General features: G+C 39.2%; 119 protein-coding genes and 5 tRNA genes (1 of these 124 cut by a window edge). 30 read left to right on the forward strand and 94 right to left on the reverse strand.

Translation table 11 applies throughout. The annotated features are described in order from the left end of the window. Positions 1-55: 55 nt before the first annotated feature. The 4 genes from ACOYVE_RS10170 to ACOYVE_RS10185 form a co-directional block, all read right to left on the reverse strand. Positions 56-127, reverse strand: a tRNA-Glu gene (locus ACOYVE_RS10170). Between the two features lie 7 nt (positions 128-134). Further along, positions 135-208: transfer RNA gene (locus ACOYVE_RS10175), tRNA-His, on the reverse strand. A gap of 40 nt (positions 209-248) precedes the next feature. After that, positions 249-322: transfer RNA gene (locus ACOYVE_RS10180), tRNA-Arg, on the reverse strand. Positions 323-371: 49 nt separating this feature from the next. Beyond that, positions 372-446 (reverse strand) — tRNA-Pro (locus tag ACOYVE_RS10185). Positions 447-579: 133 nt separating this feature from the next. Here ACOYVE_RS10185 and ACOYVE_RS10190 point away from each other — a divergent pair. The 8 genes from ACOYVE_RS10190 to ACOYVE_RS10225 all read left to right on the forward strand — a co-directional run bounded on the left by ACOYVE_RS10190 (position 580) and on the right by ACOYVE_RS10225 (position 9,047). After that, positions 580-1,794: an ABC transporter permease gene (locus ACOYVE_RS10190; protein WP_157867428.1), complete on the forward strand. Its 1,215-nt coding sequence runs from the start codon at positions 580-582 to the stop codon at positions 1,792-1,794. 2 nt (positions 1,795-1,796) lie between these two features. Further along, complete coding sequence (locus ACOYVE_RS10195) at positions 1,797-3,023, forward strand: FtsX-like permease family protein (protein ID WP_422881779.1); 1,227 nt, start codon at positions 1,797-1,799, stop codon at positions 3,021-3,023. Beyond that, positions 3,016-3,714: an ABC transporter ATP-binding protein gene (locus ACOYVE_RS10200; RefSeq protein ID WP_014857311.1), complete on the forward strand. Its 699-nt coding sequence runs from the start codon at positions 3,016-3,018 to the stop codon at positions 3,712-3,714. The genes ACOYVE_RS10195 and ACOYVE_RS10200 overlap by 8 nt, the downstream gene beginning before the upstream one ends. Positions 3,715-3,806: 92 nt before the next feature. Next, the gene (locus tag ACOYVE_RS10205; protein WP_014857312.1) at positions 3,807-4,265 is read left to right on the forward strand and encodes a Fur family transcriptional regulator; all 459 of its coding nucleotides are present in this window, start codon (positions 3,807-3,809) and stop codon (positions 4,263-4,265) included. Further along, a complete protein-coding gene (locus tag ACOYVE_RS10210; RefSeq protein ID WP_157867430.1) occupies positions 4,234-4,485 on the forward strand; it encodes a FeoA family protein in 252 nt (83 codons plus the stop codon). The genes ACOYVE_RS10205 and ACOYVE_RS10210 overlap by 32 nt, the downstream gene beginning before the upstream one ends. 2 nt (positions 4,486-4,487) lie before the next feature. Beyond that, complete coding sequence (locus ACOYVE_RS10215) at positions 4,488-6,512, forward strand: FeoB small GTPase domain-containing protein (protein WP_422881782.1); 2,025 nt, start codon at positions 4,488-4,490, stop codon at positions 6,510-6,512. A gap of 10 nt (positions 6,513-6,522) precedes the next feature. After that, positions 6,523-7,245 (forward strand): MBL fold metallo-hydrolase, encoded by a 723-nt coding sequence (locus ACOYVE_RS10220; RefSeq protein ID WP_014857316.1) that lies wholly within the window; start codon positions 6,523-6,525, stop codon positions 7,243-7,245. A gap of 14 nt (positions 7,246-7,259) precedes the next feature. Continuing rightward, positions 7,260-9,047: a M28 family peptidase gene (locus tag ACOYVE_RS10225; RefSeq protein WP_014857317.1), complete on the forward strand. Its 1,788-nt coding sequence runs from the start codon at positions 7,260-7,262 to the stop codon at positions 9,045-9,047. Between the two features lie 290 nt (positions 9,048-9,337). On the opposite strand, the gene ACOYVE_RS10230 is transcribed toward ACOYVE_RS10225, so the two are convergent. Beyond that, positions 9,338-10,171, reverse strand: a complete 834-nt coding sequence (locus ACOYVE_RS10230; protein WP_014857318.1) for a VOC family protein — start codon at positions 10,169-10,171, stop codon at positions 9,338-9,340. Then, positions 10,168-10,641 carry a GlcG/HbpS family heme-binding protein gene (locus ACOYVE_RS10235; RefSeq protein ID WP_014857319.1) on the reverse strand — a complete coding sequence of 158 codons (474 nt, stop codon included), beginning with the start codon at positions 10,639-10,641 and terminating at the stop codon, positions 10,168-10,170. The genes ACOYVE_RS10230 and ACOYVE_RS10235 overlap by 4 nt, the downstream gene beginning before the upstream one ends. A 114-nt stretch (positions 10,642-10,755) precedes the next feature. On the opposite strand from ACOYVE_RS10235, the gene ACOYVE_RS10240 reads away from it, so the two are divergent. Together ACOYVE_RS10240 and ACOYVE_RS10245 are read left to right on the forward strand one after the other, a co-directional pair. Further along, positions 10,756-12,564, forward strand: coding sequence for a TonB-dependent receptor (locus tag ACOYVE_RS10240; protein WP_014857320.1), 1,809 nt, complete (start codon positions 10,756-10,758; stop codon positions 12,562-12,564). Positions 12,565-12,628: 64 nt separating this feature from the next. Next, positions 12,629-12,766, forward strand: coding sequence for a hypothetical protein (locus ACOYVE_RS10245; protein WP_014857321.1), 138 nt, complete (start codon positions 12,629-12,631; stop codon positions 12,764-12,766). Between the two features lie 101 nt (positions 12,767-12,867). Here the strand turns inward: ACOYVE_RS10245 and ACOYVE_RS10250 are convergent, their stop codons facing one another. Both ACOYVE_RS10250 and nifJ read right to left on the reverse strand, forming a co-directional pair. Beyond that, the gene (locus ACOYVE_RS10250; RefSeq protein ID WP_014857322.1) at positions 12,868-13,866 is read right to left on the reverse strand and encodes a dihydroorotate dehydrogenase-like protein; all 999 of its coding nucleotides are present in this window, start codon (positions 13,864-13,866) and stop codon (positions 12,868-12,870) included. 68 nt (positions 13,867-13,934) lie between these two features. Further along, a complete protein-coding gene (nifJ, locus tag ACOYVE_RS10255; protein WP_014857323.1) occupies positions 13,935-17,525 on the reverse strand; it encodes a pyruvate:ferredoxin (flavodoxin) oxidoreductase in 3,591 nt (1,196 codons plus the stop codon). 612 nt (positions 17,526-18,137) lie between these two features. On the opposite strand from nifJ, the gene ACOYVE_RS10260 reads away from it, so the two are divergent. Both ACOYVE_RS10260 and ACOYVE_RS10265 read left to right on the forward strand, forming a co-directional pair. Continuing rightward, on the forward strand, positions 18,138-19,631 hold the full coding sequence (locus ACOYVE_RS10260) for a PAS domain S-box protein (RefSeq protein WP_422881786.1): 1,494 nt from the start codon (positions 18,138-18,140) through the stop codon (positions 19,629-19,631). Between the two features lie 512 nt (positions 19,632-20,143). Then, entirely contained in the window at positions 20,144-20,779 is a 636-nt protein-coding gene (locus tag ACOYVE_RS10265) for a sugar transferase (RefSeq protein WP_422881787.1), read from the forward strand. An 813-nt stretch (positions 20,780-21,592) separates the two neighbouring features. Here the strand turns inward: ACOYVE_RS10265 and ACOYVE_RS10270 are convergent. The 5 genes from ACOYVE_RS10270 to ACOYVE_RS10290 form a co-directional block, all read right to left on the reverse strand. Beyond that, entirely contained in the window at positions 21,593-21,745 is a 153-nt protein-coding gene (locus ACOYVE_RS10270) for a type II toxin-antitoxin system HicA family toxin (RefSeq protein WP_226990958.1), read from the reverse strand. Then, the gene (locus ACOYVE_RS10275; RefSeq protein WP_422881789.1) at positions 21,742-21,951 is read right to left on the reverse strand and encodes a 2-oxoisovalerate dehydrogenase; all 210 of its coding nucleotides are present in this window, start codon (positions 21,949-21,951) and stop codon (positions 21,742-21,744) included. The genes ACOYVE_RS10270 and ACOYVE_RS10275 overlap by 4 nt, the downstream gene beginning before the upstream one ends. 44 nt (positions 21,952-21,995) lie before the next feature. Further along, positions 21,996-22,145: a hypothetical protein gene (locus tag ACOYVE_RS10280; protein ID WP_157867434.1), complete on the reverse strand. Its 150-nt coding sequence runs from the start codon at positions 22,143-22,145 to the stop codon at positions 21,996-21,998. 268 nt (positions 22,146-22,413) lie between these two features. Then, entirely contained in the window at positions 22,414-23,100 is a 687-nt protein-coding gene (locus tag ACOYVE_RS10285) for a YjbH domain-containing protein (protein WP_014857327.1), read from the reverse strand. 1 nt (position 23,101) lies between these two features. Further along, the gene (locus ACOYVE_RS10290) at positions 23,102-24,967 is read right to left on the reverse strand and encodes a sugar transferase (protein WP_157867436.1); all 1,866 of its coding nucleotides are present in this window, start codon (positions 24,965-24,967) and stop codon (positions 23,102-23,104) included. A 92-nt stretch (positions 24,968-25,059) separates the two neighbouring features. Here ACOYVE_RS10290 and ACOYVE_RS10295 point away from each other — a divergent pair, with 92 nt between their 5' ends. Next, the gene (locus ACOYVE_RS10295; protein ID WP_422881791.1) at positions 25,060-26,124 is read left to right on the forward strand and encodes an O-antigen ligase family protein; all 1,065 of its coding nucleotides are present in this window, start codon (positions 25,060-25,062) and stop codon (positions 26,122-26,124) included. Positions 26,125-26,220: 96 nt separating this feature from the next. On the opposite strand, the gene wecB is transcribed toward ACOYVE_RS10295, so the two are convergent. The 25 genes from wecB to ACOYVE_RS10420 all read right to left on the reverse strand — a co-directional run bounded on the left by wecB (position 26,221) and on the right by ACOYVE_RS10420 (position 47,760). Then, on the reverse strand, positions 26,221-27,330 hold the full coding sequence (wecB, locus tag ACOYVE_RS10300; protein ID WP_422881793.1) for a non-hydrolyzing UDP-N-acetylglucosamine 2-epimerase: 1,110 nt from the start codon (positions 27,328-27,330) through the stop codon (positions 26,221-26,223). Positions 27,331-27,655: 325 nt separating this feature from the next. Continuing rightward, positions 27,656-28,039 carry a GxxExxY protein gene (locus ACOYVE_RS10305; RefSeq protein ID WP_422881795.1) on the reverse strand — a complete coding sequence of 128 codons (384 nt, stop codon included), beginning with the start codon at positions 28,037-28,039 and terminating at the stop codon, positions 27,656-27,658. Positions 28,040-28,281: 242 nt separating this feature from the next. Further along, complete coding sequence (locus ACOYVE_RS10310) at positions 28,282-28,464, reverse strand: four helix bundle protein (protein WP_422881991.1); 183 nt, start codon at positions 28,462-28,464, stop codon at positions 28,282-28,284. A gap of 397 nt (positions 28,465-28,861) precedes the next feature. Next, positions 28,862-30,019: an N-acetyl sugar amidotransferase gene (locus tag ACOYVE_RS10315; protein WP_422881796.1), complete on the reverse strand. Its 1,158-nt coding sequence runs from the start codon at positions 30,017-30,019 to the stop codon at positions 28,862-28,864. 18 nt (positions 30,020-30,037) lie between these two features. Continuing rightward, a complete protein-coding gene (locus tag ACOYVE_RS10320; protein ID WP_422881798.1) occupies positions 30,038-31,108 on the reverse strand; it encodes a DUF354 domain-containing protein in 1,071 nt (356 codons plus the stop codon). Next, positions 31,108-31,869 carry an AglZ/HisF2 family acetamidino modification protein gene (locus ACOYVE_RS10325; protein WP_422881800.1) on the reverse strand — a complete coding sequence of 254 codons (762 nt, stop codon included), beginning with the start codon at positions 31,867-31,869 and terminating at the stop codon, positions 31,108-31,110. Before ACOYVE_RS10325 ends, ACOYVE_RS10320 begins: the two co-directional genes overlap by 1 nt. Positions 31,870-31,999: 130 nt before the next feature. Then, the gene (locus ACOYVE_RS10330; protein ID WP_422881801.1) at positions 32,000-32,371 is read right to left on the reverse strand and encodes a four helix bundle protein; all 372 of its coding nucleotides are present in this window, start codon (positions 32,369-32,371) and stop codon (positions 32,000-32,002) included. Positions 32,372-32,475: 104 nt separating this feature from the next. Further along, positions 32,476-33,093, reverse strand: coding sequence for an imidazole glycerol phosphate synthase subunit HisH (gene hisH / locus ACOYVE_RS10335; RefSeq protein ID WP_422881803.1), 618 nt, complete (start codon positions 33,091-33,093; stop codon positions 32,476-32,478). After that, positions 33,093-34,247, reverse strand: a complete 1,155-nt coding sequence (locus ACOYVE_RS10340; protein ID WP_422881804.1) for an N-acetyl sugar amidotransferase — start codon at positions 34,245-34,247, stop codon at positions 33,093-33,095. Before ACOYVE_RS10340 ends, hisH begins: the two co-directional genes overlap by 1 nt. Before the next feature lie 5 nt (positions 34,248-34,252). Then, a complete protein-coding gene (locus ACOYVE_RS10345) occupies positions 34,253-35,119 on the reverse strand; it encodes a glycosyltransferase family 2 protein (RefSeq protein ID WP_422881806.1) in 867 nt (288 codons plus the stop codon). Then, a complete protein-coding gene (gene asnB, locus ACOYVE_RS10350; RefSeq protein WP_422881807.1) occupies positions 35,116-37,080 on the reverse strand; it encodes an asparagine synthase (glutamine-hydrolyzing) in 1,965 nt (654 codons plus the stop codon). The genes ACOYVE_RS10345 and asnB overlap by 4 nt, the downstream gene beginning before the upstream one ends. Positions 37,081-37,087: 7 nt before the next feature. After that, positions 37,088-38,065: a glycosyltransferase gene (locus ACOYVE_RS10355; RefSeq protein WP_422881809.1), complete on the reverse strand. Its 978-nt coding sequence runs from the start codon at positions 38,063-38,065 to the stop codon at positions 37,088-37,090. 1 nt (position 38,066) lies between these two features. Then, the gene (locus tag ACOYVE_RS10360) at positions 38,067-39,335 is read right to left on the reverse strand and encodes a hypothetical protein (protein WP_422881811.1); all 1,269 of its coding nucleotides are present in this window, start codon (positions 39,333-39,335) and stop codon (positions 38,067-38,069) included. 74 nt (positions 39,336-39,409) lie between these two features. Further along, positions 39,410-40,588, reverse strand: a complete 1,179-nt coding sequence (locus tag ACOYVE_RS10365) for a glycosyltransferase family 4 protein (protein WP_422881813.1) — start codon at positions 40,586-40,588, stop codon at positions 39,410-39,412. 4 nt (positions 40,589-40,592) lie between these two features. After that, the gene (locus ACOYVE_RS10370) at positions 40,593-41,231 is read right to left on the reverse strand and encodes a class I SAM-dependent methyltransferase (RefSeq protein WP_422881815.1); all 639 of its coding nucleotides are present in this window, start codon (positions 41,229-41,231) and stop codon (positions 40,593-40,595) included. Beyond that, the gene (locus ACOYVE_RS10375) at positions 41,221-42,156 is read right to left on the reverse strand and encodes a hypothetical protein (RefSeq protein WP_422881816.1); all 936 of its coding nucleotides are present in this window, start codon (positions 42,154-42,156) and stop codon (positions 41,221-41,223) included. The genes ACOYVE_RS10370 and ACOYVE_RS10375 overlap by 11 nt, the downstream gene beginning before the upstream one ends. After that, positions 42,149-43,459, reverse strand: coding sequence for an O-antigen translocase (locus ACOYVE_RS10380; protein ID WP_422881818.1), 1,311 nt, complete (start codon positions 43,457-43,459; stop codon positions 42,149-42,151). The genes ACOYVE_RS10375 and ACOYVE_RS10380 overlap by 8 nt, the downstream gene beginning before the upstream one ends. A 38-nt stretch (positions 43,460-43,497) precedes the next feature. After that, positions 43,498-43,911, reverse strand: coding sequence for a hypothetical protein (locus ACOYVE_RS10385; protein ID WP_422881819.1), 414 nt, complete (start codon positions 43,909-43,911; stop codon positions 43,498-43,500). A gap of 66 nt (positions 43,912-43,977) precedes the next feature. Further along, positions 43,978-44,190 carry a transposase gene (locus ACOYVE_RS10390; RefSeq protein ID WP_422881820.1) on the reverse strand — a complete coding sequence of 71 codons (213 nt, stop codon included), beginning with the start codon at positions 44,188-44,190 and terminating at the stop codon, positions 43,978-43,980. A gap of 258 nt (positions 44,191-44,448) precedes the next feature. Beyond that, on the reverse strand, positions 44,449-44,868 hold the full coding sequence (gene hepT, locus ACOYVE_RS10395) for a type VII toxin-antitoxin system HepT family RNase toxin (RefSeq protein ID WP_422881821.1): 420 nt from the start codon (positions 44,866-44,868) through the stop codon (positions 44,449-44,451). After that, positions 44,861-45,286, reverse strand: coding sequence for a type VII toxin-antitoxin system MntA family adenylyltransferase antitoxin (gene mntA, locus ACOYVE_RS10400; protein WP_422881823.1), 426 nt, complete (start codon positions 45,284-45,286; stop codon positions 44,861-44,863). Before mntA ends, hepT begins: the two co-directional genes overlap by 8 nt. Before the next feature lie 123 nt (positions 45,287-45,409). After that, the gene (locus tag ACOYVE_RS10405) at positions 45,410-45,778 is read right to left on the reverse strand and encodes a four helix bundle protein (RefSeq protein WP_422881824.1); all 369 of its coding nucleotides are present in this window, start codon (positions 45,776-45,778) and stop codon (positions 45,410-45,412) included. Positions 45,779-45,985: 207 nt separating this feature from the next. Further along, a complete protein-coding gene (locus ACOYVE_RS10410) occupies positions 45,986-46,750 on the reverse strand; it encodes an ImmA/IrrE family metallo-endopeptidase (RefSeq protein ID WP_422881826.1) in 765 nt (254 codons plus the stop codon). Positions 46,751-46,752: 2 nt separating this feature from the next. Then, positions 46,753-47,127 carry a hypothetical protein gene (locus tag ACOYVE_RS10415; protein ID WP_422881827.1) on the reverse strand — a complete coding sequence of 125 codons (375 nt, stop codon included), beginning with the start codon at positions 47,125-47,127 and terminating at the stop codon, positions 46,753-46,755. 33 nt (positions 47,128-47,160) lie between these two features. Further along, entirely contained in the window at positions 47,161-47,760 is a 600-nt protein-coding gene (locus ACOYVE_RS10420) for a hypothetical protein (protein ID WP_422881829.1), read from the reverse strand. A gap of 423 nt (positions 47,761-48,183) precedes the next feature. Between ACOYVE_RS10420 and ACOYVE_RS10425 the strand changes: the two genes are divergently transcribed. Further along, positions 48,184-48,876, forward strand: coding sequence for a hypothetical protein (locus ACOYVE_RS10425; RefSeq protein WP_422881831.1), 693 nt, complete (start codon positions 48,184-48,186; stop codon positions 48,874-48,876). Positions 48,877-49,251: 375 nt separating this feature from the next. Here the strand turns inward: ACOYVE_RS10425 and ACOYVE_RS10430 are convergent, their stop codons facing one another. From ACOYVE_RS10430 to ACOYVE_RS10550, 25 genes are all read right to left on the reverse strand, one after another. Beyond that, complete coding sequence (locus ACOYVE_RS10430; RefSeq protein WP_422881832.1) at positions 49,252-49,461, reverse strand: DUF2283 domain-containing protein; 210 nt, start codon at positions 49,459-49,461, stop codon at positions 49,252-49,254. Beyond that, positions 49,448-49,726 (reverse strand): DUF4258 domain-containing protein, encoded by a 279-nt coding sequence (locus tag ACOYVE_RS10435; protein WP_422881834.1) that lies wholly within the window; start codon positions 49,724-49,726, stop codon positions 49,448-49,450. Before ACOYVE_RS10435 ends, ACOYVE_RS10430 begins: the two co-directional genes overlap by 14 nt. 127 nt (positions 49,727-49,853) lie before the next feature. Then, positions 49,854-50,168 (reverse strand): nucleotidyltransferase domain-containing protein, encoded by a 315-nt coding sequence (locus ACOYVE_RS10440; protein WP_422881836.1) that lies wholly within the window; start codon positions 50,166-50,168, stop codon positions 49,854-49,856. Continuing rightward, positions 50,161-50,598 carry a nucleotidyltransferase substrate binding protein gene (locus ACOYVE_RS10445; protein ID WP_422881838.1) on the reverse strand — a complete coding sequence of 146 codons (438 nt, stop codon included), beginning with the start codon at positions 50,596-50,598 and terminating at the stop codon, positions 50,161-50,163. Before ACOYVE_RS10445 ends, ACOYVE_RS10440 begins: the two co-directional genes overlap by 8 nt. A gap of 521 nt (positions 50,599-51,119) precedes the next feature. After that, entirely contained in the window at positions 51,120-51,698 is a 579-nt protein-coding gene (locus ACOYVE_RS10450; RefSeq protein ID WP_422881840.1) for a DapH/DapD/GlmU-related protein, read from the reverse strand. Positions 51,699-52,074: 376 nt separating this feature from the next. Continuing rightward, positions 52,075-52,359, reverse strand: coding sequence for a GIY-YIG nuclease family protein (locus ACOYVE_RS10455; RefSeq protein WP_014857347.1), 285 nt, complete (start codon positions 52,357-52,359; stop codon positions 52,075-52,077). A gap of 417 nt (positions 52,360-52,776) precedes the next feature. Further along, positions 52,777-53,691: a Gfo/Idh/MocA family protein gene (locus ACOYVE_RS10460; RefSeq protein ID WP_422881842.1), complete on the reverse strand. Its 915-nt coding sequence runs from the start codon at positions 53,689-53,691 to the stop codon at positions 52,777-52,779. 94 nt (positions 53,692-53,785) lie between these two features. Further along, positions 53,786-54,151: a four helix bundle protein gene (locus tag ACOYVE_RS10465; RefSeq protein ID WP_422881843.1), complete on the reverse strand. Its 366-nt coding sequence runs from the start codon at positions 54,149-54,151 to the stop codon at positions 53,786-53,788. A gap of 41 nt (positions 54,152-54,192) precedes the next feature. Further along, positions 54,193-55,566 carry a nucleotide sugar dehydrogenase gene (locus tag ACOYVE_RS10470; RefSeq protein WP_422881844.1) on the reverse strand — a complete coding sequence of 458 codons (1,374 nt, stop codon included), beginning with the start codon at positions 55,564-55,566 and terminating at the stop codon, positions 54,193-54,195. A gap of 876 nt (positions 55,567-56,442) precedes the next feature. Continuing rightward, positions 56,443-57,195, reverse strand: coding sequence for a hypothetical protein (locus tag ACOYVE_RS10475; protein WP_422881846.1), 753 nt, complete (start codon positions 57,193-57,195; stop codon positions 56,443-56,445). 6 nt (positions 57,196-57,201) lie between these two features. Continuing rightward, positions 57,202-59,763, reverse strand: coding sequence for an alpha-glucan family phosphorylase (glgP, locus tag ACOYVE_RS10480; RefSeq protein ID WP_014857352.1), 2,562 nt, complete (start codon positions 59,761-59,763; stop codon positions 57,202-57,204). An 844-nt stretch (positions 59,764-60,607) separates the two neighbouring features. Next, positions 60,608-62,236, reverse strand: a complete 1,629-nt coding sequence (groL, locus tag ACOYVE_RS10485; protein WP_014857353.1) for a chaperonin GroEL — start codon at positions 62,234-62,236, stop codon at positions 60,608-60,610. 25 nt (positions 62,237-62,261) lie between these two features. Next, entirely contained in the window at positions 62,262-62,561 is a 300-nt protein-coding gene (gene groES, locus ACOYVE_RS10490) for a co-chaperone GroES (protein ID WP_014857354.1), read from the reverse strand. Positions 62,562-62,701: 140 nt separating this feature from the next. After that, positions 62,702-64,003, reverse strand: a complete 1,302-nt coding sequence (gene purB, locus ACOYVE_RS10495) for an adenylosuccinate lyase (protein WP_422881849.1) — start codon at positions 64,001-64,003, stop codon at positions 62,702-62,704. Beyond that, positions 64,003-65,178: a S1C family serine protease gene (locus ACOYVE_RS10500; protein WP_014857356.1), complete on the reverse strand. Its 1,176-nt coding sequence runs from the start codon at positions 65,176-65,178 to the stop codon at positions 64,003-64,005. Before ACOYVE_RS10500 ends, purB begins: the two co-directional genes overlap by 1 nt. Before the next feature lies 1 nt (position 65,179). Next, positions 65,180-65,806, reverse strand: coding sequence for a glycerol-3-phosphate acyltransferase (locus ACOYVE_RS10505; RefSeq protein ID WP_014857357.1), 627 nt, complete (start codon positions 65,804-65,806; stop codon positions 65,180-65,182). A gap of 116 nt (positions 65,807-65,922) precedes the next feature. Beyond that, complete coding sequence (locus ACOYVE_RS10510; protein ID WP_014857358.1) at positions 65,923-66,876, reverse strand: UDP-glucuronic acid decarboxylase family protein; 954 nt, start codon at positions 66,874-66,876, stop codon at positions 65,923-65,925. After that, positions 66,873-69,104 (reverse strand): GumC family protein, encoded by a 2,232-nt coding sequence (locus tag ACOYVE_RS10515; RefSeq protein ID WP_014857359.1) that lies wholly within the window; start codon positions 69,102-69,104, stop codon positions 66,873-66,875. Before ACOYVE_RS10515 ends, ACOYVE_RS10510 begins: the two co-directional genes overlap by 4 nt. Positions 69,105-69,114: 10 nt before the next feature. Next, complete coding sequence (locus tag ACOYVE_RS10520; protein ID WP_014857360.1) at positions 69,115-69,633, reverse strand: SLBB domain-containing protein; 519 nt, start codon at positions 69,631-69,633, stop codon at positions 69,115-69,117. A 17-nt stretch (positions 69,634-69,650) separates the two neighbouring features. Continuing rightward, the gene (locus ACOYVE_RS10525; protein WP_014857361.1) at positions 69,651-70,514 is read right to left on the reverse strand and encodes a cell division protein FtsX; all 864 of its coding nucleotides are present in this window, start codon (positions 70,512-70,514) and stop codon (positions 69,651-69,653) included. A 9-nt stretch (positions 70,515-70,523) separates the two neighbouring features. Continuing rightward, positions 70,524-70,979: a hypothetical protein gene (locus ACOYVE_RS10530; RefSeq protein ID WP_041356699.1), complete on the reverse strand. Its 456-nt coding sequence runs from the start codon at positions 70,977-70,979 to the stop codon at positions 70,524-70,526. Positions 70,980-71,010: 31 nt separating this feature from the next. Then, positions 71,011-71,589, reverse strand: a complete 579-nt coding sequence (locus ACOYVE_RS10535) for a hypothetical protein (protein ID WP_014857363.1) — start codon at positions 71,587-71,589, stop codon at positions 71,011-71,013. After that, entirely contained in the window at positions 71,586-72,317 is a 732-nt protein-coding gene (locus tag ACOYVE_RS10540; protein ID WP_014857364.1) for a class I SAM-dependent methyltransferase, read from the reverse strand. The genes ACOYVE_RS10535 and ACOYVE_RS10540 overlap by 4 nt, the downstream gene beginning before the upstream one ends. Further along, positions 72,317-72,913, reverse strand: coding sequence for a recombination mediator RecR (recR, locus tag ACOYVE_RS10545; RefSeq protein ID WP_014857365.1), 597 nt, complete (start codon positions 72,911-72,913; stop codon positions 72,317-72,319). Before recR ends, ACOYVE_RS10540 begins: the two co-directional genes overlap by 1 nt. Position 72,914: 1 nt before the next feature. Next, complete coding sequence (locus tag ACOYVE_RS10550) at positions 72,915-73,241, reverse strand: YbaB/EbfC family nucleoid-associated protein (protein ID WP_014857366.1); 327 nt, start codon at positions 73,239-73,241, stop codon at positions 72,915-72,917. 86 nt (positions 73,242-73,327) lie between these two features. Here ACOYVE_RS10550 and ACOYVE_RS10555 point away from each other — a divergent pair, with 86 nt between their 5' ends. From ACOYVE_RS10555 to ACOYVE_RS10595, 9 genes are all read left to right on the forward strand, one after another. Then, complete coding sequence (locus tag ACOYVE_RS10555) at positions 73,328-74,008, forward strand: phosphatidylserine decarboxylase family protein (RefSeq protein ID WP_422881853.1); 681 nt, start codon at positions 73,328-73,330, stop codon at positions 74,006-74,008. Next, on the forward strand, positions 74,001-74,738 hold the full coding sequence (pssA, locus tag ACOYVE_RS10560; RefSeq protein ID WP_422881855.1) for a CDP-diacylglycerol--serine O-phosphatidyltransferase: 738 nt from the start codon (positions 74,001-74,003) through the stop codon (positions 74,736-74,738). Before ACOYVE_RS10555 ends, pssA begins: the two co-directional genes overlap by 8 nt. A gap of 1 nt (position 74,739) precedes the next feature. Then, positions 74,740-75,000, forward strand: a complete 261-nt coding sequence (gene purS, locus ACOYVE_RS10565) for a phosphoribosylformylglycinamidine synthase subunit PurS (RefSeq protein ID WP_014857369.1) — start codon at positions 74,740-74,742, stop codon at positions 74,998-75,000. A gap of 1 nt (position 75,001) precedes the next feature. Continuing rightward, positions 75,002-75,697: a phosphoribosylformylglycinamidine synthase subunit PurQ gene (purQ, locus tag ACOYVE_RS10570; protein WP_422881857.1), complete on the forward strand. Its 696-nt coding sequence runs from the start codon at positions 75,002-75,004 to the stop codon at positions 75,695-75,697. Between the two features lie 12 nt (positions 75,698-75,709). Continuing rightward, positions 75,710-75,928 carry a Sec-independent protein translocase subunit TatA/TatB gene (locus ACOYVE_RS10575; protein WP_422881859.1) on the forward strand — a complete coding sequence of 73 codons (219 nt, stop codon included), beginning with the start codon at positions 75,710-75,712 and terminating at the stop codon, positions 75,926-75,928. Positions 75,929-75,942: 14 nt separating this feature from the next. Next, the gene (gatA, locus tag ACOYVE_RS10580) at positions 75,943-77,373 is read left to right on the forward strand and encodes an Asp-tRNA(Asn)/Glu-tRNA(Gln) amidotransferase subunit GatA (RefSeq protein WP_422881860.1); all 1,431 of its coding nucleotides are present in this window, start codon (positions 75,943-75,945) and stop codon (positions 77,371-77,373) included. Between the two features lie 80 nt (positions 77,374-77,453). Further along, positions 77,454-78,350 carry a succinate--CoA ligase subunit alpha gene (sucD, locus tag ACOYVE_RS10585; RefSeq protein WP_422881861.1) on the forward strand — a complete coding sequence of 299 codons (897 nt, stop codon included), beginning with the start codon at positions 77,454-77,456 and terminating at the stop codon, positions 78,348-78,350. Between the two features lie 12 nt (positions 78,351-78,362). Then, positions 78,363-78,797, forward strand: a complete 435-nt coding sequence (gene ndk / locus ACOYVE_RS10590) for a nucleoside-diphosphate kinase (protein ID WP_422881863.1) — start codon at positions 78,363-78,365, stop codon at positions 78,795-78,797. 1 nt (position 78,798) lies between these two features. Then, on the forward strand, positions 78,799-79,809 hold the full coding sequence (locus tag ACOYVE_RS10595; RefSeq protein WP_422881864.1) for a DUF6263 family protein: 1,011 nt from the start codon (positions 78,799-78,801) through the stop codon (positions 79,807-79,809). A 33-nt stretch (positions 79,810-79,842) separates the two neighbouring features. On the opposite strand, the gene ACOYVE_RS10600 is transcribed toward ACOYVE_RS10595, so the two are convergent. From ACOYVE_RS10600 to ACOYVE_RS10695, 20 genes are all read right to left on the reverse strand, one after another. Next, complete coding sequence (locus ACOYVE_RS10600) at positions 79,843-80,463, reverse strand: NfeD family protein (protein ID WP_422881866.1); 621 nt, start codon at positions 80,461-80,463, stop codon at positions 79,843-79,845. Positions 80,464-80,523: 60 nt separating this feature from the next. After that, positions 80,524-81,150 (reverse strand): SDH family Clp fold serine proteinase, encoded by a 627-nt coding sequence (locus ACOYVE_RS10605; protein WP_422881868.1) that lies wholly within the window; start codon positions 81,148-81,150, stop codon positions 80,524-80,526. A gap of 63 nt (positions 81,151-81,213) precedes the next feature. Continuing rightward, the gene (speB, locus tag ACOYVE_RS10610; protein ID WP_422881870.1) at positions 81,214-82,104 is read right to left on the reverse strand and encodes an agmatinase; all 891 of its coding nucleotides are present in this window, start codon (positions 82,102-82,104) and stop codon (positions 81,214-81,216) included. A gap of 68 nt (positions 82,105-82,172) precedes the next feature. Beyond that, positions 82,173-82,490 (reverse strand): preprotein translocase subunit YajC, encoded by a 318-nt coding sequence (gene yajC, locus ACOYVE_RS10615; protein WP_014857378.1) that lies wholly within the window; start codon positions 82,488-82,490, stop codon positions 82,173-82,175. Next, positions 82,491-83,639, reverse strand: coding sequence for a tRNA guanosine(34) transglycosylase Tgt (gene tgt, locus ACOYVE_RS10620; RefSeq protein ID WP_422881871.1), 1,149 nt, complete (start codon positions 83,637-83,639; stop codon positions 82,491-82,493). A gap of 40 nt (positions 83,640-83,679) precedes the next feature. Then, positions 83,680-84,720 carry a T9SS type A sorting domain-containing protein gene (locus ACOYVE_RS10625; RefSeq protein WP_422881872.1) on the reverse strand — a complete coding sequence of 347 codons (1,041 nt, stop codon included), beginning with the start codon at positions 84,718-84,720 and terminating at the stop codon, positions 83,680-83,682. 24 nt (positions 84,721-84,744) lie between these two features. Continuing rightward, positions 84,745-85,971, reverse strand: a complete 1,227-nt coding sequence (locus ACOYVE_RS10630; protein ID WP_422881873.1) for a hemolysin family protein — start codon at positions 85,969-85,971, stop codon at positions 84,745-84,747. A 3-nt stretch (positions 85,972-85,974) separates the two neighbouring features. Continuing rightward, positions 85,975-86,847: a decaprenyl-phosphate phosphoribosyltransferase gene (locus ACOYVE_RS10635; RefSeq protein WP_422881875.1), complete on the reverse strand. Its 873-nt coding sequence runs from the start codon at positions 86,845-86,847 to the stop codon at positions 85,975-85,977. Positions 86,848-86,849: 2 nt separating this feature from the next. Next, a complete protein-coding gene (locus tag ACOYVE_RS10640; RefSeq protein ID WP_422881877.1) occupies positions 86,850-88,502 on the reverse strand; it encodes an acyl-CoA mutase large subunit family protein in 1,653 nt (550 codons plus the stop codon). Positions 88,503-88,524: 22 nt separating this feature from the next. Further along, the gene (mutL, locus tag ACOYVE_RS10645; RefSeq protein WP_422881879.1) at positions 88,525-90,369 is read right to left on the reverse strand and encodes a DNA mismatch repair endonuclease MutL; all 1,845 of its coding nucleotides are present in this window, start codon (positions 90,367-90,369) and stop codon (positions 88,525-88,527) included. Positions 90,370-90,380: 11 nt separating this feature from the next. Then, positions 90,381-90,851, reverse strand: coding sequence for a dihydrofolate reductase (locus ACOYVE_RS10650; RefSeq protein ID WP_422881881.1), 471 nt, complete (start codon positions 90,849-90,851; stop codon positions 90,381-90,383). Between the two features lie 12 nt (positions 90,852-90,863). Then, positions 90,864-91,787, reverse strand: coding sequence for an FAD-dependent thymidylate synthase (thyX, locus tag ACOYVE_RS10655; RefSeq protein WP_422881883.1), 924 nt, complete (start codon positions 91,785-91,787; stop codon positions 90,864-90,866). 13 nt (positions 91,788-91,800) lie between these two features. Next, a complete protein-coding gene (locus tag ACOYVE_RS10660) occupies positions 91,801-92,955 on the reverse strand; it encodes a glycerate kinase (RefSeq protein ID WP_422881885.1) in 1,155 nt (384 codons plus the stop codon). A gap of 7 nt (positions 92,956-92,962) precedes the next feature. Then, the gene (locus ACOYVE_RS10665) at positions 92,963-93,475 is read right to left on the reverse strand and encodes an HIT family protein (protein WP_422881887.1); all 513 of its coding nucleotides are present in this window, start codon (positions 93,473-93,475) and stop codon (positions 92,963-92,965) included. A 96-nt stretch (positions 93,476-93,571) separates the two neighbouring features. Next, complete coding sequence (gene fusA, locus ACOYVE_RS10670; protein ID WP_422881889.1) at positions 93,572-95,668, reverse strand: elongation factor G; 2,097 nt, start codon at positions 95,666-95,668, stop codon at positions 93,572-93,574. 38 nt (positions 95,669-95,706) lie between these two features. Next, positions 95,707-96,084 carry a DUF948 domain-containing protein gene (locus ACOYVE_RS10675; protein WP_041356127.1) on the reverse strand — a complete coding sequence of 126 codons (378 nt, stop codon included), beginning with the start codon at positions 96,082-96,084 and terminating at the stop codon, positions 95,707-95,709. Between the two features lie 9 nt (positions 96,085-96,093). Next, positions 96,094-96,516: a YtxH domain-containing protein gene (locus ACOYVE_RS10680; protein ID WP_014857392.1), complete on the reverse strand. Its 423-nt coding sequence runs from the start codon at positions 96,514-96,516 to the stop codon at positions 96,094-96,096. 128 nt (positions 96,517-96,644) lie between these two features. Further along, complete coding sequence (locus ACOYVE_RS10685) at positions 96,645-97,226, reverse strand: Maf family protein (protein WP_014857393.1); 582 nt, start codon at positions 97,224-97,226, stop codon at positions 96,645-96,647. A gap of 8 nt (positions 97,227-97,234) precedes the next feature. Beyond that, the gene (locus ACOYVE_RS10690; RefSeq protein WP_014857394.1) at positions 97,235-97,627 is read right to left on the reverse strand and encodes a hypothetical protein; all 393 of its coding nucleotides are present in this window, start codon (positions 97,625-97,627) and stop codon (positions 97,235-97,237) included. A gap of 52 nt (positions 97,628-97,679) precedes the next feature. Next, entirely contained in the window at positions 97,680-99,032 is a 1,353-nt protein-coding gene (locus ACOYVE_RS10695; protein ID WP_014857395.1) for an MATE family efflux transporter, read from the reverse strand. Positions 99,033-99,153: 121 nt separating this feature from the next. Here ACOYVE_RS10695 and ACOYVE_RS10700 point away from each other — a divergent pair, with 121 nt between their 5' ends. Continuing rightward, positions 99,154-99,705, forward strand: a complete 552-nt coding sequence (locus ACOYVE_RS10700) for a helix-turn-helix domain-containing protein (protein ID WP_014857396.1) — start codon at positions 99,154-99,156, stop codon at positions 99,703-99,705. On the opposite strand, the gene ACOYVE_RS10705 is transcribed toward ACOYVE_RS10700, so the two are convergent. Then, positions 99,693-100,307: an outer membrane beta-barrel protein gene (locus ACOYVE_RS10705; protein WP_422881892.1), complete on the reverse strand. Its 615-nt coding sequence runs from the start codon at positions 100,305-100,307 to the stop codon at positions 99,693-99,695. The genes ACOYVE_RS10700 and ACOYVE_RS10705 overlap by 13 nt on opposite strands. A gap of 105 nt (positions 100,308-100,412) precedes the next feature. On the opposite strand from ACOYVE_RS10705, the gene ACOYVE_RS10710 reads away from it, so the two are divergent. Next, on the forward strand, positions 100,413-101,117 hold the full coding sequence (locus ACOYVE_RS10710) for an SDR family NAD(P)-dependent oxidoreductase (protein WP_014857398.1): 705 nt from the start codon (positions 100,413-100,415) through the stop codon (positions 101,115-101,117). Here ACOYVE_RS10710 and ACOYVE_RS10715 read toward each other — a convergent pair. The 8 genes from ACOYVE_RS10715 to ACOYVE_RS10750 form a co-directional block, all read right to left on the reverse strand. Next, entirely contained in the window at positions 101,114-102,274 is a 1,161-nt protein-coding gene (locus ACOYVE_RS10715; protein WP_014857399.1) for an acyl-CoA dehydrogenase family protein, read from the reverse strand. The two genes, ACOYVE_RS10710 and ACOYVE_RS10715, sit on opposite strands and share 4 nt — an antisense overlap. An 18-nt stretch (positions 102,275-102,292) precedes the next feature. Continuing rightward, positions 102,293-104,086 carry an acyclic terpene utilization AtuA family protein gene (locus ACOYVE_RS10720; RefSeq protein ID WP_014857400.1) on the reverse strand — a complete coding sequence of 598 codons (1,794 nt, stop codon included), beginning with the start codon at positions 104,084-104,086 and terminating at the stop codon, positions 102,293-102,295. 4 nt (positions 104,087-104,090) lie between these two features. Continuing rightward, positions 104,091-104,597 (reverse strand): biotin/lipoyl-containing protein, encoded by a 507-nt coding sequence (locus tag ACOYVE_RS10725; protein ID WP_014857401.1) that lies wholly within the window; start codon positions 104,595-104,597, stop codon positions 104,091-104,093. A gap of 15 nt (positions 104,598-104,612) precedes the next feature. Beyond that, on the reverse strand, positions 104,613-106,094 hold the full coding sequence (locus tag ACOYVE_RS10730; protein WP_422881895.1) for an acetyl-CoA carboxylase biotin carboxylase subunit: 1,482 nt from the start codon (positions 106,092-106,094) through the stop codon (positions 104,613-104,615). Positions 106,095-106,113: 19 nt separating this feature from the next. After that, a complete protein-coding gene (locus ACOYVE_RS10735; RefSeq protein WP_422881897.1) occupies positions 106,114-106,905 on the reverse strand; it encodes an enoyl-CoA hydratase-related protein in 792 nt (263 codons plus the stop codon). Between the two features lie 9 nt (positions 106,906-106,914). Further along, positions 106,915-108,453 (reverse strand): carboxyl transferase domain-containing protein, encoded by a 1,539-nt coding sequence (locus ACOYVE_RS10740; RefSeq protein ID WP_422881993.1) that lies wholly within the window; start codon positions 108,451-108,453, stop codon positions 106,915-106,917. Positions 108,454-108,701: 248 nt separating this feature from the next. Beyond that, a complete protein-coding gene (locus ACOYVE_RS10745) occupies positions 108,702-109,235 on the reverse strand; it encodes a hypothetical protein (protein ID WP_422881898.1) in 534 nt (177 codons plus the stop codon). A 606-nt stretch (positions 109,236-109,841) separates the two neighbouring features. Continuing rightward, a tRNA-Ala gene (locus ACOYVE_RS10750) sits at positions 109,842-109,914 on the reverse strand. An 89-nt stretch (positions 109,915-110,003) separates the two neighbouring features. On the opposite strand from ACOYVE_RS10750, the gene ACOYVE_RS10755 reads away from it, so the two are divergent. Then, positions 110,004-110,429 (forward strand): c-type cytochrome, encoded by a 426-nt coding sequence (locus tag ACOYVE_RS10755; protein WP_422881900.1) that lies wholly within the window; start codon positions 110,004-110,006, stop codon positions 110,427-110,429. Next, positions 110,413-110,877: a GIY-YIG nuclease family protein gene (locus tag ACOYVE_RS10760; RefSeq protein ID WP_422881902.1), complete on the forward strand. Its 465-nt coding sequence runs from the start codon at positions 110,413-110,415 to the stop codon at positions 110,875-110,877. Before ACOYVE_RS10755 ends, ACOYVE_RS10760 begins: the two co-directional genes overlap by 17 nt. On the opposite strand, the gene ACOYVE_RS10765 is transcribed toward ACOYVE_RS10760, so the two are convergent. Continuing rightward, a complete protein-coding gene (locus tag ACOYVE_RS10765; RefSeq protein WP_422881904.1) occupies positions 110,808-111,800 on the reverse strand; it encodes an NAD-dependent epimerase/dehydratase family protein in 993 nt (330 codons plus the stop codon). The two genes, ACOYVE_RS10760 and ACOYVE_RS10765, sit on opposite strands and share 70 nt — an antisense overlap. Positions 111,801-111,952: 152 nt before the next feature. On the opposite strand from ACOYVE_RS10765, the gene ACOYVE_RS10770 reads away from it, so the two are divergent. Continuing rightward, positions 111,953-113,089 carry an aminotransferase class I/II-fold pyridoxal phosphate-dependent enzyme gene (locus tag ACOYVE_RS10770; RefSeq protein WP_422881995.1) on the forward strand — a complete coding sequence of 379 codons (1,137 nt, stop codon included), beginning with the start codon at positions 111,953-111,955 and terminating at the stop codon, positions 113,087-113,089. Positions 113,090-113,110: 21 nt separating this feature from the next. Continuing rightward, a complete protein-coding gene (locus ACOYVE_RS10775; RefSeq protein WP_422881906.1) occupies positions 113,111-114,232 on the forward strand; it encodes a hypothetical protein in 1,122 nt (373 codons plus the stop codon). 6 nt (positions 114,233-114,238) lie between these two features. On the opposite strand, the gene ACOYVE_RS10780 is transcribed toward ACOYVE_RS10775, so the two are convergent. Continuing rightward, positions 114,239-115,132: a DUF4835 family protein gene (locus ACOYVE_RS10780; protein ID WP_422881907.1), complete on the reverse strand. Its 894-nt coding sequence runs from the start codon at positions 115,130-115,132 to the stop codon at positions 114,239-114,241. Positions 115,133-115,198: 66 nt separating this feature from the next. Here ACOYVE_RS10780 and ACOYVE_RS10785 point away from each other — a divergent pair, with 66 nt between their 5' ends. Next, positions 115,199-115,343: the 5' end (the start) of a hypothetical protein gene (locus tag ACOYVE_RS10785; protein ID WP_422881909.1), read on the forward strand. Its footprint extends 659 nt past the window's final position; only the first 145 of its 804 coding nucleotides appear in the window; the start codon lies at positions 115,199-115,201; the stop codon falls past the right edge of the window.

Raw genomic sequence — 115,343 nt, forward strand, 5'->3', positions numbered from 1 at the left:
GATTTGCCTGCAAAATTCATTGATTAGATTTATGATATAGATAGGTTTGGTGTTGTGACCCCAACGGGAATCGAACCCGTATTTTCACCTTGAAAGAGTGATGTCCTAACCGTTAGACGATGGGGCCGGAACCGGGTGAGCAATGGGACTTGAACCCACGACCTCCTGGGCCACAACCAGGTGCTCTAACCAACTGAGCTATGCTCACCATTTAGCATTTCCAAAAGAACGAATATATAAAAAAATTGTACGCCAGAGTGGACTCGAACCACTAACCCTCAGCTTAGAAGGCTGATGCTCTATCCTGTTGAGCTACTGGCGCACTTAAAATCACCAATCAAAATAAGAACATTATTTCGATTGTACCAGCGTCGGGGAGACAGGATTCGAACCTGCGACTTCTTGGTCCCAAACCAAGTGCTCTAGCCGGGCTGAGCTACTCCCCGTTACGTTCAATCTTTAAAGAGCTCCACACAATTACGGCTTACAAAAATAAGCGTTTGTTATTGAAATGTCAATTTCCGGGTCATTTTCTTGATTATTTTCTCTATCTTTGATTATAAAAAAATTTTGGGTTTTATGTTCTCCTTCTTCGTCGCCGGCAAATATATAAAATCTTACCGTAAATCGAGATTTATTTCCTCGATTTCAGTTATTGCTTCGGCGGGTATCGCAGTCGGTATGGCGGTAGTAATTATTGCGCTGACTGTTCTCGACGGATTCGAAAAAGTGGTCTCCGAGAAAATTGTAACTCTCAATGCGCACGTAAAAATTACCGGCTTCGGGAACAGAAATCTGCCTTCTCCGGAATCTCTTATTCCCGAGATCGAAATAAAATTCGGCGACAGAATCAATAAAATCGAGCCGTTCATATCGAAATTGGTTTTAATTAAATCGAAAAATTTTTCTGACGGTATTACCGTAACGGGAATGGATTTCGACGGTCTTCGCAGAAATATCGGCGCTTATTTAATCGAAGGCTCGATTGACAGTCTGGGAGAAAACGATATAATCATCGGCAGAAAGCTTTCGGAAAAACTGCGGGTAAAATTAAACGACAAATTAACTCTTTTTACGGTCTACGGAGAAGAAATTCCCTCTCCCGCCTCGCCGCCCGCTATTGATGTTTTCAGAGTCGCAGGAATTTTCGAAAGCGGCATGTCGGAATACGACGACCTGAACGCCTACATCCGTTTCGACAAGGCGTCGGAATTTTTCGGTATGTTCGGCAGAATCTCGGGCTACAATATTCAATTGAAAAAGATCGACGACATCGAACCGATTACGGAAGAATTACAGGATTACTTGGGATATCCGTACTATGTCCGTTCGGTATTCCAAATTTACCAGAGCATTTTTACGTGGATTGATCTCCAGAAAGAACCGATTCCGATTGTACTGGGCTTAATCATTTTCGTGGCGGTTTTCAATATTGTAGGAACTCTTTTGATGATTGTGCTGGAAAAAACCAAAAGTATCGGTATTTTGAGAACGCTCGGCGCAACGAGAGCTAAAGTCACGTCGATTTTTCTTTTGCACGGATTTTATCTGACTTTGATCGGAATTTTATTCGGCAATTTTTTGGCGTACATGCTTACGCTGCTACAGATGAAATTCGATATCATCAAACTGCCGGAAAATGTCTATTTTGTCGCTCACGTTCCTCTCCATATCGATATTAATAATTATTTGATGATAAGCCTTATAACCGCGCTGATATCTCTTATTGCTTCATTTATACCGGCGTATATTTCGTCAAAAATAGAAATTATTTCGGCAATTAAATTCGACTGAGAATGATTGAATATTTCATAGCAAAACGATATTTGAAAGCCAAGCACAAATTTAATCTTATTACGGTTATTTCCGCTCTTTCCGTCGGAGGAATAACGATCGGCGTGGCGGCTTTGATAATTGTGCTGTCGGTTTTTAACGGTTTCGGCTCGCTGGTAAAATCTATATTGATAAGTTTCGACCCGCATCTTAGAATTGTTGTTACCGGCGACGACATGCGCGACAAAATAGAAGAAATTAATTCTTATCTGAAAAGCAATTCGGAAGTTAAAATTTTCTTTCCCTACGTCGAAAGTAAAGTTATTGCATACAACAAAAGAAGTTACGAAATAATAAATCTCAAAGGAATTCCCGCCGAAAATCAGAGTCAAAATTGGGGGCTCAAAGAAAAAATCATCAGCGGTAATTATGATTTGAAGAGCGACGGTCTTGGTAAAATTATTATCGGACTCCCCCTTTCATTGAGATTGTCGTTACGGGTTGGAGATACTGTGACCGTAACCTCGGCGCGGAACATCGAAAGGATGATTACGAGTTTTTCGCCGCCCCGGTCGCAAAAATTTGTAGTCGCCGGACTCTTTGAAACAAACAACAGGGATTACGACGTTTCTTACGCATTTACTTCGATCGGAGAAGCAAAAAGACTTTTAGGATACGGCGAAGAAATATCGGGTATCGACGTGCGACTCGGAAATATCGAAAATGCCGAAGCTTTGAAGAAGGAATTGACCGACAAATTCGGCGTCGATAATTTTTCATATTATACTTGGTACGATCTCCACAAAGACCTCTACAGCATAATGTCCGTCGAACGTTGGTCGGCTTACATTCTATTGAGTCTAATTATAGCCGTAGCAACTTTCAATATTTTCGCCTCGCTTACAATGACCGTCCTCGAAAAGAAAAAGGATATAGCTATTTTGCGTTCGATGGGAGCCGATGCAAACACTGTCAGACGAATATTTATGTATGAAGGTTTACTGGTCGGTTTAATCGGAACCGTTGCGGGAATAATTCTGGGACTGACGGTTTGTTATTTGCAAATTCAGTACAATTTTTATCCGCTTGATCCGACAAAATATATCATAAACGCGATGCCGGTAAAAGTAATGATAACGGACATAATCGCAATCGGAGGCATGTCTTTGTTTTTAACTTTTTTGGCTTCGATTTATCCGGCAAAACGCGCTTCTAAAACAAACATTATAGAGTCAATTAAATATGAATGAAAAAATCATTGTAGCCGAAGGAATTCGAAAATCTTTCAGAATTTCGAAAGATAAAAGTCTGGAAATATTAAAAGGAATATCGCTCGAAATCGAATCGCTTAAGATTACCGTAATAGTGGGAGCTTCGGGCGCGGGCAAAAGCACGCTGCTCCATATTCTGAGCGGATTGGACAAACCTGACAATGGTAAAATTTTAATCGACGGAAAAGACATCTCGAAAATGAGCGACGCTCAATTATCGAAATTCAGAAATAAAAGAATCGGTTTTATATTTCAATTTCATCACCTGCTGCCCGAATTTACGGCGGAAGAAAATGTTGCAATTCCGATAATGCTCGACGGCGCCTCTTACGGAAAAGCCCTCGAGCGGAGCCGGGAATTATTAAAAATTGTGGGTTTAGCCGACCGCTCGGCGCATAAACCCGCCGAGCTTTCCGGCGGCGAGCAGCAACGGGTTGCCGTAGCTCGCGCTCTGGCCAATAATCCTTCGATAATATTTGCCGACGAACCTACAGGAAATCTCGATTCTGCCAACGGCGAAATTATTCATTCTCTCTTCACCGAATTGAAGAATAATCACGGCTATACGTTTCTCGTCGTAAGCCATAATCCGGAATTAATAAAACTTGGCGACGTAGTCCACGAAATCAAAGACGGAACGATAATCGACGGAAATTTAAGTTCCAGATAATTTCCCCGAAAATAAGACATCGACATTTGCTTTTTTATCGGCAAGTAAGTAATTTTATATAGACTTAATCTAAATTATATGCAAAAAATATTATGTCCGTAAATTTAAACGAAGCGCACGAAGTTTTTCGTAAGTACCTTAAGCAGGAAAAGCACAGGGTAACTCCTGAAAGATTCGAAGTTCTCGATTTCGCATTGAAATACGAAGGACATTTCGGAGCCGACGAGCTCTATCTGAGGATGAAAAACAACAAATCGAACGTATCGAGAGCCACGGTTTATAACACACTCGAGCTGCTCGCAGCATGCGAACTATTGGCTAAAAGAAACTTCGGAGAAAACAAAACCCGTTACGAGTCGAACTACGGGAGAAAATCGCACGACCATCTGATATGCATTAATTGCGGAGCAATCAAAGAATTTACGGAACCCGAAATCGAAGAGATTGTAGCTCAGGTGGCGAAGAAACTCGGTTTCAAACCGCAAGGTCATTCATTTAATATTTTCGGAAAGTGCAATAATGCAAACTGCAAACATAAAGACAATGAATAATATTACTCTCGACAAAGCTCGAAAAGGTAATTTGATTACAATCGTCAACCTTCCCGGAGGAGAAATCAACGCTCAGTTGATTCGAATCGGTATTTCCGAAGGCGAAACGTTGGCGTGCCTTCAAAGACTTCCGGGCGGCACGATTATTCTTCAGAAAAACAGACAGGAAATTGCCGTCGGCTACGACCTGGCAAAAAATATTAAAATTATTCTGCGGTAAATATGAAATCTGATAATATCGTTAATATTAATTCTCAACTTTCGAACGTAGATATCGATATAAAAAACGTCAAGACCGAAAAGGTGGTTCTAGTAGGAAATCCTAACGTCGGCAAATCGTGCGTATTCAATTATCTTAGCGGAAAATATGTGGACGTTTCGAATTACCCCGGCACAACCGTCTCGATTACAAGATGCAATTATAAAGGTAAAAAAATCTACGACACCCCAGGCATCTACGGCGTTTCTTCTTTCAACGAAGAAGAAAAAGTAGCGCGGGATATTATTCTGGAAGGCGACGTAGTAATAAACGTAGTAAACGCACTCCACCTCGAACGCGACCTGTTCCTTACGCTTCAATTAATCGATATGGGAAAAAAAGTTTCTCTTATTCTTAACTTTGCCGACGAACTCAAAAAAAGAAAAATTAAGATCGACACGCAAAAGTTATCCGATTTACTTGGAATCGATGTTTACGAAACGACTGCTGTTAACAAAGCGGGACTCGACCAGATCGATAAAGCCATTGAGAATGCGCGCGTTGGCAATCAGCGGCTCGATTTACACTTCATGTTGCAGCAGTTTGTAGACGAAGGAATTCCGCAGGCTGAAGCTTTATTGATACTCGAAGGCGACGAGTTTACGGCAAATAAATACAACAAACCGATTAATAAAGACGAGCGCGAGAAAATTTATATAACGCGTCGAAACCGCGTAAACGAAATTATCGATATTGTAGAACACGAAGATTCCAGAAAAGGCGAAATCTCCAATCTGATTGGAAGATTGTCGCTTAATCCGATAACAGGCATTCCGATTTTGTTGGCAATTTTAACGCTCGTTTACTTCTTTATCGGAGATTTCATTTCTCAGCGCGTAGTGGATTTTACCGAAAATACGGTCGGCGTCGGAATTGTAGAATACAATATAAAGTCTTTCGTTTCCAATTATACGTCGTCGCTTATCGACGTGGAAATTCTGGATGAGAATGAAAATCTTATCGACAAAAAAATTTATAATTTTCCCGACGGCATGAACGCCAATCCCGACTTAAAAGCGGACTTCGAGAACTTTTCTTCTCAGCCCGGAGCTCAAACTACATTTCATTATTCCAATCCGATAGTAAAATTGTTCTTCGGCGAATTCGGCGTTATAACTATGACTACTACATACCTCCTATTCCTTTTGTTGCCGCTCGTCATCGGATTCTATTTTGTAATGGCTCTGTTGGAAGACAGCGGTTATCTGCCGCGTCTGGCAACAATGCTCGACAGAACATTTAATAAAATCGGATTAAACGGAAAAGCTGTAATTCCGATAATACTCGGATTCGGCTGCATTACAATGGCAAATATTACAACCCGCCTTCTCGGTTCGGAACGAGAAAAGTCGATAGCTACGGCAATCTTGCAATTCGTTATACCCTGCTCGGCGCAGCTTGCGGTTATTACGGTTCTTTTAAGCGGAGCCGGGTTAACCCCGTTATTGATTTTTATCGGCGTAATCGGCTCGGTGTTAATAATATTGTCTACGGTTTTGAATAAATTGATTCCCGGTCAAAGTTCGCCTCTTCTAATCGATCTTCCCATCATGCGGTTACCCAGAATTTCGAACGTATTTAAAAAGATGACATACAGAAGTTACGGCTTTATGAAAGAAGCCGGATTCTGGTTCTTCGTCGGGGCTCTGGCAGTCGGCGTAATGGATATTACCGGACTATTGCTTGTATGGCAGGATATCCTTGCGCCTTTGACAACTCACTGGCTCAAGCTTCCCAAAGAAGCTGCCAATGCATTCGTTATGGGTATGGTAAGACGTGATTTCGGAGCCGCCGGACTTTTTGCGATGAATCTTACCGTTATGCAAATTACAGTCGCTATTATAACAATAACTCTTTTTACGCCCTGCATTGCGTCTTTCGTTGTAATGCTAAAAGAACGAGGCTGGAAAGAAGGATTGACAATCTGGTTGGGTACCTGGGTTACAGCATTCTTTATCGGCGGTCTGGTAGCTCAGTTTATAGTATAAGAGAAAAAATATGAAGCAAAAGAACCTACATCAATATCCGTTGGTATGGCGTAAAGACGATTTCTTTATTAAAATTTACAGCTCCATACCGAACGTTTCGACGGGAATACTTCTCACAACCAGCAAAACCGCATTCATAGTCGATCCGGGCGACGGCATTTTGCGCGATCTGACTAAAGACGTGGGGCCGGAAACTATCTTGAGAGTATCGGATATTTTCATCAGTCACGGTCATCACGACCACGTAGGAGGCGTCTGGTCTTTATTGACATACTGGTCGGTTCTGCGCCGGAAAACTCCCCTTTCGATCTATTATCCCGAAGGTTGCGTCGAAATAGAGAGCATTTATAAAGCTTTCAACGAAGTCTACGGCAAAGAGCTTTCTTATAAAATTACGCTCAAACCGATTTCCGATCAAAAAGCATTTACGCGAAATTCCGTAAGAATCAAACCCTTTAAAGTTAACCACAGGGAACTAAATCCCGACGGGACAAGCGCCGAAATTCCGTCTCTCGGTTTTAAATATTATTACGATTCGAAGTCAATCTGTTACGGAGGCGACACTGCATATTGCGAAAATCTTGTTAAGATGGCTAAAGGGAGCGACCTGGCAATAATCGAAGCCGGAGCGCTCGACGAAGAATCGACCGACTTGCATATGACGGTAGCGCAAGCTAAAGAGATAGGCAAAACCGCAAAGGAATTTTTCCTTGTCCACGTACCCGATGAATAATAACGAGGTATGATATGAAAAAGATTTTCCTCCTCTTCCTGCTCCTCTTCACAGTTATCAACGCGCAAAAGAAATGGTCTGATCCATCAATCTCGGTTAAAGATTTAAAGGCTCATCTGTTTTATCTGGCATCCGACGATATGAAAGGCAGATTTTCCGGATCGCCGGAAGAAAGAATTGCCGCCGATTATATCAAGAATCAATTCGAATCGTACGGTCTGGAACCGCTGTTCGATGGAAATTATTTTCAGGATTTTCCGTTTATCGAACGGCTTGAGCTAACATCGAACAACAGCGCGGAAATCCTTATTAATGACGAAAAATTGACATTAAAAATCCGAGACGATTTTATTACCGTCCCTTTTTCCGGTAAAGCCGAATTAAAAGCTCGGCTTGTTTTTGCGGGTTACGGCATCTCCTCAGAAAATCTCGAATACGACGATTACGAATCGATCGACGTTAAGGATAAAATCGTAATAATATTAAGAGATCACCCAGAACATGATTCCGCTCATTCCGATTTCGACAGGTACGCCTCGTTGAGAAGCAAGGCTTCGACCGCACGGGACAAAGGCGCGGCGGGCATTATTTTCGTCAACGGATATTTTCCGTCGGACGACGATAATCTTGTAGAATTGAGATACGACGGCGCCCCCGCTATAAACGACTTTCCTGTTATTCAGGTAAAAAGAGATATCATTGAGAAAATATTCAAAGCGCATAATCTCGACTTTAAAGAGATTCAGAAGAAAATCGATTCGACCAAACACGGCAATCCGGTAGAATTCCAAAATTGTTTTGCAGAAATTCATACAGAAGTAAAAGAAATTGTAAGCAACGCCAGAAACGTCGGCGGCTTATTAAAATGTAATTCAGGCAGCGACGAATATATCGTAGTCGGCGCCCATTTCGATCACCTTGGCATCGACCAGTTGAAATCTTCTTCGATGTACAGGGGCGGCGACAGTCAGATTCATAACGGAGCCGACGACAATGCATCGGGAACGTCGGCTATGCTCGAACTAGCCGAAGCTCTTGCAGCTTCCAGATCGGAACTTAAAAGAAATATTATATTCCTCGCATTTTCAGGAGAAGAACTCGGAATTCTCGGTTCGACTTATTTTACAAATAATTCGCCCGTATCCCTCGACAAAATCATTGCAATGGTCAATATGGATATGGTAGGCAGACTGAACGAAGAAAATTCATTGACAGTTATCGGCGCAGGAACGTCGTCCGCCTGGAAACCTCTGCTAAACGAAAAAAATAAATACGATTTAAAACTTACTTTCGACGACGCCGGAACGGGCGGAAGCGACCATCAGGCATTTTCTAACAAAAATATTCCCGTCCTCTTTTTCTTTACGGGAACACACTCCGATTACCACAAACCTTCAGACGATCCTGACAAAATTAATTACGAAGGCGAAAAGAAAATCGCGAGCTACATTCTCGACGTGATTAAAGGCATCGACCGGCTGGAAGAAAAACCCGATTATGTAAAAGTGGAAGCCCCGACTAACAGACGCATCGGCAAATCGAGAGTTTATGTGGGAACCGTACCGGAATTCGGGTATAACGGCGAAGGTTATAAATTATCCGGTGTTACGGACGGAAGTCCCGCTGCCAAAGCGGGCTTAATGAGCGGCGATATAATAATTCGATTCGGCGACAAAAAAGTCGGCAATATTTACGATTTTATGCATGCCATGGCTGAATATAAACCGGGCGATAAAGTGGAAGTCGCCGTCCTCAGAGACGGAAAGGAAATGAAATTTACTATTGATCTGACAGCAAAGTGATTTTTTTTAGGGATTAGGTATTTGGGACTAGCGATTAGGGATCAGGGATTAGTGAACTGTCATACTGCTCAGTCAGAGTCTGATGAATCAGTCAGAGTCTGATGAATCAGTCAAAGTCTGATGAATCAGTCAGTGTCTGATGAAGTATCTCCTAGTCAGTTAAGTAAACCAAATAGTCTCTCAGATTCTTCGTCGTCTCTTAGGGGCCTTGGTTTTGAGGTTCTTAGTTCTTGGTAATTTGCAAATTTTGTAATCTTGGTAATTTGTAAATTCCCAAAGATCTACCAATCTCACAGCATCGGCTTCTTTCTTTTAACAAATTGAAGCGGAAATCCTTCTTTATTTCTAAGAACCATTATTTTATCGCCTGAATCCGTAGTAAACAAATCCTGCGCTACCTCGCAATCAGTTAATTTTTCTTTTAACATTTCGATTTTATCAGTCGAAAAAGCAATATGGAATTGAGCGGGCAGAATATCATTCAGATTCAATACCGGGACTTCGCTTTTCTGATATAATTCGAGCATCATATTTTTTTCCGTATCCGCGACGAATCTGCCGTAATCCGGAGCGCCTTCCTCTTTCACTACCGTCATATTTAATTTATCTGCGAACCATTTCCCTGCTCCCATAGCATCATTCACGTTAAAGGCAATATGCTCCGCATAAATCCCTTCGAAACGGAGCATTGGATTTTTTCTTTCGACAAACTGAAGCGGAACGCCCCACGGATCGCGTAAAATCATAATTTTATCGCCCGAATCCGTTGTCGTTAAATCCGATTCGATCGTTGCGCCGTCTTCTATCAATTTATTTTTCAACTCTTCCGCATCTTCAACATGGAATGCAATGTGAAGACTTAATACGTTCATTTTTCTGAAGTTAAGCGGCGTCGCTTCACGGTTTATCAAAAATTCGAGCATTATATTTTTTGCGGAGTCCGTTACAAATATTGAACCGGCGCCTTTATTTACGATTTTTATATCGAGATTCGAGCAATACCATTCTGCCGCTTTTTCAGCGTCCGGCAAAAGAAGAGCGATATGTTCGAAGTTAATTTTGTTTTCTTGTCCGACCACAACGGTTGAGAAAAAGAGGGCTATCGAGACTATTAGTTTTTTCATTTTGCCACCTCCTCTAAAATTTTAGCGCCTGCTTCCGCAATTATGCCGTCTTGCTCCGGGGTTCCCCCGCTTACTCCTATGGCTCCGATATAATTATTTTCATATACGAGCGGCGCTCCGCCTTCGAAAGGCAGAATTTCATCTACCGACAGTAATGCATTGTTGCCCCCTGCGACTCGCTCTTGGTATGCTTTAGTGGGTCTTTTGAAAAAGATAGCCGATACGGCTTTTTTCTTGGCAACTTTGATACTTCCCAATTGAGCCCCGTTCATTCTTTCAAAATAGACCAGATTGCCTCCGTCGTCCACAATAGCAATTACTACGTCGATATTCATCTGATTTGCTTTATTTTCAGCTGCTACAGCAATCTTTTTTGCAAGTTCGAGCGTTATGGCATGCTTTGTAGCTACCTGACCGTATATTGCCCCAGTAAAAAGAATTGCTAATGACAATAGTTTAATTATTTTCATTTTGCCTCCGCCTCAATTACTTAACCGTTTAATCTGCAAAATAAAGAATTTTTTGGAATATATACAGGATATTTTTTTAAGTTTGTTAACTTAATTTTTACTGAAAGGGCAAATATGAAAAACTTACTCTATGCTTGTATAATTTTTACGCAAGTTATCTTTTCGCAGCAAGATTCAGTTAAGACTTACGAATTAAATGAAATCACAGTTCGATCGGGAAAATACAATTCGTTAATAAAACATCTCAATCCGTCATTGCAATCTATTGAAATTAAAGAAGTTAATTTGTCGGTTAACAAAAACCTTATAGCTACTCTCAAAAATAATACGGCCGGCGTTTTCGTCACAGAATACGGTAATAACGGTTTCGGTATAGGTCAATTATCCGCGGGAAAAATGTCCGTCAGAGGCTTCAACGGACAACAGCAATTCATCGTTTTTATCGACGGACATCCGGAATACGCCGGAATTTTCGGGCACCCTGTTTCCGACCTGTACAATACAGACGCAGCTTCCGATTTAATCATAATTAAAGGACCGTCGTCTTTGATTTACGGTTCGGGAGCAATGGCGGGCGTTATCGATATTCGCACGTTAAATAAACATTCCAAAGGAGTTTCTTTGGGAAGCGATATTTCGTACGGCTCATTCAATACTTATAACATTTCGCTGAAATCAGGCTACAGCGCGGAGTCTTTTGCTGCGGCTATTAATCTCTTTAATTATCATTCGGACAATCATCGGCCGTCTTCGAATTACGACTCGAAAGGACTAGGCGTAACATTAAGTTATAAAATAAGTAACGAGTGGTCTGCTAATATCAAATCGAACATCAGATATGCTAAAATTTTAAATCCGGGCGCTATAAATAATCCTTATCTGAATGATTCCGTTTGGACGGAATTTACGCGTTCAAACATATCTTTAACCTTCGACGGCAGGCACAAGACGACCGAAGGAACTTATTCGTTTTACTTAAATTCGGGCGTGCACGACTTTTTCGACGGATTTCATTCGACGGATTACGTGGCGGGATTTAATGCGAGACAAACATTCGAATTATCGGAAAGCTTTCTTTTTACGGCAGGAAACGATACTCGTATTTACGGAGGCAATGCAAGAAATAATCGTAGATTAATCGATACGACTCTATACGAAACAGGGTTTTATTTCGTAACAGAAACGGATATTTATCAAAGACTGAAGTTCATTGCCGGAGCGCGTTTGAACTATCACGAAGTGTACGGCTCCGAATTCGTCCCCCAATTATCTCTTAATTACACCCTGACGGAGAATGCCGGTTTTTACATATCGGCGGCAAAAGGATTCAGGAATCCCACATTGGCTGAATTTTTCATATTCGGAGCAAATATCGATTTGCTCCCGGAAAAATTATGGAATTACGAAGCCGGATTTAATCTGCGGCTTTTAAATGAAAGAACCGGTCTTTCAGGCGCAATTTATATTTCCGAAGGAAAAGATTTTATAGCCGTTACCGGGCAGTTCCCAAATATTAAAAATCAAAATGTGGGGAGCGTTCAAAACAAGGGTTTCGAAATCAATTTGAAGCTTGCTCCCGTTACAAATCTTGCGCTGAACGCAGGTTTTAATTATACCGATATGAAAACTAAAATTCCCGGTGCGCCCGGACTCCACGCTCTATTCAATGCAAGTTATTCTGTAAATAAAATTGAATTCGGATTGAATTTAGTATCGGCAGCTAAACTTTATCTCTTAGACCGCAATAATCAATTAACCGAGGAGAAATTTTTATTGCTTAACGCGTCTGCCGGGTATGACATAGCACGTAATGCTAAGTTATATATCAGAGTAAATAATCTTTTGGATACCGATTATCAAACGGTTTACGGATATCCGATGCCGGGAATTAATTTTCTTGCAGGAATAAAGACGGAATTTTAAAAAAGGAGACTAAACATTTTAAATAAATTTTCGATAATAGAGTAACTATAGCTATAGGTGTGTTATGTTACTCTATGCAATTATCGGTTATTTCATTCTTTTTGCCCTTTTCATAATTCTTTCGTTCAAATACGCCCCTTTCGGATACGAGGACAAAAGCGGCTTTCATTATATCAAAAAACAGAATAAAAAAGCCGCCTGATTCGTGCATTCGCTGCTAATTAATTATTCCGTGTATAATTGGTTATAAAAGAAAGGAAAGCAGAGGAGAAATTACCCGATTCCCCTCTGCCGTCAAAAAAATCAGATAAGCGTTTTATAGCTCTGAAGCATTTTCATATAATTGGCTCTTTCAAAGGAGGCGGGTTCGGCAACCGATTTTTGACTCATACTTCCTTTCATCATAGAAATCGAATCATATTCATTTTCTTCCATCCAATTTTCAATACCTTTCAAAATTTCGGTAATTCTGCCGACACCGTTAGTCAATAATTCGGAACAAACCATTGCCACATCGGCTCCTGCCATAATAACTTTGATAGCGTCTTCGTGCGAATGGATTCCGCTTGTTGCGGCAAGGCTGGCTTTGATATGTCCGTAAAGAATGGCTATCCATCTCAGAGGTAAACGCATTTCCCAGTTTGTGCTCAGCACCAGATTCGGCACGACTTCCAATTTTTCAAGGTCGAAATCGGGCTGATAGAAACGATTAAAGAGAACCAACGCGTCGGCGCCGGCTTCGTCGAGCTGCTTAGCCATATTTGCCATCGAAGTGAAATAAGGGCTCAGTTTAACTGCGACGGGAATTTTCACCTGGCTTTTTACTTCTTTAACAGTTTCTATATACATTTTTTCCACGTCTGCCGAGGTCATATTCGGATTGGCGGCTACGTAATAGATATTCAGTTCCAGAGCGTCGGCGCCGGCTTGTTCGATATTTTTTGCATATTGAATCCAGCCGCCTTTGCTAACGCCGTTCAAACTTCCGATAACCGGAATACTGACGGATTTTTTAAGATTTGCAATATGATCGAGATATTGATACGGAGTCAGATTGAATTTGTCCGGTTCCGGGAAATAATTGAGAGCTTCGGCATAACTTTCCGTATGGTGCGAAAGGTAATGGTCCAATTCGCCGCTTTCGTGAATAATTTGCTCTTCAAACAAAGAATAAACCACCACAGCGGCGGCTCCCGCATCTTCGAGTTGCTTAACGCTGTCGACCGTATGAGAAAGAGGCGACGCCGAAGGCACAATAGGATTCTTCAGTTCCAATCCCATATATTTTGTTGTTAAATCCATAATAAACTCCTCTAATTTTTTTAAATACGGGGGCGTCCGAAATAATTTTCAGACCGCCCCACCATATATTAATTAACTGTTTCTTTATCCTCTCCGTTTGGCGAAAAATCCATCTGCGACATCTGTTCGTACAATTTCCAGCGTTTCTTCACTTCTTCCTGAGCCTGAGTCAACAATTCCTTGGCAATTTCCGGATGGGATTTTGTCAACATCTTATAACGAGTTTCGCGATAGATATATTCGTCGAGTTTTATTTTCGGAGCTTTCGAGTCGAGTTTCATCGGATTTTTACCTTCTTTCAGATTTTCCGGATTGAATCTGAAGAGCGGCCAGTAGCCGCTGTCTACGGCAAGTTTCTGGTTTTCGAGTCCTTTTGCCATATTGATGCCGTGAGCGATACAATGGCTGTATGCAATTATAATCGAAGGACCGTCGTAAGCTTCAGCTTCAAGGAAGGCACGTACGGTTTGAGCGTCGTTGGCTCCCATTGCAACTCGCGCCACATAAACGTTGCCGTAATTTACAGCCATCATTGCCAGGTCTTTTTTCGGAGTCGGCTTGCCTGCGGCTGCGAATTTGGCGACAGCGCCCATTCCGGTAGCCTTCGACATTTGACCGCCCGTATTCGAATAGACTTCCGTGTCGAGCACCAATATATTAACGTTCTTTCCTGAAGCTATTACGTGGTCTAAGCCGCCGTAACCGATATCGTAAGCCCAGCCGTCGCCGCCAATAATCCAGACGGATTTTTTGACAAGATAATCGGCAATGTTATGGAGCGTTTTAGCTTCCGGCGTATCAATCGATTCGAGTTTCTTTTTGAGTTCGGCTACTCTTTCGCGTTGTGCTTTAATACCGGCTTCGTCTTTCTGATCCGCATTTAGAATTGCGTCGCATAATTCAGCGCCCACTTTATCGCGGAGTCCCTGTAATAACTCTTTTGCATATTCATTTTGTTTGTCGACGGCGAGGCGCATACCGAGTCCGAATTCGGCATTGTCTTCGAAAAGTGAATTCGACCATGCAGGACCTCTTCCTTCTTTATTCTTAGCCCAGGGCGTTGTGGGCAGGTTGCCGCCGTAGATAGACGAGCAGCCGGTTGCATTGGCAATCAATGCGCGGTCGCCGAACAGTTGCGATACAAGTTTCACATAGGGAGTTTCGCCGCAGCCGGAACATGCGCCGGAAAATTCAAACAACGGTTCGAGAAGCTGATTGCTCTTTATCAAAGAGGGATTGACCTGAGTTCTGTCGATTTCCGGCAATTCGAGGAAGAAATCGAAATTGGCTCTTTCTTGCTCTCTTATAGGAATCTGAGGCGCCATATTAAGAGCTTTCAGTTTTGTTTCGCGTTTGTTCTTTGCCGGACATACTTCGTAGCAGAGTTCGCATCCGGTGCAATCTTCCACTGCGACCTGAATAGTATAGGCGCTGTTTTCCGGGAATTCTTTTCCTTTTGCATCAGTAAATTTGAAAGCGGCCGGCGCTTTTTCCAGATATTTCTTGTCGTATACTTTAATTCTGATTGCTGCATGAGGACATACAAGAGCGCATTTGCCGCATTGGATACACCACTCGGGGTCCCATTCTGGCACTTCGAGGGCGATATTGCGTTTTTCCCAGCGCGTTGTGGCGGAAGGGAATGTTCCGTCAACCGGCATTTCGCTTACTTTAACTTCGTCGCCTTTGCCTGCCATTATTTTTGCCAGCACATTTTTCACATAATCCGGAGCTTTGTCCGATACTACTGGCGGCAATTCGATTGTGCTCGTTACATGGTCGGGAACGTCAACTTTGTACAAATGTTCGAGAGTCTGATCTACTGCCGCAAAGTTTTTCTTAACAATTTCCTCGCCTTTAGCGCCGTAAGTCTTTTTGATTGCATTTTTGATTTGTTCTATTGCTTCGTCTTTCGGCAAGATACCCGAAATTGCAAAGAAGCAGGTCTGCATGATTGTATTTATACGGCTTCCCATTCCTGTTTGAGCGGCTACGGAATAACCGTCGATTACATAAAAGTTGAGTTTCTTGTCGATAATCTGCTGCTGAACTTTTTTGGGCAATTTATCCCATGTTTCTTCTTTGCTGTAAGGCGAATTAAGCAGGAACGTACCGCCTTCTTTAATATTGCCCAAGACATCGAATTTTTCGAGCAGATTAAACTGGTGACAGCCTACAAAACTTGCAGTCTGTATTAAATAAGTGGAATGAATCGGTTTCTTTCCGAAACGAAGATGCGATACCGTTGTGGAACCCGACTTTTTAGAATCGTAAACAAAATAACCCTGAGCGTAATTGTCGGTTTCTTCGCCGATAATCTTAATAGAGTTTTTATTGGCTCCAACCGTACCGTCGGCGCCCAGTCCGTAGAAGAGGCATCTTGTAACATCTTCGCCTTCAATAACAAATGAAGGATCATAATCGAGGTTTGTAAACGTAACGTCGTCGATAATTCCGACTGTAAAATGATTTTTCGGATTTTCTTCTTTCAGATTATCAAAGACAGCTTTGACCATGGCGGGAGTAAATTCTTTCGACGATAATCCGTATCTGCCGCCTACTATCTTCGGCATTTTTTCAAACGGAGGATTGTCGGAATTCATTGCATCGCTGATTACCGATACAACGTCGAGATAGAGAGGTTCGCCGAAAGCGCCCGGTTCTTTTGTACGGTCGAGTACCGCGATTTTTTCCACCGTTTTCGGAAGCGCAGCGAGAAAATGTTTTGCAGAGAAAGGACGATAGAGACGTACTTTGAGAATTCCGACTTTTTCTTCCATTCTCTGAGTCATATACTCGACAGTTTCTTCGGCGGTCTCTGCGCCGGATCCCATTAAAATAACAACGCGTTTTGCATCCGGAGCTCCGTAGTAATCGAAGAGATTATATTGTCTGCCTGTCAATTTTGCAAATCTGTTCATCGCATCCTGAACGATATCGGGGCATGCGTTATAGAATTTATTTACCGCTTCTCTGCCCTGGAAATAGACGTCGGGATTCTGAGCGGTTCCTCTGATAAACGGATTGTCCGGATTGAGCGCGCGTTTTTTAAAGGCTTTCACATAATCGTCGTTAATCATAGCGCGGATATCGTCGTCGCTCAATTTTTCAATTTTCATTACTTCGTGCGAAGTTCTGAAACCGTCGAAGAAATGGACAAAAGGAATGCGCGATTCCAAAGAAGCTGCATGAGCAATTAAAGCGGTATCCATAACTTCCTGAACGGAATTCGACGCTATCAAACCGAAACCGGTTTGACGAGTCGCCATAACATCCGAATGGTCGCCGAAAATCGAAAGCGCCGAGGCAGCAATGGAGCGGGCGCTAACATGGAAAACCGCCGGGGTCAATTCGCCAGCGATTTTGTACATATTCGGGATCATCAAGAGAAGACCCTGAGACGCTGTAAATGTGGTAGTAAGAGCGCCGGCTTGCAAAGAACCGTGAACGGCTCCCGCTGCTCCTCCTTCGCTCTGCATTTCTGTTACGTTCGGAACCGAACCCCAGATATTTTTCACTTTTGCCGCAGCCCATGCATCCGACAATTCTCCCATCGGGGACGACGGCGTTATCGGATAAATAGCAATTACTTCGCTCAGACGGTAAGCCACGTGCGCTGCGGCTTCATTCCCGTCAATTGTTATTTTTTCCCTATTCATCAATCCACCTTTATTTTGATTGTTCAAAATTTATTTCTTCTTCTTTATTTATGATTTTTTACGAGTGTGTCTAATAATTTAATACATCAAATTCCCTGCCACATTAATTTCTTATTTTTTACTTTTTTTCATTAAAAATCGGTCTCAATATCCTATTGTTTGGGAAATTAACTCTTATTTGTAAGAAATTTTTCCGAATCTAAACGGTAATAATAGAAATATTTTTCGAATAAATAAAGACACGAATGTCTAAATAATCTGGTTTTCTGCCGTTTATTATGTCACCCCTTGGGGGGCTTTTGCTCTGTTTGTTGCGTATTCTACAAATATTACACCCCTCCGGGGTTTTTATTTTCTGCTTGACACCTGTGCTATAATAATATCACTCCTTCGGAGTTATATTCAAAAACCGAGACACGGAATGATTTTGTAAACAATGGATAAACGCCGGAGGCGTGACATTATTATAACAAAATCGTCGACATTAAAACCCACCCCCGCAGGGGTGACATGATTATTTGACGCCATATCGAAAACCCGAGTGTAGTAGATCTAAGTATTTGATTTAAATTAAGATTTATTTATTTTACGTAGAAATTCAAGCGAGGGATTATGCCGACAGCCGAAACAAAACTATTCAACAGAGCGTTTGCTCTTAACAAATCGTCTTTTTTTATTATCGACTCGGAGTTTATTATAACCGATTGTCCCGCTTCGGTTAAAGATATACTAGGCTTCGATCATAGAAAATTGATCGGAAAAAAATTTCTCGATTTATTCGACGCCGAATTGCATAAGACGGTTAAAACAAAAATCAATAAATTAAACAATACCAAGAATACCGTTGAACTTAAATGCGAGCTAAATACGGCTAAAAAGAAAAAAATAGCGGCCGTCTGCGCCGTTACTCTTTTGTCGTCAGCAAAGAAAAATAAAAAGTATTTGTTTGCATTCAGGGATGAAACTTCTCATATAAACAAGTTGGAGCGGTACGAGCGGGAACACAATTTTTTCAAGGTATTGATGGACAATATGCCCGATACAATTTATTTCAAGGATAAAGATTCGCGATTTACGATGATAAATGAAGCCCAGTCAAAATTGCTGGGATTAAAAAATCCTAATGAAGCGATTGGCAAAACCGATTTCGACTTCTTCACAAAAGAACACGCCGAGGCTGCATACGCCGACGAACAGGAAATTATACGGAGCGGAAAACCGTTAATTTATAAAGTGGAAAAGGTAAGACGCGGTTCGGACAATCAGTTTATTTGGGTATCGGCGACCAAAGTTCCCGTCTTCGACAAGAAAGGGAATGTCAAAGGGATAGTAGGAATTTCGAGAGACATCACTCAGTTTAAAGAGGCGGAAGACCAACTTAAATCCCTTACCGAAGAATTGAAAGAATTGAATGAAACCAAAGACAAACTCTTTTCAATTATTGCTCACGACCTGAGGAATCCGTTTATCTCTTTACTCGGTATTTCAAATATAATTTTGGAAGAATATAACGATTTAAGCGAAGACGAGAAACTCGAATATTTGGCGGAAATCGAAAACTCCGCCAAATCCGCTTACGACTTGCTCGAAAATCTGCTCTATTGGTCGCGAGCCCAAACGAACAATATTTCTTACACGCCTCAGAAATTCAATCTCTCCGACGTCATTTCGAGAAACATTCGATTACTGAGTATTGCCGCATCGTCTAAAAAAATCAATTTGATTAACAATACGGGCGAAAACCTGTGGGCATACGGCGATCCCGACCTGGTCGATATAATAATCCGGAATCTGATTTCGAATGCCGTTAAATTTACTCCCGAAGGCGGCAAAGTAGAAGTGATTTCGGAAAGCGTCAACAACGAAATAAAAATTACAGTTGCGGATTCCGGCGTCGGAATGAGTCAGGACAAAATCAATAATCTTCTCAATAATAACAAAGTGGAATCCTCGTTAGGCACTAACAAAGAAAAAGGCACCGGACTAGGATTGATTCTTTGTAAAGATTTTATTGAAATGAATAACGGGAAAATGGAAATCGAAAGCGAGCCCAATAAAGGCACTCGGATTTCGTTTACGATAAAACAGGGATTAGGGGGTTCTTAGTTTTGGGGTTTTGGGGTTTTGGGGTTTTGGGGTTTTGGGGTTTTGATGTTTTGATGTTCTTGGTAATTTGCTAATCTTGCAATCTTGCTAATTTGTAATTCTGCAATCTCCCAATCTTGTAATCTTGGTAATTTGCAATTTTGACGATAAACAAAATCGAGGGCGAAAAGACTGTTTTGTGGTTTTATCTTTGTAATCCGCATTATAAAATGAAAGCAAACTCTTCAATATTGCTTAACCGCGAAGCGCGCAAAGAGCGCCAAGGCATTGCAGTATATTGTCATACTGACCCCGACGCAGGCGGGGGAAGTATCTCAATCACTAATCATTTGTAAATATTATTCAAATGTTATACGCAGATTATTCGTCGGTCATCCTTTAGTGAATTCGTGCATTCGTGGTTTTGGGGTTCTTGGTTTTGAGGTTTTGACGTTCTTGGTAATTTGAAAATCTTGCAATCTTGGTAATCTTGCTAATTTGCAATCTTGGCAATAAATAAATCGAGGGCGATGATGGCATTATATTCCCCTCTTTATAAAATTCACAACAAATGCCTAAAACACGCAATCGACATAGTAATTTCTTTGCTTGTAATAATATTTATCCTGCCGTTTTTCTATCTGTTTATTTTTATTTACAATATCATCTTCGACCGCGGGCCTGTAATTTATAAACAATTGAGATACGGATATAAACGAATACCTTTTTACATTTATAAATTCCGCACAATGAAATATCCGCCGAAGGAATATGATATAAACGGCAAACTGATACAAACTGATAATTCAGATGAAAGACTAACGGCTCTCGGAAGATTTTTACGCAATCGATTTCTCGATGAGCTGCCTCAATTCGTCAATGTACTCAAAGGCGAAATGAGTATTGTAGGTCCCCGTCCGCACGAAATAAATCACGACAATGAATATTCGGGTTCAATCGAAAATTACCGGTTGAGATATTCGGCTCTCCCGGGAATTACGGGACTCGCTCAAGTCAACGGTTTGCACGGCGCTGTGAAAAGACATGGTAAAATGGCGGAGCGTCTCGAACTCGATCTGTATTATATCGAAAACTGGTCGCTGCTTTTAGATATAAAAATTATGATTAAGACTGGTAGGATGATGATGGGGTTAGGGGTTAGGGGTTAGGGGTTAGGGAGTTTTGAGGTTCGTAGTTTTGGGGTTCAAGTTCTTGGTTTTGGAGTTCTTGGTTTTGGGGTTTTGATGTTCTTGGCAATTTGAAAATCTTGCAATCTTGGTAATTTGCAATCTTGTAATCTTGCTAACTTGCAATTTTGGTAATTTGCAATCTTGTAATCTTGGTAATTTGGCAATAGACAAAATCGAAACCGGCTATTATCTATTCGCCTTTGCAACCCTACAGTATGCGGAATAAGCGAACTCTCAAGATTTATCAACCGCGAAGTGCGCGAAGAATGCTAAAGCATTGCAGTATTGTGTCATACTGAGTCCCGCTTTAGCGGGGGAAGTATCTCTTAGTCAATTAAGCAAAGCAAAAAGTCATCAGCAGATTCTTCGTCAATCCGTTTATGCCGGGATTCCTCAAAGTGAGGGGTTAGGGATTAGGGAACAGGGATTAGGGATCTGTCATACTGATCAGTCAGAGTCTGATGAATCAGTCAGTGTCTGATGAATCAGTCAGTGTCTGATAAAGTATTTTCAATTCGATTAAAAACATGTGAATTCCTTTCCCGCATGCGCCGTCGGATATGCTAAGAAAACATTTGCCCGGAAGTATCCGGTTCAATATGACTAAAGTCATACTTACTTTTCATAATAAAAACCCCCTTAATATTCGGGGGTATTATATAATTCGAGTCATTTGTTTTTTTGTCTTCTCGTAAAACTCACATAACGATAAAGTACTTTTATTCAAATAATTTTTTAACTATATCTTTTTTATCTATTCTATGAACTTTAGACAAATCGCTCAAAATATTATTAAGAGTTCCTATTTTTTATAGAATTATGATTTGGAATTGTTATATGATGCAGCCTACCTCCTAAATCAACTGTTAATCTTATATGACTTCCCTTTTGACGCTTTATATTATATCCAAATTTCTCCGCTGAGATATCTCGTGGAATTTTCATGCGGATAACAATTCTTCTTTTATATAATGGAGTCTTATAATTAACGGCTTTTCTTCTTCATCGAAATGGCAATTGACCGCTTCAACAATATTTCTCTTTAGTTCTTCCATTGTTTCAGCTTCTGTAAAAATAGAGTAATCCAATGCTTTCGCTTCATATCCTCCGTCCAGCGAATCTTCAACAACAAAAATAATTTCATTTTTCATTTTGCAGCTCGTTTGTTAATTATTACTCTAAAAATATATAAAACTTAATATCCGAGACAATGACTGAAATAATATGACCGTCTGGCAAGTCTGGCTATCGGTAGTAAGTCTATGTCTTTGCGAGGAATGAGCTGGTATGCGAATGACGAAGCAAACTCCCAGGGCGTAATTCTGAGCCATCCATAGATTGGCATAGATGCTCATACCGATCATTTAAATTTTAAAAAAGCAGATTTTTCGTCGTCCCGTCTGCGTCGGGATTCATCAAAGTGAGGGATTAGGGGTTAGGGATCAGGGATTAGTGACTGTCATATGATCCGCCAACGGCGGGGGAAGTATCTCAGAAAAAATTTTCACGTTAATAAAACACACCGTCAGATTCTTCGTCAATCCTTCTAGGTCGGACTTCCTCAGAAAGACACAATACTGCATTTCTTGTACTTAATATATGCGCGCTATCAATCAAAGCGCGAAGCTAAAAGAAATGCCGCCGCTGAAATCTTTGAAGTTCATCATTCCGGCGAGAAGATGGATATGTTTGAAGAAGTGGATGCGGAGGGCGCCGTTGAATCGTTCGGCGTCGTTTTCCACAATAAATTCTACAAAATCATACGGCTTATACGAAATCCCGCCGAACAGACCGATGAATTGATAATCGGCTGCTTTGATAATATCTTTACCGTATCCCAAAACCGCTGAAACCTGTCCTAAACTTGTTCGTATTTGTTTGGCAACTACTATAAATGTCGAGTTAAAATGATTGGCGCTTTGAACCGAACTGTAGGGATTATTGAATCCCACAGACAGCGCAGGCAAATATTTATCTTCCTCAATTAATTGTATTTTTATATTAAACATTCGATCTACCGTATGGCTATTCCCCTGATAATTCAACTGACGAGTCGCTCGTACGCCAAGTTCGACAAATGGCAAATAATTAATCGAAACAAATATATTTAGCAAATCACGCTTACCTTGGGAATAATCCGTGTATTTACGATCTATAAAATTCACTCCCGAAGTAACCTTTGCATCTTCACCGATATAAGGCACGGGAATCGAAAGCAAACCGTTCATGCCTGTCAGGGATTGCGAGAGTACGGGAAAGTTAAATAAGCATAACGCCAACGGGAATATAAATTTTTTCACTTTAAGCTGAACGCGCTTTTTTAATTAATATATTATAGGCAATAACGCAAAAATACTTAATATCCGTCCAAATCGGGTGTCTGTCGTAAGAGTCAAGGTATTTTTTCTCGGATTCCATAATTTCTTCGAGTGTTTTCGGCAAGTCGTAATAATACGGAGGGAATAATCCGGGTTTATATTTAATCCTGCGATTGCGCAATTCTTCTTTATACAAATAAAAATACTGCAAACTAATAGGTCTTACGCCAACAATTTTTAATTCTCCCCTTAAGAAATTAATTAACATCGGTAGTTCGTCTAGCCAGAGTTTGCGAAGCACTTTCCCCCAACTCGTTATTCTAAGGTCATTCTTAAATTTACCGCCTTCCTGTAGATTAGCCTTTTCGTAAATAAATCTCTGCAAATATTCAGAATACGGATACATTGTTCTGAACTTATAAACTTTTATAATATTTCCGTCTTTGCCTACTCGCTTCAATTTAATCAAAGGTCCGTAAGAAGGCGATTCGTCCGAAAGGGGGTTTTTAATTTTTTTGGCGACAAAGTAGACGTTTGTACCGATAGATTTCAAGTTAATTACTTCAAAGCCGCAGTAATAGAGTCTTCCCAGCGTTTCGGACAACGAAATTACCCTTCTCTTTCCCTTTGTCAATGAGAAATAAATTTGTTTAAATACGGAGATTTTGGGTATGACCCGGTTAAAAACAAAATCCAGGAAGTAGAAAGCAAGCGCCATGTAGTAAGGATATTTTTCCATAAACTTTTTACGCCGCAGATTTATCGGCTCGACGCAACCGACAAATACGCCGCCGTCGATTAGTTTCTTATTTACCTGAATCAAATAATTATTTATTCTGCGCATATCATTAATTTCGTGCAGATTCATATAGAGTTCGATCGTATCCTCAGGCAACACTTCCACATTGTAAGTATCCGAGGAGCGATGCACTACGGATTTTCTGAAATCAACTCTGAATAGATCGATAGCATCGTTAACAAATTCGAGCACTGCAGGAAATTTCTTTAAAAAAATATTAGCCAATTCGTCATAGAAATAAGGATTGTATGGATTTTCTTCCGGCGCATACTTCCCTTCGCTTCGTTCTACATATTTCAATAGCGGTTCGTCATAAATTTCAGAAGCGCGCATTAATTTGTAATTAATAATGTCTTCTCCGGGTTTTTTAAATATTATGAAAAGAAACGTATTAACTATTATCGAAGAGATACCGAAAACATAACCGATACTGTATGATTCGGAAGTAATATTAATAACCGGCTCAAGAAATAAGAATAATGTCGTCACAAATACTATTAAAATTAAGTTGGATTTAATATGCGTCCAAATAAATCTCCAGAAGTTACTATAACTGCCCCATCGATTGAATCCGTGAATCAATAAACCGGTAATAAACCAGAGCGAAATAAATATTGTAATTGCCAGCAAGTCGCTTTTTCCGAGACTGCCGTTTCCGCGTATTAAATGAGCATACGAAATAATTGCGCCAATCAGCAGAATGTCTGCAATTAACAGCATAGGCGAAAAATTTACGGCTATATTTTGTTTCTTTTCCTTGAAAAGAAAATCGAAAACGAGCAGAAATAATTTGAGAGAAAAAACAAGGGCTATTGTTCCGATTAAAATTATCCTGATTTCCGGAACTGAAATATTTGTAAGATTCACAAGGAGAGTTACGGTGACTAAAATTACAGACGTAGTAAGCAAAAGTTGTTTTGCATATTCGTAAAATTTTTTATTATTGGCGGTAGAATATTGCCGCGTCAAGAGGGAACTTATCAAAACCGAAGCTAAAAGTATAAGAATTACAAGGGGATCGCCCGCAAAAGGTTTTAGTTTACTTGTCAAAAAGAAACCGAATGAAAAATAGATAAATAAGTAAGTAAACAGGTCAAAAACTATTTTGGAGCCCATGATATAATTTGCCCTTTACAATTAAAATGAACAGAAAGAGAATAACGGAAACAGTATTAGTTTTTTTGTTTATACTTCAGGTCGGCTGTGCTCAGATATCTAATTACTTGCCCTACAGTTTTATCCTTAAAGCTGCCCTATTTATTGTTATCTTACCCTTTGCGGTTGTTAGTATAAAATTAAATAATATCAAGTACGCTACAATAATAACGAAAGATAAAATTAAATTCAAATATCTGGTTATAATATTTTTGGTTTTTGCATTAAACTTAACATATTCGTGCAATAAGGAGTTTGGAGCGCTAAAGCTGACAAATTTCGTTATAGGGACGCTGCCGTCAATTTTACTGATTATTTACATTAAAGAAATAGCCGACAAAACTTTGCTGCGCATATTAATTCCTTTCTTGTTCGCGGGCAGTATTGTATTCATGGCATTTTTATTATTTACGGGCAGTTTTACGTATACAGGGACTTATAATATACTCAACCTGGAATACAGTCATGTAATTGCCTCCAAGATATTATCGCCAATAATTCTGTGGTTCAACTATTTGATTTCAACCGAGGAAAATAAAAATACAATTTATAAGATATTCTTCCCGGTTCTGTATTTAAATACGGGGTTGATTTTCATTGCGCATTGGGCGAGTGTGACAGGAGTTATTCTAATTACCATCTATTTTATCTTTACAGGTAAGAATCGATTTATAACCGGCTGTTTATTGATTTCGTCATTAGTAATTGCCTTTCTTTTATTTCCTCAAAAGACGGAGAGGTACAAGAATCTTTTTTCCGCCGGCAATAAAAACGATTATTCGATAGAAAGCAGACTCGATCTCTGGGAAACGGCTATGGAAAAAATAAGGGAGAAACCCTTAACGGGCTTCGGACTGGGAGGATTTAAATGCCCGGCGGATAAACCGTTTGTTCATATTTACAAATACCCTCATAATATATTTCTGGAAGCGGGGAGCGAAATGGGACTAGCGGGAATAATCTTGTTGATTTTACTTCTTTACAAAATATTGACTTCGGCTTATCGAAAATCCAAAATTCTATTTTCGATTGCGCTGCTCGCTCTATGGTGATCGCTTTTCTCCAAAGACATTTCCACACAGACGATTTTGTGGATGTATGTGGGAATGATTGAGAAGCGGATGAACGATATTAATTTACAATAAGAGTTAATTTATTCCTTGTAATCTTTCAACTAATATGTTAATAATACGTTTTGCCGCATTTCCGTCCCATAGTTCCGGTATGTTTCCTTTTTTAACATTACCCTTCATAATTTCTTGAACGTAATAAAATGCGCGTTCGACATCTTCGCCGGCAAGATAGTTTGTGCCCTCATCGACAGTTACCGGGCGTTCGGTAGTATTTCTTAATGTAATGCAAGGTATTCCCAACCAGGTAGTTTCTTCCTGGATTCCCCCGCTGTCGGTCAGTACAAATTTTGCTTCTTTTAATAAATTAATAAAATCCAGGTATCCAACCGGCTCGGATAAAATAATATTAGAATTAAGCTTTTGGGACAAATTATATTTTTCAATATTTTTACTTGTTCTGGGATGAACCGGGAAAAAGACAGTAAGTTTGTTCGATATATTGTTTAGCAGACCGATTATTTTATCAAGATTTTCCGGATTGTCAACATTTGACGGACGATGTAACGTAACCAGACAATATTGATGCGGTGCAATATTATTTTTATTAAATAATTCACCGGTACCGTTCTTATTCAAATAATATTTCAACGAGTCAATCATTACATTGCCTACGAAAAATACCTTTTCACTAGTTACGCCTTCATTATACAGATTTTTTATGCCGCTTGGTTCACTTACAAATAAAAAGTCGGAAATCGAATCGGTGACAATTCGATTGATTTCCTCCGGCATAGTTCTGTCAAAACTTCTAAGCCCCGATTCAATATGCGCTACCTTTATACCCATTTTAACCGCCGTTAGAGAACAAGCCAACGTTGAGTTTACATCGCCGACCACAACAACAAGATTAGGTTTTTCATTTAATAAAACTTTTTCAAACTCTATCATTATTTTGGCGGTTTGCTCTGCATGACTCCCTCCCCCTACTCCAAGATAAAAGTCCGGTTTGGGAAGTTCCAGGTCTTCGAAAAAAATTTTACTCATTTTTTCGTCATAATGTTGACCTGTGTGGACCAGGATGTGGTCTATTCTCCTGCCCGAGGAAGTAATTTCATCAATAGCCCGCTTAAACGGAGCAATTTTCATAAAATTCGGGCGTGCGCCTACGACGGAAATTATTTTCATATTTTAACCAAATTTTTTACATGTTATTGAATTAAAATTATACTCTCTCGCTGATACCGCTGATAATCGCTGATTTTTTTCTGCGTAGATCCGCGTAATCTGCGTGAAATATCCCCGCGCAACCTGAGTGAAACTTTTCTCTCGCTGATATCGCAGATATGCGCTGATTTTTTTCTGCGACCATCCGCGCAATCTGCGTGAAATATCCCCGCGCAACCTGAGTGAAACTTTTCTCTCGCTGATATCGCAGATATGCGCTGATTTTTTTCTGCGACCATCCGCGCAATCTGCGTGAAATATCCCTCCATAATCTGCGTGAAATAAATCAAAGATGATTTACTATTCTAACAATATTCTTTTCAAGGTCATCCGAATTAAAATTCACCAGGATTCCAAGCTTGAGTCCTGTCAGTCTCAAATAGGTAAGCAGCTGTTTATGATGAACCGGTGCTAATGCTTCCACCGATTTAATTTCCACAATCACCAGATTATCAACCAATAAATCCAATCTGAATCCTAAATCGATTCTTTCCTCATTATATATAACCGGTATAGCTACTTGTTTTTTGACTTTTCTACCTATTTTTTCTAATTCATAAGCCAGTGCAGTTTCATAAACTGATTCTAACAGACCAGGTCCAAGATTATTATAAACATTAAAAATTGCTCCCCTAATGTCGTATGAAATAATATTTTCAATTTTTTCCATTTATTTTTCTCTCGCTGATTTCCATCTGCGTAAATCTGCGTAATCTGCGTGAAATAAATCTCTCGCTGATACCACTGATCAAATCCTATTACTTTTTATCAAAATCCTTGTGACAACATTCTTCACATTCTGTCGTTTCAAGTATGTAGTAAGAAGTAAATAGTATGTAGATGTTAGTGACAAAATTTCTCCGGCTGATTAATCATGCTATTGAGCATTTTTTCTATTTTCCGGCAGCGATTCTACAAATTTCTATGTATCTCAATTTTCAAATAATCCAGGTCTTTTGACATATCTAACCAAAATTCCGTCACAGATACTTCTCCGGCGGCATCAATTAATTTACGAACAAATAATTTCGGATATTTTCTCTTCGGCCACGCTTCGGCGATATTCGCCGCAACTGACCGCGAAGACCTCCTGATTTGATCTGCCTGTCCCGTGAAATAATACTTTCATAAAAAACATAATTATTAAATCTATTCATAGCATAATTGATTAATACAATAATGTAAATTAATATCTATTTCACGGGATAAAAGTATAATTCTTCTCTGGGAAAACCTTTTGTCTCGTTGAAGATATCAACCGCTAAGCTGTATGATTTCTGATTTACCCCGTGTAAAACACAAATATTTTAAGCTGTGCAAGCTGTTCTGTATATCTCTCATATCATTTTGTCCATTTTCCCCAAAAAAATATTACACCGGGTAAACGATTAAATCTCTAAAACCACGGTACTGCTTCTTTTCCAATTTATCCTTCCTGCTTCCTACTACCTACTTCCTACTGCTTACAGCTCATTAACTTCTAACCTCTGAATTAAGTACCGAAGTACTTCTTATAAACCGTATCCGGAACAACACCAATTGAATTGCCCCATTTTATGGGTTTTTGGAGAGCTTTAACAAGCGGATAATAGGAATGATAATCAATAAAAGATTTCGGCGATGCGTTCATTATTTTATCAAAATCTTCATAACTCAAATCCAGTTTCTTCAGGCAATAATCCAATAATTCCTGCCCACCAGTAAAAGGATCAGTTTCAATTACTTTTAGTGCCTCTTCTCGGGATAGTTGTCCATTCCTTACTTTGGCGGAATAGTGAAGTTTTCTTTTATCGATATTAAATTTACGCGGCAGTATATAGGATTGAAAAAAGGCCGTATATTTGGACTCGTGATGTTTATCGCCGTAATTTTTCCAGCCCAGTTCATTTTCCAGTAAATTAAAAACTTCTTTCTCATTATATGGAATGTAATATAAAATGCGAATCTGCTTAATTTTTTTGATAAAGGAAAAATATAGATATTTAACCAAATTCATATTAGGAAAGCTTTTTAGCTTTCTTTTACCGAATATTTTTTGAACATAGTGAACATAGCGCCCATCCATGTATGTCCAGAATAGCGGTGCTGTCCCTTCAGTACGAAAAGAATGTCCATGAACAATATATTTTACACCTAATTTTGCCGCTTCATTGTATAACACGGAAAAAATAATCCAGTCTGTCGGAACTTCTGCATCGGGGACAGAAGCAAATAAAAAGCTTCGCTGTAAATCTTTGAATTCTTCCCAATCAGCGACGTGGGTATGGAGATCCACATTTAATTTTTTGCAGGCGTTTTCTATATTTTTTACAGCTATCTCAGAATCCCAACCATTATCAAAATGCACAGCAAGTGGGCGTAAACCAAGCTTAACCGCATTATACAAAGTGTAAGTGCTATCCCGGCCACCGCTTACACCGACAATACAGTCATATTTTTTCCCTTTGCCGTCTTTCTTTATTTTTTCTATTATCCTGTTCAGCCTAATCGAAGCTGTTTCATCTAAAGGATATTTTTTTTCCAATTCATCGTGAATATGGCAAAATCTACAAACGCCATTTTCGTCAAATTGGATGCCAGGAACGGTATCGTCCATAACACAACGTGAGCAAATTTTGTTATAGTTATAATTATAAGGAATAATTTTCATATGCAATTTTCTCTATTCTTACTTAAAATTATATTGATAATTAGGATTTTTTTTTAAAATTTTAAAACTTTCAGGATAATTCTCCACAAACCACTCCATAAAAGTAGTAACATCTATTTTCTCTTCATACAGCATACTTTTATATTTATTGTATTTTTCTTTTATAGATTTATCACTTAATATTGACTTGGCTATATTAGTGATTTCATTTTCATTGAATTTATTTATTATCAATCCATATTTAATTTGATCTTGCAAAGTACCAGCATCTAATTTATTTACATAAATTGCAGGTACTCCCATCATTATACATTCCGAAGCAGTAGTTGCTCCTTCGCCTATATAAAGTGATGCAAAAGCTAATAAATCATGCAATTTTTCAGGAGGGATATTGAGTTTATATTTTATTAAATTCTCTGGCATATTACCCTCTGAACTGATGAAAATTTTTGCATATGGTGCCAATTCATCAATAATACTATATATAAGACCTTTATCCATGCCTTTATAACCCCAATCATGACTAGCATTCCAGGAAACAAGTCTAATAATAACATATTTTTCATTTTCTTTAATACCAATCTGCTTAAGCACAGATTTATCTGGCATGAACCTATTAGGATGTAAATAGCTTAATTCCATATATCCAGCAAATGTAAGATGTTTATTCCCAAAATCTTTTAAAAAACAATCTGGGGTTAAAATTGCATCAGTAAATGGCACATACATTAAATGTTCATATTTTGCATGTTCCGTGTCATCAAATGCTATATGTGGCTTACCTAGTAACCATGAAACCTGAGCGGCATAAGGAGAAGAGAAACTTAAGAATAAATCAGGCTTAAACTTTAATGCAGATTTAAGTAAAATGTAATTCCCTTCAATAATATATAAAAATTTCCCAAATATCCCTTTACGTCCTGTACCACGATTTATATAATTTAAATTATATACTTGAAGTAAATACTGCGTAACCTCTTTATCTCGTGCAGTAATTAGGAACTTATGGCCTTTGCCTTCCATAATTTTAATAAAGTTTCTAAAATAGTGAACATGAGCTGGATGCCCTATATCAATCATTATTTTCATTATTCAAATATCTCTCTCATTTCATTTTTAGAAGGATAATTAATCAAAACCGCTCTTCTGGGACCATGATAAACAAATAAGCTCCCCGCAGCTACGGCAGATGCCTTCGCATCATTTACAGCTAATTTAAAATCATTATAATTTCTTGCTCCACCCAGTGCAATAACCGGAATGGTAACTGCACGGGAGATATTTTTTATTAATTCAATGTCATATCCGTTATAGGTCCCGTCTCTGTCGACCGACTGAACAATAATTTCACCTGCGCCGTATTCTTCTACTCGCTGAGCAAATTCAACAGCATCTTTATTAATTTTATGACTTGCATTTCTGTAAACCACCTGGTATTTGTTAAAAATATTTTTCTTAATATCGATGCAAACAACAATCGTCGAAGAACCAAATGTATCTGCCGCTTTTTTGATAAATTCAGGACTTTCACAAGCTATAGTATTCAACACTACTTTTTCGGCGCCCAAATTTAGTATTTTTCTAATATCCTCAATGTTTCTGATTCCACCGCCTACAGCAAAAGGCATATTTGCCTCGTCCCCGACCTTATGGACAAACTCGAGCGGAATCAATCTCTTTTCTTTTGTTGCACTAATATCAAGAAAAACCAATTCGTCAGCTTTTTTATCATTAAATATTTTAACAGCGTTTATGGGATCACCAATGTATCTATGGTTTTTGAATTTAATAGATTTAACTAACCCAAGATTTTTTAGAAGAAGAACAGGAATAACACGAGGTCTAAACATGGTTACACGCTAGTTTACTTTATTGATTCGTGTGTATAATTTTTTAGATTATGACAATGAACATTGACTTAGAAACTTAGGGAATAGGAGACAAAGGGACTTAGTGATTTTAAGCAATAATTAGATTTGATTAATAACTCCACTTTTCAGGTTGTAAAGACATACTGACTAATTTGCCAATAATATTTTCATAATTTTGATACAATTTATTATAATCATCTTGTCCTATATATTTACATTTCAATGAGAAATCGAGCCAAACTTGAGTTTCTGCGGCTTCACCTTCGGAATCCGATAATTTTGCAATAAATGATTTTGGATATTTCCTCTTTCTGAAAGCTTCTGCTAAGTTAGAACATACAGAGCGGGATGACCTACGGATTTGATCTGTTAAAGAAAATTTTTCCTCTTCTGGAAAAGTTTTAGTCAACTCAAAAATTGTCATAGCAGTATTGAAAGATATTTTATAAACATCTAATTCTGTGTGGGATCTTATTTTCAATTCAACACTCCAAAGATTTTATCTTTCGGCTAATTCTCTCAGTCACTTCGTCTCTCTGTCTCTTTTTCAAGATATCCCTACTCTTTCTGCTTTTTGCACTACACCTAAAGGTCCGCAAACCTCTTTAGCAATTCAAATCCTGTATTGTGGCTTTTTTCCGGATGAAACTGAGTTCCATAGATATTTTCCCGATGAACGGCCGAAACAAATTCGTAATCATAATTAGTAGTCATCCAGATGTCTTGCGAATTATTACATTGCAAATGATAACTATGAACAAAATAGAACTGGTCATCTGATTTAATAGATTTATCCAATGTGTTAGAATTAATAATTTTCACATCATTCCACCCCATGTGCGGTACTTTATATTTTATTTGGTCTCTTACTCTAAAACGTACAACTTCCGCATCGATCCAACCTAAACCCTTAGCATCTCCCTCTTCACTATGTTTACAGAATAACTGCACACCAAGGCAAATACCCAATATAGGAACTTTATCTTCCAACACTTTCTTGTTTAATATTTCTATAAGATTCAAACTATTCAATTTTTCCATTGCCGCTTTAAAATTTCCAACGCCGGGTAATACTATTTTTTCAGCGGCTTCAATTTCATTCAGCTGTGAAGTGATAATACAGTTGGTCCCTAATTTTTTTAATTTATTGTAAATAGAACGCAAATTACCCATGCCGTAGTCAATTATTGCAACATAAGCCATTAATTCTCCTTTTCAATGTTGTTTCTTTCTTCATATTCATAGAAAATTTTTGGCTTAACCGGAACAATTTTAGACACCAGAGGCCAAAGATAAGAATAAAATTTCTCAAAATAGATGTAGTAGGATGGATAATCACGAAAAGATTTGTTAGGGGACTTCCAGATATTTTCGAATTCTGATCTGGTAAAATTTAACTTATTAAGAACAAAATCTAAATCCTTATCAATTTCTTCCTTTACATAAGGAGGTTTAGAAACTCGTTTTAAAGCTTCATCTCTTGTTACTTCACCACTTAATACCTGAGCAGAATAGGTAATTTTTCTCTTGTCAATACCAAATTTCTCATATTGCCAATATCCTATCGCGAATTTTGTGAATAGATTTTCATGATGATGCTCGCCATAATATTGCCAACCGAAATTTTTTGTTAAAAATTCTCTTGCTTTTTTTTTGTTATACGGTAAAAAATTATAGACGGGGATCATTTTTATTTTTTTGATATATCCAAGATAGAACAACATCCATAAGGATTTTTGCGGATAAGTAACAAGCTTTACCCTACCGAACCTTTTATGCAAGTGTTTTAGCTGTTTAAAGTCCGAATACGTCCATTCTGTTGGTTGTTTCCCTTCTGACCTGAAATCATTTCCAATAAAAATAAATTTAACATCTTCATCATTAGCAATTTTATAAAGCACTGCTTGAATAGCTAAATCGGTTGGTGCATCTATCCAAGGCAGTCCGGCCAACATATAGCAGCGCATTAAATCTTTTATTTCTTCATAATCAATAACATAAGTCTCAAGATCTATATTTAATGCGCTTGTCATTTTCTTAATATTAGACACAGCAATTTCTGAGTTCCATCCATTATCAAGATTAACAGCAAGAGGACAAAGACCATACTGTTTCGCAATGTATAGTAAATAAGAACTATCCGTTCCGCCGCTAATACCGATAATACAATCGTATTTTTTATTACGCCCCTTCTTTTTTACCTCATCAACAATTTTAAGCCATTGCTTTTTGCCAATTTCACCTCTCGGGAAATCTTTCATAAGTTTAAGCTGAATTTTAGCATAATTTGAAATACCTTCATCATCAAACCTAATACCGGGAATCGTCTCATCCCAAATGCCCAATTTACAAATCATATATCTTACCTAAAAATTTTTTTCAGTTTACTAATAATAACTTTATAATGAAATAAATTAATAAAAGTTGAAAGATCTTTAGGGATTAATCTCTTTTCTAGTTTTATCAAAGCGAAGACAAAACCTGCAAAGTAAAAAAAGCTACAAACAATAAAAGGTCTTTTTTTTAGAGTAGTAACAGTCCGAATAAATACGAGAAGAAAACTATACCTCATCTTAAAAGATTCATAACCACTTTTAAAACTATGCCATACTGGGTTATAAGCACTACTCGTTTTTCGATGATGAATTACAGGAATGTTTATAGATTTAGTAGTAAATCCGTTATAATGAGCTTCCATTAAATCCAAACTATCCCAAAACCAAATTTTCTTAAATCCACTAATTTCCTGCCAGCAATCTCGGCTTATTGTTTTTAGTGCACCTCGAACAAAATAATTATGTACCTTTTCTTCAACTAATTCACCTTTGTCATTTTTTTGGAAGATTGTGCCACCACAAATCCCTAAATTTTTTTCATTCTTAAACTCATTAAAAATAATTTCAAAATAATTATTAGGAAGAGTCAAATCTCCATCGATTTTTGATATAAAATCCCAATCTGTATTTTCTAACCTTTTATAGCCTTCATAAAAAGCATTTACAACCTTGCTTCCTCCTTTCCGTTTTTCATCTTTTGTATTCAATCTAATTAACTTGATCCAGTTGTATCTTTTTAAAAACTCTTTAACAATAAAGACTGTTTTATCTGTAGAACCATCATCTACGATTATCCATTCGATTGGAAGCTCTGTTTGATTTATTATGCTCTCAATCGTAAATCGTATATAATTTTCCTCATTTTTAACTGGAGTTATGATTACATGTTTCATATTCTTTCATTGAACCTTTCAAAGAAAATCTCATGCCATAAAGCCAAATTGTAAAGTTTTATTGGGTATTTCCAATATTTATGATCACTGAAATTTTTATTCAAATATAATTCGTTAACACTCAATTCTAATTCTTTAAGAAAATCGGATTTTCTAACTTTACTAAGTATTATATCACCCAATCCATCTTTAATCCACTCTTTTTGAGGCATTTCCCAACCTTTTTTATCCCTTCGCCAAACAATCTCATCAGGCAATTTTTTATTCATTGCTAAACGTGCTATATACTTTGTATATCCGTTGTGAATTTTATAAGTAAATGGCAAATTCATCCAAAACTCTACTAATCTATAATCCATCATAGGGAATCTTGATTCAACCGAATTAATCATTGCCCCCCTGTCACCATAATGAAAAAGAGTTATTAAATTTTCATTAAAATCTTCAAATAGTTTTTCATTGACATTTTTATAAGGTGTTTGAAGATTTCTTTTACTTAGTTGTTTTTCCACGAAATTTTTCAAACCTAAGCTATTAAAAACTGAAAAGATAATACCAGTTTTAATTTCATTTTTACTCCCCTCCATCAAATTATAATTTTTCTTTATTTGGGAAGGCATATTTCCCAATGTAGTATTAGCAAAGTAATAACGAAAATAAGGAGTATATCCAGCTTGCAATTCATCAGCACCTTGTCCATCAAGCGTAACAGTTACCCCATGGCTTTTCGCTAATTTGTATGTGAGCAAGTAAGACATTAAAGTGCTGTGCTGCGGCGTATCCATAGCAAAAATCATATTCTCATAATTTTCAATAATGTCTTGTAGAGATGGTTCTATCTTAAAAGAATTTAGATTTAATTTTTCCGATAGCTTATCAATAAATAAGCTTTCATCACAATATTTTGTCTGGGGAGAGTTAAAAACTAATGAAAATGTCTTTTGTTTTTCTATACTATTCTTTCCTTTTAGTAATTTATTTATAATATAAACTACCGAAGATGAATCCAAACCACCAGAAAAACATGTACCTACCTCAACATCAGATCTTAATCTTAAAGAAACTGAATCCTCAAGTAGTGAATAATACTCTTCACTGTATTTTCTAGCTAGCATATCTGAGAAATTATCATAATTGTTTTCATTTAAAAAAGATAAATTATAGTATTTATTAAATTTAAAATCACTTTCAAAAATATTATTGATATTAAATTTTAGAAAGTTAGCATTTGGAAATCTGTAAACATTCTTGAATGCTGTTTCGTGCGTATATTCTCTTGTATCAACTATTAAATCATTTTTTATTTTTTCTATATCTGGTTCAATTTCTAAGCCGCCGAATGCTAAGAATTGCTTTATTTCAGAAGCAAATAATACTTTTGTATTATCCTTATAATAATAGAGAGGTTTTATTCCAAATCTATCACGAGCTATAAAGACTTCCTGCTTTTGCAGATCTATTAATATAAAAGCCCACATTCCATTAAATTTATTTAAGCAACCAACTCCCCAATAATCATAAGCAGCCATTATTACTTCTGTATCGGTATTTGATTGAAAATTGTAATTTTTATTTTTCAGATCATTTCTGATTTCTAGGTAGTTATAAATTTCGCCATTAAAAACTATCCAATATCTGCTATGCGCATAACTCATGGGTTGGTGGCCTGAAGGAGTAAGATCAAGTATCGAAAGACGCCTGAATCCTAGTCCAATTTTGATTTTTTTATCAAAATGTTTTTCATTTATATTTGATTGAGGTAAATAATTAATATCATTTCCTGAACCATATAATTTTGTATCATTACCCCCGAAACAGTAAAATTTATTATTGTTATCAACTATTAAATAACCTTCGTCATCAGGGCCTCTATGTTTGATTATGTTAGTCATTCGTACTAGTCTTCTAGAAATATCCGAAAAATTGTTAACTTTTAAAAAAACAGCTGCTAATCCACACATATTAATTTTATAAATATTCAGTAATTATTTTATTCCACTCTTCTCCAAAGAATTTTAGGTCAAATTTCCTTACATAATTATAACAACCGGACATAATTTTTTCCTTGTTGTTCAGTACATATTCTATTTGTTCATCTAACTTTGAATTTTCATTATAAATGCACTGACCTGCTTTATATAACAATTCACCCAATCCTGCTACACCGGACCCGATTACTGGCGTGCCTGCTAATAATGATTCATGAGCTATCCTATTCCAACCTTCAAGTAAACGCGATAAAATAACAGTTACATCGACATTTACTAACAATTCTAAATAATCATCATAAGATAATGATAAATGATGCGTTCCATAATTCTCTGACATAACTCCTGAAGTTATTATGTGATATTTTTTTCTATCTAAAGCTGCAACAACTCTATCTGTACCTTTATGAAAACCACTGTTGCCAGCGTAAACCAGAATTTTATCAGCTGGAATATTATATTTATTACAAAATTGCATTCTATCCTTTTTAGATTTTGCAATATCAAATTTACTTACATCAAAACAATTGCTAATGATATGAACATCTTCCTGCTTTAGATATTTGTTTTCTTCTAAAATGAATTTTCGCCAATACTCAGAAACACATATTATTTTGTCAAATGAATTCAACTTCTTTGATATAGATTTCCAAAATAGTTTATTTAATAGTTTCTCATTCTTAAAATCAAAATGATGAAAGATTAGAATTTTTTTATTCCCTATTTTCAAATTTAGCCCATAGATAAAGCTCAAATTAGTTATTAATATTTTATAATTGCCTTTTATATTTTTTAATTGATTATAAATAAATATTTTATTGGGATAATATTTGTATTTGGATTGACTATACTGGTATATACCAGCTTCAAATTGATTATTCAATAATTTGTATACATCTTTTTCATATAATGTCCCACCTGTAGAATCATCTGAAGTAACTAATAAAATACTGTCCATTCTACTTCTGTATATATAGTGTTATTTGAAAGAGAGCTAAACTAATACCAAATAATTCTGTAATAGAACCATAATATAATGTATTATTGCCAATAGCAGCGAGGAGTATAACTCCAACTACAATTTGGACAAAATTTTTTGTATAATTATTAATAGGTATTATTTTTTTAACGTTTTTAACTAATTTTATAAAAAGCCAACAGAACGCAACTAAACCAAATAGTCCACTCTGATTAAGAATAAAGAAATAAAAATTTTCTGAATAAGGATTGAGTGATTGATGATGCCAGCCATAAAATGAAATATAACCTAGTTTTTGAAAATTCAAACTCCATATAGACTCAGGTCCCCATCCAAAAATCAATCTCCCACTTTTTGACAATAAGGAAATATATTGAATTCCATAGTCCATTCTCGCCAATAAATTTAGCGGTAATACTAGAGGGTATTGGGATTTTACAGGTGAATTAAATGTTGTGATAATTCTTTGGTTAAAATAAACTTTTAAAGAATCTATTTGATATAGGATTAAAAATGAAATAATCATTATAGCTGTACCAATAGCAAAAAATTCAATTTTTATCTTTTTTCGCAAAATAAAAAAGAATAAAACAAGGAAAGCAAAAAGTGAACTATATGACATTGTTAGAATCAATACTGATATAAAAAATAATAAAATTATCAATTTATTTTTAGTAGGTTTAATAGCATAATTATAAAGAGCAAAAAGTGATACAATTGCAAAGAAATTACCGGCAGTGTTGGTTGCCCCCATCGTTCCAATTAATCTCCCATATTTGGAAAACGAATCATTTCCAGATGGATAAAAAATATCGAGTGATGTTTTTAAAGTTGTACTAAAGTACCTAGAAATAGAAATCGCTGCTGAAATAGTTGCAATAACAAATAATAATTTAACAAACTTACTTAATATTTCGTTTAAAGGTTCTCTTTTTAATTCATTAAGAAAAATTTTATAAAAAATATAACTTGCAAGCCATGCCCGTACTATGATAAAATATGTATATATTAAATTTACCTCATAGAAGTAATAATTAATGAGATATGGTATAAAAAGAATAAAAATGAAAAAAAATATGTAGAATTTGTTAATATAAGTTTTTGAGAAGGGACAATTTTTCTTTGTTGGTATAAAAAAAGCATAAAGAAATAGTAAAATTGCTATCCAGTCGGCAGGTTCAAATATATACCAAAAATCTTTATTAATATTTCCTAATAGAATCGCTCCGACAAGATAGTATCCAATCACTATCCAATTGTTTTTTGAGTAAATAGCAAACAGAATTATAAATAATGTAATAATTATTATTACAATTGAAAAAATCATATCAATTTATTGTGTTTAGTAATAATATCTTCGTACAACTCCAAATGAAAATTTATCCACTTACCAACTGTAAAATCTTTTTTCAATTTTTTATACCCGTTTTCACCCATTTTTTTTCTTAATTCAGAATCATCATGGAGTTTAATGATCTTTTCTGTAAAAGCACCAATGTCATTTGGTTCAACTAAAAATCCATTATATCCATCTACTATTTGTTCAGGGATACCTCCAACTCTAGAAGCAATAATTGGAATTTTTAAACTCATCGCTTCTAATGTTACAGTAGGAAATGAGTCGGGATGAATTGAAGGTAATATATAGACTGAAAGCATTTTATAGTATTTTTCAATTTCATTTGTCCATTCAATTAGTTTTACTTTATGGATTAAATCAGTCTTTAAAATAAATTGCTTTACATCATCATAATATTCTTTAGACCCCTCAATACCTAATGATGGTGATCCGATTATCAAACAATACATATTCGCCCGATATATTTGCGCTTCAAAAAATGCTTTTAATGTTATTAATTGACCTTTGAGGGGTGTTATTCTTCCGAATGTTCCGATAATAAAGCTATCTTTGGGGAACAGGAATTCAGTTTCTTCATTATTTGAATATGAATTTTCATAACTACATTCAAAACCATTATAAATAACTGTTATATTAGATTTCTTAATACCACTAGCAATAGCAATTTCTCTGGTTTTGTTAGATACGCTGATAAGTTTGTTATAAAAATTATTGATAACAAAAACATAGAATTTTGTCTTTAAGAATCCAAAATTCTCAGCAACAAGAGAATCATGTATAGTTCCAATAACTTTTATTTTTATACCCAGTAATTTTATGAACAAAATTCTGCGTGCTAGTGGTAAAGTAAATGCATGAATGAGATTCGGTTTTTCGGTTTTAATAATTTTTCTTATTAAAAATATATTAATAAAAAATTGTTTTAACTCTTTTACTCGATATATTCTTTTTAAATAAATACTGGGTACAGTATAAACTCTTAAACCAAGTTGCTTTAAATTTTTATTAAGTTCTCCTTCTTCAGTATTAATGCAAGTAATCTCTAGGTTATTTCTTTTCATCAAATTTTTTATTAATCTCAAAAATACAATTTCAGCTCCGCCCAATAAATTTCCAGAATTTAATAAGAATAATATTTTCATTTTTTTATTGATTATTACTTTTTTTTGCGACAATTCTAACTTGTAACAGATCTCTTTTCAATGAACCATATAAATAAGCGGTAATATGAAATATTTTAATTCCAAAATATTTTAAGATTCTTCTTGATTGTGGAGGCCACCGATGTTTTAATAACTCTGCCTTTTCAATTTTGTAACCAGCAGTTTTAAATAAATTTCCTAAATTCAAAGGGGTCCAAGTATATAAATGTTGGTTTATATCATTTTCATTAAATTCACCTTTTCGCTCGAATGGCGTAACAAAAATTATTTTCCCTCCCAACTTTAATTTAACTTTTAATTTCAAAAGCGTATCAAAAGGATTTTCAACATGTTCCAAAACGTGATTTGATATAATTACATCTGCCCATTCATCTGGTATGCTGTCAATTTCTTTATATACGGTGAGTCCATTCTTAATAGCAGAATCTATTGCATAATCATTTATTTCAATTCCTAATTTCGCTCTGCACTTTAAAGCTTTTAATAAATAGCCACCTCCACAACCAAAATCGATAACATTATCGGTTGGCTTAATAAATTCTTCGAATTTAAATAAATCAACAATTGCCCCGAATTCCCCTTGGCTCTTTTGCCATTCAAAGTATTCATGATCATAATGCATCAAACACGTTCCTCATAATCTTGATTATTTTATTTCTTATCTTTTTCTTTAAACTAAAATAAAAAAATTTTTTAAAATGATAGTAATCAAAATTTTCATCAATTTTAATATTTGAAGGATGCTTCTCTAAAAAAAAATTTTCATCAATTTCTCTATTAAATAGTTTTTTTTCTTTATGAATGTTTGAATGGGTACCGATATAGCCAATATTTTTTACTAAATTACTAGTTGGCCATATACACAGCCCATTATTTTTTATGCATGTAAAATACCATTGATAATCCCAATTTGATTTATCTTTTAATATATAATTGGTTTTTATAAAACTACCCCATCTTTCAATAAACCACCTTCTTTCTTTTCTTGTTTTAAAGAGATTTTTTAATTTATCTTTTAAGAAATATTCATTGATATCGCTCAAGTTATAATCGTATAAATTCCATGCCCTTTTCCATGTAGCCCATCCCCAAATATGAGCATGTCGTGAAAATATATATGAATTATTGTCTTTCATTCGTTCCGGATGCCAGTTTGTTCCCCCAATATGCATAATTCTTTTATCATTTTTATATTTTTCTAATAGTTCCTGACAAAAATAAAAAAAGGGAATCGTTGGTTCAGTATCGTCTTCTAAAATTATTAATTTTTCTTCTTTTTCAAATGCCCACGATATAGCGCCACTCACATTTAGGCCGCATCCTAAATTTTCAACATTAAATTTTTTAAATACCTGGCAGTCCCAATCAATTTTACTAACTACTTCTCTGGCTTGTTTGCAGAGTTCAATATCTTCAGGCTTATTTTCTCTTGGTCCGTCAGCAGCAATATATAGCTTTCCAGGTTTAACTTGTGCAATCTTATCAAATACTTTTTTTGTTGTATCAGGTCTGTTGAAAATAATGAAGAGAACAGGTGTTTTAAGCATTTTCAATTCCTTTAATAATTAAAGTTCTACGAAATATTATTGAATAATAAAAAAAGTATAGAATATTGCTAATTGTGAAACCTATTGTGGCACCCCATATACCGTTTGTTCTGATTAACAATATTGCAAAAATAGTATATACCGAAAAATATAGAATTATTGAAATGATATATAATAATGTTTTAGCTTTCGCCATTAAGATCGAAGAAAGACAAAAATTAACTATAAAAAATAAATCCCCTATTAACTGCGGTAAAAACAGAATATCCATTCCTGCAAACTTATCACTAAAAACAATAGGAATGATCAAATGCTTTAATAATAAAATTATTATTATACAAATAGATAAAGCTGGCAAAACGACTTTATACGTTTGCATCAAGATTTTGCGTGTTTCCAAATTAGTTTTTGCATTCGAAAGCTTTGGTATCATATAAATACCCAGTGTACTTGTAAAAACAAGCAAGTACATTGCGGAAAATCTATTCATTGCCTCCCATAGCCCGGCATCATTTAAGGAAAGGTTGTGGATTAAAAAGTTTCTTATTAATAACTTTGATGTTGGATCTACAAGTGCAACAACAATTCCCATAAGGGTATATTTAAAATAATTATTCAAAACATCTTTTTTGATTTTGAATTTTCTAAAAGCAGTCTTGTACCAATCAAACTTTCTGATTTTATTATAAGAAAATATTAAAACAATAGATTGGTTCGTAACAATAGCACTCAATGCTCCCTCTATACCCCATATTAATACTAATACTACAGAAAATAATAAGCTATTAATGCTTTGCGTGATATTTAATTTTATCAGTTCATTAAATTCTTGTAAACCGTTAATAATCGAAAGGAAAGTAGAGTTAAGTGAGAATAGTAATATTGTGGTTCCATACAAAATAAAAACAAAATAAAACTTGGAATCTTGAAGTATCAATTCTGAAAGCTGATGATTAAATGCAATTAACAGTATTGCTGTAAAAAGTGAACAAACCAGAATTAAAAAAACCGCATTTTGAATATATTCTACTAACTTTTTTTTAGATTCTTCAAATTCGGATACATATTTAACTATGCCACTCTGTATACCTGCTGTTGATAATAAAAAAGCTATATACATTACATTCGATAATTGTCCTATTAAGGCGATTCCGCTTGGTCCAATAATTACTGAAAGGATTTTGTTTGAAATAAAACCGGTAAAAAATTTGACTACGGTGGCTATTCCAGTGAATGAAAATACTTTGATTAATTCATTGCTAATTATCTTTTTGTAATAGTTTGTAAGTGCCGTAAGAATCAAAGTAGATAAAATTCCATTTTTGAAATAAATGCGAATGATTACTTTTTAACAACGAAGTAAAAATAGTTAACCCAACCTGAACCATCATCCTCTTTTAGTTTAACATCTACTGTTTCTGCATTTTTACTTTCAATCAAATTAATTATTTCTAACTTAGGTATTCCATGCATCTCACTTTTTGCGGTTGTTCGATATCTTATTTTTCTGTATTTATTTAAATGCCATACAGGAAGTATTTTTTTATAACCAAGTATAATATTGGTGTTGTCTTGTTCATCGGGAAATGGACATTTTGCCCAAAAACTAAGGTGTAAAATTACGCATCGAATTACTTTTACAAGATAAAAACATTCTTCGGATTTCTCAAGAATATAGAAAGTGACTGTGTCGTTTTTGACAAATCCTACGAAAGTTATTTGTTGGCCGCTTAGCAATTCGATTCCTAAATTCATGCGACCTTCTCCAAAGCCTTCTCTATGGTCAACTCTACGTCATATCCGGTCATGCTGCTGTGTAATTCATGATGGACAACATAACGGCTGACTCCATCTAATACCGTCATCAGTAAAGTTGTCCACTGCGCTTTCAAAAAGCTGCTTCCAACGATAAAATACATTGGGATGGATGTCATAGTTCTCGCTAATGGTGGAGATCGGCATTTGATTCTCCAGATGTTCCCGTAAAATACGAACCTTTTGCTCGGCTGAAAACTTGCGTCTGGAACTGGACATTTTGCCCCCTTTCTGTTTTTCCTTTTAACTTATATCACAACTTAGCAAAAGTCCAATTCCATCTAAAGCATAACATCTTATATCTTTTTTATCCAATTGCTTTTCCTTGTTTTATAAATATTCCCTTTGTTTCTAAGTCTTCCCCCCTCCACATATTTCAATTTGTAATCTGCAATTTGTAATCTGTAATTTGTAATCTGTAATATTTTACTTATAATTTTTTCTGAAACATTTTACACTGTTATTTCAAAGTATCAGTTAGAGATTACAATAATTTTTAACAATAGATAAAAACTTAGAAAAGTCAGATAGCCTATTGTTTACTATATCGGTCAGAATGTTTAAGTCCAATGACAGATACTCGTGACTAAGTCGATTTCTATATCCAGCCATTTTGTTCAATAATATTTTATCTTCTTCACTAATAATATCATGTTTAAATAGAATATCACTTATATCGGTGTAATAATCCCATCTTTCATTAAAATCAGCAGAAACAATGTGCGCCAGCATATCAAATAAATTCTGGATCAACAAATATATCCCTCTCTCTAATATCCATAGTAAGTCTTTATCTGTTTTTATTTTATCGACAGTAACATTTTTATATTTTTTTAGATTCTCAAGGTCTTCAATAAACAAGGAAATATGTTTTTCTATAATTTCTAAATCAGGCATTTTTAATTTTTTCTGTTAAATAATATCTTCTAATTTTTCTTAAATGCGCAGTGTCAATATACATTTTACGTATATAATTTTCATAATTGATCCGTTTACGTTCATTTTTACTGAAGAGTAAAATTCCTTCGTTAATTATTTTTTTTTGAATATACAATTCTGCATTATTCATTACAATGAAATCAATATTTTTTCTTACAAGTATATTAAGTTGGCTGATCATTCCGCTTTCGTATCCGTATGGAAATTTCATCAAATCATTCTTATCAAAATTATCGGAAAGATAAACAGCAACATCTATATCGTGATAATACTCCTTTGCCACAAAAGAACCAAAAATGTAGGCAAAGATAACCTCGTCTCTTTCTCTAAGATATTCTGTAATCTTATTTTTAATTTGTTTTTTTTCCAATGCCATATACTTGACTACTTTTGAAAATCAATACTATAATTACTCTAAATTCTACAATAATTCAATAACCTTTTGTTTTCTTGGTTCTTTGGTTCTTAGTTTGTTGGTTCTTAGTTTATTAGTTCTTGGTTAATTGGAAGTGGATTTAAGATATTTTATGAATCCACCTATTAATTTTTTTGTTGTTGAAACTTTTTCTTTTAATTCGTCAAACTCAGTTTTTGTTATATACTCTAAATCCAAAGCTACATATAGTAGAGATTCGACTTCTGAAGCAGACCTATAAGAATAATTCATAAAATTTATAAATGTCTTATTAGAGTTACTATCAAAACCTTCTGCAATATTACTCATAATTGAAACTACAGCCCGTTGAATTTGATCCTTCAATCTATAATCCTTAGCAAACTTATTATTTTTTGTAACAGTATAAACATCCTTAACTAATTCTCTAGCAAGTTTCCAAGATTCAATATCAGTAAATGACTCAATTTTCATATCCTCTCAACTAAAAAACCCCGAACTAAGAACCTTGAACTAAGAACAAAGAAACTTTGAACCAAGAACTCCGAACCCCGAACACTATCCCTCTTTTGAAGGTTGCCTATCCAATAAGTTAATTTGTAATTTTTAATTTATAATTTGTAATTTACAATCTGTAATTTGTAATCTGTAATTTTTTTATATCAAGCCGAAAGTAAAAATTCAATCCTCCCATAAAATAGTCAATACAGCGTTGTAATTAGTTAGATATATATTTTGTTCATTAAGATAAAAATTTCTTCTGTAAAATTTATCTTGTAAAAACCAGGCATCGGCTAAAATTTTATTAACATTTTTATCCATAATGCCTTCGTTAAAATAGTCATAGCAATAAGAATTTCCATTAACCGGCGTTCCAGGTGGCAACCACTTAAACCTGAAATCCTTATTTAGTACACTCCAGACTACCTTTTTATTTTTAGATAAAATAACAGCGGAGGGATATTTGCCAATCTCTGCATATCTAATTGCTGCTGAGAGCAGTGAAGTATTAAAATATTCACACATATCTTTTATTAAATCGGCACCGGGGATTCTCTTTGCAGTGAATTCCCATACCCATTCATCTTTCATTAATAGTTCAGATGCAAAAGCATTGGCATCTTTTTCAAATTCTTTTTTAGAATTTATACCTAACAAGTCCGATGCTGTACAGCTGGTAAAATTTTTATTTCTTTCGTTAATAAAATGACCGATTTCGTGTGCAATAACAAAATTTCGTTGCCCTTTATCTTTCAACTTGGAACTTATCTTAATTATACCGCAATTATCGGATTTATGTATTCTTGCAGTGTGCGATCTTATATCACCTTCCTCAATAAAAAGATTTTTATAAGCTGCTATTTTTTCCAGATCAATATGCTCAGGTTTTGTTATGCAGCACTCACGGAGTAATTTTCTGGCATTAGCACGGGCTAACAGGCTCATTTTTATTTTAAGTCAATATTCTCTTTGAGAATTTTAAGTTTATTCTCGTCATTAAGAATATCCTGAATATCCTCCGGTGTTAATGAACCTAATTTGTTGAACTGTAATTGTAATTGTTTTTCCAGCTTATCATCACTTACTTCGATATGTAATTTATCTTTAATAGTGATTAATAAGTCTTTAAATTTTTTTATTTTTTCCTGGCTTTCTTGATAAATTAAATCTCTCTTTATATCGTTTATTTTATCCAATACTCTCTGACTGAAATTGTCATAATCAATTCCTGCTTCTTGAAGTTCTTTATCAATTTCTTCAATTGTAAGCTGCTCAGGATCAGCAAAAATATCGGCGAGTATTTCGTACTCCCTGCGATGCATATCTTCACCTCTTTTTTTTTATTTTCTTTCTAATTAATTATTATAGTCTTCTTCTTTGAAGATTTTCTTTAAGCATCTTTTAATACGTTTTTTTACTGCATCTACTTTATCGGGGGGAATACCATACTCTGCTTCCATTTCTTTAGGTGTTCTTCCTTCGAGAATGAGTTCGAAAACAAGTCCCATCTCGGTGTCCTCTTGAAGTACTTCACGACACCTTTCAATAAGGTCCTTATTTTCATAAAGCAATTCGATTTGCTGTTTGGATTTATCGTGTGCATTTTCCAGGGCATCAATTGAAATGCCTTGCTTTTGATTTATTATTATATCATCCACCTTTTTATTATCCATTCCCTCTGCAAGGTGCGAGACAACACTTTTTATACAAGATCTTACAAATGCTTCAACCGGTACCTCTTCAGTATTCCACTTACGCTTTCCATTAATAGCGCTAAATATTATTTCAGAAACAATATCCTCAGGTGTTTTATAATATTCCCTTTTATTGATTTTATAGAATATTAATTGCTTTACACAATAAAATAACCATCTTTCAGGTATACCTTTTTCTGATTTAAAAATCTCTTCGAATATTTCAAGCGCACTTTGGTTTATTTGAACATCCTTTTCCAATTATAACTCTAAACATTATTAAAAGATACTATATATACCGCTCAAAAATTATTTTTCGCCATTTTTATTTTTTTAATGGTCCCCGGCGAATTTCTCCATCCTATAGGTATTTAGAGTGAACAAAAAAATTATTTTAATGGTAATATACTCAATAATTAAACATTTGGATTTATATAGAAGAATTGAATTTCTTCGCTCTGGTATAGAGTCTTTTCAAACTCGTATAAAAGTCGAGTTAAAGTCGTATGAAAGTCGTCTTTGCTCAGATGGAACAGTAATATCACCTGCCATCCATCTGGAGATGTCTTATTATATAAAACACAGGGCACCGCCTTTGAGTAATGAGTAATGCAATATGTTCAATGTTAGATGTTCAATGTTAAATCACAAATCATTATTTACATAATTAATAGGAGGAAAATTATGGCACAATTGGATAAAAAATTCTTTGGAAAACTTAAAGGCTCACTTGGGGATATTGTATTCCGTTCGCGTAATGATAAAAATTATATTGCTCATAAGCCAGTATCATACACACCACCTGATACCCCAGAGTTCAGAGAACGCATTAGTAAATTCAGACTTGCAGTAAAACTCGCCTCAGCAATCTATTCATTTGAATCTCTCAAAAAATTGTGGAAATCAGTAGTTCCATCAGGTGCTTCACCTTTTTCTCATCTTGTTAAGATCAATTATCCGTTTGTGCTGGATAATGACCTTAGCAATATGATTATAATGACACCGAGATCATCTTTTGGTGTAAAACTGCAAAGTCTTACATTAAATAATGATGCTCTTGATATTGAATTGGCTCCTCTTACGGACCTTTCAAATGTTAATCCGGATATTGAAAAGAAAATTCAGATTCTGGTTGTGGTATTTCTTCAGCAACCTTTGAATTCAACTTTACCAGATTATGATTTTCTAAAAGTATCATCGGTTAAGACTTCAATAAACCTCAATGACCCGATTACATTCAATATCCCGTTACTTACAGCAGACAGCGAAATTTTGGTAAACTACACAAACAGAAAAGTGATTTTTACTGCTATTACGTTTGATGAGAATGAAGATGAAATCCAGTTTAGTTCAACAATTAATTATACTGTTGTTTAATTCAAAGCTCTTTTTAATTCTATTATACGACTTAACAATACCTGCCCCAATCTTTATAGTGCGGGGCAGTTATTAATGCTTTTTTCATGTTATTTCTTTGTTTATTCGTTCTTTGTTTATTTGTTCTTTGTTATTTGGTTCTTTGTTCTTGGTTAGTTTGTTCTTTTTACCAACTAATCAACTCCGAACCTTGAACTACGAACAAAGTAACTTTGAACTAAGAACATTGAACTAAGAACCTTGAACAAAGAACTAAGCAACTTTGAACCAAGAACTCCGAACCCCGAACATTGAACTTTGAACTAAGAACTAAAAAACTTTGAACTAAGAACCCCGAACCACGAACAATATTTGATCCTCAATCAGTTAATCTATTCAAGAGAATACTACTTCTTTATCATCGATCATACTAGTAAACGTATTTAAGATAAATTCTTTTCCACCTTGTATTTCCAATAAAACAGGTTCACCATCTTTTGCAAAATGGATAATAATAGGTCCTTCTTCCTCAGCATATTCAATTGGTTTATCTGAAAATTCAATAATTAAGATATCGGTTTCTTTATCATATTTAATCTTTTTCATATCTTGATCTCCTACCAGGATACATTGTTATTATTTTTATTTCTTTATCACTTTCTTCATAGACAATCCGTAATACATGATTATCATCCAGCCTCCCTTGTACAACCAATCGATCTTTATATCCGCTCTCAATAATATCCGGTTTTGTAATTATTTTCGTTATTAGATTCTTATCAACAAATATTTTATGGTTACTAAGAATTTTAATTTTATTTAGTGCATGACACGTAAATACAATTTTTTTCACTATTGTTCTTTTTCCCAACTAATCAACTCCGAACCTTGAACCACGAACTAAGAACTTTGAACAAAGAACTAAAAAACTTTGAACTAAATCACTCCACAAAGTGACATGTATCAAACTTCAAAATGAATAAATCAATTTACTTATTTCAGCCGAATAATACTTTCCCAACTCTTTGTATATGTTCTCTTAATTCAGAATTATTAATTTTATTAAAATCGATGATATCAATCTTAAACGGTAGCATTAATTCACTAACATCTACCCTTATCTGGTTTAATTCCTCGTAACTTAATCTATCAGCTATAATTGCAATATCGATATCGGAACCTTTTTTGTAATTACCTTTAGCTCTTGAGCCGAACAATATTATCTTTTTGACCTTTTTATTTTTTATTATCTTATCGACAATAGCTTCCCAATCCCCAGCCGCAACCCCAGATAATTCTACGTAATTATTCATCTTCAGAACCAAATTTCAATTTTATCATAGTTTTTTCAAATTCAATGAACTCAATAAAATATTTATTAACAATTTCGGAAATTATTCCCTCTGCAGTCTCTTTGTCGTAAGTATGTGAAGTTAAATTTCTTGTCTCAATCATCTGCAGCCACAATTTACCGTCATTAATTAAAGCGTATTTAAAACCTTCCTTAACTGCGTCTCTTGAACCTTTGATATTAAAGTTCCCTTGATATTCAAAAAAATCTTTAAGAACATTCCACGCAAGCTCATGTGTGAATTCAAATGCTTTTATAACACCTTGTTTTTCCAAAAGAGATAGTGTACGCTTCTTATATTCATCGATTCCGTCCTTCAATTGTTTTAATGCAAGCTGAAAATTATCAAATCGTTGAATCCATCTTATATCTTTTTTTTCTTTTTTATCCAATTGCTTTTCCTTGTTTTATAAATATTCCCTTTGTTTCTAAGTCTTCCCCCACATATTTCAATCTGTAATTTGTAATCTGTAATTTGTAATCTGTAATTTGTAATTTTTTATAATATCTTCTAATTTTTATTAGTTTTTTTGTTCGTAGTTGTTTTGTTCTTGGTTTGTTTGTTCTTTGTTTTTTTGTTCTTTGTTCTTTGTTATTTGTTCTTTGTTTGTTTGTTCTATGTTTGTTAGTTCGTGGTTTGTTAGTTCTTAGTTGTTTTGTTCTTGGTTGGTTTGTTCTTTTCCCAACTAATCAACTCCAAACCTTGAACCAAGAACATTGAACTACGAACAAAGTAACTTTGAACTAAGAACATTGAACTCCGAACCTTGAACAAAGAACTAAGCAACTTTGAATCAAGAACTCCGAACTCCGAACTAAGCAACTTTGAACAAAGAACTAAGAAACTTTGAACTACGAACAAATTACCTACCACCCATCACCCACAAATCCCCTAATCCCTAACCCCTCATCCCTACCCCACTTCTTCTACCCTCCCATTTTCCAGCCTGTACTTTTTTCCGCTTTTAGGACATACAGCGAATCCACTTTTATCAAATTTTAGTTTAACTCCCGCTTCAGACACCCAGCCGACTAACTTTGCTGGATTTCCTACAACCAGTCCATAATCAGGTACATCTTTTGTTACAACTGCGCCTGCACCAACAAATGCATAACGTCCAATTGTTATGCCGCATATTATTGTACAATTGGCACCCAGACTCGCACCTTCTTTAACCAGAGTTTTAATATAATATTGACTTCCCACCTGCGGATATTTACTGCGCGGATCTTTAATATTTGTAAAGACCATCGAAGGTCCGCAGAAAACATAGTCTTCAAGCGTAACTCCTTCGTAAACAGACACGTTGTTTTGTATTTTGACGTAATTGCCGATAATCACATTGTTACCGACATTTACATTCTGTCCCAACACACAATATTTGCCTATCTTAGCGCCCGACTGAACATGACTGAAATGCCATATTTTAGTTCCTTCTCCTATTTCGACATTATCGTCGACAACCGCGTATTCATTGATGTAGTAATTCATAAGCTTTTAGTTTTATTGTTTTCAACTAGTGTTTTATTAAATATCGGATTAATTCAGATCGATTTCAGAGATTCTTTGTCAGATTCTTGAGATTCTTCATAATGACACTATGATTATAATTTTATTTTCACCGTTGTATTAAGAACTAGAAATGCCGTAACATGTCATTCTGAGGAGTCCCGCTGCAAGCGGGATGACGAAGAATCTGACGGTGTATTTTTTTAATACGAATTTTGTTTTCAGAGATACTTCCCCCGCCGTTGGCGGGGTCAGTATGACACTGCTCTAATAATTTACTTTCACTATTGTATTAAGAACTAAAAAAACGTGACATGTCATTCTGAGAAGTCCCGCTGCAAGCGGGACGACGAAGAATCTAATACCATTCTTTACTTAGGTCCTTCCATTCAGGATTTTCTTTTTCAATTAATTCTATTTTCTTTTTTCTTAGCCATCCTTTAATTTGTTTTTCTCTTTCAATGGCTTTTTTGACATCATTAAATTCTTCGTAATAAATTAACTTTGTAATGTTGTATTTACTTGTGAATCCAGGCATTAATTTATTTTTATGTTCATAGACTCTTCTTATCAAATTATTTGTAATGCCTGTATAGAGAGTTTTACTTTTGTTTGTCATTATGTAAACATAATAACTTTTCATTATTTCAGAGATTCTTCAGAATGACACAATGATTATAATTTTATTTTCACCGTTGTATTAAGAATAAGAAATACTGTACCATGTCATTCTGAAGAGTCCGACACAGACGGATTGACGAAGAATCTGAGTGATATTCGATTTACTCAACTGACCAGGAGATACTTCCCCCGCCGTTGGCGGGGTCAGTATGACACTATGCTACAACTTAGAGTTCTCCTCGCCCTTAGCGGTTAATAATATTTAAGAGTTTGCTTCATCGCTTGTACCGGCTCGCTCCTCGCAAAGACGGATACATAACAATAAGTTTTTTTATTACAAAAAATTACCAAGATTACAAAATTGCGAATTGACAAGATTGGCAAATTACCAAGAACTTCTAAACTCCCAAACCCCAAAACCAATTCATAAATACATTCTCTAAAACTCGATCCCATTCCTGATCTTATATGCCAGTTCAATGGAAGGGCGGGCGTCGTATATGCCGTATCCTTTACCGTCCAATATATCGCGATAAACGACTGTGTGCAGATCGGTAAATCCTTCGGTAAATTCGAGTTCCTCTCCGTCTATTTTAATAGAGCGATATGTTCTTTTTCCGCCGGTTTTAACGCTTTCCGGCAGGTCATCGTAATTAATCGAAAGATTCCATTTGACAAAAGCATTTCGCAGTTCCAATTCACCCCGCATAGAACGTCTGTTGTTTTCGATAAGCCGGGAATGTATCGGCTGACCGAAAATCCAGATCAACATATCGAAAAAGTGAATACCGATATTAGTCGCCACGCCGCCCGATTTTTCAAGGCTTCCTTTCCACGAAAAATCGTACCACAATCCGCGCGATGTTATATAATCGAGACTGATGTCGAATTTGTTACCCGGTTGAGATTTAATAACCGCTTCCGCTTTTCTTTTAAGTTCAATAATCGACGGATGCTTTCTCAGTTGCAATACTGTATAAACCTTTCTACCGGTTTCTTTTTCGACAGTTTCAAGCGCGTCGAGATTCCACGGATTTAATACAAGCGGTTTTTCGCAAATTGCATCCGCCCCTATTCTTAAAGCAAGACGTATATGAGAATCGTGTAAAAAATTCGGCGAGCAAATCGATAGAAAGTTGACGCGCTCCGACTCGGATTTTCTGTGCAGTAAATCGAGATGCCGTTCGAACCGTTCGAATTCAACAAAGAAACTCGCATCGGGGAAATAGCTGTCCAACAGTCCAACAGAATCGTGAGGATCCAATGCGGCTACGAGCGTATTGCCCGTTTCTTTTATTGCTTTCAAATGTCTTGGGGCGATATAGCCCGCTACTCCTGTAATTGCAAAGTTCATTTTTTCGTTCTTGGTTCTTTGTTCTTAGTTTTGGAGTTTTTGGTTCTTTGTTCTTCGTTTTGGGGTTCTTGGTTCTTTGTTATGGGAGTTGTGTTTATTCGATACTTTTTAAATACCTAATAAATCCTCCCAACAAGCTTTTTATTTTTTTAGTACGTTCCAGTATTGGAGTAAATTCATCTTCCTTTATGTATTTAAGATCTAATGCTAAATATAATAAAGACTCTACTTCGGAAGAAGACCGATAAGAATACCGGAGAAAATTAATAAATGATTTAGTGGATCCGCTGTCGAATCCTTCTGCAATATTACTCATTATAGAGACCGCCGCTCTTTGAATTTGGTCTTTAAGTCCGTAGTCTTTATTGAATTTTTCGCCTGAAGTTAGATTGTATATTTCACTTACTAACAATCTGGCTTCTTTCCATGAATCAATATCGGTAAAATCATTTATTTTCATATGAACCTCTTAACCTCAGAACTTTGAACTCCAGCGCTGAACTACGCCTTAAACACATTCCCTTCGTGCAGTCCTTTAATTTTAAATGCATTGCGGGTGTCGAGAATCAATCGGGCATGTTTGCGAATAAATGTGTAGTCGTAGTCGTCATGGTCTGTTGCAAGCAGAACCAAATCATAAAGTTTTATAGTGTCTTTTCTCAGTTCAACAGAATGCATGTCGAATTTATATCTTCTTGTGGGCGGCAGCTTTGGTACATAGGGATCGTTGTAATCGATTTCCGCGCCGCGTTCCCGCAACAGTTCGATTAATTTTAATGAAGGAGATTCTCTCATATCGTCAACATTCTTTTTGTATGCAACGCCCAGTATTAGAATTTTACTTCCTTTGATCGCTTTGTAATTTTCGTTTAATACTTCTATAGCTCTTTCAACGACGTAATAAGGTTGAAACGTATTTACTTCGCCCGCCAATTCGATGAATTTGGTGTTGATTTCATATTCGCGCGCTTTCCATGTCAGATAAAACGGATCGATCGGAATGCAATGCCCGCCGAGACCCGGACCCGGATAGAACGCCTGAAATCCGAACGGTTTTGTTTTAGCGGCGTCTATCACTTCCCATATATCGATATTCATCTTTTCGAATACAACCTTCAACTCGTTTACAAGCGCGATATTGACGGAACGATAAATATTTTCAAGGAGTTTCGCCGCTTCAGCCACGCGCGGAGACGATACGGGCACCGTAGTTTTAACTACCTTTCCGTAAAGCGCTACGGCAAGTTCGCGACAACTATCCGTAACGCCTCCCACAATTTTCGGTATTGTGCTTGTAGTAAAATCTTTATTGCCGGGGTCTTCCCTTTCCGGACTGAACGCCAGGAAGAAGTCCTTGCCGACGGTGTAAGAATCAGTTACCGGGGATTGAGGATTAGGGGTTAGTGAATTTTGAACTTGCGGCGCAGTTTCGAATAACGGCAATAAAATTTCTTCGGTCGTACCGGGATAGGTAGTGCTTTCGAGCGTTATTAACTGCCCTTTTCGCAGATGTTGTTGGATTGTTTCGGCAGTCGCTCTAACGTATTTCATATCCGGTTCCCGATGCTCATCCAGTGGAGTGGGGACGCAAATAATAACTGCGTCGCATTCTTTCAATCTTGAAAAATCCGAGGTAGCTTTGAATTTCTGTTTCTTGAGAATATCTTTAATCAATTTCGAATCGATATGTTTGATATAACTTTTACCTTCGTTCAATAAAGGTATCTTGTTTTCATCGACGTCGAAACCGATAACTTCGAATCCGTTATTGGCAAAAGCCAGAGTAAGAGGCAAACCGACATATCCCATACCGATAATGCCGATAATCGCTTTTCCGTTTTCAATTTTTTCAAGAAGTCCCTTTTTGTAATTCATTTATCCCTCGTTAGTTTGATTGTTAATGGTCATTAACTTATCGTCGATTGTTTACGCGTACTTAGCAAGTTTTTTATTACCAAATTACCAAGATTGGCAAGATTGCAAAATTACAAATTACCAAGAACTAAGAACCTCAAAACTCCCAAACCCCGAAATCACGAACCCAAAAGACGGGACGACGAAAAATATTTATGTCAGAGATTCTTCACCCGTCTACGACGGGATTCAGAATGACAACATGATAATTTTTGTACATTAAACGTTGTATGATGGACACGAAATGCAACATTATGTCATTCTGAGGAATCCCGCTGCAAGCGGGATGACGAAGAATCTAAGTGATATTTGATTTACTTAACTGACCAGGAGATACTTCCCCCGCCGTTGGCGGGGTCAGTATGACAGATCACTAATCCCTGACCCCTAATCCCCGATCCCTAACTCTGAGGAATCCGACAGAGGCTGTATCGACGAATCTGTATGTCTGAGATACTTCGCCCGCTAAAGCGGGACTCAGTATGACAGTCACTAATCCCTAACCCCCATTCACTAATCCCTAGTCCCTGACCCCTAATCCCTAAACAACACAGCTCCGCCACGTGAGTCACATGGCTCTGTAAAATTACATAAAAATAACCGTTTAACCGAAGTCAAATTAACAGTACTGTCCCGATCAAACGGTCAACATAAACTTTTTATTAACGTATCGGAATATTGCCTTCAACTAGTGTATATATTGCCCTTTCAGTATATTCAGCCCTAACCAAACTTGTATGCAAATATAAAACATTTATTTATCAAACGAAAAAGAATCTGGCATTAATTTTAAGTTAACAATCAAAGTAAATGCCATGTTCAAAATATATTCAGTAATCAGTCGCCGAGTTTCAATATTATGTTTTCTTTTTTCCTCTTTTCGAGCGCTTCGGATTTTAACGTTGATTTGAACAAGTCAAAAACGCTCAGATTATCCTTTTCTATTTTAAAAGTTTCTTTTTCATCTGTGCGTTCCGATTTAAAGTCGATCTTATTTTTGTCTACAGACGGTTTATTCAAAACATCGGCTGTTCGACTTTCTTCTCTTAGATTACCAAGTTCGTTTTCGGTATCATGAGCGGCGGATTCCTCGTCTTTAAAAGCGGGATCGAGAGCAAAAACCGCCAGCGCAAAGATTTTATCGTTTTGATTTTTCGCTTCGGAGGCGCGCATATCGAAACTGTAAATTTCGGTATAATTGCTTCCTCTGCCGATATTGGTAAGTCCAACCTGTTGAATCTTAAATCTGAATTGATCGACGGGCTTGACGAATTTAAGATGCGGTAAATCTTTAATTGCATATACGGGGTCGAAATAAATCAATTCAACGGCGCCGTCGATTTCAAGGAAGAACCCGTATTTTGTAGAATAAGCGTCGAGTTGAGGGTCGTTGGACAAGAGCCTGTAGACAATAAGATTCTTGGCTACAGGCTCTTTAACAATATTGCATACTTCGGTATAGCCTATCGGTTTGGGTTGTTTAACCGGCTCCCTTTTATATATAATCCTGAAATTATCGTCCCTGTCGAAACGGTTCTGCGAATAAATCAGTATGTCTTTTCCTCGAACGTCGAGCGTTTCCAAATACATAATTTTCTAAGCCCATCTGATTAAACCAAGTTCGAACTGGTTGATCAGCAATTCGTGTTTCGGAAGAATACGCAACGTAAAACCGAACTGTCCGGTATTGACGCATTCAATTTCTCCGCGATATGTATATCTGTTGTCTTTCGATTTTTTCGGAACGTAAGTCATCGTCACGAAATTTTTATCTTTTTCTCCGTTATCTATTTTACCGTAATAAATCTGAACGTCGATATCTTTAGGCGTAAGGTCTCCGAGTTCCACTTCCGCCGTTATCGGGTATTTATTGCCTACTTTCAATTCAACGCCTTTAAGTTCTTCTGCAATGCTTATGAATTTAACATTGCTCCAGTTTTGATATACTTTTTGTTTCCAGGCGGAAAATTCTTTTGCTTTTTTCCATTTATTATTCATCAGCAATAGGCGTTTTTCGTAGGCTTTGAAATAGAAGCGTTCGGAATATTCGCGAACCATGCGATGCGTATTGAAAAACGGTCCGAGAGCGCGCATTGAATTTTTCATCATTGCAATCCAGCCGCGGGGGAGTTTGTCTTCGCCTCTGTTATAGAAAAGAGGAATAATTTCCTTTTCGATCATTTCATAGATTAGTCGCGATTCCACTTCGTCCTGGTAGTCGAGATTTTCATATTCTTCGCCGTTGCCTATTTTCCATCCGACTTCGTGATTATAAGCTTCGTCCCACCAGCCGTCGAGCACGCTCAGATTCAATCCGCCGTTTGCAATTACTTTCATGCCGGAAGTGCCGCTGGCTTCGAGAGGTCTGCGCGGATTATTCAGCCAGACGTCGCATCCTTCAACCATATAACGCGCGACATTCATATCGTAGTTTTCGATGAAAACTATCTTCTTGCGCAATGACGGTTCTTTTGTCATTGCTATCACTTCCTGAATCAGTTTTTTACCTTCCTCGTCTTTAGGGTGAGCTTTGCCTGCAAAGATCAACTGAACGGGATAATCGGGATTGCATAAAATACTTTCGAGGCGTTCTATATCCCTGAAAATCAAATTGGCTCTTTTATATGTGGCAAACCTGCGGGCAAATCCGATAGTCAATGCCTGAGCGTCGAGCACTTCCTTTGCGGCGTTTATTTCCGAAGCCGAGCCGCCGCGTTGCATAATCTGTTTTTTCAAACGGTTGCGCGCAAATGCGACGAGTCTTTCGCGCCGTCTTTCGTGCGTACGCCACAATTCTTCGTCAGGAATTTCGTCGATTCTTTTCCATACTTCTTCATCGGAAGGGTCGCGGTTGAATTTTTCTCCCAGATAACGGTAGAGCAATTCGTACATATCGTTCGACAGATGCGAATGAATATGAACTCCGTTTGTAACGTGTTCAATCGGAATTTCGTCGAACGGAATATCCGGGAATCCGCTCTGCCACATTTTTTTGGATACCTGTCCGTGTAATTTACTTACGCCGTTTACGAATCCCGCCATATTCATTGCCAGATGCGCCATATTGAAATTTGTCGGCGGTTTGTCTTTAACAATCGTTCCGAGTTTGTAAAAGGTTTTATCGTCGATCTGTAGTTCGTTTCTGTAATAAGCGCCGAAATATTTTTCCATCAAATCATTCGGGAAAATGTCGATTCCGGCGGGCACCGGAGTATGCGTGGTAAAAATATTGGAATGGAAATTTATGTCTTTAGCTTCGTTGAACGATAGTCCGTATAATTTTATTAAAAGTCGAATTCTTTCGAGCGACAGAAAAGCCGAATGTCCTTCGTTCATATGGCAAACCAGCGGGCGCAGTTCCATGGCATGTAGAGCGCGGATGCCTCCGATACCCAATACGATTTCCTGCTGTATACGCGTTTCGATATTTCCGCCGTAGAGAGTGCGCGTAATCTTTCTGTCTTCCTCCCTGTTCTCGGGCACATTCGTATCGAGAAGATATAGCGGTATTCTTCCGATTTCGATTTTCCAGATCTGGAAATAAACTTTTCTGCCGGGGAAGTCGAGTTCTATTTTGAGCGGCGTATTATCCTTATTAGTAATAAGCGTCATCGGTTGATTGTAGAAATCGGTAATCTCGTACCTCTCCTGCTGCCAGCCGTCGTTCGTAAGGTACTGCTGGAAATATCCTTCCTTGTAGCAAAGTCCTACTGCTACAAGCGGAATTCCGAGGTCGCTGGAAGACTTGAGATGGTCTCCGGAGAGCACGCCGAGGCCGCCCGAATAAATTTGCAAAGATTCTGTTAATCCGTACTCGGCGGAAAAATATGCAATTACATTTTCATTACCGTAATTATAATTTTTTTGATACCAAGTCTTTTCTTCTTTATAAACTTTGAGTTGAGTATAGACTCTGTCCATATGCGCCAGAAAGCTGTCGTCGGCCGCAACGTCGTTCAATCTTTTTTGACTTATTTTTCCGAGCATCAATACAGGATTATGATACGTCTCTTCCCACAATTGCGGGTCGAGTCTTCTCAACAAATCGATTGCGTCGTAATTCCATGTCCAGAAAAGATTGTAAACAATTTCCCTGAGCGGTTCGAGTTTCTTCGGCAACGAAGGTATTACATTAAATCTGCCAATATAGTTGACCATTTATTTTTCCCTTTAACTTGCTTTTATAAATAACGGTATTCAATTTAATAAATTTTTTTTTAACAATGACAAGACAAAATATGGTTATTTGTCGATATTGTTCTGTTGAAATTTTATCCTAATGCGCTTTTGCGCGGATGACGAAGAAAACTCTTAAATATTTTTTGACCGCAAAGGGCGCGGAGATCGCGAAGGTATTTACCTCGCTGTCATTCTGAATCCCGTCGAAGACGGGTGAAGAATCTCTAAAATACAGATTCTTCGTCGTCCCGTCTACGTCGGGACTCCTCAGAATGACAAGTTACAGTATTCCTTATTTTTAATGTATCGGTGAAAGTAAAATTATAATCATTTTGTGATTCTGAAGAATCTCTGACACACAGATTTTTCGTCGTTACCATCACTGTCGGATCTCGTTATAGTGTAGGGGTCAGGGATTAGGGGTTAGGGACTGGGGGTTAGGGATTAGTGTACTGTCATACTGAGTCCCGCTTTAGCCGGGGAAGTATCTCACCGGTATTTGTTTGAGTTTGCTTCGTCGTTCGCATTGCTCACTCCTTGCAAAGACAAAGTTTTTTTAGATATTGCTTCCATCATACCACTCGTTCGCAAAGACCTATACAATTACAATCCGCCATTTGTCATACTGATCAGTCGGAATCTGACGAAGTATCTCCTGCTCAGTTAAGTAAATCAAGTATCACTCAGATTCTTAGTCGTCCCGTCTACGTCGGGACTCCTCAGAATGACTTTTTAATGTATTATAGTTTCGGATTTATAAGCGCGGGACAAAAAAAGTCCCGCATAAGAGCGGGACTTTGAATTACAGGAAGTAAGTAAATTATTAATACATGTCGCCCATACCGTGCGGCATAGCCGGCGCGGCTTTTTCTTCTTCTTTCTTTTCGTAAACAACGGCTTCGGTTGTAATCAACAACGAAGCGACAGAAGCAGCGTTTTCGAGAGCCGTACGCGTAACTTTAGTAGGATCGATAACGCCGGCTTTCATCAGATTTTCATAAGTTTCGGTCTGAGCGTTGAAACCGTAATCGTCTTTGCCTTCGAGAACTTTATTGAGAACAACTGCGCCTTCCAAACCGGCATTGGCAGCAATTTGTTTAAGGGGTTCTTCGAGGGCTTTTTGCACAATACGAACGCCTGTTGTCTGGTCGTCGTTTTCGCCTTTTACTTTGTCGAGCGATTTAATAGCGCGAACCAGAGCAACGCCGCCGCCGGGAATAATGCCTTCTTCAACAGCCGCTCTTGTAGCATGGAGAGCGTCTTCAACGCGGGCTTTCTTTTCTTTCATTTCAACTTCGGTAGCGGCTCCTATTTTCAGAACTGCAACGCCGCCGGACAATTTAGCCAGACGTTCCTGTAATTTTTCTCTGTCGTAATCCGAAGTGGTTTTTTCGATCTGAGCTTTGATTTCGTTGATTCTCTTCTTGATTTCTTCGGGTTTGCCTGCGCCTTCGACAATAGTTGTATTGTCTTTGTCGACGGTAATTCTTTTAGCTCTACCGAGATATTCGATTGTAGCGTTTTCGAGTTTGAAGCCTCTTTCTTCGGAAATTACCGTACCGTTGGTCAGGATTGCAATATCTTCGAGCATGGCTTTACGTCTGTCGCCAAATCCGGGAGCTTTTACGGCGCATACTTTGAGAGTGCCGCGCAATTTATTTACAACCAACGTAGCCAGAGCCTCGCCTTCGAGGTCTTCTGCAATGATCAAGAGATTCTTTCCGGACTGAGCGATTTTTTCAAGAATAGGAAGCAGATCTTTCATTGAGGAAATTTTCTTGTCGTGAATCAGAATGTATGCGTCTTCGAGAACGGCTTCCATAGTTTCCGAATTGGTTACGAAGTAAGGCGAAATGTAACCGCGGTCGAATTGCATACCTTCAACGACTTCTAGAGTAGTTTCGGCGGATTTGCTTTCTTCCACGGTAATAACGCCGTCTTTGCCTACTTTTTCCATAGCGTCGGCAATCAAGTCGCCGATAGCTTTGTCGTTATTTGCGGAGATAGCGCCTACCTGAGCAATTTCGTCGCGTCCGCCGACTTCTTTGCTGATCGATTTTAAATAGTCGATAACTTTAGTAACTGCAAGATCGATACCGCGTTTGAGGTCCATCGGATTTGCGCCGGCGGTAACGTTTTTCAAGCCTTCGCGGAAAATTGCCTGAGCCAAAACGGTAGCGGTTGTAGTGCCGTCGCCTGCAACGTCGCTTGTTTTCGAGGCTACTTCACGAACCATTTGAGCGCCCATATTTTCAATCGGGTCTTCCAATTCGATTTCTTTGGCTACCGTAACGCCGTCTTTGGTTACAGTGGGCGCGCCGAATTTTTTATCGATAACAACATTGCGTCCTTTAGGACCGAGAGTAACTTTAACAGCATTGGCAAGTTTATCAACGCCCATTTTAAGAGCGCTTCTTGCGTCAGTGCTGAATTCAATTATTTTTGCTGCCATAATAATCCTCCTTTTTTATCAAACTTTATTTTTGAACAATTCCGTAGATATCGCTTTCGCGCATAATCAAATATTCTTCGCCGTCAATTTTAACTTCGGTGCCGGAATATTTTCCGTATAATACCGTATCGCCGACTTTAACGTGCATATTAATTAATTTTCCGTCTTCGGTAATTCTGCCCTCTCCTACTGCCACAACAGTGCCTTCAATCGGTTTTTCTTTGGCGGTGTCGGGCAAAATAATTCCGCCTTTGGTGGTTTCTTCGGCTTCTTTCGGTTTTACAATTACTCTGTCAGCCAAAGGTTTAATCTTGAAATCTGCCATACTTCAACCTCCTTTTAATTTTAATTGTATTAGCACTCTTTTTAAGCGAGTGCTAATATAAATTTATTCTATTACTTTGTCAAGTATTTTCTTTGATTTTAGCTGGAAATCGTCGTTTTTAGATAAGACTTGTCGTCTTTTTAATCCTTCTCCACGCTCCGGGCAAAGATATAATCGAGATTTTCGAGCATTTTATCCGGATTAAAGACTTCTTCGACTTCATCTTTCGACAGATATTTTAAAGTCTCTCCGGATTTCAATAGTTCGTCTTTCAGGTTTGTCGATTTATCCTGCCATACCTTCATGGAACAGTCCTGCACAATTTTATACGCTTCTTCGCGGGCAATCCCCTTTTCAACCAATTTGAGGAGAATTTTTTGAGAAAAAATGAGTCCCCGCGTCTTATTAAGATTTTCGATCATATTGTCTGGATAAATTATCAGATTATCGATTAATTTTACGGCAAGATTGAGCATATAATCGAGAGCAATACAACTGTCGGGCAAAATTACTCGTTCGGCGGAAGAATGAGAAATATCTCTTTCGTGCCAGAGGGGTACATTTTCCAAAGCGGCAATCGAATTCGCCCTCAAAATACGCGCAAGTCCGCTCAGCCGTTCGCTAATAATCGGATTTCTTTTATGGGGCATTGCCGAAGATCCTTTTTGTCCTTTTGAAAAATATTCTTCGGCTTCGAGGACTTCCGTGCGCTGCAAATGTCTTATTTCAATTGCAATTTTATCGAGCGTCGTACCGATAATTGCAAGCGTAGTAAGGAATTCCGCATGCCTGTCGCGCTGAACCACCTGAGTCGCCACCGGTTCGGGTTTCAATCCGAGTTTTTGGCAAACGTATTCTTCAACTTGCGGAGTCAAATGGTCAAACGTGCCGACTGCGCCGGAAATTTTACCCACGCTTACATTTTCAACGGCGCGTTCGAGGCGGGCTATATTTCTTTTTGTTTCTTCGTGCCAGAGCGCAAATTTCAGTCCCATGGAATACGGTTCGGCATGAATGCCGTGACTTCGTCCCACGCAAATTGTTCGTTTATGTTCGATAGCTCTTTTCTTTAAAACTTTTTTTAATTCGTACAAATCTTTTAATAACAGTTCCCCCGCTGTTTTTAATTGATAAGCGAGAGACGTATCGAGAACGTCCGACGAAGTCATGCCGTAGTGAATGTGGCGCGAAGCGGGTCCCACATATTCGGCAACATTCGTTAGAAAAGCAATAACGTCGTGTTTTGTGGTTTCTTCAATTTCAAGGATTCTATTCAGATCGAAATTTGCTTTTTCTTTTATTTGTTTAATGTCCTCGTCCGGAATTTCGCCCATTTTATGACGCGCTTCGCAAGCAAGTATTTCCACTTTCAGCCATGTTTCGAATTTGAATTGGTCGCTCCAGATATGCCCCATCTCGGGACGCGTATAACGAGGTATCATTATTTTCTCTCCAATTTCATTTTTTTAATAAGCGTTTTGTTGTCTCTAAGTATTTTGACGTCGATTACGTCGCCGGGCCTGAATTCCTGCAATATGCCGATCAATGTATTTTCGTTGTTTACCTTGAAATGATTAATACCGAGTATGATGTCGTAAACTTTCAAACCGGCTTTATCGGCCGGCGAGTTTTTAGCTACATTGGTAATTATAACGCCGTGGGAACTCTTTAAATCGTATGCTTTTGCGATCGAAGGGTCGATAGTTTGAATGCTGAGTCCCGTCCAAAATTCCCGGTCGATTTTGCCGTTCTCCTTCAATTCTTTTATTACCTTTTTAATTTTATTCGAAGGAATAGCAAAACCTACGCCTACATTGCCGGAAGAACCCTGCGCCGTGTAGATCAAAGTATTCATTCCGATCAACTGACCGAAGGCATTAACAAGAGGACCCCCGCTGTTGCCCGAATTGATTGCCGCGTCGGTTTGAAGCATATCCACATAATAACGGTTGTTTGCAGCGCCCAGGTTCATACCTTTAGCGCTTATTACTCCTACGGTTACTGTCGGCTGGTCGTTTATGTCGAAAAGTCCGAACGGATTGCCGAGAGCGATTACCCATTCGCCGATTAAAATACTGTCCGAGTCTCCGAATTCGATATATGGTAAATTTTTTGCGTCAATTTTGAGCAAACAGATATCCGAGACCGGGTCGGAACCTACGATCTCGGCTTCGTATTGCGAGCCGTCCGTCAATGTAACGATTGCTTCGACTGCATTGCCAGCCACATGATCGTTGGTTAAGATATAACCGTCGGGAGATATTATAGTGCCCGAACCGAGGCTTCGCACCTGCTGGTTGTAAACCCGGTCGCCGAAAAACTGCCTGAAAAACGGATCGAGCGAAAAGATATCTCTGTACTGCCTGATTTCCGTAACGTTAATTCCCACAACTGCTGAATTCACTTTCTTGACTGTCTCGGTAATTATCGTACTTCGAGAATTTGAGATACTGTTATTAACCTGAACAGTATTGACGGGTTTTATATGCGCGTCCGAAGTATCTATAATATTATCGAAATTGTCGACATCCGGTTTTGCCAGAACAAACGCATAGAATAAAACCAGTACGGATGTAGTAACTGCGGAAGAAAGGAGAGCTAATTTCAAATTTTTCATGTCAATCGCCCTTTTTATTTTTTGCGAGCCCCGTAAAATATTCTTTGATCGGTACGATATGTTTGGACAAAATAATCAGCAGCATCAAAGAAACCAGTATGCTGAAATTCATCGTGTCTGCCGCGGAGGGTGAAGCGTATTTATTTAGAATGTCGCCGGAAGTAAACGAAAGCAATCCGGTCAGAAGTGTGGCTGTAAAATTTGCAAAATGGATGTGGCGCCTGAAAAGATACGCAACAAGCCATAGAGCCACCCAGATACCGAGGACGGGAATCGAGATTAGCAGCGCTCCGCCTGCAGCCGTCGCCAATCCCCTGCCTCCTTTGAAGTTAATCCAGAATGAATAACAATGCCCCAAAACCGCTCCGATTAATGCAATCATCATAAATTCGAATTTATGTCCGAAAAGAGATTCTGCGATCCAAACGCTCAGTAATCCTTTCAACGAGTCGATTGCAAAAACAATCAGACCGATTAATTTCGAATTGGTCACTTCGTAAGAATTCATTGCGCCGACATTTCCTGAGCCAGCTTTTGTAACGTCGATATTCTTCTTTCTGAGCAGCAGATATGCCGTGGGAATCGACCCTAACATAACGCCGATTAATAAACTTAAGAGATAATTCATATAACTACCGTTTTTATCTTTACAAATGTACTAAAATTAGGTTTGCGCAGAAAACCTGTCGTTCAACAAGCGAAATAATTAGTAAGTTTCGACAGAAATGTAACGCGGCAGCGGGCTTAATTCTTCCGGTTTAACGCTTCTTTAAAATATTCGAGAGTACGTTTCAAACCTTCGCGTCTCGATATTTTGGGTTCCCATCCGAGAATTTCTCTTGCCTTGGTGATATCCGGTCTTCTCACTTTAGGGTCGTCCTGCGGCAATTCTTTATAGACAATCTTGCTCTCCGAATTACATAATTCAATAACTTCTTCGGCAAATTTTTTCAACGATACTTCGTCCGGATTCCCGATATTGACCGGATAAACTTCGTTCGACATCAACAATTTAAAGATACCGTTCACTAGATCGTCCACGTAGCAGAAACTTCTGGTTTGCGAGCCGTCCCCGAATACCGTTAAATCTTCGCCTTTGAGAGCCTGCATAAAAAACGTGGGAAGAGCTCTGCCGTCGTCGACTCTCATTCTGGGGCCATAAGTATTAAAAATTCTCACGATTCTCGTACTCAGTCCGTGATATCGATGATAAGCCATGGTCATAGCTTCGGCAAATCGTTTGGCTTCGTCGTAAACGCCTCGCGGGCCGACGGGATTAACGTTTCCCCAGTAATCTTCGTTTTGAGGATGAACCAGAGGATCTCCGTATACTTCCGAAGTGGAAGCCAATAAAAAGACCGCATTCTTTTCTTTTGCCAGTCCCAGCGCTTTATGCGTCCCGAGCGAACCGACTTTGAGCGTTTGAATAGGGAGTTTCAGATAATCAATAGGACTTGCGGGCGAGGCAAAGTGGAGAACATAATCGACGTCGTGAGGCACATGAATGTAATTTGTAACGTCGAGTTTAATGAATTGAAAATTTTCATTCCCGAAAAGGTGTTCTATATTTTCGATTCTACCGGTGAGAAGATTATCGAGACAAATGACTTTCATGCCTTCGGAAATCAACCGGTCGCATAAATGCGAGCCGAGAAATCCCGCGCCGCCAGTAATAACCGCAGTTTTTTTTGCCGTCAATTTGCTTTTACCCTGTTTTTCTTGGAACCGTTTGTAGGACTGGAATAATAGTAATAGTATTTATAATAAGAACTGTATCCGCTCCTGTAGTTGAAATTATTCAATACGGTTCCGATAAACGTGGAATTATCGCGGCGCAGTATTTCGACCGATTTTTCGAGCAGGTCAGTCTCCGTAAAGTTTGCGGAAACCACCAAGATGGTTGCATCAACCAACTGAGCCAGTATTTCCGAATCGGTAACCGCAATCAAAGGCGGGGAATCGATTACGACATAATCGTATTCACCCTTCAGCTTCTTAATGAAATTAATCATCTGATCGGAGCCCAGAATTTCAGAAGGATTCGGAGGTATAGTGCCGGCGCTTATATAACTCAAATTATTTACGTCAGTCGTTCTGATAATCTCTTCATAACCGACCTGTCCGAAGAAATAGTCGGTAAACCCCGGATAACGTTTATGACCGAACACATTATGCAGTCTGGGTTTTCTCAGGTCGGCGTCGATGATAATAGTTTTATTATTTGCATAAGCCAGGCTTCCCGCAAGGTTGACTGCGGTTGTGGTTTTGCCTTCCTGGGAGCGCGGCGACGTGACCAGTATTGTCCTTAAAGAATCTTTGTCGATCTTCGAAAACTTAATTCGAGTTCTCAAAGCCCGGTAAGCTTCGCTCGCGCTGGCATCCGGTTTTTTCGAAACAATAAATTCAAGTTCGGGATTCGTTTCAATTCCTTCGATATGAGGTATCCAGGCCAGTATGTTTATATTCCTGTTTTGTATATCTTCCGGAGTTTTAATCGTATTGTCAAAATTATGACGCAGGAATGCGAAGCCCAATCCTAGTCCCACTCCAATAACTAGTCCCGCAAATACAATCAGCAGTCTGTTCGGTTTCGAAGGAATAGTGGGCACAATAGCCGGGTCAATTATCATTACATTGCCGGGAACGGATTGTTCGTTTATAATAGCTTCCTGGTATTTCTCTTCCACCTGCAGATATAATTTTTCGTATGCCTGCTTTTCTCTTGTAAGTCTCGCAAGGTCAATTGAACTCGTAGGAAGTTTATTCAGTCTTTTGTCGTAATCGGCTACAATCTCGCTCAGTTTTTCGTACGAAGCCTTCAGGGATTGGTATTTTACTTCCTCTTCCAGCACTTTTCTGGTAAGTTCTTTAATTTCTTCGGGACTCGAAGCAAGAATGCCGGCACGATAAACCGTCAACTGATTATTAAGTTTTTCCTTCAAATCATTAATCTTAGCGTCGAACTCTCGAATAATTTCCGAGCGTCTGGGCGAATCCTTATAAGACGACAACGCTCTGTCTTTCTGAGTCTGCAGGTCGGCAATTTGCAATTGAAGATTTTTAATGTATGGTTCCGTGGCAAAGCTTTCGATATAATCGTTAATATTCGGGTCTTGTTTAGCGAGTTCGGCTTTATATTGCTTGAGATTATTCTCGGCTATTGTCAGGTCGATTTTGGTCGCGTTCATTTTCGATTCGAAATCGGTCGTTTGTTCGATAAGGGCTCTTGCCTGTTCCGGCAATTCAACGATTCCTTTTTGTTCCTGATAAGTTCTCAACGCTTCTTCTACAGCCGACAATTCAGCCAACTTTTCCTCGCGTTGCTGAGCCAGAAATTCTTTGATAGCCGTCAACTGCTGCCGGTTGTACGTCAAATTGAGTTTTTTATACGCTTCTGCATAACAATTTGCAATCAAAGAAGCTTCGTACGGAGAACGCGATTCCACCGTAATTTCAACTATATCAAGCCCTCGTTTTTGAGAAATATCCACCTCCGATTCCAAAAGTTCAACGATATCCTCAATTGGCATTAATGTGGGCTTGGTGTTTCTGTCTTCTCTATCAACTATCAATTCAAATTTATCCTTGTCCCGGGAAAGCTTAAATGTATCGCTCAGAGTTTCCGCCACCTGGTTTCGCAGTGAATAGCTTTTGAGTATTTCGATTTCGTTTGCAATGAAACGGTCGCTGCCAAAATCCTGAAACTCGGGTATTAAAGGCGCGTCGAGAATACTGCCCTGCGGTTTTGTTATTTTTAGTGTCGTTGTCGATTTATAAATATCCGGGGCATTTAATGCATATACCACCGCCACAATAAGCGCGGTAAGACTTATGACAACTATACTCCCTATATTCAAACGAATCAGGTTTATATAGTCTTTCAGAGAATTATTTTCCTGATAGAAATTATTATCGTTGTTATTCAATTTACCCTCTCTAATTGCGTGTAATATTTAATATGAGAATAGTCAACGATATCAAAGCGCTAAGTATCGAGACAATAATGCTTACGGTTTCCCGAGTATATAATCTGGGCGCGCCGGGCACGACCAATACATCGCCGGCTTCCAGATGCGGCAATCTGATTTCCTTGGATTCAAGTTCCGATTCGTACATTATATCGTTGTAATTAACTTTTATTAAACTTTGACTCGAATCGGGATTAATCCTGTAAATTCTCAAATCGTCCAGATGAGCCGCGTCCGTAGGTCCTCCGGCATACGAAAGAAGATCAAGCACCGATGTGTAAATCGGCACAATATATTTGCCGGGATATTTAACAAAGCCCCATACGGCCACTTTAATATTCACCGACTCGGGATCGGATAAATCGAAATAGCCGGATTGCTGGTTGTATCTCTGCAAAAGAGACGAACCCAATTCGTAATCTTTAACTTGACCGGATACATTAGTTACAATAAATAGCGCTGCAAAAAGAGCTAATAATTTTTTCATGACCCTCGCTTTCCTTTCTAATCAGTTTGAAGGGACAACCTTCTGGATGAAATAAAGCCGCCCATAAGTCCCAGAGAAATTCCAAGCAGTAATATAAACAAATAAATTACATTAATAAACTTAACAAAGTTAATATTATTTAAAATTTCAGTCAACAACAATTCTAACAAGTAAACGATTGCCAGAGCCGCTAATGAAGAGAAGATCCCGACCAGAACGCCATAGAGAATAATTGGAATTTTCAATGTAATTAATTTTGCGCCTACAAGTTTCATTGTTCGGTATAATTGAGAATTGGCTTCAATTTGGAGCCTGCTATTGGTATATACCAGATAGACCGATAATATGACAAGAGCCGCGGAAAAAAGATAGATCAAGAATTGCAGCGAACCGAGATAATTAAATAATTTTATCACAAAATCATAATCGTATATTACATCCGTAACGCCGGATATTTTTCTGATTCTCTCAACTTCCTTTTCGAAATTTCGGGGATTAATTCTATCCGGGTTGAATTTAACGACAAACGAGCGCGGCAGCGGATTCTCGCTCAAAATTTCTCTGAAATCTTCTCCGGTTTCCCTTATAAACTCCTCGGCGGCTTCGTCTTTATCGATAAAACGTACATTGGAAATCGACGATATTCCAGTCAAAAGCGTTTCGATTTCCTTTACCTGATTGTCGTTCAAATAATCGTCGACGAAAACCGACACTTCAATATTCCGTTTGATTTTATCGGCTAACTTTGAGGAAAAATAGATCATGCCCGCCGAAAAGCCGCACATCAGAACGGCTATTGTCGTTATGGAAACTATAACTATTGCGGCAAACGGAGAACGTTTGAAAATCTTAAAAGCTTCCTTAAAATAAAATGATATCATTATTTTTCCCTAATAATTCGATTCGTCGATCCAGCGGTAAATCTGCCATTTGTTGTTGGTTTTTATAAGTTCGAGATTTACCTTGCCGTCGATATACTCGATATCGACCGGCGAAAAAGACACGGTTAAATTAAAACTCCTTATAATATGCGTCGAATCGCCGCTCATTATTATTATGTTGTTCCATATCAAATCGAGACGTTGTGTGTTTTGAAAAAGTCCGTATGTGGTTTTCATCTCCTCGTCCCTGCCCCAGCTTACGTCGTATCCTTTATCGTAATCGCGGTATGTAAATATAAAATCCGGGTGAAGCAGTTGGCTGTATATCAAAGTATCCTTAAACGTATATGCATATTGAAAATTCTTGAAGACGCCTTCGATGTCGCTCTGGTTGCTTATCAGTCGATCGCTGCCGCCAATCGAATCGTCCAGTTTGGGCGCAAAGGGATTGACGCACCCGGACATAATAAACAACAATATGTAGGCTATCGGTCTGTTAATTTGAAATTCTCCCTTTTAGATCGCTCCAGCATTGGGAAGATTCGCTTTTATAATCCCTCCATTCCACAATGACCCACTGTTCCCGCGAATCTTTATATACGCTCATTTGAGAAGAGCCTTTATATTCTCCGCCGAGAGCTTTATTTGTGGAATTGACGACGAGCGAATAATCGAAAACATAAATTACGCTGTCGCTAAATCTGCTTTCGTTCAAATTTTCCAACGATAAATTTATGTTTTTACCTTCGGGTAAATTAGCTTTCAAATTTTCAAGAAACAGACGCTCGGAGTTCAAATCCCAATTGTTCAAAGCCGGATTCGTTGCAAGGGCTTCGCCCGCAGGAATAAATTTATATTCTTTATCGAGAAAATTTTTGTCAACGAAACAAGCCAGATAATTTTCCGTAATTTTTTCCTCAATCGAAAATTCGAAATTCCTGAGCAAAATTTCCGGCGAAGTTGCGGCTATAAAATTAGAGCTCGGTTTAACCGGTTCTTCCGCCTCGCGCGTGGTAACCAAATCGCAAGCCGCTAGTAAAATTATTAATATCGATATGTATCCGGCGCATTTCATTTTTTTAAAAACATAATTAATCGGGGAGTATCTTCCGCGTACGAATTTCCGTTATAATCGCCGTATAAATTAACCAATTTGTATCCAATTTGCTCAAATTTCTTTTGAAGCGTTTTCGAGTCGTATAGCTTTACGGATTCATAAAATGTTTTTCTGTTCCCGCCGTAATCAATTATTATTTCTTTAATTACGCGATCTTTTCCGATCCTGCGTTTTTCAGTAATAATTACCCCGTTTATTTTTCTTACAGTTTCTTCTTCGAGGTTATTTTCCAGATACGTTTTATTCAGATAATCGAAAACATACCAGCCGCCCGTTTTAAGGAAATTGTAAGACCTTTCCAAAAAAGAAAAATTTTCATCGTCGCTTTTAAAATAACCGAAGCTGGTAAACAAATTCAGGATAATATCGAAACGGGCTTTGAAACAAATCCGTCTTATATCGGCTCGAATCAATTTGATATTCAAATTCGATTCGGCGGCTTTTTTGCGGGCTCTGTCGAGGAATAATTTACTGAGGTCGAATCCCACGACGTCGTATCCCTTCGAGGCAAAAAAGAGAGCGTGTCTGCCGAATCCGCATGCTGCGTCGAGTATCAATGCATTTTTTTTCAGGCGGGTTTCTCTTAAAATTAATTCGCCGAGCAGGCGCGCATCGCTTAGATCGCGGTGGTTGTAAACGTTAAAATATTCTTCCGAAGAAAACCAGTCTTTATACCAATTCTCCATCACAATTGAATTCTTCCGCTAAAAGCGCGTCCGATTGTTGCCGGGTCGGCAAATTCGAGGTCGCCCCCTATCGGCAATCCTCTAGCAATTCGACTTACTTTGACGGGATACTCTTTTAATATCTTCGTTAAGTAGAGCGAAGTGGCGTCTCCCTCGGCGTCGGGATTTAACGCCAGTATTATTTCGTTTATTCCGCCCGACTCAATTCTTTTAATAAGTTCTCCGATGTGGAGTTTGTCGGGCGTAATATCCGAAAGCGGATTCAATACGCCGCCGAGTACGTGATACGCCCCGTTGTATTCGTTGGTCTTTTCGATTGCAATAACGTCGCTAATTTCTTCCACCACGCAAACTACAGAATGGTCGCGTTTAGGACTTTTGCAAATGTCGCATTTTTCTTCGACCGACAGATTGAAGCAGACTTCGCAAAAACAGAGATCGTTTTTTAAAGCGCTGATTGCATCGACGAGCGACTCTACAGCGTCTTTGTCGCTTTTTAACAGATGCAGCGCCAATCGTTGAGCGGTCTTCTTTCCTATCGAAGGAAGTTTGCTCAACTCGTCAATCGCTCTTTGTAAAGGTTCGGCAATTAGCAATTTAGAATCCCGGTATGTTCATTCCAGGCGGAATCATGCCTTTTGTAACGGAAGCCAATTCTTCTTCAGCCATTTTGGAGGCGGATTCCAACGCTTTGTTGACCGCCGCAATGATAAGGTCTTCGATCATTTCCTTATCGTTGCTTTTGATAATTTCGTCGTCTATATCGATCGAAACAATCTCTTTTTTTCCGTTGGCGGTCACCTTCACCATACCTCCGCCGCTTTCTTCGGTAACTGTTTTACTGCCCAATTCTTCCTGGACTTTAGCCATTTCAGCCTGCATCTTCTGAATTTGCTTGAGCATATTTTGCATATTGAAATTCATCTTTCCTCCGGTTTATAATATTCGTACCGCAAAATTATCAAAAAAAATTAACACAAGAAATTAAGTAAATAAAATATTAGATTAGTATGGTTTATAAAAATTTTCTGAAAAATATGATAGCAAAATACGGTTTAAATACATTCATTTTAATGGCGGCAATTTCCGCGCTGCTCATTCTTGCCGGAATTTTCGTAAATAACGGATGGATTAAATACGGGCTGATAATTATCGGTTTTCTTTTTTTGATATTTAATTTGAATTTTTTCCGGGATCCTGAGAGGACTCCTCCCGACAGAAACGACGTAATTGTATCCCCCGCGGACGGCGAAGTTCTGTTCGTCAAAGAAGTTTACGAAAAAAGATTCATCGACGACGAAGCCATTCAGGTGTCGGTTTTCATGTCGCCTTTGAACGTGCACGTAAATCGAATTCCGATAGACGGCAAAGTCGAATATCTTAATTATGTCAAAGGCGATTATCTGATGGCGTTTTACGATAAATCGGATTTAAGAAACGAACGAAGCGAAATCGGAATCCGATCCAGATACGGGAAAGTCCTTTTTACTCAAGTGGCGGGTTTTATAGCAAGAAGAATCGTATACGAACTCAAAGAGGGCGACACGGTTAAAATGGGCGATCGTTTCGGAATGATTAAATTCGGCAGCCGTTCGGACATTATCGTGCCGAAAAAATGGACTCCCGCTGTTAAACCGGGAGACAAAGTTAAAGCCGGCGAATCAATTTTATTCGAGTACAAAAATGACTAATTCAAAATCGTTTGTTGCCAATTTTGTAACATCGCTTAATTTATTCTGCGGATTCCTGTCGATTGTTTATACGTCGCACGGGAATTACAAACTTGCCGCTATTTTTATTATAATGGCCGCAATCTTCGATACGCTCGACGGAATTATTGCGCGGCTTTTGAGCACATCGAGCCGCTTCGGAGTCGAACTCGATTCGCTTTCGGACGTAGTAAGTTTCGGCGCCGCGCCCTCTTTTCTGATTTATAAGGCATACACTTATCAATTCGGTCTGCCGGGAATTATAATCGGCTCGCTCATACTTATCTTCGGAGCGTTCCGGTTGGCTCGCTTCAACATTATGGTCGAAGACCTGAACACGAAAGGAGATTTTACCGGACTGCCGATACCGCTTTCGGCTTTGACGATTTCCACTCTCGTTTTTTCATATTCCACCGATAACGGAATGACGCAGCCGTTCGACATTTTTATAATACCCCTGATACTATTGCTCTCTTTTCTGATGGTAAGCAAAGTGCGCTACAATGCGCTTCCGAAATTGAAGGACAAAAAAATTAAAGAAAAAATCGTTTTATTTGTAACGTTGATTATCGCATTGTTTCTCGCTTTCGCTACAAACGGAAGAATTTTGTTTTTCATTTTTCTATCAATAGTGCTCTTTGGTATATTTAGACATCTTTATTTTTTCTTTTTTTCAAAAAATCAGATTTTAGAAACGACGCAGGAGAAGTAAATTGTTCAAAGCAACAGTAATAGTTAAAAGAAGGCCTACAATTTTAGACCCGCAGGGGAAAGCCGTTGAGCAGGGAGCCAAATTACTCGGCTTTAACAACGTTAAAAACACTCGCATCGGAAAATATATCGAGTTTTTTATCGACACAGACGACAGAGAAGCCGCCGAAAAAGAACTCAAAGAATACAGCGAAAAGCTCCTCTCCAATCCGATAATGGAAGATTTTGAATATCATTTGGAACAAGTAAAACAGAAAAATTAAAATGAAGATAAAATTTGGTGTTGTAGTTTTTCCCGGCGCTAATTGCGACCACGACGCTTATTACGCTCTTAAAAAAATTCTCGGTTACGATACCGAATTCTTGTGGCACAAAGATTCCGACCTGAAAGGCTCGAACGTAATATTGCTGCCCGGAGGTTTTTCCTACGGCGACTATCTGAGAACTGGCGCAATTGCACGCTTTTCCCCCATTATGGACGAAGTAATTAAATTTGCCGACGGCGGAGGCATTGTAATCGGCATTTGCAACGGATTTCAAATACTCCTGGAAACCGGTCTTCTCCCCGGCGTAATGCAAAAGAACATTAATTTGAAATTTATTTGCAAAGACGTCTACCTGAAAGTGGAAAATAAGAACACTCTCTTTACAAAACTTGTAGATAAAGACGTAATTAAAATCCCGATTGCCCACGGCGAAGGAAATTATTATACGGACGAAAAAACATTGCACGAACTTGAAAAAAACAATCAAGTAGTATTCCGTTATTCGGACATCAACGGAAACGTAACTCCGGAAGCAAATCCCAACGGCTCGCTCAACAACATAGCGGGAATAATAAATAAAGAAGGCAACGTTCTCGGTATGATGCCCCACCCCGAAAGGGCGTGCGATACGGCGTTATCCAGAACGGACGGAGCTTTAATTTTTAAGTCGATTGCTGAAAGTTTTTATAAATAAGGAGGATGAATTATGTTTGGAAACTTAGGCGCATCTGAGATTATTCTGATTGTGCTTGCAATTTTGATTCTTTTCGGCGCAAAGAAAATTCCGGAAGTCGCTCAAGGCATCGGTAAAGGTATGAAAGAGTTCAAAAAGGCAATCCGGGAAGTGGAAGAAGACATTAAATCGATAGACAAAGTCGACTCGAAAAAAGAAACCGAAAAGGATAAATCCGAAACTTCAAATTAATCACGGTGATTTAATTGGCTCAATACAGAAACCACTCGGAAAAAACGGAATTAATTAAATCGGGAAAACTTTCGTTAAGAAAAAACGTTGAAGAATTCCTTCGTAAAATCGAAGACAATAAAGAGCTCAACGCTTTTAATTTTGTTTTTGACGATGCGTTATCGGAAGCCGATAAAATTGAAGAAAAAATCAAAAGCGGCAATGCAGGCAAATTGGCGGGAATGGTAATATCCGTCAAAGACGTCCTCTCAATAAAAAACCGTCCGATGACCTGCTCGTCGAAAATATTGGAAAACTACGAAGCCGTCTATACAGCTACGGCGGTTCAAAAATTAATCGACGAGGACGCCATTATAATCGGAAAAACAAACTGCGACGAATTTGCGATGGGTTCGTCGAACGAGAATTCCGCATTCGGCATAGTTCGAAATCCGCACGATAAAGAACGCGTGCCCGGAGGCTCAAGCGGCGGCTCGGCAGTTTCTGTCGCGGCAGGATTGTGCGACGCTTCCATAGGCACCGACACCGGAGGATCGATTCGTCAACCTGCGGCTTTTTGCGGCGTCTACGGTCTCAAACCAACTTACGGAAGAGTTTCAAGATACGGTTTGACCGCATTTGCATCGTCTTTCGATACTGTCGGTCCTTTTGCAAATTCGGTCGACGATATTGCCCTGATTTTAAGCGTTCTAGCCGGTAAAGATCCGAAGGATTCGACAAGCCGGGAGATTGAAGTTCCCGATTTCGATTTGACCGGAAACGGACCGGAAAAATTCACCGTGGGAATACCGAAAGAATACCTCAATCCATCGAGCGAAGGCGGACTCGACCCGGAAATTAAAGAAGCCGTAGAGAATCAAATTAATATTCTAAAGAAAAACGGATACGAAGTTAAGGAGATATCGCTGCCCCACACGGAATACTCAATTGCCACTTATTATATATTGACGACTGCCGAAGCCTCTTCGAATTTATCGCGTTACGACGGAGCGCATTACGGTTACCGGTCGGACAAAGCGAATAATTTATTCGATATGTACACCGAATCGAGAACAGAAGGATTCGGCAAAGAAGTAAAGCGCAGAATTATGCTGGGAACTTACGTTCTCTCGGCAGGATATTACGACGCTTACTACAGAAAAGCTCAAAAAGTAAGACGACATCTAAAAGAAGATTTCGATAAAGCCTTCGAGCAGGCAGACATAATATTGACTCCCACAACGCCTACGGTAGCATTCAAAATCGGCGAAAAATCAGCCGACCCGCTCCAAATGTATTTGAGCGATATTTTTACCACGCCGGCAAATCTGGCGGGTATACCCGGAATTAATATTCCTATCGGAAAAAACTCGGACGGTATGCCGATCGGGCTCCAGTTGATGGCCAATCATTTTGAGGAACTTAAATTGCTCCGGTTTGCCAAACAGCTGGAGAAGATGAAATAAATTAATTCGAGAAATTTCGGGTATATTTCAAATTCCTTTCTTAATTTTGTAAGAAATATAAACAAACTACGGGAAAAATTATGAGTATCCTTCTCGACAAAAGAACGCGCGTATTAGTTCAGGGAATAACCGGAGGCGAAGGTTCTTTCCATACCCGTCAAATGCTCGAATACGGAACCAAAGTTGTCGCCGGAGTAACTCCCGGCAAAGGCGGACAGAAATTCGAAGATACCGACATACCCATTTTCAATACCGTCAAAGAAGCGGTAAAAGAAACCAAAGCAACAGCTTCGGCTATCTTTGTGCCGCCGGCTTTTGCTGCCGACGCAATTCTTGAGGCAGCCGACGCGGGCATTAAATTAATCGTCTGTATTACCGAAGGCATTCCAGCCAGGGATATGGTTCGTGTCTATAATTCATTAAAAGGAAAAGACGTGCGTTTGATCGGTCCGAACTGTCCGGGCATTATATCGCCCGGAAAAGCAAAAATCGGAATTATGCCCGGCTTCATCCATAAAAAAGGAAAGGTTGGCATTGTTTCGCGAAGCGGAACTTTAACTTACGAAGCTGTCAAACAATTATCCGATCTGGGCATCGGACAATCGACGTGCGTAGGAATCGGAGGCGACCCTGTGATCGGCTCCCGTTTTATCGACATTATTAAATTGATGAACGAAGACGAAGGCACCGAAGGTATCGTTATGATCGGCGAAATCGGCGGAACAGCCGAAGAAGAAGCTGCCGAATATATTAAAAAGCACGTCAAAAAACCGGTAGTCGGATTCATCGCAGGTCGTACCGCTCCTCCGGGAAGACGGATGGGACACGCCGGAGCCATCATATCGGGAGGTAAAGGCACTGCCGCTGAAAAAATGGCGGCTCTCAAAAAGGCGGGAATTCACGTCGTCGAAAGTCCCGCTGAAATCGGAATCACGATGAAAAAAGCTTTGGAAAAAAATCAAAAAAGAAATAAATAAAGGAGAAATAAATTGAGCAGAACTCTTGCTATTCTTAAACCCGACTGCGTCCGCAAGGAATTAATCGGAAAAGTAATAAGTCATATTCAAAGCGCCGGATTTAAAATTGCGGCAATGAAAATGGTTAAACTTACGCCCGACGCCGCAAAAGGATTTTACGAAGTGCACAAGGAAAGACCGTTTTTTCACGAACTGATTTCATATATGACATCGGGTCCGTGCGTGCCTATTGTGCTCGAAAAAGAAAATGCCGTTGAAGATTTCCGCAAATTGATAGGCGCCACAGACCCTGCAAAAGCCGAAGAAGGCACTATCAGAAAAATGTACGCCGAAAACATTCAGGAAAATATCGTTCACGGCTCCGACTCGGACGAAAACGCGGCAAAAGAAATCGCTCATTTCTTTTCAAGAAAAGAATTATTAGAAATCAACGGATGGGAAGAATAAAATGAAAAACAGATTAATTGCCCTGCTTCTCTTTGCGATCATTGCAGGATGCTCGGGCGAAAAAGATAATAATCAGAACTCCGCCGAACTCAAAGAGATCGATCTGAAAGGCAAATCGGTAACTGTCGACTATAAATTCTCCAAAGGCGATAACATTAAGTATAAACTGACTACGATAACCGCTGCAAACGAGACAATTCAAGCCGACTCGCTCATTGAATCCAAATCGAACGAAAACACGATTTATCAATTCGACATTAACGTCATCGAAGTTGAACCGGACAATACTGCAGAGCTGGGAATTACGATTTCGTCTTTGAAAATAGACGCCGACATTAACGGACAAAAATTCGTTTACGATGCAAACGCTGAAAACGACCGGGAACAGAATCAAAAATTCATCCAGTATTACGCAATTCACAACGTGCCCTACCGAGCCAGAGTTAGCAATAAAGGAGAAGTCCTCGAAGTTTCGCGGCTCGACAAAATGGTCGACAAGATGAACTCGCTACAGCCTGACAATCAGAAACTTACAACGGAACAAAAAGTACAAATCTCAAAAAGTATCGGAGACGCAATCATAAGACCGCTTACTCAATTAATTTTCAGAGAACTTCCCGATAAGCAACTGGCGCTCGATTCTACATGGGTAAAGAGCTATCCTTCCCAGCTGAGCGTATTCAACATCAGCAACAACGTAACCTACAAAGTGGACGGTTTTGTTGAATACGACGGCAACCGGGCAGTTAACGTAAGCGCGGATTTAAATACAACTTGGTCGGGGAATAAAAGCGGCGAAGAAAACGGCATCAAATACAGTTTCGAAGATCCGAAAATCGAAGGCGAAGGAAAAATCCTTTTCGATATCGACCGAGGTCTTCTTATAAAATCGGAAACGGGAACTACGGTAGAATTGAAAGCCAATCTCGAAATGCTCAATTCGATGCAGCAGAAAATCAAAACCGTTCGAAAAGATATTACGACAAACAAAAATATTATTGAACTGCTATAAAAATGCCTGCCCGTTAGCCAACGGGCAGGTCTTTTACTTCTTTCTTTCCACAATAACTTTCAGACCTTCAACGGCTTTTACAATAATTGGACTGTCCCTCTGAATATAATCGCCTTCTGAAATAACGTCCACCCTTTTTCCGTCAATCAAGGCGGTGCCGGAAGGTCTCAAATCGGTATAAGCGATTCCTTCCCTGCCAACCAGGTCTTTCAATGAAGGGAGAGTCCCGTATCCGGATTTCTGTTCCACTTTTTTATCCAGTACCAATTTTGTAACGACGCTCGTCTTCGGCAGATATTTCAGCATCAGAGCCATAATTACAAGCGTAGAAAGGAGCGTAAGCGCCAGCTGAATAATGGCAACCGAAATAATATCCCAATCGATAAGCGGAAAATCCGAAATAAGTCCGAGGAAAAGACTCACAATCATTAACGCTATGCCGCTTACTCCGAATACTCCAAATCCCGGAATGACAAATATTTCAATAAGAAGTAGTATAAGTCCCACGATAAAGAGGATTATTTCGAGAGCCGAAGCAAGTTCAAGAATATAACCGCTGCCGAAAAAGAGCGCCAAACTGATTACGCCGATCGTGCCGGGCATGCCCCAGCCCGGGGTTTTAATTTCAGTATAAAGTCCTATCAATCCGATCATTATCAAAAGCGACGAGATAATCGGATGGCTGAGAAATCTGATAAAATCTTCAGCCCAGTTCTATTCGACTCTAATCAAACTCGCATTTTTGTACCCGAAAGCTTCTTTAACTTCCTCGACAGACGATAGGATTGTATCAGCCATACCGAATTTAAGGGCTTCTTCCGCAGTCAGTGTAATCAGCTTTGTGCTGTCGTCCTGCAGATCGGGTACAACGATAGTTTCGTCGACCATTCCCTGAGCAATATCCGTCCGTCTGCCGTTTTTTTCGGCTGTGGCTCTCATTTCCGAACGCATATAGGATTGATATTTTTCGGATTGCTTTTGCCCGGATTGATCGACAACGGTTGTAGCTCCCATTGAAGCGCCCGGAGTCATAACAATTTTTTCGCAGGAAAGGGCTATTAATGCGCCGGCTGAAATTGCGCGCTTGTCGATGAACGCGATGGTTCTCACTTTGCTGTTGAGAATCGCATCTTTAATTTGAGTGGCTGCATCAACCCTTCCGCCGAAAGTATTAATGCGAAAAATGATTGCATCGGCCGTATTTTGCTCGGCTTCTTCAACAATTCTTTTTACGTAAGGGGCCAATCCCAGATCGATATCGCCTTCGATATCTCCGTAATAAACTTTTTGCGCGGAAATACTCGAAATAAGGATTAAAACCAGCAGTAGTATTTTCTTCAATTTACCCTCTCGTTCAAATTTATGTTACTCTTAAATAACCAAATTGAACGACTAATTCAACACCTATCTTCCGGTAAAAGCATAATTGAGCATTTTATAAACGAGTTTGGCAGCCACAAAATTCGACGAAGGATGGTATTTCGAAGGCGCCAGTTCGACGACGTCGAAGCCTACGATATTCTTTTCCGCCCCGACAATTTTCAATAAATTCATAGTTTCGTCCCAGAAGAGTCCGCCCGGTTCCGGAGTGCCGGTAGCAGGCAACAACGACGGGTCGAAACCGTCGACGTCAAAAGTTATATAGACGTTTTCCGTCAAATTCTTTACGACTAATTCCTGCCAGTTTTCTCCGTACATACCCGACTTGATTTCTCTGGCATAGAAAGTTTTGATATTGAATTTTTTTCTCAGTTCCGCTTCTTCCTTGCATTGAGCGCGGATTCCCACCTGGACAATATTTTTATTGAATTCGGCAATGCGCGCCATTACGGACGCATGTGAAAATTTACTGCCGTTATAACTGTCGCGCAGGTCGGAATGAGCGTCAATTTGAAGGATAGAAAGATTTGGAAATCGCTCCGAAAAAGCCATTGCAGGCGCAGAAGAAATCGAATGTTCGCCCCCCAACAAAACGACGAATTTACCGTTGTCGATTTGCCGGGCGGTCTCTTTGTAAATTTTCCTGAGTGATTTTTCGATCGACAAATTCTTAAAATCCAGCGGTTCGAGAGTGGCGATTCCTTTTTCAAAGCAAAGTTCACGGTTCATTTCCTCGTCGTAAAATTCGACGTAGTGAGAAGCCTTGAGAATCTCGTCCGGGCCCGTTGCGGTTCCTTTTCCGTAACTAACTGTTCTTTCGAAAGGAGCCGAAATAATAACTATTTCGGATTCTTCGTAATTGGAATACTCTTTTTCGATGGCAAGAAAATTTTTTTTGATTCCCAAAACTTTCATTCTTCCTCCGGATAGAAAATAATAATAAAAGCCCCGTTTCTTTGAACGGGGCATAAGAGATTAGAGAATTATTTGTCGTCTCGCAAAATTGTGGCGATAGCCGACCGTTCGAATTTCATTTTAACATTATTGCCTACGTCGATCAAAACGGTTTTTTCGTCCAGTCCGGCAACCGTGCCGTAGAGTCCGCTGCTGAGGATCACTTTGTCGCCTTTTTGAACCGAAGAGAGCAATTTTTCTCGTTCCTTGGCTCTTTTTTGTTGCGGACGAATAATCATGAAATAGAAGATGGCAAAAATTGCGCCGAACATAATCAAAGTGCTGATCAATCCGCCTGAACCGCCCTGTCCGTTCGGAGGCGGAGCCATTGCTAATAATAAATCCATTTAATACTCCTTATTTAATTGTACATTTGTTGATAAAATTTCAACGATTCCGTTTTTCCATTCAACAAAACTTCCGTCAAGTATCTTTTCCCTGGCAGTTTTGACCAGGTTAAGGTAAAAAGTCAAATTATGAATAGAAGACAATTCCAAAGCTAATATTTCTTTTGCATTAAATAAATGCCTGAGATACGACTTGCTGAAATTTTTGCACGTATAACAATCGCATTCCGGATCGAGCGGCGAGAAGTCGTCTTTGTAAACGGCATTTCTCATCGATACGACGCCTTTCGACGTAAAAAGATACGCATTTCTGGCGTTTCGAGTGGGCATCACACAGTCGAACATGTCCACGCCTCGTTCGATTGCCTCGAGAATATTTTCAGGACGTCCTACGCCCATCAGATATCTCGGTTTGTTCTCCGGCATAAAATCTGTCGTGAAATCGACAAGGTCGTACATTACTTCGGGAGGCTCGCCCACAGCAAGTCCTCCGATTGCATAACCGTCGAAATCGAGTTTGAGCAGATCCTTAGCCGAGATTTCTCGCAAATCCTTATATACGCTTCCCTGAATAATGCCAAAGAGAGCCTGCGAATGGCCGTACAAAGGTTTGGTCGATTCGAAAGCCTCTTTATTAAGGATAGCCCATTTACTTGTCAATTCGGTCGATTTTTTCGCATAATCGTATTCGCACGGGTATGGGGTGCATTCATCGAGCGGCATAATTATATCCGAACCGATGCTTCTCTGGATTTCGATTACTTTTTGCGGCGTAAAATAGTGTATCGATCCGTCGAGATGAGATCTGAATTCCACGCCGTCGCATTTCAGTTTTCTCAATTCCGTCAGACTATAGACCTGAAATCCTCCGCTGTCGGTAAGTATAGGCAGATCCCACGACATGAATTTATGCAATCCTCCCGCTTGCTCCAGGATATCAGTTCCCGGACGCAAATACAAATGATACGTATTCGACAGAATTATCTGCGCTTTAATTTCGTCTTTCAAAATTCTTTGAGAAACGGCCTTAACAGTCCCCTGCGTGCCCACCGGCATAAAAATAGGGGTTTTAATTTCGCCGTGCTCCGTAATAATTCTTCCGGCTCGGGCTTTTGAACGAGTATCTCTTTTTTCTAACTTAAAATCCATCTTTTTCACTTTATTCCACAATCGAAATATATGAATATTTCTACCTGATTTTTAGCAATTTCGTAATTTTTGTTGCCGACTTATCCTTTAATACTAGGATATAGATACCATCCGGCAAATAATCAAGTCTTATTCTTCCCGTCCGGTTCAATATTCCCGAATAAACCTCCTCGCCTATTATATTGAAAAGCGAAATACGTACGGTTCCGGTTGTTGAGTTTACGTTCAGATAATCCCCGAAAGGATTCGGGTAAGCGATTGTATTACCGGTAATTACGGTGTTTTCTTTAACGTCTGATATACCGCACATTTCATTATAAATTTCTCCGAATGCAGCCGAGACGGCAGAGAAATAATTTTCATCCCATTTCCAGTAGAGAAGACCGTCGCATGTGGAATCCTTTAGAAGAGCGAGCGAATAACTTACAATTTCATCTTTTGACATTTGGTTTTGATTAATACCGCCGGAAAGTACGTTTATGCTGTAAATGTTTCTTAAGCCGGATTCAATTGCCGCTTTTGAATTCACATTAATAAAATCATCAATATTACCGAATTTCGAGGAATATTGCGGTTTGGCATAATCGAGGTTTTTATATTTTCCGAATTTGGACAGGTAATCCGCCGGAGCGCCTACAGCCGTAGCAGCAAAACCAACCAGTCTTTTAGAGAGCGCAGCAGCCGAATCGATTAATGCTCCTTCTACTGTTTTCCCGTTCCAATTATTCGGATCGTGCGGCTCGTCGAACATCAAATGGCAAAATATTACTTCTTTATATTCTTCGAAATCGAAATCTGAATACTTGTTTAATTGCTCCGCAAATTTATCGATGCTGAAATATCCGTATTCATTCTGAAAATTGTGGCGTGCTCCCGTTAAATTCAAACAAATTTTATAGCCGTTTTTCCTCCCGTCTTCGAGAATTTTCCTTAACGACGATGTATCGGTTACGGATCTGAATACGAAATTCAGATACTCATATTTCACGTCTACGGGCTGATGAAACGCCCCGATATTGATGCAATTTTGGGAAAGGATTAAATCAGCCGAAAGAAGAAGCAATAAAATTATTTTATTCAAAGCGCCTATTTCTTTATTATTGTATCAGTTAGCTTCTTTAACATAAAGTTTTACCAAGTCAACTTTTTTCTTGTCCGATTTAAGTATCTGTACCGAAAAATTATCGATATTAAAAGATTCACCTTTACGGGGGATACGACCGAGTTTTGTGGTAATATAACCTGCCAGGGTTTCGTAGTCGCCCTCTTCGATATTCAAATTGAATTCTTCGTTGAGGTAATCGATTTCCACTTTACCGCTGAGGATATAAGTATGCTCCCCAATTTTTCGGGCAATAATTTCATCGACGTCGTATTCGTCTCTAATTTCCCCGAACAATTCTTCGATTAAATCCTCGACTGTAATAATTCCCGCCGTGCCACCGAATTCGTCTACTACGACTGCCAGCGAAAATTGTTTGCTCAAGAATTCATTCAACATTTCGAGGCTTTTTTTCGATTCCGGCACGAAAACCACATCGCGCAGTACCGATTTCAATTCTTTCGGCATTTTCAAAAAGTCTTTTACAAGCACCATCCCTTTTATATTGTCGAGATTTTCTTCATAGACAATCAATTTAGAATAACCCGACTCGATAAATTTTTCAAGCACTTCGTCCGGCGTGGAATTAATTTCGACTCCCACGATATCCGTTCGGGGCGTCATGGCTTCGTAAACTTTTTGATCGCGGATTTCGATTATCTTGTTTATAATGTCGGATTGCTCTTCGTCAATTTTACGAGCCTGACTGCTTTCTTCAATCAGATTCTGAATATCGTCCCGGTCGATTTCATTTACTACGCCTTCTTCTTCCCTTTCGTCAATTCTTTCAACGATAGAAGAAATTTTGGAGGTGGCAACAACAAAAGGATAAAACAATACCGATAAAACTCTGACAGGCAGAGAGGAAATAAGCACCAGGAAATCCGCCACTTCCCTGCCGATATACTTGGGAATCAATTCTCCGAAGAGCAGCAGAAGTAATGTTGATACAAGCAAAATTTCGAATTCGTTATAACCGAAATAGTGGAGCAAGAAATAAGAAGAAATCGATGCAAAGGAAATATTTATGATATTGTTGGAAATTAAGATCGTGGAGAAAAACGCTTCGGGTTTCTGAACGAAATAAAATGCCGTTTTTGCGTAGAAATTCCCTTTCCTTGCCCTTAATTCGAGTTTGATTTTATTGGCGACGACGTATGCAATTTCGGAAGACGAGAAAAAGGCGCTCGCGATTAATAATAAAACTAAAATCAGAAAATCATTGACCATATTTTAACCGTAAATTATCAATAATACACATAAAATATACAAAATTGCGTTCAAAATAGTGGGGATATCGGACAATACTAGTTCTGCCGGATCCTCTCCCCGATTTTGCTTAATCGCCAGGTAGAGATATCTGAAAACTCCGTAGATAACAAATAATACAGTGTAAACCAGATTTTCCGTGCCGAATTCGCGCATCGTATGTTCAGAAATCGAATAGAGGGCATACGAAATAATTATTCCTCCGCCGCTTACGGCTGTCAACAGATTCAAAAGTTCTATCGAATAATCGAACAGGACTTTTCTTTTTTGTGAATTATTTTCAAAAGCGGCGTATTCCACTCTCCGCTTAATAACCGCCATAAAAAGAGCGATGAAAATTGTAGCAAGTATCAACCACCCGGATAATTCCACATTAATGACTACAGCTCCGCCGGCTACTCTCAATAAAAATCCAAAGGCGATAATCATAACGTCGAGTATTACCAGATTTTTCAGGTAAAGCGTATAAAAGAAATTTATTACAACGTAAGCGGCGATGATGAATTTGAACCGGGCGCTTGCTTCGTTTAAGATCACAATCGAAAGGATTATCAACGCCGCTGCAATTATTACAGCTTCTCTTCCCGATACCTTCCCGTATGCAATCGGTCTGTACTTTTTTACTGGATGCAAACGGTCGTACTCGGCGTCGAAGTAGTCATTTATAACATATACAAATCCCGAAGCCAATGAGAAAGCCAGAAACGCCATAATCGAATGAGAGACGCTTACCGGATCGAATAAGTTCTTCGAAAAGATCAGCGGGACAAACACAAAAAGATTTTTAATCCAGCTTTTGACCCGGATTAACCTTAAATATTGTCCTAATTTATCCATAATTAAAATACGGGCGCATCGGTATAAGTGCCGAAATATTTTTTGAGTTCGGCGACCATTTCGCCGAGAGTAACATATTTTTCTGCGGCGTCGATCAAAGGCGGCATCAGGTTTTTTCCGTCTTTAGCCGCATTGGCGATATTTTCGAGCGCGTTTTCTACCTCTTTTTGATTTCTGCTGTTCCTGAGCTCAGCCAGCCGTTTTTTTTGTTCTATTTCCACTTCGGGAGAAATTCTGAGTATCGGAATATCTATATTCTCGTCCGGATCGACGTATTCGTTTACGCCGACAATTATTTTTTCTTTGCTTTCGAGTTGAAGCTGGTATCGATATGCTGAATTGGCGATTTCCTTTTGGAAATATCCGGCTTCAATTGCCGGAATAACTCCGCCCAAAGCGTCAATTTCCGAGAAGATTTTTTCGGCTCCCTCTTCCATTTCGTCGGTAAGTTTTTCGATAAAATAACTGCCGCCCAGCGGGTCGACGGTATTTATAACTCCTGTTTCGAATGCTAACATCTGCTGAGTTCTCAGCGCAATCTTTACGGCTTTTTCGGAAGGCAGAGCGAGGGTTTCGTCCATTGAATTTGTATGGAGCGACTGCGTTCCGCCTAATACCGCCGCAAGAGCCTGATACGCCGTTCTTACAATATTATTTTCGGGTTGTTGCGCCGTAAGAGTACAACCCGCTGTTTGGGAATGGAATCGCAACCACCACGATCGCGGATTTTTGGCTTTGTATACTTCTTTCATGCGACGCGCATAGATTCGTCTCGCCGCTCTGAATTTCGCAATCTCTTCGAAAAAATCGAGGTGCGAATTAAAGAAAAACGAAAGGCGCGGCGCAAAGGAATCGATATCCATACCGCGTTCCAAACACGCTTCGATATAGGCAAAACCGTCAGCCAGAGTAAATGCGAGCTCCTGAACCGCCGTTGAACCCGCTTCCCTGATGTGGTATCCGCTTATCGAAATCGGATTCCATTTCGGAGTTTCGTTTTTGCAATACTCAATCATATCGACAATGATTCTCATCGATGGACGCGGCGGAAAGATAAATTCCTTTTGAGCTATATATTCTTTCAGTATATCGTTTTGAAGCGTGCCGCTGAGCGAAGCGAGATTCAAACCCTGTTTTTTCGCCACCGCCAGATAAAAAGCAAAGATCATTGCCGCCGGAGAATTGATCGTCATCGACGTCGAAACTTTGTCGAGCGGAATATCCTTGAAAAGAATTTCCATATCGAGCAACGAGGAGACCGAAACGCCGCAAATCCCGACTTCTCCCCTGCTCATTTCAGCGTCGGCGTCCCAGCCCATCAAAGTAGGCAGGTCGAATGCCACCGACAATCCGGTCTGCCCTTTAGAAAGCAGATATTTAAAACGTCGATTGGTGTCTTCCGGCGTGCCGAAACCGGCAAACTGCCGCATAGTCCAGATTTTACCCCTGTAGCCGTTAGTATGAATTCCGCGGGTAAACGGGTACTCCCCCGGGAAACCGATATCCGACAAATAATCCTTCCCTTCGATATCGTCGGGAAAGTAACATTCCTTTATGGGAAGGTCGGACACGGTCGAATATCTTCGAGGCGCGGTTACCGATTCGGATAACCGGTCAAGATATCTTTCTTTTGCTTTTTTGTATTCGGATTCCATTGAAATCCTTTCATTTTATTTATTAGGTTCTGCCGAAACGTTTGTCGAATTCTTCGATTGGTATTTTGATTATTATCGGTCTGCCGTGCGGACAGACATACGGCATCGAAGTGGCAAAAAGTTTGTCGACCAGAATACGCATCTCTTTTTCATCGAGTTTATCGCCGGCTTTAATTGCCGCTTTGCAGGAATACGACTTGGCAAGATTGTCTTTGACGTCGAGTATTTTTTCCTGCTGATTCTTTCTGTATTCGTGAAGTATGTCGAGGAGCGTATCGACTTCGTGTTCTGTCTTCAGGTCGGAAGGAATACCGATTATTTCCACGCGGTATTTTGGTTTGAATTTTAGCGTAAATCCGAGATTGGTCAGATACGGCTCCAATTCTTTTGTAAGTTCGTAATCAGCCGGGTCCATATCGACCACTTGAGGAAACAGAAGGTGCTGCGAGAAAGGAATATTGGCATTAAACGAATTCAAAGCCTGTTCGTAAAGAATTCTTTCGTGCGCCACATGAGCGTCGATAATCATAAGTCCGCTTTTTATCTGGGAAAGAATATATTTATTGTGAAGCAATACGATAAACGGAGTCTCGCTTTCTTTCTCCTGCGTCGATTCGAATCTGTGGGTTACTTCTTTTTGCTGAGGACGACTTTCGAACGGGTGAGGAGCCGATTGCTGGGCAGAGGCTGCGTTTATTTCATCATCCAGATGAAATAGTCTTCTCAAATCTTCTTCGTTATATTTTTTCGTTTCCCGCTCTACGGCAGGTCGATCTGAAAAGTCGTATTTATCGATATTTCTGAAATTCTGAGGTCTTAATTTCTGTTCCGTAGTTCCGTTGTCGTCGAGCGTAACTTGTGGGACCAGGTCGTAACTGCCGATGGTTTTTCTGATTACGGCATGAACAAACGCGTAGATTTCTCTCTCGTCGTCGAATTTGACTTCCAGTTTGGACGGGTGAACGTTGACGTCGACTTTTTTCGGATCGACTTCCATAAAGAGCACGAAGAAAGGATAGTCGCCCTTTTCGAGTATGTTTTCGAATGCCGAAAAGACGGCGTGGTTAATTGTCTTATTTATCACGTAGCGTTTGTTGAGGAAAAAGTACTGGTCGCTTTTGCTCTTTCTGAGATAATTCGGCTTCGTTACATATCCCGTAAGGGTGATATAATCAGTAACTTCTTCTACTTCGAGCAATGCTTCGTCGATATTATCCGCAAATACGGATTTCATCCTGTCGAGCAAGGAGCCCGCCGCAAAATCGAACAGCAGATCGTCGTCGTTATAAAACTTAAAAGATATTTCCGGATGACTCAGGGAAACGCGCTTAAATGTTTCTATTATATGTTTCAGTTCCGTAGTATTCGATTTCAAAAAATTTCTGCGCGCAGGCACGTTATAAAAAAGATTTTTAACCGTAACCGAGGTTCCTTTTTGAAAAGCCCCTTTTTCAACTAGCAATTCGTTGGAATCCGAAAACCTGATATAAGTCGCCAGTTGATCTTCTTCCCTTCTGGTTTTAATTTCGAGCTGGCTGACTGCGGCAATAGAAGCCAGCGCTTCGCCTCTGAAACCGTATGTAATTATTTTTTCGAGGTCGTCGACGGAACTGATTTTGCTGGTTGCATGGCGTTGAACGCAGAGGAGAGCGTCGTCCTGGCTCATGCCTTCGCCGTTGTCGACAACCTGAATGAGAGATTTGCCGGCGTTTTTAATTATAACTTCGATTTCGGTAGCGCCCGCGTCGATCGAATTTTCGAGCAGTTCTTTTACTACGGATTCCGGCCTGTTAACAACTTCGCCGGCGGCAATTTTATTGGCAATATTTTCCGGCAGTATTTTTATTTTTTTTGATTTATTTTCCATCTTATTTCACTTTAAGTAATTCTAATATAATGATAAAGAACGAAATCGTTAAATTCTTTTTTCGTCGCCGTCCAATCTTCCCGGCTGAAATCCGGGAAATAAGTATCTCCCTCGGCTTCGAATTTCATCTCGGAAATAATCATTTCGTCGGCTAAATCGATAAATGCCTCGTAAACCTGTTTGCCGCCAATTATAAAAATTTTTTCGTAATCTTTACAATGCTCCAAAACTTCGTCAACGCCGGATAATACGACAGAGTCGGCGGCGTTGGTTTTATAGTTCTTATTCCGGGTTAAAATAATATTGAGCCTGTTTTCGAGCGGTCTTTTAAGCGATTCGCGGGTTTTGCGTCCCATTACAACCGGGTAACCGTCAGTCGTCGATTTAAAATGACTTAACTCCTCGGAAGAATGCCAGGGCAATAAACCTTTATTACCGATCACATTATTTTTCGATTTAGCGGCGATGATAATGATTTTCATGAAAATTTAAATTCATGCCCATGGTATTTGAATACCAAGCAGATTCAGTTTTTCTTCGAATTCGATTCTTTCCCTGTTCTTTGCAAGTCGGTCTTCTATTTTTCTCAACCAGCCGTACTCGTCAGCCAGCCTCAGGACTTCTTCCCTATCGCCCGAATTAATCGCTTTCAAAACATTCAGTTCGAGCGCGGAGAATTTAACGCCGTTATAAATATAATCCATAAAAGCTTCCCATGTAATCGGGCACCATCTGGCGACAATTTCTTTGCCGATAACTTCGGCGTATTGACGGATCTCGTATTGAGCGTGCGAGTCCATTCTTAAAGAAATAAATCGCAATAGGTTGTGAAGGTCGATTTTCCAGTAGGCTTCGGTGTAAGTCGAAAGCGGCAAATCTTTCCGGGCTTGTTCTCTTGCCACGCCGGCTTCGATTCTTTCTTTATAAATTTCACGCGCATAATTCTGAAACTTGATCTCTTTTTCCGATAAAATTTTGCCGACTTCGGCGCTCAGGAAGCCTTCGCTCCCCTGTTTATTGTCTTTTGCCTGGAGGCGCCATTTATCCGGGTCGGTTTTTTGAGAAGCGTCGATGGCAATCGAATAACGCGTTGAATACTCGTTGACGTTCGCGGTTCTGTGACGAATCCACTGACGCCATGTATCCATCGGAACGCGCACGTGAAATTTAATTTCGCACATTTCAAACGGCGTAGTGTGCTGGTTTCTCAATAGATAGCGAATAAGTCCGCGGTCTTCGCTTACTTTTTTTGTTCCCTTTCCGTAAGAAACGCGCGCGGCTTGTACAATCGATTCGTCCGACCCCATATAATCGACAACGCGAATAAAACCGTCGTCGAGAACGGGAAATTTCTTTCCCAAAATTGAATCGAGTTCTTTGACCGAAACTCGCTCCAGAATTTCGTCTTTATTTTCCATTTAAATTCCGGTGTTAATTTTTAATTGTAAACTGATGTAAAATTTCTCTGGCAATAATTTTGGCGGCGGTTAAAATTCCTTCGTCTATCTTTTCGATCGATTCTTCGAGCGATTCGAAATACTCCGCCAATTCGATAATATGAATGTTTTCCTCTTCGGGTAAATCGCCTTCGGCTTCTCCGCATACCACATAAACCGGAATACCTTCCGGCGCGTATTTTTTAATGATCAGGTAAGAGCCTTTTTCGTATCTGCTCTGGAAATCGAATTTGCCTTCTCCAGTTAAAACGAAATCATATACATTTTCGGCAATGCCAAGATCTTCGAAAATAAATTTCTCCGCAGATTTTAATTTAGCGTCGAAGAATAATTGAAACGCCCCGGCCAAGCCGCCTCCCGCTCCGTTGAGTTTCATTTTGGTTTCTTCGTCGCAACCAATCAGACCTAATATGTTTTCCAAACCTTTCTCGAGAATATCGAGGTCTTTTTCACCCGCGCCTTTTTGAAGGGCATATACCATCGTAGCGCCCTCCTTGCCAAGAAGCGGATTGTTAACGTCGTGAACGATTGTAATGTCGAACGGCAATTTCTTCTTATTATATTTAACTTTATCCGCTTTAATAAAATTTGCAGGCAGAAGATCGAGTTTGCTTTTGTCTTTGTCGAACAATTCAAATCCGAATCGACTCATCATGCCAAGCCCCATGTCATTCGTTGCAGTGCCTCCGATACCGATTACCAGTTCTTTTATTTCAAGGAAACCGTTTTCGGCGCTCTCAACTAACTGCTCGATTAATTCGCCCATGCCTTTCGACGTTAGCAGCAAAGGATTCCTTTTATCTTCGGGAACCAGATTAAGCCCCAGAACCAGCGCGGATTCGATATAAACTTTATTATCCTGCATCGAATAACCGACAGGGCAAAGAAATTTTTCGTCCGAGTGCGGATATGAAATTTCGAAGTGAAGCAGTTCCAAACTGAAATAATTATTGGCTATTTCCAAAAAACCGTCGCCGCCGTCGCTAATCGGTTTATAATGGAATTCAATAATTTTTTTAAGATCCTCGGGAATCAGTTTATCGAATGCAGTCTGAAATAGCGAAGCAATTTCAACGGAGTTAGCGCACTCTTTGAATGAATTGGGCGCAACTAAAATATTTTTTTTCATTTTATTTTTATTTAGAGTTTGTTGTAAGTTTTGAATAAGCTTCGATTAAATTCGATTTTGTCTGCAGCAAGTCCTGGGAAATTACTTTTACATCGCCGAGCACCGGGAAAAAATTAGTATCGCCATTCCATCTCGGCACAATATGAAAATGAATATGCTCGTCGATTCCCGCGCCCGCTGCTTTACCGAGATTTGCGCCGAAATTAAAGCCGTGCGGCTTCATTACCAGATCGAGGGCTTTCATACTCAACTTGGTTACCTGCATAATGCGATTCATTTCCTCTTCGGTCAAATCCTCAAAAGACGACAAATGCCTATTAGGAATGACCATTAAATGTCCGCTGTTGTAAGGATAAAGATTCAGCATCACAAAACATACGTCGGCGTTGTAGACTTTGAGAGATTTTTCATCTTCGATTTTTTCATTAACCGCATCGCAAAAGATGCAGGTTTCGTCTTGCTTTTTATCCTTAAACGACTCGATATATTGCGAACGCCAAGGCGACCACAAACGTTCCATAATACTCCTGTAAATTAAATATAGAGGGAAAAAATAATTGACCCGTCAACCGTAAACCGAATTGACGGGTCATATATAATCACTACAGCGCAATTATTATTCCGCTGCTTCTTCTTTTTGTTTCTGATATTCTTCTATAATTTTGGCTTCCACTTCTTTCGGCACTTCTTCGTAGTGAGAGAAGCTCATTTTGAACATGCCTCTGCCCGATGTCAAACTGCGCAATTGAGTCGAATATTTATGCAACTCGGCGAGAGGAACTTTTGCTTTGATGATCTGGAACGGAGATTCCGATTCCATACCAAGGATTTTACCTCTCCGGCTCGAGATATCGCCCATTACGTCGCCCATATACTCTTCGGGAATTTTTACTTCCACGTCGTAGATCGGTTCGAGGATAACGGGTTTAGCTTCCATAAATCCTTTTTTGAACGCCTGCGACGCGGCTATCTTGAAGGAAACTTCGTCCGAGTCGACCGAGTGGTAAGTGCCGTCGAACAAAGTAACTTTGACGTCGACCACCTGGCTGCCGGTAAGAATTCCTTTCGACATGATTTCCTTCAAGCCTTTTTCGACTGCAGGCACAAACCTGCCGGGAACCACGCCGCCTACAATCGCGTCTACGAATTCGAATCCGCCGCCTCTCGGAAGCGGTTCCAATTTCAAATGAACGTGACCGTACTGTCCCCTGCCGCCGGATTGTTTTTTGTGTTTATATTCCGCGTCGTTGCAAACGCCTTTTATCGTCTCGCGATAAGGAATTCTCGGTTCGACCAGATCGACGTCTACTCCGTATCTGTCTTTCAGGAGTTTGATGGCAAGGTTCAATTGAAGCTCTCCCTGACCTGCAATTATTGTCTGAGAAATTTCAGGGTCGTATTTCGAAATCAATGTAGGCTCTTCTTCGTGCGCCGTATGCAAAGCGGCGGATATTTTATCTTCGTCGCCCTTTGCCTTCGGCTGAACCGCCATTCTGATTACCGGGTCGGGATATTCGATTTCCGGCAATACAACCAAAAAGTTCTTTGAACAGAGCGTGTCGCCCGTATGACTGTCTTTCAGTTTTACCACAGCGCCGATATCGCCGGCTTTCAGGCTGCTGACTTCGGTCCTGTTATGACCGTTAAGAATAAAGAGCTGCCCGATTCTTTCCGTTTTATCTTTGTGAGTGTTTACAAGGTCGATGCCTTGAGTAACTGTTCCCGAATAGACTTTGAATATCGAAAGTTCGCCGACGTGCTGTTCGGAAAGAGACTTGAATATAAAGAGAACGGTTTCGCCGCTCGGGTCGCATTTGATTTCGACGGGAGCGTCGCCGTCTTTCATTTTTGCTTCGACCGGTTTTCTGTCCGCCGGCGACGGGAAATATTTTTCTACGAAATCGAGGAATGTGTTGGCTCCTACGCCTTTAGTGGCTGCCATCGGTAAAGCCGGTACAAGCGTTCCCTCTACAATAGCTTTTTTGATGCCCTTGACCAAGTCCTCTTCGGATAGAGTGCCTTCTTCAAAAAATTTATTCATCAAATCTTCGTCTGACTCGGCTACTTTTTCGATCAATTCCTCGCGCAGTTTATCAGCCTGTTCTTTTAAATTAGCCGGTATATCTTCAACCGTAACCTTTTTCGAGCCCGCTTCTCCGTAGGTTACGAGTTTCATTTTTATCAGATCGACTACGGCATTGAAATTGAGACCTTCGCTCGCAGGGAAAGCGACCACGCTAACATCGGGCGAAAGTCTGTTTTTTGCAACTTCAATTGTTTCAAAGAATTTGGAATGTTCATTATCGACTTTATTAACAATTACAGCAGAAGGAATATTATATTTTCTTGCATATTCCCAGGTCAGCTCAGTGCCGACTTCAATGCCTTCGGCGCTTTTGATAACCGAGACGGCGACGTCGGACACATATAGACTTGAAATTACCTGTCCGATAAAGTCGGGAAAGCCTGGAGTGTCGAGCAAGTTAATTTTTTTATTGTTCCACTCCATATGAAGAGGAGTGGCGTAGATAGAAATTTGTTTTTCGATTTCATTCTGGTTAAAGTCGGATACAGTATTGCCTTCTTCAATTTTACCGATTCTGTTAGTAGCGCCGGATGTAAAAAGGAGTAATTCGGAGATGGAAGTTTTACCGCTTCCGCCGTGTCCAATTAATGTAATATTTCGGATTGCGTCTGGATTATACTCTTTCAAGATGTAGTCTCCTTATAATATTTATCGATCGAGAAAATTTATTTTCGCGCCAGTGTAGACCAAAAAGCCCGAAAACCTTTAATGACGGCTCTTAAATTCGATACAAAATTAGCGGCTTTCTCTTCCTCCTTCAATAGATTTCCCGTCTTGAACGAATTCACTTTTTCTTTGAATCTTTTAATGGACGAGTCGATTTCCGCCCAGTAATCTTCAATGTCGGAAACAATCCTCTTGGCTTTCTCGACGGTTTCGTTCAGATTGTCGACAGCGGGGATTGTCTTGTCGATTAGCATATCAATATCTTTACGAAGGGCTTGAATATCGTCCGTAATTTTCTTCAGATAGACGATTAAAAATACGCACAAAGATATTGCCGCTAGAATTAATACAGTCAGTAAAATATCTATTAAAGTCATAATAATTTATTACGATTCTTTTTCGGAACGATAAGCGTCGACGCCTGCTTTAACGGCGGTTTTCAACTTATCGCTTTCTTTTTCTACTTTTTCCTTGCCGGTTTTAACGGCTTCGGAAGCTTTGACTTTAGCCTCGGACAATACTTTTTCGGCTTCGTCCAGAAGCGCGTCGACTTTTTCTTTTGTTTCGGCTACAAGTTTTTCGGATTTCTTTTTGCCTTCGTTTATCAATTGATTCGCCTTGTCTTTTGCTACAGCCAGATACGATTCGGCGTCGTCCATTACGTCTTTCGATTTAACGCGAATATCTTCTCTCAATTCTTTCCCGCTTTTGGGCGCAAATAAAAGTCCCAATAACGAACCGACAGCTGCGCCGGCAAAAAATCCGATCAAAATTCCTTTTCCTACGCCTCTTGTTTCGTCGTTATGCATATAATCCTCCTTTGTCTGTTTTTAAGTGTTGTAAAATAATAACCGCCTTTTCTAAAATCAAGGTTTGAACGAAAATCGGACTGAATAATCGACAAAATAATTCTACTATTGCGAAGTTCGATTAAAATTTATCGTATAATATCCAGAATGGCTTTATTAACTTTTGCAATGGGCAAACCGACCACGTTATAGTAGCAGCCGTTAATTTTGGAAATGAAAAGAGCTCCATAGTCGTCCTGGATTCCGTATGAGCCGGCTTTATCCATCGGACTGCCGCTATCGATATAATTCAGAATTTCTTTGCGCTCTAATTTTCTGAATGTAACTTTGGTTTTTTCGTAATCGATGATTTTTTTGCCGCTCGATAAATTTGCAACTACAAATCCTGTATAAACCGTGTGAGTGTTCCCGCTCAATTTCGAGAGCGTTTCAAAAGCTTCTTTTTTAGATCGGGGTTTACCCAGAATTTCTTTATTTAAGACCACAATCGTGTCTGCCGTAATTACTATTCCCTCTTTCACTTTTTTTGAAGCGGCATTGAATTTATCCATAGCCAGGCGTTTAACGGTTCTAACCGGATGTTCGCCGTCCTGTAATTCTTCTCTTACGTCTACGGAAAATGACTTGAAGCGGATATTGAGCAGTTTAAGAAGTTTTCGTCTTCGGGGAGATTTCGATGCGAGATAAATTGGAATTTTTTTGTCGATCATAAGGGAAATTATCGAAACAAAGCTTTAATACTACCCCAGGTGCGTTTAACGCTCGAAACTCTGTGCACCACGTTTTGCGGCGCGCTGTAGGCTGTTTGACCGTCTTTGTCGACAATCTTAAGGCGATAAGCGTAAACAGCGTCGGTCGATTTAAATGCCGTCTGATCGACGTATTCGTAGCTTTTGTCGGGTTCGGGCTCGACTCTGGCGAGAAACATAAACTGACCGTTTACTGTTCTGCGTTCTATTTCGAAATGGCTCAGATTAACTTCGCTCGACGTTTTCCAGGTTATCAGAACGTTGTTATCCTGGCTTTCCACTCTAAATTCAAGAATTGTAGTCGGCGCGTAGAGAAGCGTAGCGGAAATCAAAATGGTCAATATGGTCAGTTTTGTTTTCATATTTCCATGTCAAATATATCGGAAGATATTAAGATTGTCAAGTATTTATTTACTATACTTTTTTATACGTCTGCCAGTTGCCGTACTTGAATTTGATATAAATGATACCCGCATAAAGAATGACATAGAAAGGCAAAGCCAGCCACGCGCCAATCAAACCGAGCTTGAAAACTACTCCGAGTAAATATGCGATGGGCACAAAAACAAGCCAGTTCGAAATTACCTCCGCTACCATCACAAAAAACGTTTTGCCCGCGGCTTGAAGACCGTTAGCAAGCACTACTCCGAAGGAATAGAAAATCTGACCGAATCCGGCTATCCTCAATGCGGGGGCGGCAGTTTCAATAACATTACCGTCATTTGTAGTTAATATGAGCACTATTCTGGGAGCCGCCAGGAAAACGATGCCGACTATCAGAGTATATAAAGCTGCCAGTTTACTGGTTTCGAATCCGTAATGCCGGGCGCGTTCGGTATCGCCTCTTCCGAGATTATTTCCCACCAGCGTTTGAACGGCTATCCCGAATCCGAAACACGGCATCAGCGAAATTAAGAGAGCGGTAAACACTACGTTGCTTGCAGCCTGTTCCAGAGTGCCGATTAATCCTGTAATCGAAATAAAACTCAAAAAGCCGATCAGAATAAAAACATTCTGGATAGACACCGGCAGCGAAATTTGAATTATCGACTTTGCGATTTCAGGCACAAAACGGAGATTTTTAAAATATTTATACGATTTTCGGTATGAAGGCAAAATGGTAACGCCAAAATAAAATAACGCGTCGCACACAGTAGCCAAAGTGGAACCCAAACCGGCGCCTGCGAGTCCCATCCCTTCAATGCCGAACATACCGTAAATAAAGATATAATTGAAAATTATATTCAAAAAATTAGCTATGATTCCGGAGAACATAAAAATTTTCGTCTTACCGATACCAAAATAAAAACCTCTGTACGATACGGTCATCAGGAAGAATGGAATTCCGAGGAACCGGTAATGGAGATATTCGCCGGCATAAAATGCAACTTTGTCGTCGACAGCCAGAAAGTTAGCAATCGTATCGGCAAAAACGACCACAAGAGAACTGATAACAATTCCAATCATAGTCGAAAGCGCGAGCGAAGTATTTAGAACTTTACCGCAGCCTTCATAATTTTTTTCGCCGTAACGCCGAGCAATCACAACATGCGTACCGGTTGCAAGACTCGAAAAAAAACTTACCACAGCCCACGTTGCAAAAACTCCGATACCCATTGCAGCCAGATAATATTTGGCATCCGGAAGACGCCCTACCATCGCAGTGTCGACCATCGAAACGACCATCTGAGTGGAGAGTCCCGCAATAGCCGGAAGAGCTATCTTGAGTATATATTTATGATCTTCTGTAAAAGAAAATAATTTCATGGTTTCTAAAATATCGATTTAAGAATTACATCAAAAATAATTTATCTTTCCAATGCAATTAATTTAACATTAACTATTTGTGGAAAATTTTACTATTTTGCGGACAAAACAATCCGTCTGAATGGACAGAAGACAGGAAATATTGACTCTTATCAAAACTCTGGGGATTAGCATCAATCACCTGGCAGGGCAATTAGGACTTAAAACGCATACACTCAACTATCTGCTTCACGACTCATCAGCGCTCGACGACGAATTGTACGCTCAAATAAAAGAAGCGTTGGATAATTATCAGTATGAGCTGAGATTATTCGACAACGACGAGAAAGATACGCTCGATTTATTCGACGAAGACGAACAGCATCAATTCATGGGCGAACGGATACGTCTGTTTGCCAGAAGAAAATTCGGCACGTTAAAGAAACTCGCAGACGCAATGGAAATTTCCCCTCAGCAATTGCAGCAGTATATCAGCGGCAAAAGAGAACCCGGCTCCAGAATATTGATGAAATTCCTGAAGCTCGGGTGCGATTTAAACTGGCTGCTCGGAGGCAGAGAATCCAACGAGTCCTACAGGATTCAAAAACTCGAAGCTCGCATAAAAGAATTGACAAAAGGACTCGAAGAGACGTCTGAAAAAATCAATAAACTTCTGGGAAATCAAAACAGATAGATGAATCTGAATGCAATCTCCCCGCCGCTGTAATTTTTTCTTCCTCCGATAGTATCTTTAAAATCCGTTATAAGATTGTAGCCGGCTTCGGCTCCCATAATAAAATGTCTGCCTAAAACAAAATCGATCCCTGCAAGCGGTTTAATTCCGAAGACGGATTCGGATTTTGCGGAAACTTGAAGTATGGAATTTTTTGCCTCGCTGCCGATATAAACTCCGGCGGTAATACCTGCAAAAGGTCTTACTTTGCCCGGTTCTTCGTCAATAAAATAGTAATTAATTCCCATCAATAACGGCGCTACGCTGCTGGCGCTCTGTCCGGTATTCCAGCCGTCTACTTTTACTTCAGCAGAGCCGTTCAAAAAACCCAGACTCAACCGTAAAGCCAAATTTTCCTCAAGCCAGTTGCTATAGAATAAATTTCCCGTAAATCCAGTTGCAGAAGCCGTTACATTGTAAGCGGCTGTAGCGCTGCTTTTTTCAGAGTTGAGAAACGTACCGATACTTAAACCTATAGCAGATCTTCCTTCCAGGGCAATCGATTGAGCATTCGCGCTTCCAAGCATGAGTACGATAATCATAATCAAATATAACTTTTTCATTATCCCCTCTTTTGAATGATATTGTAAACTAAAAATAGCATAATGTAAATGCAACTAAAATATCCTTTTTATTATATTTGTTCCTTAAAAAATGAGAGAATTGCCATGAAAATGCTTGAAAACAAATGGGCGCTAGTAACAGGAGCCAGCCGGGGTATAGGACGACAAATTGCCAAGGGATTATCCGAAAGGAAATGCAACCTGATTTTACACGCAAGGAAAAAAGAAAATTTGACGAAAATTAAGGAAGATCTGTCGGAAAGCGGAATTCAAATCCATTGCGTCGAAGCCGAATTATCCGACAGCAAAGCGCTCGATAAAATGGTTAAAGAAATTATGGAGAATATCGGCGCAATCGACATTCTTTATAACAACGCCGCAATAATGAGCAAATACAAAGAAGATTTTTTTAGCATCAGCATAGAACATTATAAAGAAATATTCGAAGTAAATGTTTGGGCTGTTATCAAATTGTGTTCGGAATTTGCTCCGCAGATGAGAGAAAAAAAATGGGGCAGAATCATTAATGTAACTTCGGGAATTGAAAATCAGCCGCAACTTGCGCCTTATTCGATTTCGAAAGCTGCAATCGACAAATACACAAAAGATATAGCGGGCGAACTAAAAAAAGATAACGTGCTTGTAAATTTACTGGATCCGGGCTGGCTTAAAACCGACTTGGGCGGTAAGAATGCATGGTTCGAAGTTGAAACCGTATTGCCCGGAGCGCTTGTGCCGGCGTTGTTGGACGATTATTCGACAGCCGGAGAATTATTCAGAGCTCAGGATTATAAAATGCTAGAGCGTTAAAATATAGGATTCAATCCGAGCTGGCGCGCTATTACAATCCTTTGTATTTCCGAAGTGCCTTCTCCTATTTGCAGCAATCGTTGATCCCTGTAAAAACGTTCTATTTCATATTCTTTCATCAGTCCGTATCCGCCGTGAATTTGAAGAGCCTCGTCGGCGACCTCACGGGCAATTTCCGAGCAATATAATTTTGCCATGGCGGCTTCGGTAGTAAATGGTTTATTGTTATCTTTCAACCAACAGGCTTTATACAGGAAAGTTCTTGCCAATTCGATTTTCATCGCCATATCTGCCAGCTTAAACGAGTTTACTTCGAAGTCGCCAATAAACCGCCCGAACTGTTTTCTCGTTTTGGAATATTTCAGAGCAAGTTCGAATGCGCCCTGCGCGCAGCCCAATCCCATAGCGGCTATTGCCAATCTGCCGGAGTCGAGCGTGGAAAGCATAATTTTGGAACCTTCGCCGATTTTTCCCAATAAATTTTCTTCGGGTACGAAGCAATCGCTCATAAATAATTCGGCTGTATTCGACGCGCGCCACATCATCTTGCCTTTCAACGTGGAAGTTGTAAAGCCGGGAGTTCCCGTTTCAAGGAGGAAACAGCTAAACTCTTTATGACCTTTATCTTTAATCCCCGTTAGAGCCTTGATTGTAGCGCCGATAGTCAAAGGGGTGTCTCCGTTCGTAATGAATGTCTTCTGCCCGTTCAAAATCCAGCCCTGTTCCGTTCTGACTGCCGATGTATTTGTACCGTTTGAATCCGAGCCCGCATTCGGTTCGGTCAAACCGAAAGCCCAAAGAGCCTTGCCGGCGGTTAAGTCGGGAAGATATTTTTCTTTCTGTTCCTTAGAACCGTATCTGTAAATCGGTCCTGTCCCGAGCGAATTGTGTGCGGCAACAGTAGCAGCCTGCGAAGCATCGACTCTTGCCAGTTCTTCAACAATAATTATATACGATAAATAATCCAATCCCTGGCCGCCGTAATCGGGCGATACTGTGACTCCCAAAAAGCCCATCTCCCCCATCTTTTTTGTAATCTCAAGCGAGAATTCCTCGTTTTCGTCGAGTTGTTTTGCAGCCGGTCGTATTTCATTTTCAGCAAAATCCCTAACCGTATTCTTCAATAGTCCATAGTTGTCGTCCAGTTCAAAATTCATTGCTCCTCCGTAATTTTGTTAATCATCGTTTAGAATGCGCCGCGGGACGGAAATTTTTTGATTAAGAAACGCCTGTGCATAAGTTTTGCCCTGCGCGTCGATTTTCAGAGAGCGGGTGCCTCCGCCGTCAAGCGATTTTTCGAGCAAAAAGTTAAACGCATTCAGGTTGGGCAATTCATACCTTACAACTTTGCCTTTACATAGATCCCTGAAAAGATATTTCATATAATCGGCGGTAAGATAATCTTTAAGGAAACGATAAATTTTTTCGTTTCTGGCAATTACTCCGATATTTGCCGTATCGCCTTTATCGCCGGACCTAGCCAGGCAAAGGTCGTAAAATCTTACCGATGTATCGGCCTGCTCCGGCAATACGGGCGTAAACGATTCTACGCCATCTGATATTTGCGCTTCGTTGTTGTCGTTCTCAATTTCTTTTTCAAAGCCGGTAACCGTCTCGATTTCATATTGAGCATCGGGAAAGATAAGAAGATAAGCTTTAACGACGGATTTAGGGATGAGCGCAGGCCAGTAAGTAATTACATTCCGGGGTTTGGGGCGACCGCCTGTAACTGCGATTCCGGGAGGCGAACTCAAAATCAAAGGCGCTATTTGTTTCGAGAATTCATTCAGTTTTTTCAAATCGTAATCGTATGCGCCGAAGCGCAATAATATTTCGTTCGTATCGTCGTACTCCGCAAGCGAACCGTGGCAGGCGTTGAATCCGACAAATTCAGTATTGATTCTCTCAAAATCGATTCCCAATCTGTTCCAGAAAATTTCTTTAATTTTTTCGGCTTTACGGAGTACGTCGGGACCGCTTACGATTACCGAGCCTTCAATCTTATAACCGTCCTCGTAAGCCATCGACACTTTATAATAAGGCGTCGAAGGCTTGCCTTTAATATTTTTTACGCGCACTCTGTCGGCGCTTTCCTGAACGAGTTCTATTGATTTAAAATCCGCAATCACATCGGGCGAAATATATTCGGAGGGATTTCCCATTTCATAAAGCAGTTGTTCTTTAACTGTATCGATCGTTACGGCTCCTCCAGTATTATCGTGTTTTGTTACGACGAATTCGCCGTCGGGATAAATTTCGACAATCGGGTATCCGAAATTTTCCCATTTGTCGACCAGTCTCCAATCGGAAAAATTTCCGCCCGTAGCCTGGGCTCCGCATTCGATTATGTGTCCGGCTACAATTCCCGATGCGAGCTTATCCCAGTCGTCATAACTCCACCCGAATTCATAAATCATGGGCGCCATTGTAATCGACGTATCTGTAACCCTGCCGGTAATTATTATTTGCGCTCCTTTTTTCAACGCTTCCACAATCGGTTTCGCTCCCAGATATACATTGGCGGTCTGCAATTTATCTTTTACAGTTTCGAAGTCTTCTCCTGTTTCGATATTCCGAAACGAAGTTTTTTCCGGATAAAATTCATCAATCTTATCTACAATATCGTCGCCGTAGACAACTGCCACTTTCAGGTCGAGGCGCATTTCGTTCAATACTTCCGTTACTTTTTGTCCGCAGGCTACGGGATTGATGCCTCCGGCATTCGTTATAACGACAATCTTTTTTTCGGAAATCAATTCTGCGTTTTCCCTGATCTGCTCTATAAAATCGGTTACATATCCGAGTTCGGGATTTTTCGTCATCTGCTTTTTAAGAATGCTCATCGTTATTTCTGCCAGAAAATCCATTGTGAGGTAATCGATTTCGCCCTGAGTTATTTGCCTGTTGAATGCCTTCAAATCGTCGCCCCAGAAACCTCCCGCATTTGCAATGCGAAGTTTATTTTTCATAATCTCACTCCGTAGAAATAGGTTTTGTTTTAATTAATACTTTTTCCGTATTGACGCTTTCGCCTTCATGCACAAAAATATTTTCAACATATAAATCGAAAGGAGCGTAAATATTATTTTCCATTTTCATTGCCTCCACAATCATCAATAAATCGCCCGCTTTTATTTTTGCGCCTTCGCTAACGCAAACTTTTACTACTTTACCGGGAATCGGGGATTTAATTTCTTCGTCCCCACCGTGCGCGTTGCCCGAGTTGTAATCTTCATCCGGTTCATTCACACGCAACTTATAATTTATTCCGTCCAGGGTGATATAAATTTTATCGCGAGATGCGGAAATAAAACAGCGATATTTTTTGCCGTCAATTGCCAAAATCAATTCATTATCGGCGGCATATAAAATTTTCGCTTCAATTTCTTTCTGCCCCGTTTTAATGAAAATATTTTCATCTGATATTCTCCGGGCGGTAATAGCGATTTCTTTTCCGTTTATAATTAAGTTATGTTGCATTCCTAGCTCCCTGAATTAAAGACTTCCGATAATCTTCCATACATTATATTCGTTTTCAATCGGCTTCCCGTTTTTCACATCGTCTTTAGCTGCAAGTTTATTTGCAGCATAAATTGCCGCAAGCATTTCGGCTTCAATTACTCTTCTCTTTTTATTCATATGTTCTTTCAAATTTGTTTCTTCTGTTTTGCAAAAGTCGGTGTAGAATTCGTTCTTCCTGAATTTATTGTTTTCGAGGATTACCAGGAGATATTCAATATTTGTATCGATACCGTGCGCCGCATAATTTTGAAGCGCGTAAATCATTTTATTAATCGCGTCGTTTCTGTTCTCGCCGTATGTAATTAATTTGGAAATCATCGGGTCGTAGCGAGGATGGATTTCGGCGGCTTCGAAAATACCGGCATCGTTTCTTACGCCCGCGCCGTGCGGGAATTTAATAAAGTTAATATAACCGGGAGACGGGCTGAAATTATTCAAAGGATTTTCGGCGTAAATTCGGCATTCAATCGCATGCCCTCTCGGATCTATTGTATCGAGATCGAGTCGTTCGCCGGAAGCAATCAGTATTTGATGCTTAACCAAATCGATACCAGTAACAAATTCTGTAACCGGATGCTCAACCTGAATTCGAGTATTCATTTCAAGAAAATAATAACGTCCTTTTTCATCCAACAGAAATTCGACAGTCCCCGCGTTATAATAATTTATTTCGCGGGCTAATTTAAGAGCGTCGTTTCCCATTTTAACTCTTAAATCCTCATTAACAGAAGGCGAAGGCGATTCTTCGATAATTTTCTGATATCTGCGTTGAATTGTGCATTCTCGTTCATTCAAGTGAATAAGTTTGCCGAATTTGTCTCCCAGGATTTGAAATTCGATATGTTTCGGTTTGGTTATATATTTTTCGACGTAAACGGTTCCGTCCCCGAAATAACTTTTGGCTTCCCTTCCTGCGGCTTCGAGCGCGCCGGGCAGTTCTTTTTTGGAATTAATAATTCGCATTCCTTTGCCGCCTCCGCCCGCCACAGCTTTAATGATCAATGGGAATTCAAGATTATCCGCGCCTTTTAAGATTGTATTGACATCTCCTGTAATTCCTTTAAGAACCGGCACGTTTAAGCGCCCGGCTAATTTTCTCGCGTTTAATTTATTTCCCATAGTTCGAATTGCCTGCGGCGAGGGACCGATAAAAATCAAATTGTTGTCGACGCACGCCTGCGCAAAATCGGCGTTCTCAGCCAAAAATCCGTAGCCGGGATGGATGGCGTCGGCGCCGGAATTTTTTGCCGCTTCAATTATTTTATCGATATTCAAATAAGTATCCTTCAAACTTCCATCGCCTATAAAAACGGATTCGTCGGAAATTCTGTTATAATAAGAATTGCGGTCGTCCGAAGAATAAATCGTAACGGTTTTGATATCCATTTCGCGGGCAGTTTGAATAATTCGGACGGCTATTTCCGATCGATTGGCAATCAGGATTTTTTTTATCATAAATTTTCCGGCAATAAATTTATTTATTTTTACGCCAGGAAGGTTTTCGTTTTTCAAGAAAACTGTTCATCCCTTCCTGCCCTTCTGGGGAAACTCGCATCTTGGCAATAATTTTTGCGGTAATATTTCCGGCTTCTTCGTAGCTGTAAACGTTTACGATATCGCGAATCAATTTCTTGCATATTTTGACAGCCTCTGGAGCGGATCGCAAAAACAGCTCGACGTTTTCTTTGTATACTTTATCAACTTCATTTTGTTTGACGACTAAATTCACAAGTCCCATTTTATTTGCTTCGAAAGCGTCTATTCTTTTGCCTGAAAGCATTAAATAGCGCGCGTTAAATTCGCCGATTCTTTTGATAACGTAAGGACTGATAACCGCAGGCGCCAATCCGATTTTAACTTCGCTCAGCACAAAGAAAGAATTTTCTTCTGCGATAACAAGATCGCATGCCGCAACGATGCCGTTTCCCCCGCCGATGACGGCGCCGTGCACAAGCGCAATAGTCGGTTTGGCAAACGAATATATTTTATCGATTAATTTGGACAGTTTTTTGCTGTCTTCGAGATTCGTATTATAATCGTACTGAGCCATTTTCTTCATCCAGTTCAGGTCGGCGCCGGCGCAAAACGATTCGCCGTTGCCTTTAAATGCGAGTAAACGACAGTCTTCCGTTTCCGCAGTATCAATTGCGTCAATCAATTCCTCAATCATTAAATCGTCGAAAGCGTTATGTATTTCGGGTCTGTTAAATACGATGTTAAGGACTTCGTCTTCACGGATAAGATTGATCGTTTTATAGTTTTTCATTTAATTCTCCTACATTCTGAAAACGCCGTAACGCGGTTCGGGAATCGGTTTGTTCAAAGACATAGAAATTCCGAGCGCGAGAATTTTTCTTGTGTCGACAGGATCTATTATTCCGTCGTCCCACAATCTGGACGTCGAAAAATAAGGCGAGCTTTCGTATTCATAACTTTCGAGAATTTCGTTCAACAGTTTTTCTTTTTCTTCTTCATTCAAAGCTTTGCCGCGTTCTTTTTTCAATTGAGTTTCTTTAATCTGAATCAAGACGCTTGCCGCCTGCTGCCCGCCCATTACCGATATTCGTGAATTGGGCCACATAAAAAGGAGTCTCGGATTAAACGCTCGTCCCGCCATTGCATAATTGCCGGCTCCGAATGACCCGCCTGTAATAACAGTAAACTTGGGCACGTCGGCATTTGCGACCGCATGGACCAATTTAGCGCCGTCCCGAGCGATTCCTCCGTGTTCGTATTGCTTTCCTACAATAAAGCCGGTTATGTTCTGAAGAAAAACAATCGGGACTTTTCTTTGCGCGCACAGCTCGATAAAATGAGCTCCTTTGAGAGAAGACTCCGAAAAGAGAATGCCGTTATTGGCGATTATACCGACACTAAATCCCATAATGCGCGCAAAACCGGTAACAATTGTAGGAGCGTAGCGCGCTTTGAATTCATGAAATCTGCTGCCGTCCGCTATGCGCGCTATAATTTCTCGCGCGTCCACCTGCTTTTTAATATCAAGCGGAATAATTCCGTAAAGTTCATTCGGATCGTAGTACGGTTCTTCGGGAGCGGCAATGTTTACGAATTGTTTTTTGTTTTGGGGCAGCGTTTCAAAAACAGATCTGCATATTTTCAAAGCGTGAACGTCGTCTTCCGCCAGATGGTCGGACACGCCGGAAATTCTCGTATGAACGTCGGCGCCGCCGAGTTCTTCGGCCGTTACTTCCTCGCCGGTAGCGGCTTTAACCAAAGGGGGACCTCCTATAAAAATAGTTCCCTGATTTTTAACTATAATAGTTTCATCCGACATAGCGGGTACGTATGCGCCGCCTGCCGTACAAGAGCCCATTACGATGGATATCTGAGGAATTCCCATCCTCGACATTCTGGCTTGATTGTAAAAAATTCTGCCGAAATGGTCTCTGTCTGGAAAGACATCGGCTTGCTGCGGCAGAAAAACCCCGCCCGAGTCGACCAGATAAACGCACGGCAGATTGTTTTCCATTGCAATTTCCTGAGCCCTCAAATGCTTTTTGATAGTTTCTTTAATATAAGTTCCGCCTTTAACCGTCGCGTCGTTGGCTACAATAACCGCTTCCCTCCCGTGAATAACTCCGATGCCGGTTATAATTCCGGCGGATGGGAATTGATTGTCGTATTGGTCGAACGCCGCCAACTGGCTCAGTTCCAGGAAAGGCGTATCGGGATCGATCAACCGTTCGATTCGTTCTCTGGGAAGGAGTTTGCCTCTGGCTTTGTGTTTTTCGACGGCGTCTTTAGAAGCGCCGTTTTTAACTTGTTCAATGCGTTGATTAAACTGTTTGATCAGAGAGCGGTATAGCGAAGCGTTTTCTTTGAACTCGGGCGAGTTCGGATTAATGTTCGACTTCAGTCGTTGCAACGGATTTCTCCTTAAATTATTCAGCTGTCAATAAAATTTATTTCATCAGCTGATTGCTCCGGAAAAGCGCAGGAAGTCGATCTAACTGAAGCCCCCCAATAATTTATTCGGATTTTAAGACACTCTATTGCAATTTAGCGAATTAATTTTCAAAATCAAATCTTATTCTAACAGGGTTACGGTTTAGATTTATAGACCGAAACCGCTCTGGCGGCATTCAGGAGTCTGAATGCCGAAGCCGTAACGGACGCCGCAATAAGCATAATCAATGTTATGGGAATCCAATGATTGAACGACAAGCTCTCGTAAGCCGTGAAATAAATAATTAACAGTATCAATCCAACGCTCATATTTACCGACAAAAAGAAATTTCCGATAATTCTTTTCGTGTTGTCATCGAGTTTGCCCGCCGCTTCCAGTTCGAATCTTTTGCAGATGACGGAATACATATTAACCCATTTCTCCTTCTTTTTGAAAACCAACGCATACAATAACGATTCGATTACAAGACCCGCGGACTGCTGGATTAATGCAATTGCTGTAATTATACTCGCCGATACCAATGCGGATTCGTCGATGCGGCTAAGCGATTCGGAACTGACTTTTGCAAGCGGATAAAGAAGCATCAATATCCGCCATATGCCGTAAGTAAATAATCCGGGAATTATTAAAGTCAGAAGAATCCAGATATTTTTTGTTATCGATTCCATTTTCCATCTATTTTTAATGAGTGATTATTAACTCATTTTTGTGCGCATGAATCTTTATAAAACAAATGTATTCGAAACAGCAAAAAGATGATAAGCATTTTTCAGGTTTATATCTACTTTTTTTGGAATCGGCTAGAGAAATTAGAATGTTAATCGAGCATTTAAACAGAGGTTAAGATGATTTTTCCAAATTAAAGGAAAACTGACAAATCAATAATACCGTGAGAATTAATGTGATTAGAATTTCGGGAAGAACATTGTGAAAGAGTGGGATTAAGATATTATATTCTTCAGGCAAGATTAATGAAGACCATTATTTTAAATTACTTCACAAAACGATTGTTACCAAACGATCTCCTAAGATGCTGGGGCGCTGTTATTGGATAACGAATTGTAAAAAAGTAACAAAAGAAAGTTTCATTGCCAAACAAATGAAAGAGAGCGCATTTTATTACACCGCAATTGAACAATTAAGGCGCCAAATAGACGAGCGGACAAAATTTTGATGAAAAACTATCCAAAATACTATCCAAACTGATAACAATAAAAAAAGCGGCTTTAATAAAAACCGCTTCTAAATTATTGTATTACAATAAGTTAATGTTGTGGAGCTGAGGGGATTCGAACCCCTGACCTTCTGAATGCCATTCAGACGCTCTCCCAACTGAGCTACAGCCCCGTATTTCAATACGCAAAGATATAAATCTTTTCCTTTTTCCACAAAGAGTTTATTTCGATTTGTTTAATTCTTTTTATAAAAATATCTTTATGAACAAAAAATCAAAAAATATGAAAAGCAAATTAATCTCGTCCGTCTTGTTCATTATTTCGGCGTCAATTATTTTTTACTCCTGCGACGATACAATAAATCAAAGCGAACTCGATTCGCGCCCGATTCCACAGTCGAATATCAGTTATTCGGAACATATTCAACCTGTATTCGACGCCAAGTGCAGTTATTCGGGATGCCATAACGACGCCGATATGGCCGGAGGTTTGAGCCTGACTTCGCATGCAAATACAACGGCTAATTTTTTAATAGTCGCCCCGGGATATCCGGATAACAGCCGTCTCGTTCTTGCAGTGGAAGGCAGAACCGTCAATCCGATGCCGCCTCTGGGATACTGGCCTTTGACAGACGAACAGATACGCGCAATAAGAACCTGGGTTAAAGAAGGTGCCAAAAATAACTGACCAGGTTTCCGATTCCGGTATTTATCTGCTCGAAATTATTGCGCCGGACGACTTTTATACGGCTATAAAGAAATACGAAGGTCGTAAATTTCCAAAAGGATTTTATTACTACGCAGGCAGCGCGCAGAAGAATTTGCGCAAACGAATCGAACGCCATCTTAAAAAAAGCAAGAACATTTATTGGCATATCGATTATATTACAAGCCGATTCGATATTAACAAAATATTTATTTTCAATAAGGAGGGTAAAGATTTCGAGTGCGATCTTGTCGCAGAACTGCTCGAACATTTCGGTTTGATATCGACTGCCCCCGGCTTTGGAAATTCAGACTGCAACCGATGCGATTCGCACTTGCTTTATTCGGAACGACAGCTCGACTATAACCATTTCATTTCTCGGTACCAATCGATAGTGCGTTTCATTCCCTCTTCCAGCGAAACTTTTTGACGAAAGCCCAGTTCTTTTACGGCTTTCGACACGTCGCACGTCCAGGCGGGTTGAACAAAATCCCTTGCTTTTTCCATATTGAACGTAGCCGCCTTTTTGCTGAAGAGGGCAAAGAATTCCGCTATTGCAGCTACGGCATAAACGAGGAAATGCGGTATTTTTATTTTCAAAGCTCCCCTTCCGAAAGCTTTTTTAATTGCTTCGCTTATTTCGTGCCAATCGTAAATTTTCTCGGATGCGATAAAATAAATTTGTCCTTTGGATTGCTCGCTTACAGCCGCCAGATAAATGCCTTCGACCGCGTCGGCTACGTGAATGAGATTTAACTTCTTATTGTCGAATCCTACGAGAGTCATTAAACCCATTTTGTAGGTTTTAAATACCTGATAAATTTCCGTATCCCTTTCGCCGTAAACGGCAGGCAGTCTCACAATTGTAATCGGCAATTTATCCATATAACTTTTGGCTGCTTTTTCCTGCTCGAGTTTGCTCCTTCCGTATGTGGTAATAGGATGTTCGGGTGTTTCTTCATTCACGGGTTTTCCGTCGAGAGACGGACCGCATGCGGTTTGACTGCTCGATATTACGACTCTCTTTATAGAAGGATTTACTTCGAGCAAGGCATCGAGTAAATTCCTGGTGGTTTCCACATTCCCTTTGAAATATCCCTCTTCGGTTTTTGACTTTACAACTCCGGCAATATGAAACAGATAGTCGGCGTCTTTCAATACTTCCTTAAGCCCTTCTTTATCGAACAATCCGGTAGTATAAATTTCCACCGGTTTATTTTCGAGCCATCTCCTCGAACTCGTTTCCCTCAAAATACATTTAATTTTGTGACCTTTAGACAATAAATAATCGACCAGATGGCTTCCCACGAAGCCCGAAGCTCCCGTAACGACAGATGTAATTTTCGATTCCATAGTGTTAAATATTTCTTTATATTGTTTAAGTTAATTGAAAAAAATTATTTCTAAATATAAGCAAGATAAAAATACAAATAAAATTCGGAGGTATTTTGGTAGATATATTCAAAAAATGTTACGATTTCACCCGAGCAGACGAAGTTAAGGCAATGGGTGTTTATCCCTACTTCAGACCAATCGAAGAAAACGAAGGACCCGTTGTGCAAATCGAAGGCAGAAAAATTGTAATGGCGGGTTCAAACAATTATTTAGGATTAACCGCTCATCCGAAAGTAAAAGAAGCGGCTATTAAAGCAGTTGAAAAGTATGGTACGGGATGTTCCGGTTCAAGATATCTTACCGGAACGCTCGATTTACACGTTGAATTGGAAGAGAGATTGGCAAAATTTTTTGGAACGGAAGCGGTACTTTTATACAGCACGGGTTATCAAACGGCTCAGGGGGTAATTGCAACGCTGGTACAGCGCGGCGAATACGTGGTTTCCGATAAAGACAATCACGCATGTATAGTCGCAGGTCAAATTATGGCTCGAGGCGCTACCGCTGAACTGGTACGCTACAAACACAACGACATGAACGACCTCGAAAGAGTATTGAAAAAAATTCCCGTCGAAGCGGGCAAGTTAATCGTAAGCGACGGCGTTTTCAGCACGGGCGGCGAAATTGTAGACCTGCCTACTCTCGTAGACCTTGCAAAAAAATACAATGCCCGTTTGCTAATCGACGACGCACATGCGGTTGGAGTAATAGGCAAAGGCGGAAGAGGAACCGCAAGCGAATTCGATCTCGAAGAGGAAGTCGACCTTACAATGGGAACTTTCAGCAAAACGTTTGCGTCGCTCGGCGGATTCGTCGCCGGGAAAGAACGTGTAATCAATTACCTCAAACACCATTCGCCCGCATTGATATTCAGCGCTTCCCCCACTCCGGCGTCCGTTGCGGCTGCTCTAGCGGCTTTGGATATTCTAGAAGCAGAACCGTGGCGCGTGCAGAAATTGATCGACAATGCAAATAAAGTACGCACCGAATTAAAAGAGGCGGGCTTCAATGTGCTCGATGGCAGAACCGCAATTGTGCCCGTTATTGTAGGCGACGACGCTCTTGCATTTCAAATGTGGCGCCGTCTGTTTGACGAAGGAGTTTTCGTCAACGTATTTATTTCGCCCGGCGTTCCGCAGGGCAGACAAATGATGCGCACCAGTTATATGTCGACACACGAAGAAGAACACCTCGATTATATTATCAATACATTTAAGAAAGTTGGCAAAGAATTGGGATTAATCTAAAATTATTACGGAGTATCTTCAATGTCGGAAGTTACAATAAGAACGGTGAAATCCAAAAAGGATTTAATGACATTTCTCAAATTTCCGTGGGAAATTTACAAAGGCGACCCGTATTGGGTTCCGCCTCTCTTATACGACAAGAAGAAGATTCTGGACAAGAAAAAAAATCCGTTCTTTGAACACGCCGATATGGAACTCTTCCTGGCAGAAAAAAACGGCAAGACTGTCGGTAGAATTGCGGCAATCAGCAATCATTTGCACAATAAATATCATAATGACAAAGTCGGATTCTGGGGATTTTTCGAGTCGATTAACGATCAGGCGGTTGCAAATAGATTATTCGACGCCGCCAAAGAATGGCTCAAAGCAAGAGGCTTCGATACGATGCGAGGTCCCGCGAATCCTTCTTCAAACGATGAATGGGGAATGCTGATTGACGGATTCGAAGATACTCCGCGTATTTTAATGACCTACAATCCGCGTTATTATCTGGAACTCTGCGACAACTACGGCTTCCAAAAAGCAAAAGACCTGTATGCATACAAATTAGAACACGATAAAGTCGTTTCTTCCGATAAATTGAGAAGAGTAGCCGAAATAGCTCGCAAACGCTCTAACATTAAGATAACCCAGTTGAATATGAAGAATTTCAAAGCGGAACTGGATAAGGTCAAATATGTTTACAACAAAGCCTGGGCTCCCAATTGGGGATTTATTCCAATGACGGAAAAAGAAATCGACGCTATGGCAAAAGATTTGAGACCGTTGGTTGAACCGTCATTAGTGCTGTTCGGCGAGATCGACAACAAACTCGTAGGTTTTGCGCTCGTCATGCTCGATTACAACCAGATTTTTAAAGATATGAACGGCAAACTCCTCCCGTTCAATTTCATCAAGCTTTTTACGCAACGGAAGAAGATCACCTGGTGCAGGATCATTACATTGGGCATAATACCCGAATTTCAAAAAAGAGGTCTCGATTCGGTATTCTACTGGGAAATAGTAAACCGCGCAGCGGAACTGGGAATTTATCTCGGAGAAGCCAGCTGGATTCTCGAGGACAATGAAATGATGAACCGCGGCGCTCACGTTATGAACGGAGAACTCTATAAAAAATACCGTATTTACGATATCCCGATTTAGCTCGAATCAATCGACTTTCATCGCCTCGTCGTATTTGGAAATGTGAGGCGGGTCGATTTTTTTCAAAGCCTCCAACAGCGGTTTGTTTTCGGGATAGTTTTTCAGAAGTTCCGCAATCTCGCCCGCTTTTGCGTCGAAAAATACTTTCAACAACGGACTTCTCGGATCCAATTGGTCTTTTACTCTATCCAGATTCTTTATCAGTTTTACAATATTATTATACGCCGTTTCCGGCTCCGAATTCAACAAGTCCAGACCGTTATAATGATAATCGTAATAATCCATTCTGAACTGTTGGTACTTTGCATTCATTAAATTTTCCACAAGTCCCCTGCGGCTGTAGAGCGTGCTTTTCGATTCCCAGCCTTCCATATAAGCCGTATTAATTCCTCTGATTGCAATATCCAGCGCTTTCGAGAAATAAGGAGTGCCGGCAAGTTTTCCGTACGAATCGCTGTCGAATCCGATGATTACGTATGCATAATAATCGAGGAAACTGACGAGCGGGTCAAAATCGGATTGATTGAAATAGAGCGCTTGATTTTTTTCGTAAGCGAAGCTCCACGCATTGTCGAATATATTCAGCATCAATGTATTTCGTTCCGAATTTTCTATCGGTCTTTGACTTGTAATTACTACCTGAGCTTTATATGTGGTTTCGTCGTCTGCGGCTTTAAGGAAGAAAATATTGAATCCGCATCTGATTTTATAATCGCCCCAATTTTCTGTGGTAAATTTGGTATTGTTTAAGTAACTTTCCACCTGACTTTGAAAATTTATTAATCTTTCCTTTGCAGCAACGGGCAGCTGTTCATAATTCACTACAACTGTAGCATCCAATTCCTGTGCTTTTACTGTCGTTAATAATAATGCGACTATTACCAGTATTAGTTTTTTCATTTTTCTTCCTGCAAATTTTATAGCAAGATAAATAATTAAATAATTTTATACAATCACGGATGAACGATGAAGAAAATCAGTTTTGTTCTTCTACTTCCGATTGTAGTAAATTGTTTCGCTCAAACCGGCGCTGGCGCCCGCAGAACGGCGCTCAATTCCTCGGATGTGATTAGCTGCCGCGACCCGTTTGCAATCTTTTATAATCCCGCCT

Source organism: Melioribacter sp. (genome assembly GCF_049325435.1).
GTDB lineage: Bacteria > Bacteroidota > Ignavibacteria > Ignavibacteriales > Melioribacteraceae > Melioribacter > Melioribacter roseus.

What these genes read in the sequence shown, in the direction of transcription:
- ACOYVE_RS10190 (WP_157867428.1), top strand. Translation starts at nt 580, where the DNA reads ATGTTCTCCTTCTTCGTCGCCGGCAAATATATAAAATCTTACCGTAAA.
- ACOYVE_RS10195 (WP_422881779.1), top strand. Translation starts at nt 1,797, where the DNA reads ATGATTGAATATTTCATAGCAAAACGATATTTGAAAGCCAAGCACAAA.
- ACOYVE_RS10200 (WP_014857311.1), top strand. Translation starts at nt 3,016, where the DNA reads ATGAATGAAAAAATCATTGTAGCCGAAGGAATTCGAAAATCTTTCAGA.
- ACOYVE_RS10205 (WP_014857312.1), top strand. Translation starts at nt 3,807, where the DNA reads ATGTCCGTAAATTTAAACGAAGCGCACGAAGTTTTTCGTAAGTACCTT.
- ACOYVE_RS10210 (WP_157867430.1), top strand. Translation starts at nt 4,234, where the DNA reads ATGCAAACTGCAAACATAAAGACAATGAATAATATTACTCTCGACAAA.
- ACOYVE_RS10215 (WP_422881782.1), top strand. Translation starts at nt 4,488, where the DNA reads ATGAAATCTGATAATATCGTTAATATTAATTCTCAACTTTCGAACGTA.
- ACOYVE_RS10220 (WP_014857316.1), top strand. Translation starts at nt 6,523, where the DNA reads ATGAAGCAAAAGAACCTACATCAATATCCGTTGGTATGGCGTAAAGAC.
- ACOYVE_RS10225 (WP_014857317.1), top strand. Translation starts at nt 7,260, where the DNA reads ATGAAAAAGATTTTCCTCCTCTTCCTGCTCCTCTTCACAGTTATCAAC.
- ACOYVE_RS10230 (WP_014857318.1), bottom strand. Translation starts at nt 10,171, where the DNA reads ATGAAAAAACTAATAGTCTCGATAGCCCTCTTTTTCTCAACCGTTGTG.
- ACOYVE_RS10235 (WP_014857319.1), bottom strand. Translation starts at nt 10,641, where the DNA reads ATGAAAATAATTAAACTATTGTCATTAGCAATTCTTTTTACTGGGGCA.
- ACOYVE_RS10240 (WP_014857320.1), top strand. Translation starts at nt 10,756, where the DNA reads ATGAAAAACTTACTCTATGCTTGTATAATTTTTACGCAAGTTATCTTT.
- ACOYVE_RS10245 (WP_014857321.1), top strand. Translation starts at nt 12,629, where the DNA reads ATGTTACTCTATGCAATTATCGGTTATTTCATTCTTTTTGCCCTTTTC.
- ACOYVE_RS10250 (WP_014857322.1), bottom strand. Translation starts at nt 13,866, where the DNA reads ATGGATTTAACAACAAAATATATGGGATTGGAACTGAAGAATCCTATT.
- nifJ (WP_014857323.1), bottom strand. Translation starts at nt 17,525, where the DNA reads ATGAATAGGGAAAAAATAACAATTGACGGGAATGAAGCCGCAGCGCAC.
- ACOYVE_RS10260 (WP_422881786.1), top strand. Translation starts at nt 18,138, where the DNA reads ATGCCGACAGCCGAAACAAAACTATTCAACAGAGCGTTTGCTCTTAAC.
- ACOYVE_RS10265 (WP_422881787.1), top strand. Translation starts at nt 20,144, where the DNA reads ATGGCATTATATTCCCCTCTTTATAAAATTCACAACAAATGCCTAAAA.
- ACOYVE_RS10270 (WP_226990958.1), bottom strand. Translation starts at nt 21,745, where the DNA reads ATGAAAATTCCACGAGATATCTCAGCGGAGAAATTTGGATATAATATA.
- ACOYVE_RS10275 (WP_422881789.1), bottom strand. Translation starts at nt 21,951, where the DNA reads ATGAAAAATGAAATTATTTTTGTTGTTGAAGATTCGCTGGACGGAGGA.
- ACOYVE_RS10280 (WP_157867434.1), bottom strand. Translation starts at nt 22,145, where the DNA reads ATGCCAATCTATGGATGGCTCAGAATTACGCCCTGGGAGTTTGCTTCG.
- ACOYVE_RS10295 (WP_422881791.1), top strand. Translation starts at nt 25,060, where the DNA reads ATGAACAGAAAGAGAATAACGGAAACAGTATTAGTTTTTTTGTTTATA.
- wecB (WP_422881793.1), bottom strand. Translation starts at nt 27,330, where the DNA reads ATGAAAATAATTTCCGTCGTAGGCGCACGCCCGAATTTTATGAAAATT.
- ACOYVE_RS10305 (WP_422881795.1), bottom strand. Translation starts at nt 28,039, where the DNA reads ATGGAAAAAATTGAAAATATTATTTCATACGACATTAGGGGAGCAATT.
- ACOYVE_RS10315 (WP_422881796.1), bottom strand. Translation starts at nt 30,019, where the DNA reads ATGAAAATTATTCCTTATAATTATAACTATAACAAAATTTGCTCACGT.
- ACOYVE_RS10320 (WP_422881798.1), bottom strand. Translation starts at nt 31,108, where the DNA reads ATGAAAATAATGATTGATATAGGGCATCCAGCTCATGTTCACTATTTT.
- ACOYVE_RS10325 (WP_422881800.1), bottom strand. Translation starts at nt 31,869, where the DNA reads ATGTTTAGACCTCGTGTTATTCCTGTTCTTCTTCTAAAAAATCTTGGG.
- hisH (WP_422881803.1), bottom strand. Translation starts at nt 33,093, where the DNA reads ATGGCTTATGTTGCAATAATTGACTACGGCATGGGTAATTTGCGTTCT.
- ACOYVE_RS10340 (WP_422881804.1), bottom strand. Translation starts at nt 34,247, where the DNA reads ATGATTTGTAAATTGGGCATTTGGGATGAGACGATTCCCGGTATTAGG.
- ACOYVE_RS10345 (WP_422881806.1), bottom strand. Translation starts at nt 35,119, where the DNA reads ATGAAACATGTAATCATAACTCCAGTTAAAAATGAGGAAAATTATATA.
- asnB (WP_422881807.1), bottom strand. Translation starts at nt 37,080, where the DNA reads ATGTGTGGATTAGCAGCTGTTTTTTTAAAAGTTAACAATTTTTCGGAT.
- ACOYVE_RS10355 (WP_422881809.1), bottom strand. Translation starts at nt 38,065, where the DNA reads ATGGACAGTATTTTATTAGTTACTTCAGATGATTCTACAGGTGGGACA.
- ACOYVE_RS10365 (WP_422881813.1), bottom strand. Translation starts at nt 40,588, where the DNA reads ATGAAAATATTATTCTTATTAAATTCTGGAAATTTATTGGGCGGAGCT.
- ACOYVE_RS10370 (WP_422881815.1), bottom strand. Translation starts at nt 41,231, where the DNA reads ATGCATTATGATCATGAATACTTTGAATGGCAAAAGAGCCAAGGGGAA.
- ACOYVE_RS10375 (WP_422881816.1), bottom strand. Translation starts at nt 42,156, where the DNA reads ATGCTTAAAACACCTGTTCTCTTCATTATTTTCAACAGACCTGATACA.
- ACOYVE_RS10385 (WP_422881819.1), bottom strand. Translation starts at nt 43,911, where the DNA reads ATGAATTTAGGAATCGAATTGCTAAGCGGCCAACAAATAACTTTCGTA.
- ACOYVE_RS10390 (WP_422881820.1), bottom strand. Translation starts at nt 44,190, where the DNA reads ATGTCCAGTTCCAGACGCAAGTTTTCAGCCGAGCAAAAGGTTCGTATT.
- hepT (WP_422881821.1), bottom strand. Translation starts at nt 44,868, where the DNA reads ATGCCTGATTTAGAAATTATAGAAAAACATATTTCCTTGTTTATTGAA.
- mntA (WP_422881823.1), bottom strand. Translation starts at nt 45,286, where the DNA reads ATGGCATTGGAAAAAAAACAAATTAAAAATAAGATTACAGAATATCTT.
- ACOYVE_RS10405 (WP_422881824.1), bottom strand. Translation starts at nt 45,778, where the DNA reads ATGAAAATTGAGTCATTTACTGATATTGAATCTTGGAAACTTGCTAGA.
- ACOYVE_RS10410 (WP_422881826.1), bottom strand. Translation starts at nt 46,750, where the DNA reads ATGAGCCTGTTAGCCCGTGCTAATGCCAGAAAATTACTCCGTGAGTGC.
- ACOYVE_RS10415 (WP_422881827.1), bottom strand. Translation starts at nt 47,127, where the DNA reads ATGCATCGCAGGGAGTACGAAATACTCGCCGATATTTTTGCTGATCCT.
- ACOYVE_RS10425 (WP_422881831.1), top strand. Translation starts at nt 48,184, where the DNA reads ATGGCACAATTGGATAAAAAATTCTTTGGAAAACTTAAAGGCTCACTT.
- ACOYVE_RS10430 (WP_422881832.1), bottom strand. Translation starts at nt 49,461, where the DNA reads ATGAAAAAGATTAAATATGATAAAGAAACCGATATCTTAATTATTGAA.
- ACOYVE_RS10440 (WP_422881836.1), bottom strand. Translation starts at nt 50,168, where the DNA reads ATGAATAATTACGTAGAATTATCTGGGGTTGCGGCTGGGGATTGGGAA.
- ACOYVE_RS10450 (WP_422881840.1), bottom strand. Translation starts at nt 51,698, where the DNA reads ATGAATTACTACATCAATGAATACGCGGTTGTCGACGATAATGTCGAA.
- ACOYVE_RS10455 (WP_014857347.1), bottom strand. Translation starts at nt 52,359, where the DNA reads ATGAAAAGTTATTATGTTTACATAATGACAAACAAAAGTAAAACTCTC.
- ACOYVE_RS10460 (WP_422881842.1), bottom strand. Translation starts at nt 53,691, where the DNA reads ATGAACTTTGCAATTACAGGAGTAGCGGGCTATATCGCCCCAAGACAT.
- ACOYVE_RS10465 (WP_422881843.1), bottom strand. Translation starts at nt 54,151, where the DNA reads ATGAAAATAAATGATTTTACCGATATTGATTCATGGAAAGAAGCCAGA.
- ACOYVE_RS10470 (WP_422881844.1), bottom strand. Translation starts at nt 55,566, where the DNA reads ATGAATTACAAAAAGGGACTTCTTGAAAAAATTGAAAACGGAAAAGCG.
- ACOYVE_RS10475 (WP_422881846.1), bottom strand. Translation starts at nt 57,195, where the DNA reads ATGTATTTGGAAACGCTCGACGTTCGAGGAAAAGACATACTGATTTAT.
- glgP (WP_014857352.1), bottom strand. Translation starts at nt 59,763, where the DNA reads ATGGTCAACTATATTGGCAGATTTAATGTAATACCTTCGTTGCCGAAG.
- groL (WP_014857353.1), bottom strand. Translation starts at nt 62,236, where the DNA reads ATGGCAGCAAAAATAATTGAATTCAGCACTGACGCAAGAAGCGCTCTT.
- groES (WP_014857354.1), bottom strand. Translation starts at nt 62,561, where the DNA reads ATGGCAGATTTCAAGATTAAACCTTTGGCTGACAGAGTAATTGTAAAA.
- purB (WP_422881849.1), bottom strand. Translation starts at nt 64,003, where the DNA reads ATGATACCTCGTTATACGCGTCCCGAGATGGGGCATATCTGGAGCGAC.
- ACOYVE_RS10500 (WP_014857356.1), bottom strand. Translation starts at nt 65,178, where the DNA reads ATGAAAAATTTGAAATTAGCTCTCCTTTCTTCCGCAGTTACTACATCC.
- ACOYVE_RS10505 (WP_014857357.1), bottom strand. Translation starts at nt 65,806, where the DNA reads ATGAATTATCTCTTAAGTTTATTAATCGGCGTTATGTTAGGGTCGATT.
- ACOYVE_RS10520 (WP_014857360.1), bottom strand. Translation starts at nt 69,633, where the DNA reads ATGAAAAAATTATTAGCTCTTTTTGCAGCGCTATTTATTGTAACTAAT.
- ACOYVE_RS10525 (WP_014857361.1), bottom strand. Translation starts at nt 70,514, where the DNA reads ATGATATCATTTTATTTTAAGGAAGCTTTTAAGATTTTCAAACGTTCT.
- ACOYVE_RS10530 (WP_041356699.1), bottom strand. Translation starts at nt 70,979, where the DNA reads ATGTCCGGGTGCGTCAATCCCTTTGCGCCCAAACTGGACGATTCGATT.
- ACOYVE_RS10535 (WP_014857363.1), bottom strand. Translation starts at nt 71,589, where the DNA reads ATGAAATGCGCCGGATACATATCGATATTAATAATTTTACTAGCGGCT.
- ACOYVE_RS10540 (WP_014857364.1), bottom strand. Translation starts at nt 72,317, where the DNA reads ATGGAGAATTGGTATAAAGACTGGTTTTCTTCGGAAGAATATTTTAAC.
- ACOYVE_RS10550 (WP_014857366.1), bottom strand. Translation starts at nt 73,241, where the DNA reads ATGAATTTCAATATGCAAAATATGCTCAAGCAAATTCAGAAGATGCAG.
- ACOYVE_RS10555 (WP_422881853.1), top strand. Translation starts at nt 73,328, where the DNA reads ATGGTTTATAAAAATTTTCTGAAAAATATGATAGCAAAATACGGTTTA.
- pssA (WP_422881855.1), top strand. Translation starts at nt 74,001, where the DNA reads ATGACTAATTCAAAATCGTTTGTTGCCAATTTTGTAACATCGCTTAAT.
- purQ (WP_422881857.1), top strand. Translation starts at nt 75,002, where the DNA reads ATGAAGATAAAATTTGGTGTTGTAGTTTTTCCCGGCGCTAATTGCGAC.
- ACOYVE_RS10575 (WP_422881859.1), top strand. Translation starts at nt 75,710, where the DNA reads ATGTTTGGAAACTTAGGCGCATCTGAGATTATTCTGATTGTGCTTGCA.
- sucD (WP_422881861.1), top strand. Translation starts at nt 77,454, where the DNA reads ATGAGTATCCTTCTCGACAAAAGAACGCGCGTATTAGTTCAGGGAATA.
- ACOYVE_RS10595 (WP_422881864.1), top strand. Translation starts at nt 78,799, where the DNA reads ATGAAAAACAGATTAATTGCCCTGCTTCTCTTTGCGATCATTGCAGGA.
- ACOYVE_RS10600 (WP_422881866.1), bottom strand. Translation starts at nt 80,463, where the DNA reads ATGATCGGATTGATAGGACTTTATACTGAAATTAAAACCCCGGGCTGG.
- speB (WP_422881870.1), bottom strand. Translation starts at nt 82,104, where the DNA reads ATGAAAGTTTTGGGAATCAAAAAAAATTTTCTTGCCATCGAAAAAGAG.
- yajC (WP_014857378.1), bottom strand. Translation starts at nt 82,490, where the DNA reads ATGGATTTATTATTAGCAATGGCTCCGCCTCCGAACGGACAGGGCGGT.
- tgt (WP_422881871.1), bottom strand. Translation starts at nt 83,639, where the DNA reads ATGGATTTTAAGTTAGAAAAAAGAGATACTCGTTCAAAAGCCCGAGCC.
- ACOYVE_RS10630 (WP_422881873.1), bottom strand. Translation starts at nt 85,971, where the DNA reads ATGGTCAATGATTTTCTGATTTTAGTTTTATTATTAATCGCGAGCGCC.
- ACOYVE_RS10635 (WP_422881875.1), bottom strand. Translation starts at nt 86,847, where the DNA reads ATGGATAAATTAGGACAATATTTAAGGTTAATCCGGGTCAAAAGCTGG.
- ACOYVE_RS10640 (WP_422881877.1), bottom strand. Translation starts at nt 88,502, where the DNA reads ATGGAATCCGAATACAAAAAAGCAAAAGAAAGATATCTTGACCGGTTA.
- mutL (WP_422881879.1), bottom strand. Translation starts at nt 90,369, where the DNA reads ATGGAAAATAAATCAAAAAAAATAAAAATACTGCCGGAAAATATTGCC.
- ACOYVE_RS10650 (WP_422881881.1), bottom strand. Translation starts at nt 90,851, where the DNA reads ATGAAAATCATTATCATCGCCGCTAAATCGAAAAATAATGTGATCGGT.
- thyX (WP_422881883.1), bottom strand. Translation starts at nt 91,787, where the DNA reads ATGGAAAATAAAGACGAAATTCTGGAGCGAGTTTCGGTCAAAGAACTC.
- ACOYVE_RS10660 (WP_422881885.1), bottom strand. Translation starts at nt 92,955, where the DNA reads ATGAAAAAAAATATTTTAGTTGCGCCCAATTCATTCAAAGAGTGCGCT.
- ACOYVE_RS10665 (WP_422881887.1), bottom strand. Translation starts at nt 93,475, where the DNA reads ATGGAACGTTTGTGGTCGCCTTGGCGTTCGCAATATATCGAGTCGTTT.
- ACOYVE_RS10675 (WP_041356127.1), bottom strand. Translation starts at nt 96,084, where the DNA reads ATGACTTTAATAGATATTTTACTGACTGTATTAATTCTAGCGGCAATA.
- ACOYVE_RS10680 (WP_014857392.1), bottom strand. Translation starts at nt 96,516, where the DNA reads ATGCATAACGACGAAACAAGAGGCGTAGGAAAAGGAATTTTGATCGGA.
- ACOYVE_RS10685 (WP_014857393.1), bottom strand. Translation starts at nt 97,226, where the DNA reads ATGATCGACAAAAAAATTCCAATTTATCTCGCATCGAAATCTCCCCGA.
- ACOYVE_RS10690 (WP_014857394.1), bottom strand. Translation starts at nt 97,627, where the DNA reads ATGAAAACAAAACTGACCATATTGACCATTTTGATTTCCGCTACGCTT.
- ACOYVE_RS10695 (WP_014857395.1), bottom strand. Translation starts at nt 99,032, where the DNA reads ATGAAATTATTTTCTTTTACAGAAGATCATAAATATATACTCAAGATA.
- ACOYVE_RS10700 (WP_014857396.1), top strand. Translation starts at nt 99,154, where the DNA reads ATGGACAGAAGACAGGAAATATTGACTCTTATCAAAACTCTGGGGATT.
- ACOYVE_RS10705 (WP_422881892.1), bottom strand. Translation starts at nt 100,307, where the DNA reads ATGAAAAAGTTATATTTGATTATGATTATCGTACTCATGCTTGGAAGC.
- ACOYVE_RS10710 (WP_014857398.1), top strand. Translation starts at nt 100,413, where the DNA reads ATGAAAATGCTTGAAAACAAATGGGCGCTAGTAACAGGAGCCAGCCGG.
- ACOYVE_RS10715 (WP_014857399.1), bottom strand. Translation starts at nt 102,274, where the DNA reads ATGAATTTTGAACTGGACGACAACTATGGACTATTGAAGAATACGGTT.
- ACOYVE_RS10720 (WP_014857400.1), bottom strand. Translation starts at nt 104,086, where the DNA reads ATGAAAAATAAACTTCGCATTGCAAATGCGGGAGGTTTCTGGGGCGAC.
- ACOYVE_RS10725 (WP_014857401.1), bottom strand. Translation starts at nt 104,597, where the DNA reads ATGCAACATAACTTAATTATAAACGGAAAAGAAATCGCTATTACCGCC.
- ACOYVE_RS10730 (WP_422881895.1), bottom strand. Translation starts at nt 106,094, where the DNA reads ATGATAAAAAAAATCCTGATTGCCAATCGATCGGAAATAGCCGTCCGA.
- ACOYVE_RS10735 (WP_422881897.1), bottom strand. Translation starts at nt 106,905, where the DNA reads ATGAAAAACTATAAAACGATCAATCTTATCCGTGAAGACGAAGTCCTT.
- ACOYVE_RS10745 (WP_422881898.1), bottom strand. Translation starts at nt 109,235, where the DNA reads ATGGAATCGATAACAAAAAATATCTGGATTCTTCTGACTTTAATAATT.
- ACOYVE_RS10755 (WP_422881900.1), top strand. Translation starts at nt 110,004, where the DNA reads ATGAACAAAAAATCAAAAAATATGAAAAGCAAATTAATCTCGTCCGTC.
- ACOYVE_RS10765 (WP_422881904.1), bottom strand. Translation starts at nt 111,800, where the DNA reads ATGGAATCGAAAATTACATCTGTCGTTACGGGAGCTTCGGGCTTCGTG.
- ACOYVE_RS10770 (WP_422881995.1), top strand. Translation starts at nt 111,953, where the DNA reads ATGGGTGTTTATCCCTACTTCAGACCAATCGAAGAAAACGAAGGACCC.
- ACOYVE_RS10775 (WP_422881906.1), top strand. Translation starts at nt 113,111, where the DNA reads ATGTCGGAAGTTACAATAAGAACGGTGAAATCCAAAAAGGATTTAATG.
- ACOYVE_RS10780 (WP_422881907.1), bottom strand. Translation starts at nt 115,132, where the DNA reads ATGAAAAAACTAATACTGGTAATAGTCGCATTATTATTAACGACAGTA.